The organism is Agromyces sp. NDB4Y10 (assembly GCF_001620055.1).
Lineage (GTDB): Bacteria > Actinomycetota > Actinomycetes > Actinomycetales > Microbacteriaceae > Agromyces > Agromyces indicus.
On sequence record NZ_LQGY01000055.1, the window covers coordinates 1 to 113,831 of the forward strand.

The window sequence follows — 113,831 nt, forward strand, 5'->3', positions numbered from 1 at the left end:
GGCCGGGCACGAGCCGCGGCGACTCGGGCGGCGGACCGGAGGGCGTCGGCGGAGCGGAGGCCGTCGGCGGCGGCCCGGGCGTGCCGCTCGCGACCGGCGACCCGGGCACGAGCGCGGTGCACGAGGCGAGTGCCGTCGCCAGTAGGGCGGCCGACAGTGCCGTCCCGACGCGACGCGTGGGCCGGCGCGTGCGCGAGACGGCCGCCTCCCCCATGCCTCCACGCTAACCTCCCGAGCCGGTTTCCCAGTCCGCCGCGAGCCTCGTGTCCCGGCGACGGCGCTGCGCCGCAGCTTGCGAGCGCGAAATCTTGCGCGGACGCAAGATTCCCGCGCGCACCCGCAATCAATCGCGGAGAGGCTGCACGTAGCCTTGGACGAGCGGGGCGATTCGCGCCCCGACCACCAGCGCCGCGAGGCCCGATCCCCTGAGAACGGAGGTTCCGATGTCACAGAACACCCTGTCTGCAATCGTTGGCGAGCCCGAGGTTCTCGAGGACGAGACCGGCATCGCGATCACCCCCGAGCTCATCGCCCTCGCCGACGGCGTCGAGACCGACCCGGCCTGGCTGCGCCTCAAGGAGTCCGCCACGCGCCTCCAGTCGCTGCAGGTCAAGGACGGCTCGGTCCCCGAGGAGTCCGACCGGCCCGAGGCATCCGCCCTCGTCGACGCGATCATCGAGTCGGTCGCCGCGCTCGCGCCGCGATTCCCGCACGAGGCCGCCTACCTCGAGGCGCTGCAGGCCGACTTCCGGAAGTGGCAGGCCGAGGGCCTCGGCGTGCCGGACTTCCTCGACTCGCTCGTCGAGTTCCAGCCGCAGCTGCACCGTGTCGACGGCATCCGCCACCTCGTCGTGTTCCCCATGTACACGCAGAACGGTTCGTCCGACCGGCACGTCGAGGCGCTCGTCGTCGAGACGATCTGGCCGGAGTTCATCGCGCACCTCGAGGCCGGCGACTACGGCAACAAGCTCTTCGTGAGCCTGCGCCTGGTCGACTTCACCCCCGGCTACGACACCAACTCGGCCGTGCTCTTCCCCGAGACGGTCGCGATGCGCGAGATCCCGCCGTTCACCTGGGGCGCGATCTTCCAGGACCGCGAGGCGGCCCGCTACCGCCGGGTCGTGCGCGCGGCCTCCGAGATCACGAAGCTCGAGCTGCCGGATGACGCGGCGTCGCTGCTCGACGACCAGGAGCTCGCCGAGCGCACGTTCGTGATGTGGGACATCATCCACGACCGCACTCACATGCGCGGCGACCTGCCGTTCGACCCGTTCATGATCAAGCAGCGGATGCCGTACTTCCTCTACTCGCTGGAGGAGCTGCGCTGCGACCTGACCGCGTTCCGCGAGTCGGTGAAGATCGAGCGCAGCCTGCGCAAGCGGGTCGAGGCCGGCGACGAGCTCGACGCGGTCGACGCCCAGATGCTCGAGCACGCCAAGCTCGTGCAGTACGCGGTGATCTTCGACCGGATCTTCCGGTTCGCGATCACCGGCTCGCGCGTGCGCAACTACGACGGACTCGGCGGACAGCTGCTGTTCGCGTGGCTGCACCAGAAGCACGTGCTCGAGTGGACCGACGTCTCGCTGAGCTTCGACTGGGACGCGGTGCCCGACGCCGTCGTCGAACTCGGCGACGCGATCGACGAGCTCTACTGGAAGTCGATCGACCGGCCGAAGACGGCGCACTGGCTCGCCGCGTACGAGCTGGTCCGCTCGGTGCTCACGCCCAACCCGGCGTCGGTCTGGGCCGAGGGCCTGCCCCGCGAGGTGCTCGCGGGCCCGCCCAAGGGCTACACCGACCTCGTGATGGACGACGAGTTCCCGCTCTCGATGTTCTACGAGGCGCTCGACAAGAAGATGAAGCCGGTCATCGAGTCGACGGTGGGCATCACCGCCGCCGACGCCTGACCGGTCTCGACATCTGCAACGCCGGTGGTCGAGTAGCACGCGAAGCGCGCGTATCGAGACGACGGGTCTCGATACGGCGCCGAGCGGCCTACTCGACCATCGGCGCGTGGAGCGCGCGCCCCGAGACGCATGAGAGGATGCCCTACCGTGACTGAGCTGCAGGACAAGGTCGTGGTGATCGCGGGCGCGACGAGCGCCGCCGGACGCGCGGTGGCCCGCGCCCTCGCCGACGCGGGGGCGCGCGTGGTGGCCATCGGCAGCCACCAGGGCCGGCTCGACGAGCTCGAGGTCGAGATCCCGGGCGTCGTGGGCGAGCGCGCCGACCTCACCGACGGCGACGACGTCCTCGAGGCGGCCATGCGCGTGCACGCGAAGGTGGGCGACGTCGACGGCATCGTGCACCTCGTGGGCGGATGGCGCGGCGGCGGCGGCATCGCGGGCCAGACCGAGGAGGACTACCGGTTCCTCGAGCGCTCCTTCACGGCGCTGCGCCACGTCAGCCGCGTGTTCTTCGACGACCTGGTCGACTCCGACGCCGGGCGCATCGCGATCGTGTCGTCGACCACGGTCGAGAAGCCCACCGCGGGCGGCGCGAACTACACCGCGATCAAGGCCGCGAGCGAGTCGTGGATGCGCTCGCTCGCCGACGGGTTCCGCAAGGCGGACTCGCCCGCCGCCTCGGTGACCTTCCGCGTGAAGTCGCTCGCCGGCCTCGAAGGGCACCTCGCCGACGAGGTCGTCGCACTGTGGTCGACGGATGCCGCGGCATCCGACCTCAACGGGCGCGTCACCACGCTCACGGCCTGAGCGATCGGCCCCGCGCGTCAGTCGACGGTGGGCGGCAGCGCGGCATCCGTCGTCGGCTCGTCGCCGGGCTGCGGCGCCGACGTCACCTCGCGGGCGGTGTCGGCCGGGTCGTGCTGCGCCCGGCTCAGCAGGACGAACGGCACCGCGAGCGCCTGGATGACGCCGCTCCACAGCATGGAGAAGCCGTAGCCGCCGAGGTCGGCCGTGCGACCGAGGATCGGCTGGATCGCCGCGCCTCCCGCGCTGCCGAGCAGCGAATCGAACGACAGGACCGTCGCCCGCTGCTTCGACGGGATCATGTCGTTCAGGTACGCGCGGTGCACCGGGTCGTCGATGGACGACGACACGCCCCAGACGGCGATGAGCACCACGGCGACCCAAAAGTTCGCCGAGACGGCGAGCGCGACGAGCACCGCCGCGCTCGTGATCGTCGACAGCAGGATCACGGAGGTCCGCTTGCGGAAGCGGCGCCGGACGACGGGCGCGAGCAGGCCGCCCACGATGCCCGCACCCGAGAGCAGGGCGGCTGCGAGACCGGCGATCGAGTAGGCGCCCTCGTCGCCCCACAGCTCGAGCAGGTACGGCTGGAGGGCGTAGAACGCGTAGAAGCCCACACCCGTCGTGAACGGGGTGGTGAGCATGAGCCAGCGGACCGGGCGGTTGCCGAGTCCGTGCGTGATCGACGCCCGCAGCACGGTGCGCGTGGCCTTCAGCGGACCGGCGCCGCGCTCGGGGGTGAAGCCGAGGTCGCGCATGAGCACCGCGGCCACGACGAGCATCACCACGAGGATGCCGGCCCTGATGAGGAACGGCACGCCGAGGTTGGTCAGCTGCGCGATCACGCCGCCGAGCACCGAGCCGCCGAGCATCGCCACGCTGCCGACGATCACGGCCCGGCCGAAGACGGCCTCGAGGCTGCCCGAGTATCCGGTCGCGGTCAGGGCGTCGACGAGCCAGGCGTCGACGGCGCCGGAGAAGAACGTGAAGCCGAGGCCGAGCAGGACCGACACGACCGCCCACGCCCAGAACGGCGACTGCCACACCCAGAGCATCCAGTACAGCGCGGTGGTGGCCGCGAGGGTCAGGGTGCCGAGCAGGTACGACGCCCGGCGGCCGAGGGTGTCGGCGACGACGCCCGTCGGGATCTCGAACACGAACATCCCGAGGCTGAAGAACGCGTTCGCAGCGAACGCCTCGAGATTGGTGAGGCCCGCGTCGAGGAGGAACAGGGTGTTGATGCCCCAGATGAACGAGGCGGCGAGCGTGTTGCCGAGCGTGAGCGTGTAGTACGTGCCCTGGACACGGCGCGCGGCGCGGCCGTCGGCAGTCGGGCGGCCGCCCTCCCGGCCGTCCGCGTCGGGCGCGTCGGCGGTCATGCGCCGTGCCGCCGGGCGTGATGTCGCATGGGCTCATCCTGCTCTTCGGAGGGCCGCGACGGAAGAGCGGAGCGCGCTGCGCCCCTTCGGCGGAGTCCACATGGCGCCGGGGCTTTTGTCGTAGAAAGTTGAAAGCCGCGCATCCAACAAACTCTTTTGCTTGACCTGCGACGGATTAATGCCGTAGCGTCCGAGAAAGTTCGTGGACGCCAACTCACGAGCAACGGTGCGGAGAGTGGCTCGAAGGGCAACGCCGCCCGTCCCCCACAACGGTTCAGTGCAAGGGAGCATCATGGATGAACTGACGGAACAGGCCGAGCACGACGCCCGGGTCCTCGGGCGCAGCCTCGGCCTGAGCCGCCGGCAGCTGCTGGCGGCCACGACGGGCATGGCCGCGGCCGCCGCCGTGGGCCTCACGGGCGGCGGTCACGCGCACGCCGCGCCGCTCGCCGCCAAGCCGGGCAACGGCAACGGCGTGCTCGTCCCGCCCGGCAAGCGGGGCATCATCCTCTACACCGTCCGCGACGCCATCAGCCGCAACCCGCTCACGAGCGACCTGCCGTCCGGCTTCAAGGAGGTGCTGGAGGAGCTCGCACGCATCGGCTACAAGCAGATCGAGTTCGCCGGCTACACCCAGAACGCCAACTCCGAGGGCGGCAACAACCTGGGCACCCCGCAGGGCGCCCAGCTGCTGCGCACCTGGCTCGACGACAACGGGCTCGAGGCCGAGGGCAACCACGGCAGCATCCCGTCGGTCATCAACGACACCACGCTCGCGCAGTTCGACGCCGCGTGCGAGGTGGCCAACATCCTCGGATTCGGCCACATCGGCACCGGCAGCGACCCGACGGGCAGCGCCTACCTCGCCGACTGGCAGGCCGCGGCCGATCGCTGGAACATCCTCGGCGAGCGTGCCGCCTCGCACGGGCTGAAGCTCTACACGCACAACCACGACGCCGCGTACAGCTTCCTCCTCGACGAGGGCCCGCTGGACGCAGCCGGTCGACCCACCCGCTCGTCGGGCCTGCGCCGCCTGGAGTGGTTCCTGCAGAACACCGACCCGAACACCGTGTACCTCGAGATGGACATCTACTGGGCGCACGTCGCACAGCACCGGTTCCAGAGCTACACCGCCGCCGACGGCACCGTCGTCGACGACATCTTCGACCCGGCCGGGCTCGTGGCCGAGCAGACCACGCGCTTCCCGCTCTTCCACGCGAAGGACGGCGCCCGCAACGGCAGCGCAGCCGGTTACTCGATCGTGCCGTTCGGCCAGGGCGACATCGACTACGTGACGTTCTTCCAGCGCGTCGGCGCCAAGGGCTACCACAACGCGATGTACGAGCAGGACAACGCCGCCACGATCCCGGCGCCCGCGTCGCCCTCGCTCTCGCTGGAGAACGCCGCGTCGTCGTACGCGAACCTGGCCGCCCTGCGCGGCTGACGCGAGACCCCGGGCCGCGCGGGTGACCAAACCCCCCGCGCGGCCCGGTACCACATGGATCCCGCCGAACCTCCTTCCATCCGACTGGAGCACATCCATGCACATCGCACGTTCGCGCCTCGCGGCGCTGGTGATCGGGTCCGCGGTCGCGGCATCCGTCGCCTTCGCGGGGCCCGCCGCCGCCCACCCCGGCCATGACCACGGAGACGAGGTCACGGCCACCACGTGGGCAAACTACGAGCGCGTGACGCTCGCCACCACGAACGGCGTGGGCGAGCCGATCGACCTCGCCGTGATGCCCGACTCGCGGGTCCTGCACACCACCAGGAACGGACAGCTGCGGCTGACCGACCCGGCGCAGGGAACGACGACGACGGTCAACACCATCGACGTCTACGCCAACTCCGAGGACGGCCTGCAGACGGTCACCCTCGACCCCGACTTCGAAGAGAACGGCTGGGTCTACCTCTACTACGCGCCCCGCGTGATGGAGGCGCCGTACCCGACGACCACGCCGGCCGGATCCGCCCCCAACACGCTTCCCGCGGGCGCCGACGCCTCGTACTGGGACCAGTGGCTCGGGTACAACCAGCTCAGCCGCTTCAAGTGGGACGCCGAGGCGAACGCCCTCGACATGTCGACCCAGCAGGACATCATCAAGGTCGAGGTCCAGCGCGGGCAGTGCTGCCACGTCGCCGGCGACGTCGCCTTCGACAACGACGGCAACCTGCTCCTCGCCACGGGTGACAACACCCCGGCGGGCACCCCGGGTGCCAACGGCTACGCGCCGAACAACGACCGTCCCGGCTACAACCCCGGGTTCGACGCCCGACGCGGCGCCGGCAACACGAACGACCTCCGCGGCAAGATCCTGCGGATCTCGGTCCAGGAGGACGGCAGCTACACGATCCCCGAGGGCAACCTGTTCGCGCCGGGCACGGCCGACGCCCGCCCCGAGATCTTCGCCATGGGCCTGCGCAACCCGTTCCGCATGGACTTCGACCCGGTGACCGGCGCGGTCACGTGGGGCGATTACGGCCCCGACGCGGGAACCGCGAACGACCTGCGCGGCCCCATGGGCTACGTGGAGTGGCAGTCGACGACGAAGCCGATCAACGGCGGCTGGCCGTTCTGCCACGGTCCCAACGCGAACTACAACGACTGGGACTTCGAGACCGCGACCCCCGGCGAGTGGTTCGACTGCGAGGGCACGCTCATCAACACGAGCAGCTACAACACCGGCCTCGACCAGCTGCCCACCGCGACCGCGCCGCAGATCTGGTACGGCGACCGCCCGGAGCACCAGCCGTGGCCCGAGTTCGGCTCGGGAGGCCAGGCGCCCATGGGCGGCCCGACCTACCGCTACGACGCCGAGAACGAGTCCGACACGAAGTTCCCGGCCTACTGGGACGGCAAGACCTTCATGGGCGAGTTCTCGCGTGACCGCGTCTTCGTCTTCTCGCAGGACGACCCGGACGGCGAGGTCACGAAGATCGAGGAGTTCCTGCCGAACAGCGCCCTCGGCGGCGCCGCGCTCGGCGCGTGGGACAACGTCATGGACCTCGAGTTCGGCCCCGACGGCGCGCTCTACGTGCTGAACTACGGCGACGGCTTCTTCCGCGCGAACCCGGACGCCGGGCTCTACCGGATCGACTACGTCGAGGGCACCAAGGGCCCCCGCGCGGTCATCGAAGCATCCGTGACCTCCGGCGACGGTCCGCTGACCGTCGAGTTCGACGCCTCCGGCTCCTCGCACCCCGACGAGCTCGCGCTGAGCTACGCCTGGGACTTCGAGAACTCGGGCACCTTCACCGCGGGTGAGGCGACCGCCTCGTACACCTACGAGGAGGACGGCCAGTACCAGGCGCGCGTCCGCGTCACCGACGCCGGCGGCCGCGTGAGCCTCGCCTCGGTCACCATCACGGTGGGCAACACCGCCCCGATCGTGGAGATCGTCTCGCCCGTCAACGGCTCGTTCGTGGACTGGGGCGACGAGGTCGCCTTCGAGGTGAAGGTCACCGACCCGGATGAGGACATCGACTGCAGCCGCGTGCTGTGGAGCTACGGCCTCGGCCACGACAACACGCACACCCACCCGCTGTTCACGGGCTCCGGCTGCACCGCCACGATCGAGACCTCGCTCGAGGCCGGCCACGGCGAGACGGAGAACATCTACGGCCAGATCGGCGCCTCGTACACCGACGCGGGCACCGACACGGCGCCGGCGCTGACCGGTGACGACGTGGTGCTGCTCAACCCGCGCGCCCTGCAGGCGGAGCACAGCGACGCTCGCCAGGGCGAGGTCACGGTCGTCGACGACGAGACGGCGGAGGGCTTCCGCTACCTCTCGGGCCTCGGCTCGGGTGAGTGGATCGCCTACGACCCGGTCGAGTTCGGCGGCATCACCGGCGCAGAGCTCCGCGCCAAGGGTGCCGGCACGGTGCAGCTGCGCTGGGCCGAGGCCGACGCCGAGCCGTTCGCCACCTTCGCGGTCGACTCGACCGGCTGGACCGACGTGTCCGTGCCGCTCGTGACGATCCCCGAGGGCACCGGCCGCGTGGTCGTCACCTCGACGGGCGGGGTCGACCTCGACCAGTTCGTCTTCACGACCTCGACGGGCGACATCCGCTCGCTGCTCGCGTCGCTCGCCGGCGACAAGCGCATCACCAAGGGCGCGATGAACTCGTTCGGCGACGTCCTCGACGAGGTCGACGCGGCCCTCGCCGCCGACGACACGGCGACGGCGACCGAGAAGCTGCAGTTCATCGCCACCCAGGCTCCCAAGCGGATCCGCGGTGACGCCGACGCAGCCGCCCTGGTCATCCGCGCGGTCGAGGCGGTGATCGCCGACATCGCCTAGTCCTTCGCGGCGGCGGGGCTCGTCACCCGCCGCCGCGAACCTGAGCCGGTGCGGTCGGGACAACGACCTTGGCGGGATCCGCCGGCCGCACCAAGACCGAGTCGGGCCGTGCTCCACGTGGAGCACGGCCCGACTTGCGCGTGCGCTCACGACCCGCGGCGGTCGGCGGCGCTAGCCTGCGAGCATGGTGCGCTTCCTCATCGGGCTCGCGATCTCGCTGATCACGGCCGCGCTCGGCATCCTGCTCGCCGCATGGCTCCTCGACGAGTTCCGGGTCGAGGCCGGCGGCTTCATCGTCGCCGTGGTCGTCTTCACGGTCGCGCAGGCGATCCTCTCCCCCTTCATCTTCAACGTGGCGCGCCAGTACGCCTCCGCGATCCTCGGCGGCATCGGGCTCGTCTCCACGTTCGTCGCGCTGCTCATCGCCTCGCTGTTCCCGGGCGGCATCCGCGTCGACGGCGCGGTCACGTGGGTGCTCGCGACGCTCATCGTCTGGATCGTCACCGCGCTCGGCACCTGGCTGCTCGGCCTCTGGTGGCTGAAGAACCGAGGCGGGCAGCGCAGGGACGCCTGAGCCTGTCAAGCCCGTCGGCGCGGTGGCAGGCGGTCCGTACACTCGCCGCATGTCCGCCACCGCCGCACGATCCGACGCCCGAGCCCGAGAGGTCGCCGACGGCGTCTTCCTGATCGAACGGGCGCACGTCAACTGCTACCTGATCGTCGACGACGACGGCCTGACCCTCGTCGACGCCGGCCTGCCCGGCTCCTGGGGTCCGCTGCTCGCCACGCTGCGCGCGCTCGGGCGACGGCCCGGGCAGATCGCCGGCCTCGTGCTGACGCACGGCCACTTCGACCACGTCGGCGTCGCCCGCCGGTTCGCCGAACGCGGCATCCCGATCTGGGCGCATCCGGGCGACCTGCGGCTGGTGCGGCATCCGTACCGCTACGCGCACGAGGCGGCCCGCATCCGCTACCCGCTGACGCACCCGCGCGCGGTGCCGGTCCTCGGTCGCATGGCGCTCGCCGGCGCCCTCACCGTCCGAGGGGTGGATGCCTCGGGTGAGCTGCTGGACGGCACGCCCGTCGACCTGCCGGGCCGGCCGGTGCCGGTCTGGTCGCCGGGGCACACCGACGGGCACTGCGGATTCCACCTGCCGGACCGCGACGTACTGCTCTCCGGCGACGCGCTCGTGACGCTCGACCCCTACACGGGCGAGACCGGTCCGCGAGCCGTCGCCCGCGCCGCCACGGCCGACAGCACGCAGGCGCTCGAGTCGTTGGCCCGCCTCGAGACGACCGGGGCCGGGACGGTGCTGCCGGGCCACGGCGAACCGTGGACCGGCGGAATCGCCCGCGCCGCCGACCTCGCGCGGGCGGCCGGCGTCGCCTGACGGATCGGCGCCTCGCGTCAGACGGTCTCGGGCCGGTACGCGAGCACCGCGCCGGCGACCGTGAGGCGCACCTCGGTGCCGCGCGGCACGAGGCCCGACGCGGTCACCCGCGCACGCAGCCGCATGCCGTCGGCCAGGGCCACCGCGAGCATCGCGTCGTGCCCGGTGTACTCCACGTCGGTCACGATGCCGTCGAGTGCAGCGGATGCCGCGGCGCCGGCCGCTCCGCCGGGTGCGGGTTCGGCGGGCGCACCCGGGCCGGCGGGCGTGACCCGCAGCTCCTCCGGCCGGATGAGCACCGTGACGTCGTCGCCGTCGGACGGCGCGAGCCCCGCGGCATCCGTCACCGGGACCGCGCGGAGCCGGCCGATCGACGTCGCGACCTCGTCGCCGTGGAGCACGCCCGGAAGGAACACCGCATCGCCCACGAATCCGGCCACCCACGGGGTCGCGGGCACCTGGTACACCTCTTCGGGCGTGCCGAGCTGCAGCACCTCGCCGCCGCGCAGCACCGCGACGTGGTCGGCGATCGACAGGGCCTCCGCCTGATCGTGCGTCACGAGGATGCCGGTGACGCCCTCGGTGCGCAGCAGCTCGCGCACCGACGCGCGGAGGTCGGCGCGGAGCATCGGGTCGAGCGCCCCGAACGGCTCGTCGAGCAGCACGAGCTCGGGCCCGGCGGCGAGCGCGCGCGCGAGCGCCACGCGCTGGGCCTGCCCGCCGGAGAGCTGGCCGGGCGCCCGATCCGCGAGCTGGCCGAGGTCGACGAGGTCGAGCAGGCGGCGCACCTCGTCGGACCGCGCCGCGCGCCGGGCCGCGCGCGACGAGCCGCGGCCGGCGAGCATGCCGAACGCGACGTTCTCGGCGACGGTGAGGTGCGGGAACAGCGCCGCATCCTGCGGCACCCAGCCGATGCGCCGCTTCTCCGGTGCGAGGTGGATGCCGTGGGTCGTCACCATGCGCTGGCCGATGCGGATCTCGCCCGATCGCGCGCGGAGCAGGCCCGCGATCGTGCGCAGCAGCGTCGTCTTGCCGCATCCGCTCGGCCCGACGATGGCGAGGAGCTCGCCGTGCGGCACCTCGACGTCGACCGAATGCAGCACCGGGCCGCCCTCGTAGCCGACCGTCAGGCCGCGGACCTCGAGCCGACTCATGCGATGACCTCCCGGTTCGCCTCGCGCCCCGCCTGCGTGTCGGGCGCGATCGCCTCACGCGTCGCCTCGCGTCCGGCGCGGGCATCGGAGAGCAGGAACGCGGGCACGGCGGCGACGAGCAGCAGGGCGACCGCGTACGGTGCGGCGGCGCCGTAGGCGGAGACATCCGTTCGCTGCCACAGCTCGACGGCGAGCGTGTCGGTGCCGGTGGGGCGCAGCATCAGGGTGGCGGGCAGTTCCTTCATCGCGCTGACGGCGGCGAGCATCGCGGCGGCGAAGATGCCGGGCCGCGCCAGGCGTGCCGTGACCGTCATCCACGTGCGGGCGCGGGAGTTGCCGAGGGTGCGCGAGACGTCCTCGAGCGAGGTCGGCACCTGCCCGGTCGCGGCACGGATCGAGCCGATCGCCTTCGGCATGAACAGCACGCCGTAGCCGAAGGCGAGCACGAGGGCCGTCTGGTACAGCGCGGGCACGACGCTGAGCGAGAAGAAGACGAGCGAGAGGCCCACGACGATGCCGGGCAGTCCGAGCGCGAGGTAGCCGGTGGACTCGACGGCGCGGACCAGCCTGCCCCGGTGCCTGGCCGCGAGCACGCCGATGGGCAGCGCCAGCGCGACGGCGACGACCGCGCCGCCCGCCGAGAGCAGCACCGTGTTGCCGATCGCGCTCGCGAGGTTCGCGGGGTCGAACGCGCGCAGGGTCTCGGCGGTCAGCACCCGGGAGACGAGCACCGCGACGGGGACCACGACCGCGATCACGGGCACGAGCACGAGGAGCGTCATGGCCGGCACGGCCCACCGGCCGAGCGGGGTCATCCGCCGTCGGCCCGCGCTCGGCGCGGCCTGGATGCGGCGTGCGGCACGACCGCGCGCGAACTGCTCCCCCACGACGATGAGCAGCGCGAGCGAGACGAGCAGCACCGCGAGCACCGCGGCCTCGTCGCGGCTGAAGCTCGCGGAGTACGCCTGCTGGATCGCCGTGGTCAGCACCGGGAAGCGGAACAGCGCCACGCCGCCGAAGTCGCTCAACGTGTACAGCGCCACGAGCAGGCCGCCCGCGAGCACCGCCGGGCGGATCTGCGGCCACGTGCCGAGCATGAACGAGCCCAGCGGGCCGCGCCCGAGCGTGCGGGCGACATCGTCGAGTCCGGTGCCGCCGATGCGCAGCGCCGCCGCGACCGGCAGGGTGACGTACGGCACCGAGACGAAGCTCAGCACCAGCCACGCCGCCCAGAACCCCTTCATCGACGGCTGCCACGCGAGCCAGCCGTACGCGGCGAGGTACGAGGGCATCGCGAGCGGCAGCGCGGCGAGCACTGCCCAGAACCCGCGCCACCGCAGCCGGGTGCGCGCGAGCAGGAACGCGCTCGGCACGCCCAGCGCGATCGCGGTCGCCGTGACGGATGCCGCGAGCATCACCGAGTTGCCCACGAGCATCGGGATGCGGGGCCGCTCGAACACCGCCGCGAGCTCGGCCGGGTCGGCCGAGGCGACGCGCACGACGAGGTGCACGACCGGGATCGCGGCCAGTGCGACCGCGACCAGGGATGCCGCGATGAGCCCCCACGGACGGCGGGGGCTCGAGGTCGCGACCTGGGCAGTCATGTCGTCGTCAAGCGTAGGCGGCCGAAGACGGATGCCTGCTGGGAGCGGGTCGCCGCGGCATCCGTTCGCCTGACTAGATGAGGCCGTTGTCGGCCAGGAGGCGCTGGGACTCGCCGACCGACTCGAGGTCGGACAGGTCGAGGCCCGGGTTCACGAGCGACTCGAGCGCGGGCAGGCCCTCGGGGGCGTCGATGCCGGGAAGCAGCGGGTACTCGAAGGTCTCCTCGACGAAGTAGCGCTGGGCCTCCTCGGACACGAGGAACTCGACGAACGCGCGTGCCTCGGGGTCGTCGGCGGCGTTCTTCAGGATCGCCGCGCCGGTGACGTTGACGATGCCGCCCGGGTCGCCGGGAAGGAACTTCAGCTGCGCGCGCATGTTGTCGGCGCCGACCTCTGCGGCCTGGCGGTACCAGTAGTAGTGGTTGATGAGCCCGAGCTGCACCTGGCCGTTGTTGACGAGGTCGAGCGTGGCGAGGTTGTTCTCGGTGAGCTCGGGGTCGTTCGCGGCCATGCCGGCCACCCACTCGGCTGCGGCGTCCTCGCCCTCGAGCACGCGGAGCGCGGTGACGAACGCCTGGAAGCTCGCGTTGCCGGGCGCGAAGGCGACCTCGCCCTTCCACTCCTCGCCGGTGAGCGCGTCGACGGTGTCGGGCACGTCGGCCTCGGCGAGCTGCTCGCCGTCGTAGGCGATGACGCGCGCGCGACCGGTGACGCCGATCCACGAGTCGTCCTGCGAGGTGAAGCCGTCGGGGATCAGGTCGGCGAGCTCGGCGGGGATCGTGGCTTCGAGGCCCGCGTCGGCCAGCGCGCCGAGGGCGCCGGCGTCCTGCGAGAGGAACACCTGCGCCGGCGTGCGGTCGCCCTCCTCGAGGAGGAGCGCCGCGAGCTCGGGGGTCGCGGCGTAGCGCGCCTCGACGTCGATGCCCGACTCCTCCTCGAACCGCTCGATGAGCGGGCCGACGAGCGCCTCATCGCGGCCGATGTAGACCGTGAGGGTGCCCTCCTCGGCGGCGGGGTCGGTCGCGCAGCCGGTCAGGGCGAGGGCGGCGGCGAGTCCGGTCGTGGCGAGGGCGATTCCGCGGTGGGCGCGCATGGGCGTGCTGACTCCATCGGTCGGTGGGAGGTGAGGACCCGTCGAGATGCGGGGTGCTACTTAGCTTAGCCTCACCTGCCTTGGGTCGCGTCATCGGCGAACGCCAGCGGCTCGTCCGGCTCTTGACGGGCCGAGCTGCCGGGCGTACGGTAAGCAGATCATTAATTAAGGAGTTGCTTACGTGAAGGCGGCGGACGACGAACTCAGCCGGGTGTTCCACGCCCTCGCCGACCCGACGCGGCGCGCGATCCTCTCGCGCCTCCACGCCGGACCGGCGACCGTGGGCGCCCTCGCCGAGCCGTTCGCGATGAGCCGACCCGCGATCTCCCAGCACCTCAACGTGCTCGAGCGCGCCGGGCTCATCGAACGCACCGCAACCGCGCAGTGGCGCACCTGCTCGCTGCGCACCGAACCGCTCGACGGAGCCTCGGCCTGGGTCGAACGGCACCGCGGCGAGTGGAACGAGCGGTTCAACCTGCTCGACGAGCAGCTCCGCCGGATGAAGGGGGACCATCATGACCGAACGAGCGGATGACGCGCAGTTCACGATCACGCGGATCTTCGACGCGCCCCGCGACCTGGTGTGGCGCGCCTGGACCGAGTCCGCGGATGCCGCGGAGTGGTGGCATCCGCGCGGCATCGAGATCAAGGAAGGGAGCGTCGCGGTCGACGCCCGGCCGGGCGGGCGATACGCCTACACGATGGTGAACCCGGCCGACGGCACCGAGTACCCGACGGCGGGGGTCTACCGCGAGGTCGTGCCGCCGCGGCGGCTGGTGTTCACGTGGGCCTCGCCGGGCGACCCGGATGACACGGCGCCGGTGATCACCGTCGACCTCCGCGAGCTCGACGGCGACCGCACCGAGATGCTGTTCCACCTGCGCGGGTTCGCCGGGGCCCCGGGCGACGGCGACGTGTACGACGGCTGGGACTCGGCGTTCGACCTGCTCGGCGAGCAGGTGACGGCCCGGGCGCGCTGACCGCCGTCGCGGGTCGGCGCGGTGCGGGCGGCCGGGTCCAGCCGGCCCCGGCCGGATCTTCAGCGGCGCGGGTCGGCGGCGAGCCGATCGGCGTCGGTCGGCTCCTCGGCCGCCACCGAGGCCGCGCCGGTGAAGCGCTCGGAGAGCAGCCGGTACGACTTCGTCGCGAACGCCGCGAGGGCGAGCACGACCATGACCAGCCCGGCGAAGAGGAAGACGAGGGCGATGCCGCGGGCGTCGCCCTCGCCCAGCGCCCAGCCCCACGCCTCCCGGCCCGCCTCGGACTCCATGAACGGGATGATCCAGAACTCCGCGATCGGGGCGATGAGGAACGCGGTGATCGGCGCGGCAGCGGACTCGACCGCCGCGGCGAAGCCGAACACGCGCCCCTGCCGGCGGAACGGCACGACCTTCTGGATGACCGTCTGCTCGGCGGCCTCGACCGCGGGCACGAGCGCCATGTACAGGAAGATCCCGACCGCGTAGAGCCACCACCACTCTCGGATGGTGAACGCCGCCCCGAGGACGCCCATGCCGACCACGACGAGCAGCATCGTGCGGATCGGATTGCGCCCGAGGCCGAACTTCGCGATGACGACGCCGCCGATGATGAAGCCCGTCGACGCGACACCGAGGACGACACCCCACACCTCGACCGCGAAGAGGGTGAGGCCGTACGGGTCCATGAGCGCGAGGTACACGCCGCCGATGAGGTTGTTGAAGGTCGCGAACAGGATGAGCGCGAACAGTCCCGGGACGCCGCGGATCGCGGTGACGCTCCCACGGATGTCGATGGCCGGCGGGTGGTCGCCGTCGGGTTCGGGCCGCTCCTCGGGTATGCGGAGGAACAGGAGGTGGACGAGCGCGACGAGCGTCAGCCCGATCGCGATCGCCAGGGTCCAGCCCATGCCGAGCAGGCCGATCGCGAGCCCGCTGAAGACGCTCGTGACGATGAAGGCGAGGCCCTGCACGGTGCCGACCATGCCGTTGGCGTTGGCATGGCGCTCGACGGGCACGAGGAGCGTCACGGTCGTGGACAGGGCGATGTTGCGCATGTGCTCGATGACCGAGCCGAACAGGATGATGCCCGCGAACACCCAGAACCACGGGCCGCCGAGGTCGACGAGCGCCGACTCGGGCTGCAGCAGGTAGAGCAGGCCGGCGGCGATGAACGAGGCGAGCGTGACGACGCTCGAGAAGATCATCACCTGCAGCTTGCGGTGCCGGTCGACGATGGTGCCGAACAGCATCGCGAAGAAGGCGATGAGGAGCATGTAGGCCCCGCCGATGATGCCGGTCGCGAGCACCGAGCGGGTCTCGAGGTAGACCCAGAAGGTCAGCGCGAACCACAGGAAGCTCGTGGTGATGTTCGCGATCATCGTGTTCACGAGCACCTGCAGGAAGAGGCGCATGCCGTTCGCCGGCGGCTCGACGCCCGTCGACGACGGCGCCGGACCGGGGTCCGTGGTTCCGTCGGCCATGGTCGGGAGCGTAGGTCGAACCACCGACATCCGGTAGCCCCACTCCCCCGAACGACGGATGACGGGTCGCCGAGCCGCGCCTAGCGTGGTGGCATGCGTCCCCGCTCCACCCACACGCCCCCGGTGATCGACGGCGTGGAATGGGTGCGGCCCGGACCGACGTCGACGCAGGTTCGAGGCGACGTCGTGCTGGCGGTCGTGCTCATGGCCGCGGCGGCCGCGAGCGTGGCGCTGCACCGCGCGACCGGCTACGGCGACTCGGCGGAGTGGGGATGGTCGGCCCTGTGGGCGGCCGGCGTGACGCTGCCGCTCGCCGCGCGCCGCCTGGCGCCCGAGGTCGTCGTGGTCGTCATGTCGGCCGTGTTCATGGCCGGGGCGATCGCCGAGGTCGGCGAGGTCCTCATCTGCAACATCGCCCTGTTCATCGCGATCTACACGGTCGGCGCATGGGGTCGCAGCCGCGTGCGCGCGCTCGTCGTGCGCGCGGTGATCGTCGTGATCATGTTCGGGTGGCTGCTGTGGACGCTGATCTACTTCTCCGCCGTGCAGGACTACCTGCCCGATCTCGACCGCGAGGCCGACGGGCCGCTCTCCCCGTACGTCGCGTACGGGCTCATCAACGTGCTCACCAACCTGCTGTACTTCGGCGGCGCCTGGTACTTCGGCGACGCGGCCTACCGTTCCGCGCGTGCCCGTGCCGAGCTCGAGCAGCGCACGTCCGAGCTCTCGTCCGAACGCGAGCGGTCCCGTGAGCAGGCGGTCGCGCTCGAGCGCATGCGCATCGCCCGCGAACTCCACGACTCCGTCGCCCACCACGTGTCGGTGATGGGCGTGCAGGCCGGCGCGGCGCGTCGCGTGCTCGAGCGCGACCCGGACGCCGCGGCATCCGCGCTCGCGTCCATCGAGCAGAGCGCGCGCGACGCGGTCGACGAGCTGCACGGCACCGTGACCGCGCTGCGCGCACCCGACGACGCCGCCGCCTCCGGGGCGGACCCGGCGGGCAGCACCCTCGGCGTCGCGCGCCTGCCGCACCTCGTCGACGACGCCCGCGCGGCCGGCCTGCCCGTCGAACTCACCGTCGTCGGCGATCCGCACGACGTCACGCCGATGGTCGACCTCACCGTCTACCGCCTGGCCCAGGAGGCGCTGACGAACGTCCGGAAGCACGCGGGCGCGGCGGCGCGGGCCGACGTCCGGGTGCGGTGGCTCGACGACGCCATCGAACTCGAGGTGACCGACACGGGAGTGGGCGACCGGGTCGCCGCCGGGAGCACCGCCGGGGTCGGGCAGGTGGGCATGCGCGAGCGCGTGGCCGCGGTGGGCGGCACGCTCGAACTCGGCACGCGGCCTCGGGGCGGCTACCTCGTGCGCGCCCGAGTGCCGTACCGGAAGGCGTCGCGATGAGCGGCGGCGCAGCGGATGCCGCGGCGAGCGCGGCGGCGTCCGACATCCGCGTGCTCGTGGTCGACGACCAGGCGCTCGTGCGCGCCGGCTTCACGACCATCCTCGACTCCGAGCCGGGCATCGCCGTCGTCGGCCAGGCGGCCGACGGAGGCAGCGCCGTGACGGCCGCCCTCGACCTCCGGCCCGACGTGGTCTGCATGGACGTGCAGATGCCCGGCATGGACGGCCTCGAGGCGACCCGCCGCATCCTCGACGCGGCATCCGCTTCGCCCCCGGCGGTGCTCATGCTGACGACGTTCGACCGCGAGGACTACCTGTTCGCGGCGCTCGAGGCGGGCGCGAGCGGGTTCCTCCTGAAGAACTCCAGCCCGGAGCACCTCATCGAGGCGGTGCAGGTGCTCGCGCGCGGCGACGCCCTGCTCTCGCCCGACGTCACGCGGCGGGTCATCGAAGCGGCGTCCGTCAGCCGACGCTCGCCCGACCCCGACCCCGGCACCGGCCCGGGCCCCGGCGGCGCTGCGACCGCCCCGGACCGGCGCCCGGAACCGGAGGCGCCCGGCCTCGCCGAGCTCACCGAACGCGAGCGCGAGGTGCTCGGGCTGCTGGCCGAGGGCCTCTCGAACGCCGAGATCGCCGCGCGCATGTGGGTGGGCGAGGCGACCGTGAAGACGCACGTGTCGAAGGTGCTGATGAAGCTGGGCCTGCGCGACCGCGTCCACGCGGTCGTCTACGCCTACGAGCACGGCGTGGTGCGCCCGCCCCGCTGAGCCCTCGCGGCCGCCTCCGTCGCGTGGCGGAGCGCGACCCGCGCCGGCGCCGGGGAACCCGTCCCGAGGCGGATGCCGCGGGCCCGCCTCGTCCGTAGCGTGGGCCGCATGCTCGAACTCAGCCACCTCACCAAGCGCTACGGCGAACGCCTCGCGCTCGACGACGTCTCGTTCACGGTCGGCGCCGGCCGCCTCACCGGCTTCGTCGGGGGCAACGGCGCGGGCAAGACCACGACCATGCGCATCGTGCTCGGCGTGCTCTCCGCCGACGCCGGTCGGGTCGTGCTCGACGGCGCGCCCGTCACCGAACTCGACCGGCGCCGCTTCGGCTACATGCCCGAGGAACGCGGGCTGTACCCCAAGATGCGCGTGCTCGAGCAGATCGTCTACCTCGCGAGGCTCCACGGCTGGAGTCCCGCCGCCGCCCGCCGCAACGCACTCGACCTCCTCGAGCGCCTCGGCCTCGAGGGCCGCCTCGACGACACCGTCGAATCGCTCTCGCTCGGCAACCAGCAGCGCGCCCAGATCGCCGCGGCTCTCGTGCACCGGCCGGAGGTCCTCGTGCTCGACGAGCCGTTCTCGGGGCTCGACCCGATGGCCGTCGAGACGGTGCAGTCGGTGCTGACGGATGCCGCGGCATCCGGAGCACCCGTGCTCTTCTCGTCGCACCAGCTCGACGTCGTCGAGCGGCTGTGCGACGACCTCGTCATCATCGCCGACGGACGCGTCCGGGCGTCCGGCTCGCGCGACGCGCTCCGCGAGCAGCACGGCGGCGAGCGCTGGGAGCTGCTCATGGCCGGTGACGTCGGCTGGCTGCGCGAGCAGCCCGGCATCCGCGTCGCCCGGTTCGACGGCGGATGGGCGCTCTTCGAGGCGGAGACCGAGGCGGCCCGGCAGGCCGTCCTCGCCGAGGCCCTCTCCCGCGGCGAGGTCGTCGCGTTCGCCCGCGAGCACACCACGCTCGCCCAGATCTTCAAGGAGGTCGTCCGATGACCACCGACGCGCGACTCGAGCCCGAGCGCACGACCCCACGCTTCACCCGCATCGTCGGGCTCGTCGCCGGCCGCGAGATCATGTCGCGGCTGCGCTCGAAGGCGTTCCTGATCTCGACCGGCATCCTGATGCTCGCGGTCCTCGCGTCCGTCATCCTGCCGAGCGTGTTCGCCTCGGACGACGAGGCGGCGCCGGTCGCGGTGGTGGGCGCCGCGGCATCCGTCGCCGACGGCGTCGACGGCCTCGAGCCCGTCGCCGTGACGGACCGCGCCGAGGGCGAGGAACTGCTGCGGGACGGCGAGGTCGACGCGGTGCTCGTGCCCGCCGGCGGCGACGGCGTCGGGGTGAGCGTCATCGGCCTCGACCAGCCGCCCGGCCAGGTCGTCTCCGCGCTGTCGGTCTCGCCCGCCGTCGAGCTCCTCGACCCGGCGCCCGTCGACACGGGCCTGGCCTACCTCGTCGCGTTCGGTTTCGGGATCGTCTTCTTCATGTCGGCCATCACGTTCGGCTCGACGATCGCGTCGTCGGTGGTCGAGGAGAAGCAGACGCGCGTCGTCGAGCTCCTGCTCTCCACGGTCACGGCGCGTTCGCTGCTCACGGGCAAGATCGTGGGCAACTCGGTGATGGCCTTCGGGCAGATCGTCGCCATCGCCGGACTCGCGCTCATCGGGCTCGCGGCGACCGGTCAGCGCGTGCTGCTCGGGGGCGTCGGCCCGTCGATCGTCTGGTTCGCGATCTTCTTCACCGTCGGGTTCGTGATGCTCGCCGCGCTGTTCGCGGGCACCGCCTCGATGGTCTCGCGCGTCGAGGACGTCGGGTCGACCACGACGCCGGTCACGATGCTCATCATGATCCCGTACTTCCTCGTCGTGTTCTTCTTCGACGACCCGGCGGTGCTCGCGGTCATGAGCTACGTGCCGTTCTCCGCACCGATCGGCATGCCCGTCCGGATCTTCCTCGGCGACGCGGCGTGGTGGGAGCCGATCCTGTCGCTCGGGATCCTCGCCGCGACCACGGTCGCCGCGGTGCTCGTGGGCGAGCGGATCTACCGGAACTCGCTGCTGCGCATGGGCAGCCGGGTCAAGCTCGGCGAGGCGCTCGCGCGGTAGCGCGGCGTCAGCGGACGCCGGCGGCCGACGAGACGGCCGCCGGCCGCTCCGCGTCGCCGCCGCCCTGAGTGCACGCGGCGAGCACGAGCACGCTTCCGACGCATACGAGGAAACCTGCGAGGTAGGGCACCACAGTCCGATCGATCACCGTGACACGTTCCCCTGTCGGGGGTACCCGAGTCAACCCGTTGCGTCATCCGTTCGCTGCGCGTTCACCGCGCGACCGGCCCGGTCGCATCTGGGAGAATCATCCGGTGACCCACGAGTTCCAGCCCCTGCACGACCCTGCCTTCCGCGGATTCGCCTCCGACAACTACTCCGGCGTGCATCCCGAGGTCCTCGCCGCGATCGCCGCCGCGAACGGCGGGCACCAGGTCGCCTACGGCGACGACGAGTACACGGCGCACCTGCACGAGGTCGTCGCGCGCCACTTCGGCGACCCCGTCGAGGTCTATCCGGTGTTCAACGGCACGGGTGCGAACGTCACGGCGCTCCAGTCGATGCTCCCCCGCTGGGGCGCGGTCATCGCCGCATCGACGGCGCACATCAACGTCGACGAGGGCGGCGCTCCCGAGCGGGTCGGCGGCATCAAGCTGCTGACGGTGCCGACGGATGACGGCAAGCTCACGCCCGAACTCGTCGACCGCGAGGCGTGGGGCTGGGGCGACGAGCACCGCGCCCAGCCGCTCGTCGTGTCGATCACGCAGACCACCGAGCTCGGCACCGCCTACTCGGTGGAGGAGATCCGGGCCCTCGCCGACCACGCGCACGAGCGCGGCATGAAGCTGCACATGGACGGTGCGCGCATCTCCAACGCCGCGGCCTCGCTCGGCGTGCCGCTCCGCGACTTCACCCGCGACGCCGGCGTCGACGTGCTGAGCTTCGGCGGCACCAAGAACGGGGCGCTGCTCGGCGAGGCCATCGTGGTGCTGAACCCCGAGGCATCCGAGGGCCTGAAGTACCTGCGGAAGCTCAACATGCAGCTGTCGTCGAAGATGCGGTTCGTGTCGGCTCAGCTCATCGCGCTGCTCGACGGCGACCTCTACCTGCGCAACGCCGCCCACGCGAACGCGATGGCCCGTCGCCTGCGCGACGCGCTCGACGCCGGCATCGCCGCGGGCGAGCTGCCCGGCCTGTCGTTCACGCAGGAGACGCAGTCGAACGGCGTCTTCGCCGTGCTGCCCGCCGGCGTCGCCGACCGCCTCCGCGACCGCGGCTTCAAGTTCTACGACTGGGACGCCGCGCGTGGCGAGGTCCGCTGGATGTGCGGGTTCGACACCACCGAGGACGACATCGACGCGTTCGTCGCGGGCATCCGCGAGGAGCTCGCCCGCGCGTGACGGGCGGCGCTCGGGAATAGCCCGGCGGTCCATGCGTTGTCATGGATCAGGCCGATGGCGTCCCATCCGAATCCGCACGATCCGAAAGGCGACGCCATGACCCTCACCGCGACCGGCCCCCGTCACGCCGACACCGACGCCCCCCTCATCGCCCCGCTCATCGAGCGCTGGAGCCCCCGGGCGTACGACCCCACGGCCGAGCTCACCGACGCCGACGTGCGCACCCTCCTCGAGGCCGCGCGCTGGGCGCCGTCGGCGATGAACCTCCAGCCGTGGCGCTTCGTCGTCGCCCGGCGCGGCAGCGAGAGCTTCACGCTCATCCACGACGCGCTCATGGGCTTCAACCAGGCCTGGGCCGACTCGGCCGCCGCGCTCATCGTCAACATCGCCGAGCTCACCGACGAGGACGGCAAGCCCCGCCCGTGGGCGAAGTACGACCTCGGACAGGCCGTGGCGCACCTGACCGTGCAGGCCCAGCACGACGGGCTCCACACCCACCAGATGGGCGGGTTCGACGGGGCGCGCCTGGCCGAGGCGTTCGACCTGCGCGAGGGCCTCGAGATCGTGTCGATCACCGCGGTCGGCAAGGTCGGCGACGCCTCGAGCCTGCCCGAGCCGCTCCGCGAGCGCGAGGTCGCCCCGCGCAGCCGCAAGCCGCTCGACGAGCTGGTCATCACCGCGGCCTGAGCGGGCAGCGCGCGGCGTCAACGGCGTCAAGTGCGCGTGAAAACGACGAGCGCGCGAGTCCTTGACCACGCGCTCGACGCGAACCCGCGCACTCGACCTACGGACGCAGCAGCACCTTGACGGCCCGGCGCTCGTCCATCGCGGCGTAGGCCTCAGCGGCCTCCGTCAGCGGCAGCTCGAGGTCGAAGACGAGTCCGGGGCGGATGGCGCCGGAGCGCACGTCGGGCAGCAGCTCGCCGATGTACCCGCGCACCGGCGCGACGCCGCCGTTCACGCCCACGTTGCGGTTGAACATCTGCCGGATCGGCAGCTCGGGGCCGCCGTTCGGCACGCCGACGTAGCCGACCATCCCGCCGGGCCGCGCCGAACGCAGCGCCTGGTCCATCGACTCCTTCGTGCCGACGCACTCGAGTACGCGGTCGGCGCCGATGCCGCCCGTGAGCTCCTGCACCGCCGCGACGCCCTCGTCGCCGCGTTCCTCGACGACGTGGGTGGCACCGAACTCCCGGGCCAGGGCCTGCCGGTCGGCGTGGCGCGACATCGCGATGATCGTCGTCGCACCGAGGCGCTTCGCGGCGATGATCGCGCACAGGCCGACCGCGCCGTCGCCCACGACCACGACGGAGTCGCCCGGGCCGACGCCCGCCGAGACCGCCGCATGGTGGCCGGTGCCCATGACATCCGACAGCGTCAGGAGGCCGGGGACCTCGTCGTCGGCGACCGGACCGGGCACGACGAACAGGGTGCCGTCGGCGAGCGGCACGCGCACGCGCTCGCCCTGGCCGCCGTCGGCGACGCCGCCGACCCGGTCGTCGCCGCCCCACCAGCTGCCCTGCAGGCACGAGGTGCTCACGCCGTTGCGGCAGTTCGCGCACGTGCCGTCGCAGACGTAGAACGGCGCGATCACGAAGTCGCCCGGCTGCACCTGACGCACGTCGGAACCCACCGACTCGACGACGCCGACGAACTCGTGGCCGATGCGATGCGGTTCGCGCGTGGGCGTCACGCCCCGGTACGGCCACAGGTCGGAACCGCAGACGCACGAGGCGACGACCCGCACGACGGCGTCGCCGCCGGTCGACAGCTGCGGGTCGGGCACCTCTTCGACGCGGATGTCACGGGCGGCGTGGATGACGGTGGCGAGCATGCGTGCGAGCCTACGCGCGGCATCCGTCAACCCCCTGCAAGCCGGCCCCGGGGGCACGTAGCGTCGCCGCATGACCGACGACACCCGACGAGACGACGACCGACGAGACGACATCCGCGACCGCGACCTCGTGGAGGGCCTCGAGCCGGGAGTTCGCGACACCGGAGCCGGGGTCGGCGAGTACGGCCCGGGCGGACGCACCAAGACGCCCGTGCACCTCGTCGTCGGCGCGATCCTCGTCGTGATCGGACTCATCGGCATCGGCCTGTACGCGTTCATGCCGCGGAGCACCCCCGTCGAGGGCGACGCCCAGGCCGACTACGTGCTGCAGGCGACCATCATCATCGGCGCCGCCGCGTTCTTCGGCGTCGGCCTGCTGCTGATCGCGCGCGGGCTGGTGCTGCGGCGCCGCGGCCGACGCACCTGACGCCGGCCGCGGGCCCGGTCACTCCTCGACGATCTCGGCGTCGATCACGTCGTGGTCGCCGCCCTGCGGGGCGTCGCCCGGTTCGGGCGCACGGACGACGGTGAGGTGCTCGCCGCTCTCGTCGAGTTCGACCACGACCGTGTCGCCGTCGCGGATCTCGCCGGCCAGCAGGGCGCGGGCGAGCCGGTCGGCCACCTCGGTCTGGATGAGTCGGCGCAGCGGCCGCGCGCCGTACAGCGGGTCGTACCCGCGCTCGGACAGCCAGGTCCGCGCGTCGGGCGTGACGCCGACCTCGAGCCGACGCTCGTGCAGCCGGGCGGTGAGGCGATCGATCTGCAGGTTCACGATCTCGCCGAGTTCCTCCTCGGTGAGCGTCGAGAACACGACCAGGTCGTCGAGGCGGTTCACGAACTCGGGCTTGAACGCCTGGCGCACCGCCGCCATGACCGCGGCCTCCTTCTCCTCCCACGAGAGCGTGGGGTCGATGAGGAACTGCGAACCGAGGTTCGAGGTGAGCACGAGGATGACGTTGCGGAAGTCGACCGTGCGGCCCTGACCATCGGTGAGGCGCCCGTCGTCGAGCACCTGCAGCAGCACGTCGAACACCTCGGGGTGCGCCTTCTCGACCTCGTCGAGCAGGATCACCGAGTACGGGCGGCGACGCACGGCCTCGGTGAGCTGGCCGCCCTGCTCGTAGCCGATGTAGCCGGGAGGGGCGCCGACGAGCCGGGACACCGAGTGCTTCTCGCCGTACTCCGACATGTCGATGCGCACCATCGCGTGCGCGTCGTCGAACAGCACCTCGGCGAGCGCCTTCGCGAGCTCGGTCTTGCCGACGCCGGTCGGGCCGAGGAACAGGAACGAGCCGGTCGGCCGGTCGGGGTCGGAGACGCCGGCACGCGCGCGGCGCACCGCGTCGGCGACCGCGCCGACCGCCCGCTTCTGCCCGATGACGCGACGCCCGAGCTCCTGCTCGAGGTGCAGCAGCTTCTCGGTCTCGCCCTGCATGAGCCGGCCGACGGGGATGCCGGTCCACTGGGCGATGACGGCGGCGATGTCCTCCTCGGTCACCTGCTCGTTCACCATGCGCGGCTCGTCGGGTGCCTGCTCGGCGCGCTCGGCCTCCTCGAGGTCGCGCTGCAGCCGGGCGATGGTCTCGTACTCGAGTCGCGACGCGGTGGCGTAGTCGGCCTCGCGCATGGCGCGGTCGCGCTGCGTGATGGCCTCGTCGAGCTCCTTCTTCAGCTCGCCGACGCGGTTCAGCGACATCCGCTCGCGAGCCCACCGCTCCTCGAGCTGCGCGAGTTCGCGCTCGAGGCCGACGAGCGTCTCCTGCAGGGTCGCGAGGCGTTCCTTCGACGCGTCGTCCTTCTCCTTCTTGAGGGCCAGCTCCTCGAGCTTCATGCGGTCGACCTGGCGCTTCAGCTGGTCGATCTCGACCGGGCTCGAGTCGATCTCCATCTTGAGGCGGCTCATGGCCTCGTCGATGAGGTCGATGGCCTTGTCGGGCAGTTGACGGGCCGAGATGTAGCGGTTCGACATGGATGCCGCGGCCACGAGCGCGGCATCCGTGATCGTCACCCCGTGATGGGCCTCGTACCGGCCCTTGAGCCCGCGGAGGATCGCGACCGTGTCTTCGACGCTCGGCTCGCCGACGAACACCTGCTGGAAGCGGCGCTCGAGCGCGGCGTCCTTCTCGATGTACTCGCGGTACTCGTCGAGCGTGGTCGCGCCGATGAGCCGCAGCTCGCCGCGGGCGAGCATGGGCTTCAGCATGTTGGAGGCCGCGACGGAGCCCTCGCCGCCGCCCGCACCCATGAGCAGGTGCAGCTCGTCGACGAACGTGATGATGCGCCCCTCGGCCTCGTTGATCTCCTTCAGCACGGCCTTGAGGCGCTCCTCGAACTGGCCGCGATACATGGCGCCGGCGACCAGCGCGGAGATGTCGAGCGCGACCAGCTGCTTGTCCTTCAGCGAGTCGGCGACGTCGCCGGCCACGATGCGCTGCGCGAGCCCCTCGACGACGGCGGTCTTGCCGACGCCGGGCTCGCCGATGAGCACGGGGTTGTTCTTGGTGCGCCGGGTCAGCACCTGGCTGACGCGGCGGATCTCGGCGTCACGACCGATCACCGGGTCGAGCTTGCCCTGGCGGGCGATCTCGGTGAGGTTGACGCCGTACTGTTCGAGCGCCGACTTCTGCTCCTCCTGCGTGCTCGGCGCGCCCTGCATGTTGGCCACGGAGTTCCCTTCGACAAAGTTGAGTGTACTACGCTCAACTCTCCCGGCGCGAGCGCTATTCCATCGAGTGTCCAGCGGATGTCGCCCGCGGGGCCCGGAAGCGGCATCCATCGGACACTCGCTCGACGCGGGGCGGGACCGGCGCCGCGGCGTGCGGCCCGGCGGCGCGGCGTGCCGCCCGGGCTCAGTCGGACTCGCCGGGCGCGAGCCCGGCCTCCTCCTCGGTGACGCTCGCCTCCTCGGCGCGGGCCCGGTCGGCCGCGACCTCGCCGGCGCCCGCACGCGGGTCGTCCGCGGCATCCGACGCCTCGGCCGGGCCGCCGCCGACGAGGCCCGAGTGGTCCTCGTCGCGCCCGTCGTACTGCGCGTCGTCGTCCCGCGCGGCATCCTGATGCTCGCCCGGGACGCGCCGCCCGTCGGCACCCCCGGAGATGCCATCGCCGAACGCGGCCTGCTGCCCCGCGCTCATCGCCGCGGCATCCGCTCGCCCTCGGTCTTCGCCCTCGCCCTGCATGTCCATCGTCGTCCTCCCCCTCGGTCGTGCGGCCAGCGTAGGCGCGACCTGCGGGCGGCGCACCGGGGTTGCGCGAACGCACCCACCCCTTCGCGAGAGGTCGGAATGCGCGCGGCACGGGTCGCGTTGGGGCAGACGACGCAGGAAACCGAACGAGGAGGAACGGATGCCGCTGCAGGGCGAGTACGCACCGAGCACGTCGAAGTGGGCGCGCGACCAGGCCGAGACCTACGAGGCCAGTGGGGGTCGCGAGGGGACCGAGCTGCGCGGGCGTCCCGTGATCGTGCTGACCACCGTCGGCGCGAAGAGCGGCAAGCTGCGCAAGACCGCCCTCATGCGCGTCGAGCACGAGGGCGAGTACGCGGTGGTCGCCTCGCAGGGCGGCGACCCGGAGCATCCGGCCTGGTACTTCAACATGAAGCGGCAGCCGCACGTCGAGCTGCAGGACGGCCCCGTGAAGCGCGATTACCTCGCGCGCGAGGTCACCGGCGACGAGAAGGCGACCTGGTGGAAGCGCGCCACCGACGTGTGGCCCGACTACGACAAGTACCAGGCGAAGACCGACCGCGAGATCCCGCTCTTCGTCCTGACGCCGTTCGATCCGGAGGCCGACGCGTAGGAACCGGGTTCCCGCGCCGGAACCCGCCAACGGCGTGGTTCCGGCGCCGGAAGATGGTTCCGCGGCGCGAGGGGCGCGGGCGCGGCCTCAGAGCCAGCGCATCGTGAATGCCCGCGCGAGCACCGAGCGCGCGGGCGGCAGCCCGAGCAGGCGCACCGACGCGTTCCGCACCCGCAGCCGCAGGCCCGTGACGGGCGCGCCCATGCGCATGTTGAAGGCGGCCTGCCGCATCGCGCGCGTCGCCGCGGCCCGGCGCGCGCGCTCGTAGCCGGCGAACGCGTCGAGTGGGGCGCCCGCGGCGAGCGCCGCGTCGAGCTCGTGGTCGAGGTGCTGTGCGGCGATCCACCCGAGGTTCATGCCCTGTCCGCCGATGGGGCTGACCTCGTGGGCGGCGTCGCCGACGAGCGCCACCCGCCCGGCGGCGATCGGCGTGGCGAGGTGCTGCCGCGCGTCGAACGCGGTCGGCTCGCCGGCGGCATCCGTGTCGAACCCCTGCCCGGTGCGCGCCTCGACGATGGCGGCGACGGCGGCGGCGTCGAGCACCGACGGCCGGCGCCGCACGCGCGCGACGTAGCGCCGCACGCCGCCCGGCATCGGGAACGACTCGACCACGCCGGTCGGCTCGAAGTGCAGCAGCGCGGTCTCGCGGGCGCCGGTGTCGTCTCGGGTGTCGCACATGACGTAGGTCGCGCCGCGGCCGCGCGGGCGCCAGCGCGCGTCGATGAGCGAGCGGATGCCGCTGCGCACCCCGTCGGCACCGACGACGTAGCGCGCCGGCACCGCGACCTCGTCGTCGCCCGCGGCACCCGTGACGACCACATGCGTGCCGCGGTCGCGGAGCCCCGTGACCTCGACGCCCCGGCGCAGCCGCACGTTCGGCAGCTCGGCGAGGCGTTCCTCGAGCAGGGCCTCGACCTCGCGCTGCGGCAGCGAGCGCACCAACCCCGAGCGGGGGAACCGCATCGCGCCGAGCGTGCGTCCCTCGCACGTCACCCGACCCTCGCGGATCACCACGGCCCGGTCCCGCACGGCGTCGCCGATGCCGGCGTGGTCGAGCACCTTGAGGCCGGGCGGGTGCACGCCGATCGCACGCGACGGCGAGCCGGGCGGGGGCGGGTCGGTGCGTCGTTCGAGCACCACGACGTCGCGCCCGCGCCGGCCGAGGAGGCACGCGAGCAGCAGCCCCACGGCGCCGCCGCCGACGATGGCGACGTCGTGGATGCGGGTCTCGGAGCGGTCGGCCCCGACGGGGTCAGTCATCGGCGATCTCGCTGCCCCAGACCAGTTCGAGGCGGGCCGGGAACCCGCGCTTCACGCGCCACCCGCGCGGGAGGGCGCGCGCGAGTTCCGGCGCGCTGTAGCTGCGCCGCACCGAGGTGAGCCCGTCGGCGCGGATGAACGACCCGCGGAAGAGCGTCGCCGCGAACGGCAGCGTCGCCGCCCAGAACGCCAGGTATGCGCCCCGGCTCCGCTCGATGTCGCCGTGCACCGCGATGCCGCCGCGCGCGACGAGCCGCTCGGTGTCGGCCAGCAGCGCGCCGAGCTCGGCGGGCGTGAGGTGGTGCAGCACGTGGTTCGACCAGACGACGTCGAAGGTCTCGCCCTCGGCGACGAGGTCGGCGGTCGTCGCCGTCCGGACCTGCAGGCGCGGCTCGGCGTGGCGCGACGCGTACCGCACCGCGCGTTCGTCCGGGTCGATCGCGAGCACCTCGAGGCGGAGTCCGTCGCGTTCGGCGTGCCGGAGGATCTGCAGCGGCAGGTCGCCGCCGCCCGCGCCCACGTCGAGCAGCCGCGAGGTCCGCGTCGGCGAGAGGTGCGGGCGCACCCACTCCTCGTACACCGCGGCGGGCCGCGACACGATGCGGTTCACGATCCCGAAGCGGCGGTACGTGCGGTCGAGCGCCTCGGGGTCCGCGGCGGGGTCGTCCATGAGCTCGATCGCGTGGTCGTCGCGGCGGTCGAGGCTCGCGAGGGCGCGCAGGAGCCCCGGTTCGCGGGCGGCGGGACGCGGCATCCGTCAGCCCTTCACGGTCAGGAGCGCGGACTCGACGGTGAGGCCCGGCCCGAACGCCATCGCGGCGACCCGGTCGCCGTCGGCCGACGTCGCGCGGTCGAGGATGTCGCGGAGCACGAACAGGACGGTCACGCTCGACATGTTCCCGTAGTCGCGCAGGGTGGACCGCGCGGGCACGAGCTGCTCCTCGGCGAGCCCGAGCCGCGACTCGACCTTGTCGAGGATGCTGCGACCGCCCGGGTGGATCGCCCAGTGGGCGACGTGCTGGCCCGCGGCATCCGTCGCCAGCGCCTCGGCCAGGTCGTCGTCGGGGGCGAACAGCGGCTCGAGCGCGCCGGTGATGTGGTCGTCGATGATCGACGGCACCGCGTTCGAGAGCACCATCTCGAAGCCGTGGTCGCCGATCTTCCATGCCATGTCGCCCTCGCCCACGGGCGTGATGCGCGTCTCGAAGCGGTCGAGCGAGAAGCCCCGTTCGCCGGGCTCGAGCGGTCGGGCGGTGACGATTCCGGCGCCCGCGCCGTCGGCGAACAGCGACGACGCGACGATGGTGTCGGGGTCGTTCGACGAGCGCAGGTGCAGCGTGCACAGCTCGACGCTCACGACGAGCACGACCGCGTCGGGGTCGGCCTCGCAGTACTGCTTGGCCGTGCGCAGCGCCGGCATCGACGCGTAGCAGCCCATGAAGCCCAGGTGGTACCGCTGCACGGCCGGGCCGAGGCCGAGCTCGCGCACGAGCATGTAGTCCGGTCCCGGTGCGTAGAAGCCGGTGCACGAGACGGTGACGACGTGCGTGATGTCGGATGCCTCGATGCCGGGCGTCGCCGCGATCGCGTCGCGGGCGGCCTCGACGTACAGCTTGGTCGCCTCGATCGCGTAGATGTCGTTGCGGGCCTTCGTCCCGGGCATGAGCAGGTCGCCGGTCTCGCGGTCGAAGAACACCGGGTCGCCGTCGACGTCGTCGAAGGTGAGCTCGTCGAGCACCGTGTAGCGGCGCTCGATGCCCGACACGTCGAACGAGGTGGCGATGATGCGCTGCGCGAGGCGGTTGAGCCCGGGCTGGGCGGCGAAGACGTCGCGGACGGCGGCCTGCGGCAGCTCGGTCCGCGGCACGACGGTCGAGAGTCCCCGGAGGGTCACGCCCGGGCTCATGCCGTCGTCCTCGGGTCGGTTCCTCGCTGCGGCATGGGTGCCCCCTCTCCCGCTTGCAGACTAACGAGCGGGTCGCGCACGGGTCTAGGGATCGCGGCCGGGAGTGTGCTGGGACCGCGCGCCGGCGATCCGACCGTCGTCGTCGGGGACTCGCGCGTCGCCCGAGAGCCAGCGCAGCCAGCGCGCGCCCGGGTCGCGGTCGAGGAGCACGTCGCGGAACAGCAGCGTCAGCGGGATCGACAGGATGGCGCCCAGCGGGCCGATCACGAACGTCCAGAACACCACCGAGAAGAAGCTCAGCGTGAGCGACAGGTCGACCGTGTCGCTCACGAACTTCGGCTGCACGAGCACCTGCAGCACCACGTTCACGACCGAGTAGATGGCGATGACGGCGAGCATGAGCGGCATCCCGCCGACCACGAACGCGAGGACGGCCGGCGGCACCAGTCCGAGCACGAACCCGATGTTCGGGATGAAGTTGGTGACGAACGCCAGGATCGCCCACACGACCGGTGCGGGCACCCCGAGGGCCCACAGCGCGAGCCCGTCGATGATCGCGACGATCGCGCCGAAGCTCGCGTTGACGACGTAGTACCGGCGCACCGACGAGTTGTAGGCGCGGATGCGCTCGACCGTCGGGCGGATGCCGGGTCCGAACGCCCGCTCGGCGCGCGTGTACCGCGCGGCGTCCGCGGCCATGAAGATGACGTAGGCGAGCACGAAGAAGGCGGCGGTGGCGAAGCCGAGCAGCCACGCGCTCACGCCCGACGCGAGGTCGACCAGCACCGACGGGTCGAGGGCGGATGCCGCGGCATCCGCTGCCTGCTCGCCCAAGCCGATCGACGACAGCCACCCGGCGAAGGATGCCGCGGCGGCCTCGAGCTCGTCGAGCACGTCGGTCACCAGCACGCCGAACTCGAACCCGGCGAACACGAGCAGTGCCGCGAGCCCCGCGAGGATCAGGTACGCGACCGCGACCACGACGGTCGTCGCCGCCCAGTGGTGCCAGCCGCGGCGCTCGAGCGGATGCCGGATCGGGTGCACGATGATCACGAGCACCGCGGCGAGCGCGAGCGGCGCCACGATCTCGCGGGCGAACCAGAGGGCGGCGAGCACGGCCACGACCGCGATCACCGTGATCAGGCTGCGCGAGCCCGGCGACGGCTCCGCGCGGGCGCCCTCCGCGTCCACGGGACCACCCTAGGTTCGACGCGCCGTCGCCGGGTGCCGAAAGTCCCGGTGGGTCGCGGGCCCGTGAGTAGTGTGACGCTCGAGGGAGCAGGTCTTCAGTCCCTCCTGATCGAGAGAAAGGCGCACCCCCGTGGACTTCTGGAGCAACTTCTGGAACTTCGTGTGGATCTTCTTCTGGAGCTTCGCATTCATCGCCTACCTGTTCGCGTTGTTCGCGATCATCGGCGACCTCTTCCGCGACCACGAGCTCAACGGCTGGCTGAAGGCGATCTGGATCGTCTTCCTCGTCTTCCTGCCGTTCCTGACCGCGCTCGTCTACCTCATCGCCCGCGGCGACGGCATGGCGCGCCGCTCCGCGAAGCAGGCGTCGGAGATGCAGGCCGCGACCGACCAGTACATCCGGCAGACGGCGGGCGCCCACAGCCCGTCCGACGAGATCGCCAAGGCCAAGGCCCTCCTCGACGCCGGCACGATCACGCCCCAGGAGTACGAGTCGCTCAAGGCGAAGGCCCTCGCCCACTCCTGACCGACCATCCGGTGGCCGAGTAGGGCGCGAAGCGCCCGTACCGAGACCCGTTCGCCCGGCCTCGGTACGCGACTCCGTCGCTACTCGGCCACCGGCATGTCAGGCGGTGACCGCGACCACCCGGCGCGGACCGGCCGGGCCGGTGTTGCGGAGGAACAGGATGATCCAGCTGAAGATGAGCACGCCCGCCACCAGTTCGACCGCGGTCAGGTTGTAGTAGCCGATCGCGAAGAAGATGCCGAGCAGCACGATCACGCCGACGTACACCCAGCCGAGGACCACGAAGACGCGGGGCATCGACGGCAGGAACCGCGGCAGGCCGATGACCATCACCGCGTAGACCACGGCCATGCCGGTGGCGACGGTGTTGTGGATGAGGAAGAGCCGGTCGACGGGGAACACGCCCACGAGCGCCAGCAGGATGCCGATGAGCACGAGCCCCCAGCGCACCACGTCGCGCCCGCGGCGCTCCCGGTCGGTGCCCGCGGGCAGCCCGGCGGTGGCGTAGCGTGCGACGATCGTCACGATCGCCCCGGCGATGATGAGCGTGAGGTTGAAGGCGAACGCCGACAGGTCGTCGGTCATGCCGAGCGCGCTGAGGTTCTCCTGCCACCACAGCGGATCGCTCGCGCTCAGCATGGCGGTGATGACGCCGACGACGAGGAACACCGCGAGCACGATCGACAGCAGCATGGGCGTCATCCGCACCGACGACAGGAAGCACACGTAGGCGGTCACGGCGAGCGCGACGCCGAACAGGAGGGCACCCGGGATCGTGAACACCACGGCGCCGCGGAAGCTCTGCTCGAGCACGTCGGCGAGGCCCGTCCACCCGAGCAGCGCGATCACCGCGTGGGCGAGCGAGAGGGCTGCCACGTCGAACCAGTGCAGTCGCGGCCCGGGGTGGTCGGGTGCGCCGGGCGAGCCGGCCGGGGCCCTGGTGCCGCCGGTGTCGGCATCGACGGCGGATGCCGCGCCGAACCGCCGTCGCAGCACGAGCCGCCCCGCGACGAAGGCGAGGGCCGCGGCGACCGCCGCGCCCAGCGCGACCGCCATGCCGAGCGAGCCCCGACCCGCGATCGGCAGCGAGTCGCCCCAGAACAGCAGCAGCCCGAGCGGCGCGGCGACGACGAATACCGCCGCGCCGACGATCAGCGCCGACGACTCGATCGACTCGGTCGTGCGGGTCGGCTCGCGCAGGATGCCGATGATGGACGCCGGCTGGGACATGCTCGCCTCCGCTCAGCGGCCGCGGCCCGCCGTCCCCCGGCGCGTGCCCGCGGCTCGCGGAACCAGCCTGCCAGTTACCGGCCGATGGGGTCGAGCACTTCGAGCATCGATCCCTGCACCACGCCGGCCCACTCGTACGCGGCGCGCAGGTAGTCGTCGCGCTCCTCGTCGGCGGGCTCGGCCTCGTCGGGATCGGTGGCCCCGACCCGCTCGGCGAGGATCAGCCGCAGGTCGGTGAGGAACGTCAGCCAGCCCCACGCCTGCGCCTGGTCGAGTTCGATCTCGACGACGCCGTCCCCGCGGCGCACGGCCGTGGCATCCCGCACCGCCTGCGCCGCCTGGCGCTTGCCGTCGACGAGGCTGTCGCGCGTATAGCGCTCGAAGTCGCGGGCGGCGGCCTCGTCGTCGCGGTACGCCGAAGGGAAGAGACGGTCGAGCGCCGGGTCGTCGTCGCCGCCGAGGAGCAGCACGGAGTCGACCTGGTCGGCGAGCTCGGACAGGAGCATCGCCTCCTCGGTCTCGAGGACGATGCGGACGCCGTCGGCGCCGCCCTCGCGGCCGGCCACGATCACGGCTCGGCCCTCGACACCGTCGCCTGGAGTCCGTAGCCGTGCATGGCGTGCACGTGGCGTTCCATCGCCTCGCGGTTGCCCGTGGCGACGACCGCCCGGCCCTCGTGGTGCACCTGCAGCATGAGCCGCTCGGCCTCCTCGCGCGGGTAGCCGAAGTAGCTGCGGAACACGTAGGTGACGTAGGTCATGAGGTTGACCGGGTCGTCCCACACGATGGTCTGCCACGGCACGTCGGGCCGCACGACCTCATCGGTGACGAGGTCGGCGTCGAGCTGCTCGATCGTGGACGACACCCTTCCAGACTGTCACGGACCCGGGGCCGATCGCACGTCCCCCGTCGGGCCCAGCGCCGAGGCGACGGCCTCCTCGAGGCTCATCTCCATGCCCGCCCGGTACAGCGGTGCCAGGTCCGGGCGGGTCGGGTCGAGCTCGGCGATCGAGAGGCCGCGGATGCGGGTCACCTCGTGGTCGACGATCCTCGTGCCGGAGGAGTTCCTGAGTCCGCGCGCCGCACCGAGGAGTCGAGCCGCGCGTTCCTCGTCGTCGGCCGCCTGGGCGAGTGCCGCCGCGAGCGAGAGGAACATCACGACCGCGGAGACGTCGCGGTGCGGCGCGAAGAGTTCGAGCCCCTGCTCGAGGTACTCCCATGCCGTCTCGAGGTCGTCCATCCGGGCGCTGAAGACGGCGACCTCGAACATGCCCCAGCCCATGCCGAACTCGTCGCCCGCACGTCGGTAGTGCTCGATGCTCTCGTGGAAGAGCCGGAGGGCGCGCGCCTGGTCGTCGTCGAAGTCGGCGACCGCCTGGCCCAACCCCCAGGCGATGTTGCCGAGGCCGTCCTCGTCGCCGAGCCCGCGGTAGATGGCCTCCCCCTCGTCGTAAAGGGCGAACACCTCGCGCCGGACCTCCTCCGTCGCCCCCGTGGAGGCGGCGGCCACGGACTGCCCGATCGCGGCGTTGTAGATGGCGTTGGCGATCTCGGCGGGGCCGCCGAACTCCCGCTGGATCGCGAGGGCCTCGCGGTAGGGCGCGACGCAGCGGTCGATCTCGCCCTGCCACCAGTAGACGCCGCCGAGGGCCTCGAGCGCTCGCGCACGGTTCGCGGGCTCGCCGCCCGGGAGGGAGACGACCGTCTCGAGCCGGCTCCGGCCCTCGTACAGGTGGCCGCGCGACTGCCAGAACCGCCACGAGGCCGCCGCGAGGCGTAGGGCGAGGTCGGCCTCGCCGTGGACGGCGGCCCAGTCCAGTGCGGTGCGCACGTTGTCGTGGTCGGCGTCGAACCGGTCGAGCCACGCCGAACGGTCCTCCCCCAACACGTGGGCGGCGACCTCCTCCGCCCAGTCGACGTACGCCTGGAGGTGCCGCCGGTGGATGGCCTCGCCCGTCCCGCTCGCCTCGAGCTTCAGCAGGGCGACCTCGCGGATGACGTGCAGCGTCCGGAAGCGGGCGCGACCGCCGGGCGCCGCGACCTGTCGCAGCAGGCCCTGGTCGACGAGCTCGGCGAGGCCGCTCAGCAGGTCGACGTCGACGTCGTCGCACACCCGCTCGATCTGCTCGAGGTCGGCGCCGCCCGCGAACACGCCGAGCCGCGCGAAGAGCTCCCGCACGGGCGGGTCGAGCAGGTCGTGGCTCCACGCGATCGCGCCCTCGATCGTGCGCTGGCGTTCGGGCAGGTCGATCGTGCCGGTGCCGGGCCTGGCCGGGTCGAGGCGGGCGAGGATCTCGGGCACCGGCAGGAGCCGGACCCGGGACGCGACGAGCTCGATCGCGAGCGGAAGGCCGTCGAGGCCGCGGACGAGCTCGGTGACGGCCTCGACGTTCTCCGGCGTCACCGCGAAGTCCGGGCGCACGGCCATCGCGCGATCGAGGAACAGCGCCACCGCGTCGGACTCGGCGGCGCCCACCGCGTCGTGCCGGTCGGGCAGCTGCATGGGCTCGAGGGGCATCTCCTGCTCGGCGGCGATGCGGAGCGGACCGCGCGACGTGACGAGGAAGCGGGACCTCGGCGACGCGGTCACGAGGTCGGCCACGACGGATGCCGCGGCGATCACCTGCTCGAAGTTGTCGAGGATGAGCAGCACCTCCCGGTCGGCGAGCCGGTCGAGGAGCGCGTCCCTGGGCAGCCGGTTCCCCGGTGCGGAGTCCTCGCCGAGCGCGCGCAGCACCTGCGAGGGGACGACGTCGGGGTCGTCGACCGGCGCGAGGTCGACGAAGTACACGCCGTCGCTGAAGCGCGCTCCGATCTCGGCGCCGACCTGGAGGGCGAGGCGGGTCTTGCCCGTGCCGCCCGTCCCGGTGATCGTGACGACGCGCGAGGACTCGAGCAGCTCGCGCACGCGGGCGCTCTCGCGGCGACGGCCGACGAAGTGGGTGACCTGCACGGGCAGGTTGTTCGGCACGCTCTCGAGCGACCGCAGCGCCGGGAAGTCGTGCTCGAGCCCCTCGACGTCGAGCTGGAGGATGCGCTCGGCCCGGGAGAGGCCCCGGAGCTGGTGTCGGCCGAGGTCGCGCATCGCCACGCCGTCCGGCAGGTCGTGGTCGACGAGCGCGGCCGTGGGGGCCGACATCACGACCTGGCCGCCGTGCGCCGCGGCGCTGATGCGCGCGGCGCGGTGGACGTCGATGCCCACGTAATCGTCGCCGCCGAGGAGGCCGAGCCCGGTGTGCAGTCCCATCCGCACCCTCGGCGCGAGTCCCGCGGGCCAGTCGTGCGCGGTGATGGCGCGCTGGGCGTCGGCGGCGGCGGACACGGCGTCGGCGGCCGATGCGAACGCCGCGAAGAACCCGTCGCCCTCGGTCTTCACGACGACGCCGTCGTGCCGCGTGATGGCGTCGCGGACCAGCCGGTCGTGGTCGGCGAGCAACGCCGGCCACCGATCGGCGGCCGCTTCCAGCAGGCGGGTCGATCCCTCGACATCCGTGAACAGGAAGGTGACCGTCCCCGTCGGGAGACGACGACGGCTTCGCGACGCCGTGGTGGTCACCCTTCGAGAGTGGCACGACCGGCGCTCGACCGCACCCCCTGTCGGCCGGTCGGCGGCCTCAGCGCACGGAGGCGGTGACCGTGAACTTCGCGTTGCGCGCGACCTGGCGCGTCGGGCCGACGGTCCGCTCGAGCAGCGGCCGGTACCGCAGGTGCGAGTTCCACACGCACCACAGCTCGCCGCCGGGCTCGAGCACGCGCGCCGCCTCAGCGAAGAGGTGCGCGGCGATGCCGGTGTGCACGGCGGCATCCGAGTGGAACGGCGGGTTCAGCACCACGAGGCGCTCGCTCGCGTCGGGCAGGTGCTCGAGGCCGTCGGCTCGGGTCACGCGAACGCGGTCGTCGACGCCGTTCGCCGCGGCGGTCAGGGCAGCGGATACCGCGGCCGCGGCGCTCCGGTCCGATGCGTGCACCACGAGTCCGGGTCGCTCCCGCGCGAGCCACGCCGCGACGACGCCCGACCCGCAGGCGAGATCGACCGCGCTCGCGGCGTCCGTGACCGCATCGCCGAGGACCCCGAGCAGGAACCGGGTGCCGATGTCGACCGACGTGCCGGCGAACACGCCGCCGTGGGCGACGATCGTGAGTCCGAGCTCGTCGTCGCGCCGCTGCGCGGGCCGGAGGGGTTCGGCGGGACGCGCGCCGATGCCCGAGGCGACGAGGACGCGCGACTTCTGCCGGGCGTGCGAAACGTCGACCCGCTCGAATCGGCGACCGAGCACCTCGTTCATGGCGAGCGACATGTGCTTGATGCGGCCGCCCGCGAACACCCGCACGTCGGGCGCCGCTCCGGACGCGATCGTCGCCGCGACCTCGTCGAGCCGGTCGAGCGACCTCGGCAGCCGCATGAGCACGACCCGCGCGCCCGCGACCAGCTCGGGCGAGAGCGGCAGGCTGCGCGGCCGGTCGGACTCGGGCACGCCGAGCCGCCGGGCGTTCGCGGCGAGCGCCCGTTCGCCCGTGATCGGGTCCTGGTGCACGCGGACCTCGTGCGCGCCGGCGTCGACCGCGCCGAGGGCGAGGGCGCCGTACGCGTCGTCGATCACCACCACGGCACCCGGCATCCCGGCCGCCGCGGCGAGCGCATCGGCGGCCTCGTCGAGGATCAGCCGGTCCGCGGCATCCACTGCCACGAGGTTCGGCCCCTCGAGATCGGGGGCGCGCCGGAGGGCGTCGAGGTCGATGGCCACACCGAATCGTAGCCCCGGCGAACGCGGCACCCGTGGCGTCAACCCCCTGTCGGCGCCGTGCGCGAGGCCGGGAGGATCGCGGCAATGAAGGAGGCATCATGACCGTCAATGACCGCACCGGGGTCCGCTACGCGGAGACACCGGTCCAGAAGGCCGCACTGATCGTGGGAATCGTGTTCCTCGTCGTCGGGATCCTCGGGTTCATCCCCGGCATCACGACGAACGTGGACCAGATGCAGTTCGCCGGGCACGAGTCGGAGGCCCTGCTCATGGGGATCTTCCAGGTCTCGATCCTGCACAACATCGTGCACCTGCTGTTCGGCGTGGTGGGGCTGCTGCTCGCGCGCTCGTACAGCGGCTCGAAGAACTTCCTCATCTGGGGCGGCGCCGTGTACGCGCTGCTCTGGCTCTACGGCCTACTGGTCGCCGAGGACAGCGCGGCGAACTTCGTACCGATGAACGACGCCGACGACTGGCTGCACTTCGTGCTCGCCGTCGGCATGATCGCGCTCGGCGTGCTGCTCACGCGCAACCGCACGGGCGCGCGCCGGCCCGGCGTCGCCGACCGCCGCTAGCCCGAGGAAGGGCCGCTCGCGCCCGGCGCCCCCTCGAGGGCGCCGGGCGCTCGGCGCCAGAACTCGGCCAGGGTGAGCGCGCCGCGCTCGAGCACGTCCATCCGCACGTGCTCGTCGGGCGCATGCCACCGGTCGCTCGGCAGGCCGGTGCCGAAGAACACGAGCGGCGCCCCGGCCGTGCGCGCGAGCAGCGTCGCCGGGCCGCCACCGCCGTTGCCCATGCGACCCACCTCGTCCGGTTCGACCTCGAAGCCGACCGCCATGGCCGCCGCGAGCGCGTCCAGCGCCGGGTGCTCGGGCGTCCGGTACGGCGCCTCCGCGGTGAGGTGGTCGAACTCCAGGTCGTAGCGGATGCCGCGCAGCCGGTCGGCCATCCACGCCTCGAGGTGCTCGGCCACCGCCTGCGGATCCTGGTCGCCGACGAGCCGGATGCTGAGGTCGGCGGTCGCGGTCGCGGGGATGACCGACCGCGGCAGGCCCTCCGTGTCGCCTCCGGTGATGCTGATCACCTCGATGGCCGGACGCGCCCACAGGCGCTCGGGCAGGGAGTGGTCGCCGTCGCCGACCACGCGGGCCGTCTCGGTCCGTTCCGCCCAGTCCTCGGGTTCGAGCGCGAGGCCGTCGAACTCGTCGCGGTCGCGGTCGTCGGGCGAGGCGACGTCGCCGATGCCCGGGACGACGATGCGGCCCTCGTCGTCGTGGAGGTCGGCGATGACCGCCGCGAGGTCGTGGATCGGATTGGGGGCGGCGCCCGAGACGGTGCCGCTGTGCACGTCGACCAGCGGCCCGTGGACGGTGAGCGTCGCCCCGATCATCCCCCGCACGCTCGTGCACAGGGCCGGCCGGTCGGCGTCGGCGAGCAGGGTGTCGGAGTACAGCACGAGGTCGGCCGTGACGTCGTCACGGTGGGCCTCGAGCAGATCGGCGAGGTGGGGCGAACCGAGCTCCTCCTCGCCGTCGATCAGGAACCGCACGTTCACCGCCGGGCCCCCGTCGACCGCGACGTGCGCCGCGAGGGCCAGCAGGTGCGCCGCGACCTGGCCCTTGGCGTCGGACGCACCGCGGCCGAACATCACGCCGTCGCGGACCGCCGGTTCGAACGGCGCGGTCTCCTGCCAGTCCTCGGCGTGCACCGTGCGGACGTCGTGGTGGCTGTAGACGAGCACCGTCGGAGCGCCCGGATGCGGCATCCACTCGCCGTAGACCGCGACGGTGTCACCCTGCGGCCAGACCTCGACGCGCGGGAAGCCGACCGCGCGCATCCGGGCCGCGAGGTGCGCCGCCGACCAGCGCATCGCATCGGCGCGGTCCGGATCGCCGGCCACCGAGGGGATGCGCACCCACTCGGCGAGTTCCTCCGCGAACGCAGCTCGCCGCCCCTCCACGAACCGCCGGGTCCGCGCCGCCGCATCCATCAGGTCGCTCATGCGTCACGGTAGCCACGCCGGACTTCGCCGCGGTACGGGATTGACCCGGTCGGGCACCGCGGGGTACTGGGGCGGCGTACCCGACCGGGGCCGAGGGCGTCAAGATCTTCCGCGACGTCGGTGGTCGGGGCGATGATCGCCCGACGCGCATCGGTCGACGGCGGTTCACGCGCAGGGAACCCACGTGGCCTAGCGTGTGCCCGGGCGGGCCGCCGCCCTGAACGAACCACCTCGAGAGGAATCCCGACACGTGAAGACCCGACTCCTGGGGGCTGCGGCGACCGCCGCCCTGCTCCTCGGCGGTGGCGCCGCCCTTCCCGCCGCCGCCGCACCGAACACCGCGAACGAACTCGACCTCACCCTGCTCGCGACCACCGACCTGCACGGTCGCGTCCTGAACTGGGACTACTTCAGCGACCGCGCCTACAGCGACCGCGCCGGCGACTCCGTCGGCCTCGCCAAGGTCGCCTCGGTCGTCGACGAGGTCCGCGCCGAGGTCGGCGACGAGCGCCTGCTCGTGGTCGACAACGGCGACGCCATCCAGGGCACGCCGCTCAGCTACTACTACGCGGTGCAGGAGCCCGTGCAGGAGACCGGTGCCGACCACCCGATGGCGGCCGCGTACGCCGCCATCGGCTACGACGCCCAAGTGGTCGGCAACCACGAGTTCAACTACGGGCTCGACCTGCTGGCCGCCTACGAGGACGACCTCGGGTTCCCGCTGCTGGGCGCGAACGTGCTCGACGCCGAGACCGGCGAGCCCGCGTTCGACCCGTACACGCTCGTCACCAAGAAGGTGAAGGGGCACAAGCCCGTCACGGTCGGCATCCTCGGCCTCACCACGCCCGGCTCGGCGATCTGGGACAAGGCGAACGTCGAGGGCGAGCTCGAGTTCCGCGACATGGTCGACGCCGCCGAGGAGTGGGTGCCGAAGGTCCGCGCGGCGGGCGCCGACGTGGTGGTCGTGCTCTCGCACGCCGGCACGGGGGGCTCGTCGTACGACGAGTCGATCGCCCCGCCCGAGAACGCGACGGCCGACATCGCCCGCGAGGTGCCCGGCATCGACGTCATGGTCGTCGGGCATTCGCACCTCGACAAGCCGAGCGAGGTCGTCGTGAACGAGGTCACCGGCGACGAGGTGCTGCTCACCCAGCCCTACCGCTGGGGCTCCACCGTCTCGCGCGTCGACCTCTCGCTCGAGAAGGTCAAGGGCAAGTGGGATGTCGCCGACGCCGAGGCGTCCGCGATCCGCACGGCCGCCTACCCGGAGTCCCCTGCGATCGTCGACCTCGTCGCCGACCAGCACGCCACGACCGTCGCGTACGTGAACCAGGTCGTCGCGCGCTCGACCGAGGAGCTGTCGGCGGTCACCTCGCGGTACGAGGACACGGCGATCATCGACTTCATCCAGCAGGTGCAGACGGATGCCGTCGCGGGCTCGCTCGCGGGCACGGCCTACGCCGACCTGCCCGTGCTGTCGATCGCCGCGCCGTTCAGCCGCACCGCCGTCTTCCCGCAGGGCGACGTCACCGTGCGCGACATCGCCGGCCTCTACATCTACGACAACACCCTGCAGGCCGTCACGATGACCGGTGCGCAGGTGAAGGACTACCTCGAGTACTCGGCGAAGTACTACGCGCAGGTGCCCGTCGGCGGCACGTTCGACCCCGAGGCGCACACCGCCGCGGGCGGCACCCCCGACTACAACCTCGACATCATCGCGGGCGTCGAGTACGAGATCGACCTGTCGCAGCCGGTCGGGTCGCGCATCGAGGGGCTGGTCCTGGCCGACGGCACGCCGCTCGCCGACGACCAGGAGGTCGTGGTCGCCGTGAACAACTACCGCCGCTCCGGCGGCGGCGGGTTCCCGCACATCGCCTCGGCCCCGGTCGTCTACGACGAGCAGAAGGAGATCCGCCAGCTGCTCATCGACTGGGCGCAGGAGCGCGGCGTCATCGACCCGGCCGACTTCGCCGACGAGTCGTGGTGGCTCACCATCGGCGGCACGGTGGTCGGGTAGCACCCGAAGGGCGCGTGCCGAGACCGGCCGTCGCGCCCATCCGGAGGGCGCGGACCGAGACCCTCGGTCCGCGCCCTTCGCGCGTTCGCGCGAGTACGCTCGCCGTATGCCCGCCACTGACCTCGCCGGCCTCGCCCGCGCGATCGGCGCCGACGAGGCCGTACGGCGCCGTGTGCAGCGTCGCACGCTCGCCGTCGTCGTCGCGAGCCAGGTGCTGGGCGGCGCCGGTCTCGCGGCCGGCATCACCGTCGGTGCGCTGCTCGCGCGCGACCTGCTCGGCTCCGACAGCCTCACCGGCGCCCCCGCGGCCCTGTTCACCCTCGGGTCCGCGCTCGCGGCCTTCCTCGTCGGCCGCGTCACCCAGCGATGGGGCCGCCGGACCGGCCTCGGCCTCGGGTTCGCCGCAGGCGGCGCCGGCGCGATCGGCGTGGTCGCCGCCGCGGTGTCGGGCAACGTGCCGCTGCTGTTCGCCTCGCTGTTCGTCTACGGGGCCGGCACGGCCACGAACCTGCAGGCCCGGTACGCGGGCACCGACCTCGCCCTGCCGACGCAGCGCGGCACCGCCGTGAGCGTCGCGATGGTCTCGACCACGCTCGGTGCGGTCGCGGGCCCGAACCTGGTCGAGCCGCTCGGCGCGCTCGCCGTCTCCCTGGGCATCCCCCCGCTCGCCGGGCCCTTCCTGCTCGCCGCAGCCGCCTACCTCGGTGCGGGCAGCGTCCTGTTCCTGCTGCTGCGGCCCGACCCGTTCCTCGTGGCGCAGCACCTCGATCACGCGCCCGGGCTCCCGCCCGCCGTCGCCCCCGAGGTCCCGACCCCCGCCGAGCCCGCCCAGCCCGCCGCGCCCGCCCAGCCCGGCGCATCGCAGCCGGAGCCGTCCGCCCCCGCCCGGGGCGACCGCTTCGCACCGGGCGTCGTGCTCGGCGCGACGATCATGATCCTCACGCAGGCCACCATGGTCGCGATCATGACCATGACCCCCGTGCACATGCGCGGACACGACCACGCCCTCTCGGCCGTCGGGCTGGTGATCGGCATCCACATCGGCGCCATGTACCTGCCGTCGCTCGTGACCGGCGTCCTCGTCGACCGCATCGGCCGCATCCCCATGGCCGTCGCCGCGGCGGTCACGATGCTGCTCGCGGGCGGCGTCGCCGCCCTCGCACCGAGCGACTCCCTCGGGCTCCTGATCGTCGCACTGACGCTCCTCGGCCTCGGCTGGAACTTCGGCCTCATCTCGGGCACCGCGCTCGTCGTCGATGCCACCTCGCCCTCCCACCGCGCGAAGACGCAGGGGTCGATCGACGTGCTCATCGCGCTGTCCGGGGCCGGCGCGAGCGCCCTGTCCGGCCTGGTGCTCGCGGCCACCGACTACGCCACGCTGTCGGTCGTCGGCGGGCTCCTGTCGCTGCTGCTCGTGCCGGTCGTCATCTGGGCCCGACGGGCCGCGGTTCGACGTCGGCGCTGACGGCGCCCAGCCGGGTTTGCTACCCTCAGCCCGCAATGCGACATTCGGCGCAGCACCTGGGGGAGCGCCGCGCGGCGGTTCGAACGCCCGCGCGGCGCCCGTCACGTGCGCCCGAGGGTCGGCGTCGCGCGACCCGCCCCGAGCGCGGGTCGCGTCGCCTCGCCAGGCGACGCAGCGTCGCGGCGCTCGTCGCCGCGGTCGCCGTGGGCGGCCTGCTCGCCACGGTCGCGCTCGCCCCGCTCCCGCGCCCGTCGGTGGCGCTCGCCGACGCGGCCGCCGGTTCCGTCTCCCCGTTCCGGGGCGAGGTGCAGGAGGTCGCCGTCCCCGGCGACCTCAGCGTGGCCGGGGTGTCGCGCGAGCGCTACATCACGGCGACCGGACCGGAGACGCTCGTGGCATCCGGCACCAACTACGACTGGGCGAAGCTCGTGCTCGTGTTCGGCGACTGGCCGGTGACCGACGAGAACGTGCGGTTCATGGTCGAGTGGATGCGCGAGGAGAACGGCCCCGACAACTGGTGGAACCGCAACAACCCGCTGAACAACGGGTACGGATCGGGCGGCGGCAGCGGCCTGGGCAGCTACACGACCCTCGTCGACGCCGCCCGGTACGCGGCATCCAACCTGCAGAAGCGCACGTTCTACGCCGACATCGTCGCCGCCCTCGAGGCCGGCACGTCAGCGGATGCCGCGGCGCGGGCGGTCTGGGCGTCGCCCTGGGCCGAGAGCCACTACGGGTACGGTACGTGGTGGTCGACCTCGCCGGTGCCCGTCGTGCCGGCCCCGCCGACGGCGTGGGGTCGCTGAGCCCCCGTGCCCGTGCGCTGGATCTTCGCGGAGCAGCTCGGGTCGCAGTTCGACGACGGCGGGCGGATGCTGCTCGTCGAGGCCCGCGCGGCGTTCGGCCGCCGGCCGATGCACCGGCAGAAGGCGCACCTGTACCTCTCCGCGATCCGGCACCGGGCGGCGGAGCTCGGCGACCGCGTCGAGTTCCGGCAGGTGGAGCGGTTCGGCGAGGCCGTCGACGGGCGCGACGACCTCGAGGCGGTCGCCCCGGTGTCGTGGGCGGCGAGGGTGGCGCTCCGGCGCCGTGGCATCCGGATGCTGCCGAGCCGGGGCTTCGTCACCTCGGAGACGGACTTCGCCGAGTGGATGGCGGGTCGCGAGGGCCGTCGCCCGCGCATGGAGGACTTCTACCGGTGGACGCGCGAGCGCACCGGGATCCTGATGCGCGGACCCGAGCCGGAGGGCGGCCGCTTCAACCTCGACCGCGAGAACCGGCAGCCGCCGCCGAGGGGAGCGGTCACGCTGGGCCTGCCGGAGCCGTGGTGGCCCGAGGAGGACGAGATCGACCGCGAGGTGCGCCGCGACCTCGATCGCTGGCAGGCCGACGGACGCGTGCAGCTCATCGGCGACGACGGCCCGCGCCGCTTCGCCGTCACCGAGACCGAGGCCGAGCACGCGATCGCCGACTTCATCGAGACGCGCCTCGGCGACTTCGGCCCGTACGAGGACGCGGTGCTCACCCACGACTGGGTCATGGCGCACTCGCTGCTCAGCGTGCCGCTCAACCTGGGCCTGATCGACCCGCTCGCGCTCGCCGAGCGCGTCGCCGCCGAGCACGCCGCCGGCCGTGCGCCGTTGCAGAGCGTCGAGGGCTTCGTGCGGCAGGTGATCGGATGGCGCGACTGGATGTGGCACCTCTACTGGCACCTCGGGCCCGGCTACCGGCGCGTCCACAACCGCCTCGAGGCGACCCGACCGGTGCCCCGCCCGTTCGCGACCCTCGACACGGCCGGCGTGGACGCCGCCTGCATCCGGCACACGCTCGACGACGTGCGCGCGCACGGCTGGGCGCACCACATCCAGCGGCTCATGGTGCTCGGGAACTGGGCGCTGCAGCGCGCGGTCGATCCGGCCGAGCTCACCGACTGGTTCGCCGGCGCGTTCGTCGACGGCACCCCCTGGGTCATGCCCGCGAACGTGGTCGGGATGTCGCAGCACGCCGACGGCGGCCTCGTCGCGACGAAGCCCTACGCGGCCGGTGGCGCGTACGTCTCGAAGATGACCGACTACTGCGGCGGATGCCGATTCGACCCCAAGGTGCGCCTCGGCCCCGACGCGTGCCCGGTCACCGCCGGGTACTGGGCGTTCCTCGACCGGGCCGAACCGCACCTGCGCGGCAACCACCGGATGGCCCAGCCCCTCGCCGGACTGCGACGCCTGTCGGACCGCGAGGCGGTCGTCGCGCAGGAGCGGGCACGGGACCTCGACAGCGAGGGCTTCGGGCCGGCTCCGGGCTGAGTCGGAGGGCCCCCACGGCGGGCGCGATACCGGGTTCGTCGTGCCCGTGGCATCCGCCGCATACCGGCTCAGGAGGACGCTCGTCAATCCCCCTTGACCGAACCGTCCAAACTATGTCGGTCGGCTCGTGGCGGGATAGAGTCCGGGCAGGATGCCACCGAGGCGCCGTCGCGTCCGCGGAACCCGAACCCCGCGCCGATCAGGAGCACCATGAGCACGATTGCCAGCGCCGCCCGGTCGCAGGTGCTCCGACGCAACAACGTCACCGTCACCGGCGACCCGGCAGGGCGGCCGATCGTGTTCGCGCACGGGTTCGGTTGCAGCCAGGAGGTGTGGCACGCCGTCGCGCCGCGGTTCGAGTCCGACCATCGGGTCGTGCTGTTCGACGCCGTGGGATCGGGCGCGTCCGACCTCGGCGCGTACGACCCGGCGCGCTACGACTCCCTCCACGGCTACGCCGACGACCTCCTGGAGATCCTCGACGCCCTCGACCTGCACGATGCGGTGTTCGTCGGGCACTCCGTCGCCGCGATGGTGGGGGTCCTGGCCTCGAACGTCGACCCGTCGAGGTTCGGCGCGCTCGTGCTCGTCGGTCCGTCTCCCCGGTACCTCGACGACGACGACTACACCGGCGGCTTCAGCCACGCGGACATCGAAGGGCTGCTCGACGCCCTCGACGCGAACTACCTCGGATGGTCCGAGACGATGGCTCCGCTCATCATGGGCAACCCCGCTCGGCCGGAGCTGGGTTCCGACCTCACCGAGAGCTTCTGCAGCGTCGATCCGCGCATCGCGAGCCAGTTCGCTCGGGTCACCTTCCTCTCCGACAACCGGCGGGACCTCGAGCAGGTGCGCACGCCGACCCTCGTCCTGCAGTGCTCCGAGGACGTCATCGCCCCGCCGGCCGTGGGTCGGTACGTGCACGAGCAGATCTCCGGAAGCCGGTTCGTCCAGCTCGCGGCCACCGGCCACTGCCCGAACCTGTCGGCGCCCGAGGAGCTCGCCGCGGAGATCACGGCGTTCCTGCGATGACGATCTCCTCCAGCCCGCCGCCCACCAGGAGCGGCGAAGACGAACTCCACGAGTCGTACGTCGAGCTGTTCCACGATGCGCCGTGCGGATACCTGACGACCACGGCCGACGGCGTGATCACGCGCGTGAACCGGACCCTCGCGACCTGGACCGGGCTCGGCGAGGACGAGCTGCTCGGCACCGCTTTCGTCGACCTCCTCACCACGGCGGGGCAGCTCTTCTACGAATCCCGGTTCGCCACCGTCCTCCGGCTCTCCGGCGAGGTCCGCGAGGTCGCCCTCTCGATGCGCTGCGCCGATCTCCGCGACCTGCCCGTGCTCATCAACGCGCTGATCGTCCCCGCACACGGCGAGCGAGCCGAAGAGATCCGCATCGCCGTCTTCGACGCCACCGAGCGCCAGGACTACGAGCGCCAGCTGCTCGTGGCCCGCCGCCAGGCCGAGGCCTCCGAAGCACGCGTGCGCGTGCTCCAGGACGCGTCGAGCGCCTTCGGCCTCGCCATGAGCGTCCAGGAGCTCGGGGAGGCGCTCATCACCGCCGCGCGCACGGGACTGCTCGCCGCGAGTGCGGCGGTCCTCCTCCCCGGCGAGCGCGACGGCCGGGACCTCATCGTCGACGGCGTCCAGATGGACCCCCTCATCTCCGCGGGCCTCATGGACCTCGCCATGCAGGCGATCGAGGGAGACGAGGTCGTCACGGTCGCGAGCCTCGACCAGGCGGCGACCATCCGCCCCGATCTCGACGTCGCGCTGCAGGAGCAGCGGCTCGCTGCCCTCAGCATCGCGCCGCTCCGAGGCGACTCCGGCGCCCACGGCGTCGTCGTCTGCTTCTTCGGGCGCGACCAGGTCTTCGACGACGACACGCGCGACATCCACGCCGCGCTCGCCCGTCAGGCCTCCCAGGTGCTGCGGCGCGTGCGACTGCAGGAGGAGCTGGCCCATCGTGCGCTCCACGACCAGCTCACCGGCCTGGCCAACCGCAAGCTGCTCCAGGTGCGACTGGACGAGGCCCTCGCCGGCGCACGGCGCGACGCGCGCCCGCTGTCGATCGTGTTCATCGACCTGGACGGCTTCAAGGCGGTCAACGACGCCCTCGGCCACCGCGTGGGCGACGAGGTGCTCGTCGAGGTCGCCGAGCGGCTCCGCGGCGTCGCGCGCGCATCGGACCCCGTGGCGAGGTACGGCGGGGACGAGTTCGTGATCGTGTGCGAGAACGCGGATGCCGAGGCGGCCGGGGTCATCGCGGAGCGGTTCCGGCACGAGGTGGGCCGTCCGTTGACGAGCGTGCCCCCCAGCTACAGCGTCGCGGCGAGTGTCGGCGTGGCGACCTGGACTCCCGACGACACGGCCGACGATCCGGAACCCGAACGGCTGATCCGGCTGGCCGACGAGGCGATGTACGCCTCGAAGCGCGGCGGCCGCGATCGGGTCACATCGGTGACGGTGTAGTCGGGCACACCGCTCACGGCGCACCGCACGGCTCGCCCGCCGGCTTCGGTGACGACCTGCGTACCGCCCTGGAATGTATCGCTCGCGAAGGAGGCGACATGGGAACACTGGAATACAACTCGAAGCTCTCGGCGACGTTCGACGACCGGACACTCGCCCACCTGCAGGTGGCGATCTGGTCGAAGCTGCGCCGCGGTGAGCACTTCGCATTCACCTGGGTCGACGAGGAGGCGACACCGCCGAGGACCTCCGTCTGGTGCAGCCCCACCATTCCGATGACGTTCCAGTTCGACCGGGCCGAGCCCGCCGAGCTGAACCCCCGGTGGGTCGAAGTGCTCACCAAGGCGGCCAACTCGGCAGGTGGGCTGCGACTGATCCCCGAGCCCGTCGAGGCGACCCCCGCTCGATGAGCGCGACACGAACAGGAGGAGGAACGGGATGGGCACCCTGATCTACGGTCAGCGGATCTCGGAGTTCGAGATCGAGGACCGCACGCTCGCGCACCTGCAATTCGTCATTGCGGCGAAGCTGCAACGCGGCGAGCAGTTCATGTTCACCTGGAGCCACGGGATGGAACGCGGCAGCGGCCGCAGCGTCATCTGGATCAGCCCCGCAGCGCAGGTGCACTTCCGCTTCAGCGGCAATCGCGCACCCAAGCTCAACCGGGCCTGGCTCGAGATGCTGATGGACAGCGCGAACAGCCGCGCCGGGCTCCAATGGGTGCCCGAGCCGGCCGACGCCGCCGGACCCTGACACCGCACCCCCGACGACGGAACGAGAGAACGGAGCATCCCTTGAAGATCCACCGGCTGACGGTCGACGGCAAAGACTACTTCCTGCCCGACCCCATCGACGAGCTTCGCGCGCAGATCCTCGCCGCCATCCAGGCCGGCGGCGGTTACGTCACCATCCCCCCGCTTCGAGGCGGCCCGGGAATCGACATCCTCTTCTCGCCGGGGATGCCGGTGAGCTGGACCCAGCTCGACATCGGCGATTCCGGCGACGCCTCCGGGACGTCGTCGGGGCAGGACCCCGACGAGTTCGCGGATCCCTACAGCTCGCTCTGAGCCGGACCGCCCGCTTCCGCCCGGAGGCGGGCGGTCATCCGTTCGGGCGTCGACGGTCGGCCGAACAGGAACCCCTGGGCCCGGTCGAATCCCAGCTCTCGCACCGCTTCCCATTGCAGCTCGGTCTCGACGCCCTCGGCGACCGTGCGCAGCCCTCGATCGCGGGCGAAGCGCACCAGTCGAGCGACCTCCGTGCGCTCCTCGGTGACGTGCTGGATCAGCGAGCGGTCCACCTTGAGCTCGGTGATCGGCAGCGCGCCCGCGCGGAACTCGGCCTCCTCGACGGATCGCACGTCGTCGAGCGAGACTCCGACCCCGTGGGCGCGCACCCGGCGGAGGTTGTCTTCCGCGGCGGCGGGCGACGGTCGCGACTCGGTCAGCTCCAGCATGAGCAGCTCGGGTCGGATGCCATCAGTCCGCAGCCGGTCGAGCACCCGATCGGCGAAGTCGGCCCGCTCGAGCTGCACGGCGGCGACGTTGACGGCGACCTCGATCCGTCGTCCCGCGGAGGTCAGGTCGGCAGCGAAGCGGCAGGCGCACCGGAGCATGGCGTCGCCGATGGCATCCATCGACCGGGTCTCCTCGGCGATCGGGATGAAGTGCTGCGGCCCGAGCACACCTCGCTGGGGATGGCGCCACCGGCTCAGCGCCTCGACCGCCACCGTGCGCCCGTCCCGGGCGTCGACCTGCGACTGGAACTCGGCGACGATCTCGCCGCGCACCGCGGCACGCCGCAGGTCGCGCACCACTCGCTGGTTCCCGTGCACGACACCCTCCCCCGGGCTCTCCGACAGCCCCGGCCATTGTGCGTGCAACATCCGATTTCGGACAAAGGCGAGACACGAGGCGCTCCGCGCCCTATAATCCGCTCGCCGACCTCAGCTCCGGTCGAGCGGCCGCCACACGACGACGGCGTTCTCGCGCCGCACGCGCGTGCCGGCCTTGAGCGACACGACCTCGCCGTGGGCCCCGGCGGCGAAGACCCGGCGTCCGGGCCGGTTGAGCATCTCGTCGGCGAGCGCGCGCTCCAGCTCGCGGACGCGTTGGCGGAGGTCGGTGACCTCGTTCTCGAGATCGAGGATGCGGCGGATGCCCTCGAGGCTCACGCCCTCGCTCGAGAGCTGCTGGATCTCGCGGAGCTGCGCGACGTCCCGCATCGAATAGCGACGCGACTTGCCCGCCGTGCGCTTCGGGGACACGAGCCCCATGCGGTCGTACTGGCGGAGCGTCTGCGGGTGCATGCCGGCGAGCTCGGCCGCGACCGAGATCACGAACAGGGGGCTCTCGCCGTCGACCTGCATCAGTGGCCCCGGGCCTTGGCGAGGAGGTCCTCGCGGGGATTCTCGTCGGGCAGGAGCGCGGCGAACTCGCGCAGCTTCTCCTCGGCCTCCTTCGACAGGTGCGACGGCACGGCGACCTGCACGACGGCGAGGAGGTCGCCCGTGCCCTTCTTCGTCTCGACGCCGCGACCCTTCACGCGCAGCACGCGGCCGCTCGGAGTGCCCGGCGCGACACGCAGCTTGACCGGCTCGCCGCCGAGCGTCGGCACCTGGATGGTGGCGCCGAGCGCGGCCTCGACGAAGGTGACGGGCACGTTGACGCGGAGGTTGAGCCCGTCACGTTCGAACACCGGGTGCTTGCGCACCTTGACGGTGAGCACGATGTCGCCGGCCTCGCCGCCGTCGGGCGACGGGTGGCCCTTGCCGCGCAGCCGGATCTTCTGGCCGTCGGCGACTCCCGCGGGCACGTTGACGGTGATCTCGCGCCCCTCGGCGGTCTGCAGCGTGATGCGGTCGCCCTTGGTGGCGGTGACGAAGTCGAGCGTCGTCGACGCGGTCACGTCACGCCCGCGGGTGGGGCCGCCGAAGCCGCCGTAGCCGCCGGTGGGCTGGCCGAACCGGCCGCCGCCGAAGAGGCCGCTCAGCAGGTCGTCGTACTGGCCGGCGCCCTGCTGGGTGGTGTAGCGCGTGCCGCGGCCGCCCGGGCCGCCGAACATGCCGCCGAAGACGTCCTCGAAGCCGCCGGCGCCGCCGGCGCCGGGCGCGGTGAACCGGGCGCCCTGCCCCATCGCGCGGACCGCGTCGTACTCCTTGCGTTCCTCGGGATCGGAGAGCACGGAGTGCGCCTCGCTGATCTCCTTGAACTTCGACTCGGCGGCGGCATCCCCCGGGTTCTGGTCGGGGTGGTACTTGCGCGCGAGCTTGCGGTAGGCCTTCTTGATGTCGGCGTCGCTGGCGTCCTTGGAGACGCCGAGGATCGCGTAGAAGTCCTTGTCGAACCAATCCTGGCTGGCCATCGGCGCCTCCTTCCTCGAAATCTAGTGCGGATCGGTGATCGAGTAGCGCCGCCTGCGGCGCGTATCGAGATCGGGTGACCCGGTCTCGATACGGCCGCGGGCGGCCTCCTCGACCAGCGGTGCCCCGCTACGCGGGCGTCTTGACGACGACCTTCGCCGCACGCAGCAGCGTGCTGCCGAGCAGGTACCCGGTCTCGACGACGTCGGCGACCGTGTCGACCTCGACCTCGTCGGAGTGCTGCTGGAAGATCGCCTCGTGCCGCTGCGGGTCGAACGCCTCGCCCACCTCGCCGAACGGGGTGAGGCCGAGCTTCTCGACCGACGCGCGCAGCTTCGCCGCGATCGTCGCGAACGGGGTGTCGCCCTCGAGGTCGCCGTGCTTCTCGGCGCGGTCGAGGTCGTCGAGCACGGGCAGCAGCACGGCCACGGCCGCGCCGATCGCCCGCTCCCGCTCGACCTCGCGGTTCGCCTCGGTGCGCTTGCGGTAGTTCGCGTACTCGGCGGTGACCCGCTTCAGGTCGGCCAGGTGCTCGGCCGACGGGTCGTCGACCTCGGCCTGCGCGGCGTTCAGGATGTCGTCGACGGTGAGGGCCTCCTCGTCGAGCACGTCCGAGACGTCGGGTGCAGCACCCTCGGCCGTGCCGGCGGCATCCGTCGACCCCGCCTCGGGGGCGGACTGCTCGCCCGCCCCCTCGGCACCGGAGTCGGCATCGGGCTTGCGAACCTGACCCGTCTCGGGGTCGATCCGCCGCTTGTCGCGGATGATCGGCTCGTCGTGGTTCTGGTTCTCGTCAGCCATGGCTACTTCTTCTCGTCCTCGTCGTCGATGACCTCGGCGTCGACCACGTCCTCGTCGGACTGGTCGGAGCCCTCGGTGCCGGACGGGTTGGCGTCCTCACCGGGGTTGGCGCCGGCGGTCGCGTCGGCCTGCTGGCCCTGCGCGTAGATCGCCTCGCCGAGCTTGCCCTGCGACTGGTTCAGCTTGTCGAACGCCGACTTCACCGCGTCGTCGTCGTCGCCGGCGAGCGCGGTCTTCAGCGCGTCGACGTCGCCCTGGACCTCGTTCTTCACGTCGGCCGGGAGCTTGTCCTCGTTGTCCTTGATCAGCTTCTCGATCGAGTAGACGAGCTGCTCGGCCTGGTTGCGCGTCTCGGCCGACTCGCGGCGCTTCTTGTCCTCCGCCGCGTGCTCCTCGGCGTCGCGCACCATCCGGTCGATGTCCTCCTTCGGCAGCGACGAGCCGCCGGTGATGGTCATCGACTGCTCCTTGCCGGTGCCCTTGTCGCGCGCCGACACGTGCACGATGCCGTTCGCGTCGATGTCGAAGGTGACCTCGACCTGCGGGATGCCACGGGGAGCCGGGGCGATGCCGGTCAGCTCGAACGTGCCGAGCGGCTTGTTGTCGCGCGTGAACTCGCGCTCGCCCTGGAACACCTGGATCGCGACCGACGGCTGGTTGTCGTCGGCGGTCGTGAAGGTCTCGCTCCGCTTGGTCGGGATGGCCGTGTTGCGCTCGATGAGCTTGGTCATGATGCCGCCCTTGGTCTCGATGCCGAGGCTCAGGGGGGTGACGTCGATGAGCAGCACGTCCTTGCGCTCGCCCTTGAGGACGCCGGCCTGCAGGGCGGCGCCGACGGCGACGACCTCATCCGGGTTCACGCCCTTGTTGGGCTCCTTGCCGGTCTCCTGCTTCACGAGCTCGGAGACGGCGGGCATGCGGGTCGAACCGCCGACGAGCACGACGTGCGCGATGTCGGCCACCTTGATGCCGGCCTCGCGGATGACATCCTCGAACGGCTTCTTCGTGCGGTCGAGCAGGTCGCTCGTCATGTTCTCGAACTGGGCGCGCGTGAGCGTCTCGTCGAGGTTGGCCGGGCCGTTCTCGGTGAGCGAGAGGTACGGCAGCTGGATGCTCGTCGACATGCTCGACGAGAGCTCCTTCTTGGCCTGCTCCGCGGCCTCCTTGAGGCGCTGGAGGGCGATCTTGTCCTTCGAGACGTCGACACCCGTCGAGTCCTTGAAGCGCTTGATCAGGTGCTCGACGATGCGCTGGTCCCAGTCGTCGCCGCCGAGGCGGTTGTCGCCCGCGGTCGCACGGACCTGGATGGTCGAGAAGTCGTCGTCCTTGCCCACCTCGAGGAGGGACACGTCGAACGTGCCGCCACCGAGGTCGAAGACGAGGATGAGCTCGTCCTCCTTGCCCTTGTCGAGGCCGTACGCGAGCGCGGCGGCGGTGGGCTCGTTGATGATGCGGAGCACGTTGAGGCCCGCGATCTCACCGGCCTCCTTGGTCGCCTGGCGTTCCGCGTCGTTGAAGTACGCCGGCACGGTGATGACCGCGTCGGTGACCGTGTCGCCCAGGTACTGCTCGGCGTCGCGCTTCAGCTTCTGCAGGATGCGCGCCGAGATCTCCTGCGGCGTGTAGGTCTTGCCGTCGATCTCCTTCTTCCAGTCGGTGCCCATGTGGCGCTTGACCGACGAGATGGTGCGATCGACGTTGGTCACGGCCTGGCGCTTGGCGGTCTCGCCGACGAGCACCTCGCCGTCCTTCGTGAATGCCACCACCGACGGGGTGGTGCGGAAGCCCTCGGCGTTCGCGATGACGACGGGCTCGCCGCCCTCGAGGACGCTCACGACCGAGTTGGTGGTGCCCAGGTCGATTCCGACTGCACGTGACATGTGTGTCTCTCCTTCTGCCGGGGGGTTCTCGGATGTCGCCCCGCGGCGATCGGCCCGGCGGTGCCCGCCCGCGGCCGAAGTCTGCTCGTCGAGACTTGAGCCTCGACCGCTCAAGTCTCGCAGCGGCATCCGTTCGATGTCAAGTCGGGACGCTGAAAGTTGAGCCTACGTGACTCAACCCGACCTCGCCCGTCCGCATTCCCCCTGCGCCCCATCCCCCGGGCCGGGCCTCAGCCCTCGCGTGCGAGTGTCCAATGGATGTCGCCGCGACGCTCCCGTGGCGGCATCCATTGGACACTCGATGGGGGTGCGGAGCGGCGACCGGTCCTGCACAGGCCGCGATGAGGCGAGTGGACCCACCGCACGCGCCTCGGCGCCGGTACGCCGTGGGCGCGGCGCGCAGCATGGTCCGGTGCCGGCGCGCCCCCTCCCGCCGCAACTCCGCCGAGTGCCGTTCTCGGTGCCGCGTGCCGATGAGCTCGGCGTCCCGCGTGGGCGGCTCCGCGCGCTCGACCTCTCCGCGCCCTTCCACGGCGTACGCGCCACCGTCCCCCCGGCGACCCATGCCGAGCGCTGCGCCGCGTTCGCCGCCCGCATGCCCGTCACCCAGGTGTTCAGCCACGCCACGGCCGCCCTGCTGTGGGGCGTGCCGCTGCCGTCCGCGCTGGAACGGGGGCCGCTGCACGTCTCCGCCCTGCGCGGACGCGAGCCGCGCGTGCCGGGCGTGGTCGGCCACCGGCTCCGCGCCGATCGGGTCCGGGTCGGCGCCGTCCGCGGGCTCCCCGTGGTGTCGGCGTGCGACTCGTGGTGCCAGCTCGCGACCGCGCTGTCCCACGACGACCTCGTCGCCGCCGGAGACCGGCTGCTCGGCTGGCCCCGCCCGCTCGTCTCGGCCGACGAGCTCGACGCGGCGATCGAGCGGCATCGCGGCGGACGCGGGACGAGCGCGCGGGATGCGGCACGGCTCGACCTCCGGCCGGGTGCGGCGTCGCCGCGGGAGACCCGGCTGCGGCTGCAGGTGATACGCGCCGGCTTCCCCGAGCCGGAGCTCAATGCGCCGATCCCACTGAGCGCGGGGTGGACCGCGCACGGCGACCTCGTTTTCCGCGCGTACGGGGTGCTGCTCGAGTACGACGGCGAGCAGCACCGCGGCGACGACGCGCAGTTCCACCGAGATGTCGAACGGCTCAACGACCTCGCCGCAGACGGGTGGATCGTGATCCGGGTCGGGCGCCGGCTGCCGATGCAGCGCGCGCTCGACCAGCTCGAACGCGCGATGCGCAGCCGCGGCTGGCGTGGCGTTCGTGCGAGCTAGGGTCGACGGATGCCGCGGGGCGGACATCTCGGGGTGCACACCGACGTCGGTGCGGGGCGCGGGCGATACGGTGGGGCGCATGACCCGGACCCTCGCGCCGCGCGTGCTCGCGGCATCCGCTGCCCTGACCCTCTCGCTCGGCCTCGCGGCCTGCGCGAGCGACGACCCCGCCGAGACGGCGGCGCCCACGACGCCGGCCGCCGCTTCGCCCGAGCCGACCACGGAGCCGACGACCACGGAACAGCCCGCGATCGGCGCGAGCTGCGAGGACGTGCTCGCGCCCGACGCGTACGCGAAGCTCGAGGCCGACGGGCTCGAAACGCGCAATCCCGACCCGGTCGACCCGGTCGCCCAGCGGATCGTCGAGGACGGCGGGATCGCCTGCGCGTGGGTGAAGCCGCAGACCGACAACATGCTGAACCTCGCCCACGCGACCGGCGTGGACGAGGGCGAGTGGACGACCGCCCTCGCCAAGGCCGGGTATGCGCAGACCGACGAGCCCGTGGCCGGCGCGTGGACGGGTCCCGCCGAGCCGGGCAGCGGCGTGAGCCCGGTCGTGGTGCTCGCCGACGGGACGATCACGTGGGTCAGCGCGCCCGACTTCGCGCAGTGGGTCCGTCGGGCGAGTTGATCCGTCGACATCGCTGTCCGGATCGGCGGTGACGCACGGAACACGCGTGACGCGCTGAACGACGCAGGAAACCTGCGCGCTTCCCCGCTCGGGGGTCTGTTGCGCGCCAAGCGCTTTCCCCTAGGGTGCAGCCACCGGCATCAGGAAAGGGTGAGCATGATTCGGCACAGGATGAGGTTGATCGGCGGGGCGACCGCCGCGATGGTGGTCCTCGGCGCGTTCGGCGCGACGGCGGCTGCGGCGGCTCCGGGCAAGGGTCCCGACAATGCGGGACCGCGGTATACGGCCGGCGCCTCGGGCGTCGGCGACGCGTACTTCCCCCTCGCCGGCAACGGCGGATACGACGTCCAGCACTACGACCTCGCCATCCGCTACGCACCGCCCGCCCCATCCCCCGCGCCGCTGTCGGGCCAGTTCGACGGTGTCGCCACGATCGACCTCGTCGCCACGCAGGATCTCGACCGGTTCAACCTCGACCTGCGCGGGATGGACGTGCGGTCGGTCAGCGTCGACGGCAAGCCTGCGACGGGCATCCAGCCGCCGCTCGCCGGTCAGGTCGTCGACGGCGCCGCGTACTGGCACGTGCAGAACGCCGACCAGCGCGAATGGGAGCTCACGATCCAGCCTCGGCCGAAGCTCAAGGCCGGCCAAGCCGTGCAGGTCGTCGTGGAGTACGGCGGTGCCACGACGCGACCGCTGGACATCGAGGGCGCACTGTACGGGTGGGTGACCACGCGCGACGGCGCCATGGTCGTGAGCGAGCCCGACGGATCCATGACCTGGTATCCGGTGAGCGACCACCAGACCGACAAGGCGACGTACTCGTTCGAGATCACGGTGCCCGAGGGCAAGACCGCCGTCGCGAACGGAATCCAGCCCAAGCCGGCGGAGACGGTCGACGGCTGGACCACCTGGTTCTGGGATGCCCCCGACCTCCAGGCGAGCTACCTGACGACGGCATCGGTCGGCGACTTCGACCTCGTCGAGACCACGTCGACGGGCGGCGACATCCCGATCATCGACGCCATCGACCGGAAGCTCACCGCCGCGCAGCGCACTGCCCTCAACACCCGACTCGCGCTGCAGCCCGCGATGCTGGACTTCATGGAGGGGTACTTCGGCGAGTACCCCTTCGTGGCGTACGGGTCGATCATCGACAACGACACGGTGGGCTACGCCCTCGAGACGCAAACCAGACCGGTGTACGGCATCGGACAGTCCGGCGAGGGCACCCTCCTGCACGAAGCGGCGCACCAGTGGTTCGGCAACGCGGTGAGCCCCGAGCGGTGGCAGGACATCTGGCTCAACGAGGGCTGGGCGACGTACGCCTCCTGGATGTGGACCGAGCATCGCGGCGGCATCAGCGCGCAGCAGGCGTACAACAACTGGTACGCGCCCGCTCGCACCACCGCCTACTGGAACCTCCAGATCGGCGACCCGGGCAACATGGGTCTCTTCGCCACGCAGGTCTACAACCGGGGCGCCGCGACCCTCCATGCCCTGCGGGTCGAGGTCGGCGACGACGACTTCTTCGAGGCGAGCCGGCTCTGGCTGGAGCGCTACGACGACTCGGCGGGCACGTCGGAGGACTTCCAGGCCATCTACGAAGAGGTCTCGGGCAAGGACCTCGACGGGTTCTTCCAGACCTGGCTGTACGACCAGGTGAAGCCGCCGGCCACCTGGACCATCACCCCGTAGCGGGCGGGCACGCACGACGGGGGCGCCCGGGCATCCAGCGGATGCTCGGGCGCCTCCGCGTACGCTGGAGGGATGCCGACCGACGCGCCCGACACCCCTGCCCGCACCGCGGAGCCGGCGGCGACCCCGCGCGACGGCGCCGTGCGCGAGACGCGCGGCAGCGGCATCCGCTCGACCAAGCCCCGCCAGGTGCGGCCGAAGACCGAGGGATGGCAGCAGGCGAAGGACGCCGACGGCCGCCCGCTGCTGCAGTTCGCGTCGCCGAAGCGCGGCAAGCCGCCCGCCCACCTCGCCGACCTCGCGCCCGAGGAGTGGAAGGCGAAGGCGGACGAGCTCGGCGTGCCCGCGTTCCGACTCAAGCAGGTCGCCCGCCACTACTTCACGCGCTGGACCACCGACCCCGCCGAGATGACCGACCTCCCGGCTGAGGGCCGCGAGGAGCTCGTCGCCGGGCTGCTGCCGCCGCTGCTCACCGAGGTGAAGCGCCTCGAGACCGACCGCGGCGACACGATCAAGTTCCTCTGGAAGCTGCACGACGGTGCGCTCGTCGAGTCGGTGCTCATGCGCTACCCGGGCCGCATCACGCTGTGCGTGTCGAGCCAGGCCGGCTGCGGCATGAACTGCCCGTTCTGCGCGACCGGCCAGGCGGGCCTCACGCGCAACATGTCGGCCGCCGAGATCCTCGACCAGGTCGTCGCCGCGAACCGCGTCATCGCCGCGGGTGCGCTGCACGGCAAGCGCGCCGACGACGGCACGCCCGAGCGCGTCTCGAACATCGTGTTCATGGGCATGGGCGAGCCGCTCGCGAACTACGCCCGGCTCATGCGGGCCGTGCGCACCATGGCCGCGCCCGCGCCGAACGGCCTCGGCATGTCGGCCCGCAACATCACCGTCTCGACGGTCGGCCTCGTGCCCGCCATCCGCAAGCTCGCCGACGAGCACGTGCCCGTCACGTTCGCGCTCAGCCTGCACGCGCCCGACGACGGGCTGCGCGACGAGCTCATCCCGGTGAACTCGCGCTGGAAGGTCGACGAGGCGCTCGATGCCGCACGCGAGTACTTCGAGAAGACCGGCCGGCGCGTGTCGATCGAGTACGCCCTCATCAAGGACATGAACGACCACGGATGGCGCGCCGACCTGCTCGCCGAGAAGCTCAACGAGCGCGGCCACGGGTGGGTGCACGTCAACCCGATTCCGCTGAACCCGACGCCCGGCTCGATCTGGACCGCGTCCGAGGTCGACGTGCAGCAGGAGTTCGTGCGTCGCCTCACCGCCGCCGGCATCCCCACCACGATCCGCGACACGCGCGGCAAGGAGATCGACGGCGCCTGCGGGCAGCTCGTCGCGACCGAGGAAGACGAGGCGGTCGCCGCCCGCGCCTGACCGCCTCACCCGCCCGATCCGGAGCCGCGGGTACGCTACCGCCATGATCCGAACGTCGCTTCCGGCGCTCGCCGGCGCGGGGCTCGTCCTGGGCCTCTTCACCGGATGCGTCGCGGAGCCCGCCCCGCCCGCGTCGCGCCCCACCGGCAGTGCGCCCCCGAGCGCGTCCGGGTCCGCCGACTCGGCGAGCCCGACCGCGAGCGCGGCGCCCGCGCCGACCACGTCGTCCGGCGAGGAGGTCACCTGCGAGAACGTGCTCGCGACCGAGGACGCCGCCCGCCTCGAAGCCGACGGGCTGGAGTACCGCGCGGACCGCTCCGAGCCCTTCGGTCCGGCCGCCGCCGAGCTCGCCGCCGACGGCGGGTTGTCGTGCACCTGGCTCGGCGGCGGCGACCTCGGCGTTTGGTTCACGATCCTGTCCGAGACGGATGCCGCGTGGCAGGCGCGTTCGGCCGGGCTACAGGGGTCCGGGTGGGTCGAGACCGGCTACCCGCTCCCCGGCGCCCTGGAGGCCCCGCCGGACTACGACCCGAACTACATCCCCGTCATGGCGCACGTCGACGGCGTGACGTACTTCACCACCTCGGCCGACTTCCTCGTGGCCGTCGCCGACTAGCACCGACCGGGCGCGGGTCTTTACGGATGCCGCGGCACCGGCGTATGCTCGTGCGGGCCGCGCCACGCGGCATCCGTCGCCTCGATCGAGGCGAGCACGAGCGCCCAGCGGGCCGAGACCGGAAGGAGTGAGCGATGAACACCGTCCTTGTCGCGCGTATCGCAGACACCCTTCCCTGCGAGGCCGCCCGCTAGCATCCGCGACGGTGGCCTCCACGATCTCGGAGAACCACCGTGAACATGCTGTCGTCACTCGACGATTCCGCCGCGCGCCGCGCGGCATCCGCCACGCCGCTCGCCGCGGCGTTCGCCCACGACCTCGCCTTCGCCGACGTCGAGCCGGGCGAGGACCAGCGCTGGTCCACCTGGCCGGCCACCCAGCCCAGCGAGCGCGGGCCTCTCCCGCGCCCCGACTGGGTCGTCACCTCCGCCGCCGCGATCGACACCGAACTCGGCATCGTGAAGACCGGCAAGGAGGCCGACCTCTGGCTCATCGAACGCGCGGTGCCGGGTGCGCCGCCCGAGGTACCCGGCAACCGCACGCTCCTCGCCGCGAAGCGCTATCGCGGCACCGAACATCGGATGTTCCATCGCTCGGCGGTGTACACCGAGGGCCGCGCGGCGCCGCGCCGCAGCCGTGACGTGCGCGCCGTGCAGCGCTCGTCGTCGTACGGCCGCGAGGTCGCGCGCACCGAATGGGCGTACGCCGAGTTCGCCGCGCTCAGCCGGCTGGCCGAGCTCGGCGCGGCCGTCCCGTATCCCGTGCAGGTCGGCGAGACCGAGGTGCTCATGGAGTTCATCGGCGAGGGGCGGGTGGCGGCGCCGCGGCTCGCGCAGGTGCGCGCCTCGCGCGACGAGCTGCGCGACCTGTTCCACCAGGTCGTCGACTTCATGCACACGCTCGCGTTCGCGGGGCTCGCACACGGCGACCTCTCGCCCTACAACCTGCTCGTGCACCGCGGGCGGGTGGTCGCGATCGACCTGCCGCAGGTGGTCGACGTCGTCGCGAACCCGAACGGGTTCGACCTGCTGCACCGCGACTGCGTCAACGTGTGCGAATGGTTCACGCGGCAGCGGCTGGAGTGCGACGCCGAGGACCTGTTCGCGCAGCTCGTCGGCGACGTGACCGGCTGAGCCGCGGCATCCGCTCGCCGTGGTGGACGCCGCCGAGCACAGGTCGGACGGGAATCGTCGGTACCGGATCGCCGGTCCGACGATTCCCGTCCGGCGGGACCCGGCAGCTCGGGGACCCGGGCAGCTCGGGGACCCCGGCGACCCGGGCGGCGCAAGGGGCTCGCGATCGCCGGCGCTCGCGCCTACGCTGCCGCGCATGCGACTCGCGACGTGGAACGTGCTCTGGCGGTTCGCGCCCGACTGGCGGGCGCGCGAGCGCGGGATCCTGACGACGCTCGAGCGCGTCGCGCCGGACGTGCTCGGCCTGCAGGAGTGCTGGGCGACCCGGACGGAGTCGCAGGCCGATCGCATCGCCGCGCACCTCGGGATGCACGCCGCCTTCGCGGGCCCATCGCTGCCGCCGGTGCCGGAGCCGCCGGAGCACGACGACCAGGCGGGCGTGCGGATGGGCGTTGGCCTCGTCAGCCGGTGGCCGATCGCCGGCACCGTGGAGCACGAGCTGCCCGTGAGCCACCGGCAGGTCGCCCCGGTCGCCCTCGAGGCGCGGATCGCGCACCCCGAGACGCCGTTGCGCGTCGTGGTCGCGGCGACCGAGTGGGAACCGGCGTACGCCGACGACCACCTCGCCCAGACGAGGCGGCTCGCCGAGTTGATCGGCGCGCCCGACCTGGCGCCACCGACGTTCCTCCTCGCCGACCTCAACTGCGACGTCTCCCAGGCCGAGTTCGCCCCGCTGGCGCCGGTGGCGGTGGATGTCTGGGCGATCGCCGGCGGTGCAGCGGATGCGGTGACGCTGAGCTCCGCGGTCCCGTTCGCGCCGCTCGAGGCCGTCAAGGAGATGGATCGGAGGATCGACCACATCCTCATGGCCAACGGATCCGGCGCCGTCGTGGAAGGCGCGTCGATCATCGACGAGCCGGTCGACGGGCTCTTCCCCAGCGACCACTTCATGGTGACGGCCGACGTGCGCCTGCCGCCGCGGTGACGCACGGCGGGTCGGGCGACGGGCGGCGGCGGGTCCCGGCACTTCCGCAGGGGCGTTGCGAGCCGCTAGCCTGCACGGGATCGACGCGGATCGGCCCGGCCGGGCGCGCCGTCACCGCCCGTTCACCCCGCGCCGGAAGACTGCCCCCATGACCGACCCACAGCCCCCGGCGGAGCGCGCCTCGACCGCGACCGCCCCGCACCTCTCGACCGGCGAGCTGCGGGTCATCACGGGCCTGGAGCTCGCCGGCGACCGGCCCGTGCCGCGCCGGCAGGTGTGGTCGTGGGCGCTGTGGGACTGGGCGACGCAGCCGTTCAACTCCGTCATCACGACGTTCGTCTTCTCGGTGTACCTCACGAGCGCCCTGTTCCTCGCGCCGCAGGTGGCCGGGCTGTCGCCCGACGATCCCGCGTACGAGCGCGGCCTCGCCGAGCTCTCGTCGCAGCTGGGGCTCGCGGTCGGCCTCGGCGGCATCCTCATCGCGGTGCTCGCGCCGGTGCTGGGGCAGCGAGCGGATGCCGCGGGCCGGCGCAAGTTCTGGCTGGCCCTCGCCACGGGCGGGGTCGTGCTCTGCCAGGCGATGATGGTGTTCGTCGAGGCGGACTGGCGCTTCTTCTGGCTGGGGGCGGGGCTGCTGGCGGCCGGCACGGTGTTCCAGGAGATCGCGGGCGTGAACTACAACGCCATGCTCGTGCAGGTCTCGAACGCGCGCACGGTGGGTCGCGTGAGCGGGCTCGGCTGGGGCTTCGGCTACCTCGGCGGCATCGTGGTGCTCGCGCTGGTCGTCGTGGCCGACTTCGCCGACTGGTTCGGCATCCCGACCGACGGCGGGCTCAACATCCGGCTCGTGGCGCTGTTCTGCGCGATCTGGACGGTGGTGTTCTCGCTGCCGATCTTCCTCAACGTGCCCGAGGCCCCGGCCGCGCCGGGCCGTGAGCGCGTCGGCTTCTTCCGCAGCTACGTGGTGCTCGGGCGGGACATCGCCCGGCTCTGGCGCGAGGCGCGTCCGACGTTCTGGTTCCTGCTGGCGAGCGCGGTGTACCGCGACGGGCTCGCGGGCGTGTTCACGTTCGGCGCGGTGATCGCGAGCATCACGTTCGGCTTCTCGTTCAACGAGGTCGTGATCTTCGGCGTCGCCGCGAACGTGGTGGCGGGCGTGTCGACGATCGTGGTCGGCCGGCTCGACGACCGGTTCGGTCCGCGGGCCGTGATCCTCGCGACCCTGGGCGGGCTGATCGTCTCGGCGGTCGTCGTCTTCGTCGCGCACGACGCCGGCAAGACGGTGTTCTGGGTGTTCGGCCTGTTCCTGTCGGCCCTTGTCGGGCCCGCCCAGGCCGCGAGCCGGTCGTTCCTCGCCCGGGTGACGCCGGCCGGACGCGAGGGTGAGATCTTCGGGCTGTACGCGACCACGGGTCGCGCGGCGAGCTTCCTCGCACCGCTCGCGTGGGCGGGATTCATCGCGGTGTTCGGCGCGCAGTACTGGGGCATCCTGGGCATTGCGCTGGTCCTCGCGGCCGGGTTCGTGATGATGCTGTTCGTGCGGCTGCCGAAGCGGGTCGCGGATGCCGCGCACGCGACCCCGTCCTCAGTGACCCGCTCCGACGGCTAGCCGGGCCGGCACCGGCGCGGTCAGCGGCCGCGCTCGCGGCGGAGGCCCTCGGCGAACCGCGTGAGGAGGTCGGCGAACACGACGCGCTCCTCGTCGCTGAATCCGTCGAGGGCGGACTCGATGGCCCGGCGGTGCTCGGCTCCGGCGGAGCGGACGGCCGCGCGGCCGGACTCGGTCAGGCGCACCCGGGTGCGCCTGGCGTCGTCGGGATCGGCCTCGCGCGCCACGAGGGCGTCGGCGACGGCGCCCTGCACCAGGCGGCTCGCGCGCGGTTGGTCGACGCCGATCGCCTCGGCGAGCTCGGTGACCGACATGGCGCGGTCGGCCGCGTCGAGGGTCGCGAGGAGCCGGTGCCGGGCGACCGGACCGAACCGGAACGCCCACGGGCCGGCGCCGGGTTCGCCCTGGGGCCCGCGGTGGCCGGACGGGCCCGGGCCGTGGGCGTGCGGCCCGCCGTGGGGGTGTCCGTGCCGGTGACCCCGCCCGCGCTCGGGCCGGTCGTCGTCGCGCGTGGCCCACGGCGGTCGGCCGCCACGGCGGAGCGCGGCGAGTGCGCGCGCGATGCGTTCGGGCGCATCGGCCGGACTCACCGGATCGTCGCTTCCGGCAGAGCCGGCGGGCGTCTCGGGGTCGTCGTTCACGCCTCCAGAGTACTTGTCATTTGACATGCATTCGCATTGCATGTCACAGTACATATGCATGCCTGATGACATGCATCGTCTCCTCGAGCGGGGCTCTCGCCCCGCGGCCGCACTCGCGGCGACTCCATCCGGCCCTCGGCGGCCGACTCTCCGCGCCGGATCGGCGCATCCGAAAGGATCCCCATGAACTCCCACGACCACACCCCTGACTCCCACGACCACGCCCCTGACTCCCACGACCGATCCGAGCCCTCCGGCCCGGGCCGCCCGCTCGGCTTCTGGCTCACGACCGTCGACCGGGCCATCGCGCGTGAATTCGCCGCCGCGTTCGACGACCTCGAGGTCACCCGTCGCGAATGGCGGCTGCTCAACCTCATCGGAGGCGAAGCGCGCGACGAGCGGCTGAGCATGAAACTCGAGCGCCGGCCCGAGCTCGTCGCATCGCTCGTCGAACGCGGATGGATCGCCGGCGACGCCGGCGACCTGCACCTCACCGACGACGGCCGCGCGGCGCTCGCGACGCTCGGCGAGCGTGTCCGCGGCATCCGTTCGCGGATCGCCGAGGCCGTGCCGGCCGACGACTACGCGACCACGGTCGCCACGCTCGAGGCCATCGCCCGCGAACTCGGCTGGAGCGAGGACCGGCCGGACCGGCCCGGACGTCGGTTCGGCCGAGGACCTCGCCGCTTCCGCGATCCTCACTGGGCCGGACCCCGCTTCGGCCACCACGGCGGCTCCGGCCACGCCGACGGCGACGACCACCGGCACCGCCATGGTCACGGGCACGGGCACGGCCACGCCCGGTGCGTCCACGACCACCGCTGAACGTTCCGCTCACGACGACGGCGCGCCGCCCCCGCATGGGGAGCGGCGCGCCGTTGCATGTCGCCGGGGTTCAGCCGACCTACGGGGCCACCCGGATCGTGACCGATGCGGTCGTGGCGTTGCCGCTCGGGTCGGTCGCCGTGTAGGTGAGCGTGTAGGTCGCGCCGCGCACGGCCTTCACCTGCACGTCACCGTCGACCACCCGCACCTCGGCCTTCGCCCCGGTGGACGCGGTGTCGGTGAGCTCGACCTCGACCTCGCCGGAGTCGTCCGACGCGGCGATGTCGACCGCGACCGTCCGCCACTTGTTGTTCGGCGGGAACACGACCGACGGGTCCGCGGTCACCGTGAGCTCGGGCGCGGTCGTGTCGGGCACCGTGAGGTCGAGTCCGACGATCACGGGGTCGTGGTCGCTCGAGCGGTAGGCGTCGGGCGCGTACCAGCTCGACACCTGGCCGGCCGACTTGAACTCGGTGTTGTAGTCGAGGATCGTCGGCTCGTCGGCGTTGATCGCCCACTCCGCGGCCCCGGTCACGTCCTCGAGCAGGCTCGCGCCGGCCAGGCCGTGGTCGAGGTAGCCGAGCTGTCCGTCGAACACGTACGAGTAGGCGAACTCGCCGACGAACTGGCGCAGCAGGTCGGTGTATCCCGCGTTGCGGAGCGCCGTGATCGGGTCCTCCTTGTCGTACGCGTTGAGGTCGCCGATGATCAGCTCGCGGCCCGCGTCGGCACCGGTCGGCTCGGTCGCCAGCCAGTCGGCGAGCGCCTGCGCCGCGACCGTGCGGGTCCCGTTGCAGTTGCCCTGGCCGTCGCCGCGGTCGGGGTCGCCCGCGCACGCCGAGCCCTTCGACTTGAGGTGGTTGACCACGACGGTGACGTCGTCGCCGCCGCCGACCGGCTCGAACGTCTGCGCGAGCGCCGGGCGGTTGCGCGTCGTGTCGAAGCGCGGGTCCACCGAGGCGTCGAGCACGGCGTGGGCGCCCACGGGGACGACGCTCGCCGGCTTGTAGATGAGCGCGGTCGTGATCTCGTCGGTGCCGAGCCTGCCGGTGTCGATGCCGGCGTAGGTTCCGGCGCCCATCTCATCGTTGAGTGCAGCGACGAGCGCGTTCAGCGCGGTGCCGCCGTTGTTCTCGATCTCGATGAGGCCGACGATGTCGGCGTCGATGCGGGAGATGGCGTCGACGATCTTCGCCTCCTGGCGCTCGAACTCGGCGGCGGTGTTGGCGCCGCGCGCGTTCAGCGTCGTGAAGTAGTTGAGGACGTTGAAGCTCGCGACCGTCGTCGTGCCGGCCACCTCGGGCGCCTCACCGCGGGGGTTCGCCCGCTGGTACGAGGCGGCCTCGGTCGGCTGGATCTTGTAGGCGTTGTTCCGGTAGTCGAGCACGCCGGTGAGGCCGGTGACGAGGTCGCCGCCGCGCAGGGTGTTCTGCAGCGAGAACGGGTCGCCGTTCGGGTGGCGGAGCGGGTCGGGGTTCTGGTTGCTGCGCCCGTCGTCGAGCGTGATGCGACCGCGCGCGTTCGCGGCGGCCAGCTCGATCGCCTCGGCCGATCCGGGGGCGTACACCGCGGTGGGCTGGAACTGGCGGTCGGTGCCGAGCGCGATCTCACCGTAGCGGCCGTAGTTGAAGTACTCCAGCACGGCGAGCGACTGCGGCAGCGTCACGCGCATGCCCTCGAGCGCCTCGCGCTCGGCATCCGTCGCCGGAAGCTCGAGCGTCGTGGCAGCGGGCAGGGCGGCGCCGGTCGCGCACGGGATGACCTGCGACGCGGTGATCTGCGTCATGTTGAAGAACTCGCTCACCGTGCCCGTCACCGTCAGCACGTCGCCGGCGTTCACGTCGGCACCGCCGGGGGCGTAGATGAACAGGCCGTCGGAGGTCGCGGCGTCGCCGTCGCCCGCGTCCTGCAGGTAGTAGCCGTTGAAGCCGCCGACCTGGAAGTCGCCGACCACGGTGCCGCGCACGGTTCGCGTGCTGCCGACCACCGGCGAGGCGGTGCCGGAGCCCTGCACCGAGCCGATCGTCGCGACGTCCGTGTCGCAGGTGGGTCCGGTGCCGGGGTCGCCGCCCCCGTCACCCGGGTCGCCGCCGCCGCCATCGCCGTCGCCGGCCTCGCAGTCGGCGGTGTGGGCGCCGAGGCCGTCGAACGTGTCGACCGCGAAGCCGGTCCACTGCGCGGCGGGATCGAACGTGTCGGCGGTGTTGGTGTCGCCCGAGCACACGGAGGCGTTGCGGCGCAGCGTGTTGTCGGCCGTGGAGGTGAGGCCGGTGCCCCACTCGGTGCCGGGGTCGAAGCCGACCTGGCCGAGCGAGTCGATGACGACGCCCGCCTTCTCGAGGACGATGGCGTCGTCGCCGTTGAACCAGCTGCCGCTGTTGAGCTGGTCGGCCGCGGCGAGCACGGTCGCATTGGCGGAGCCCTGCGCGAGCACGTGCACCTCGCCCGCGGCGACGGTGCCGGTGAGGCTGACGGTCAGGCCCGGCGTGACGCCGCCGTTGAAGTACATCTTGACGGCGTAGCCGCCGGCACCGAGGTCGATCGGGTTCGCCGTGAGGTTCGCGAACTCGAGGGCCTTGTTGTTGGAGCTGCCCTCGACGTACTCGCTGATGATCAGGTCGTTCGCGACGCCGTCGGCGGCGTGGGCGGCGGGGACGGCGAGGCCGACCGCGGCGAGCGCACCGGCGGTGAGGCCCGCGAGCGCGTGGTAGGGACGTTTCATCATGCTCCTCGTTGCCGGTGGGCCCACGATGGCCCACGCACGGGGCACAGCATATGCGGCGGGATGTCGCGGTGTGAAGGGTTGCGGCGCACCCGTCACCGAACGTTATCCAGACGGAAACTCCCTGATGAACAGGCAGAAACGATGCATCATCGTCGAGGAATGCTCATCTGCGCATGGAGATGGGAACCGAGCGCTCACGTGAGCGCCGAACCGCTCGGGCACCCTCGCCGCCCGCACCCCGTCAGGCGTCGGCCTGCCCCCGCGCGTTGTACACGACCGCATCCGACGCCCCGAACGCGCGGAAGACGTCGAGCGCGTCCTCCCGCCGCACGTCGGTTCGCACGCGGATGCCGCGCCGCTCGAACTCGCCCATCCAGTCGGCGGGCATCGGCCCCTCGTCGAAGCCGGTCAGGCGCTGGCAGTCGTCGCCGTGCCCCGCGATGACGAGCCGGCGCACGCCCGACCACATGGTCGCGCCGTAGCACATGACGCACGTCGCCCAGTTGACGACGAGCTCGAGTTCGGCGCCGTCCGCACCGAGGTCCCACCGGCCGAGGCGCGCCTGGGCCAGGCTCAGCGCGGTCACCTCCGCGTGCGTCGAGCTGAGCCCGCTCGAGAGCACGACGTTCACGCCGGCCGAGACGAGCCGACCGGATGCCGCGTCGACCACGAGCGCCGCGAACGGCCCGCCGTTGCCGGCGCGCCAGTTGCGGTCCGCGAGGTCGATCGCGAGCCCGACGCGGGACTCGTCGTCGGGGAGGACCGTCTCGGCCAGTGCCGGCAGCTCGGCGACGAGCCACTCGGGCAGGGCGGCGGAGAACGACGTCGGCATCGCGGCATCCATACCGCCCATTCTGGCGGGCCGGAGTCAGCGGCGCTGCTGCTCGTCGCCCGAGAGGCGCTGCGCCAGGTAGATCGGGATGATCGACACGAGCACCAGCACCACCGCGATCACGGCGACGATGGGCGCCTGGCTGGGCCGGAACATGTTGTTCAGGATGAAGATGGGCAACGTCGTCACGCCCGACCCCGCCGTGAACGTCGTCACGATGATCTCGTCGAACGACAGCGCGAACGCGAGCAGCCCGCCCGCGAGCAGCGCCGACCGCAGCTGGGGAAAGGTCACGAGCCGGAACGTCGTCCACACGCCCGCGCCGAGGTCGGCCGACGCCTCCTCGAGCTTCGTGCCGGTGCGCCGGAGCCGCGCGATGACGTTGTTGAAGACCGTCACGATGCAGAAGGTGGCGTGCGCGATCACCACGGTCCAGATCGACAGCGGGATGCCCATGATCGTGCGGAAGAAGTTGTTCAGCGCGATACCGGTGATGATGCCCGGCAGCGCGATCGGCAGGATCACCAGCAGGTTCACCGTCTGCCGGCCGAAGAAGTCGAACCGCTGCAGCGCGAACGAGATGAGCGTGCCGAGCACCAGCGCGATCGCCGTCGAGATGAGGGCCACCACGACGCTCGTCTGCACGGCCTCCATCGCGCCGGCCGACGCGAACGCGCGCCGCCACCACTCGAGCGTGAACCCGGGCGGCGGCCACGACAGCGAGGTCGACGTCGAGAACGAGTTCACGAGCACCACCAGCAGGGGCACGTACACCAGCACGAGGATGAGGCCGGCCACGGCGCCGAGCATCGTGCGCGAGAGTCGGGAGAGTCGCATCCGTTCGCCCCTAGAGGTTGTCGAGGGCACCCGTGCGACGCACGAGCGCGAGGTAGCCGAAGATGATCGCGATCGGGATGAGCGCGATCGCCGCCGCGAGCGGCAGGTTGTTCGCCGCGCCCACGTTCGTGTAGACGAGGTTGCCGAGCATCTGGTTCGCCCCGCCGACGATGTTCACCGTGATGTAGTCGCCGAGCGACAGCGAGAAGCTGAAGATGGTGCCGGCGATGATCGCCGGGGCGGCGAGCGGCAGCACCACGTGGCGCACGGTCGGCCAGGTCTTGCCGCCGAGGTCGGCGGAGGCCTCGAGCAGCGAGTCGGGCACCCGCTCGAGCCCGGCGTAGATCGGCAGGATCACGTACGGCAGCCACAGGTACGACAGCGTGATGATCGTCGCGGGCAGGCCGTAGCCGGGCGTGCTCAGGCCGAACGGCGACACGAGCCACTCGAGGATGCCGTCCTGCGAGAGCACCGACCGCCAGGCGTACGCCTTGACGAGGTAGCTCGCCCACAGCGGCATGAGCACGGCGATGACGAGCAGCCGGCGGGCCCGGGGCGAGGCAACCTTCGCCATGTAGAACGCGATCGGCAGTGCGAGCGCGACGTCGATGATGGTCACGAGCAGCGCCACGCCGATCGTGCGGAGGGTCACCGTCTGGTACAGCGACCCGGTGAGCACCGTGACGATGTTGTCGATCGTCCACTCGGTGCGGATCTGGCCCGTGAAGCTGTCGACCGACCAGAACGCGGTGACGAGCAGCGCGGCGAGTGCCACCACGTACACGAGGCCCAGCCAGAACAGCGGGGCCGAGAGGAGCAGGGCGAGCCGCATCCGCGGGTGGGTGCTGAGGAACACCGACGTGCGGCGGGCGGGGGTGGCCCTGGGCCGGCGGATGGCGCTGCGGGAGCCGTCGTCGCGGTCGGGGCCGCGGACCGGGGCCGGTGCCGTCGCATTCGTCGTCATTCGTCTTCCTGTCGGTGCGGTTCGTCGGGGAAGTGGGAGGGGTTCGGGAACGGCGGGGGCGGACCGGGGAGCGGTGCCGTCGTCGGAGACCGAGGGGGGCTGATCTCTCGTCGGCGGCGCCGGTCTCCCCGGCCCGCGTCGGGCTCAGCCCTTGATCTCCTGCCAGGCCGCCGTCCACTGGGCGTAGTCGACGCACTCGACGTCGGTGCGGCCGTCGACGCACTCGGCGATCGGGGTGGTCCAGTACCAGATCTGCGAGGCGTACTCCTCGTCACCGGCGTGGAACGCCTCGCACGAGCCCTCGCTGCGGAACTCGCACGCCTCCTGGTTCGACGGCGCCTCACCGAAGTACTCGGTGGCCTGGGCGTTCGCCTCGGGGCTGGCGATGTAGTTCAGCCACTCGTACGCGCAGTTCACGTTGGCGGCGTCGGAGGCGATCATCCACGTGTCCGACCAGCCGGTCGCGCCCTCTTCGGGGAGGACGACCTCGGTCGGCGCGCCGGATCCGGCGAGCACGTTCTGGATGACCTGCCAGGTCGTGCCGACGACCGAGTCGCCGGTCTCGAAGGCCTGGATCTCCTTGAGGTAGTCGGACCAGTACTCGCCGATGTGCTGGCGCTGCTCCTTGAGCAGGTCGACTGCGGCCTGGAACTGCTCCTCGTCGAGCGCGTACGGGTTCTCGATGCCGAGCTCGGGCTGGTGGTGCATCAGGTACACCGCGGCATCCGCGATGTAGATCGGCGAGTCGTACGCCGTCACCTTGCCGGAGTTCTCGGAGGCCCGGTCGAAGACGACGTCCCACGAGGTGGGCGCCTCGGGGAAGACCTCCGTGTTGTACATGAGCAGGTTCGCGCCGTAGCCGTGCGGGACGCCGTACGACTGCCCGTCGACCGAGTTCCACTCCTTCTCCTTGAGGAAGTCGTAGATGCCCTCGTAGTTCGGGATGAGGTCGGTGTTGACGGGCTGGACCTCGCCGCCGGCGATGAGCCGCAGCGTGGCGTCGCCGGATGCCGCGACGACGTCGTAGTCGCCGGTCTTCATGAGGTTCACGGCCTCGTCCGACGTGCCGTAGGTCTTGGACGTGACCTCGCAGCCGGTCTCCTCCTCGAAGGGGGTGACCCAGTCGACGGCGGGGTCGTTGGAGCCGTCCTCGACGTAGCCGGGCCACGCCAGGATCGACACCTGGCCCTCGGTCTCGCCGAGTTCGGTGGCCGCGTCGCCGGTGGCGGCGGTCTCGCCCGAGGTCGTGCCACAGGCGGTGAGGGTGAGCAGCGCGATCGAGCCGATCGCGACGCCGACGGTCGCGCCGCGGCGCGCCGTGCGCGTGGTGCGCATCATGGGTTCTCTCCTGGTTTCTGTGTGTGCGGGTGTGTGATCGGTGGTGCGGTTCGGGTCGGTTTCAGGCGGCGGGCGCGGGCGCGGCGGCATCCGCCCCGCCGAGGGCGATGACGTCGTCGTCGTGCCAGCTGACGACGACGCGATCGCCGCGGTCCTCGTCGTGGGTGCGGTTGCGGTCGTTCTGCTCGAGCACGCTGACGCGCACGCCGGCGTCGAGGTCGACCACGAGGCGGATGCCGCTGCCGAGGTAGATGGTCTCGGCGACGGTTCCGGGGGCGTTGCGGATGCCGGCGCCGGTCTCGCCGGCGCCGACGGTCATCTTCTCGGGGCGCACGGAGTGGACGCCGCCGCGACCGAGGAGCGCCTGCGAGACGCGGTCGTCGAACAGGTTGGAGGTGCCGACGAAGTCGGCGACGAACCGCGAGGCGGGCCGCTCGTAGAGCTCGGCGGGCGTGCCGAGCTGCTCGATGCGACCGTTGTTGAACACGGCGACCCGGTCGGAGAGCGTGAGCGCCTCCTCCTGGTCGTGCGTGACGAAGATGAACGTGATGCCGAGGTCGCGCTGGATCTGCTTCAGCTCGACCTGCATCTGCTCGCGGAGCTTGAGGTCGAGCGCGCCGAGCGGCTCGTCGAGCAGCAGCACCTTGGGCTGCACGACGGTGGCGCGGGCGAGGGCGACGCGCTGCCGCTGCCCGCCCGAGAGCTGCGCGGGCTTGCGATCGGCCATCTGCTCGAGGCGAACGGATGCCAGCGCCCGGCGGGCGCGCTCGTTGCGCTCGGCCTTGCCGATGCCGCGCACCCGGAGCCCGTACGCGACGTTGTCGAGCACGTTCATGTGGGGGAAGAGCGCGTAGTCCTGGAAGACCGTGTTGACGTCGCGATCGAAGGGCGCCCGCCTCGTGACGTCGTCGCCGAAGAGCTCGATCGTGCCATCCGTGGGCTGCTCGAACCCGGCGATCAGGCGGAGCACCGTGGTCTTGCCCGAGCCGGAGGGGCCCAGCATCGAGAAGAACTCGCCCGCGCCGATCTCGAGATCGACGTGGTCGACGGCGGTGACGGCGCCGAACTCCTTCGTGAGTCCGGTGAGCCGGATGGCCGGCTGCTGGTCGGTCATGGACGATCTCCTTCGATCTCGATGCGGTAAATCATATGGCTTCATATGTCATAGTCCATAGGTCCGTGTTACGGTCTGATCACGGAAGCGGCGGAGGCCGCCCCCAGTCCGGGGGACCCGCCGCGGCGCACCATCGAGGAGGACGGATGCCGCACGCCACCGCGCGCGCCGACGCCGCCCGCGCCGTGATCTTCTCCCCGCTCGAGGGCGCCGGCCGCGCCGAACTCGTCGAGCAGCGCCTCACCGACGCGATCGTCTCGGGGGTGCTCCACGACGGCGAGCGACTGCCCAGCGAGGCCGATCTCGCCAAGAGCCTCGGCGTCGCCCTCGTCACCGCCCGCGAAGCCCTCGTCGCGCTGCGCCACAAGGGGCTCGTCCGCACCCGGCGCGGCCGAGACGGCGGCAGCTTCGTCACCTACGATCGCGACGCCTCGGCACGACTCCTCGACGAACGGCTGCGCACCACGAGCCGCATCGAGCTCCGCGACCTGTCGCTGCACGTCGCCGCGATCGCCGGCATGGCCGCCGAGGTCGCCGCCGATCGCGCGAGCGACGACGACGTGGCCTCGCTCGTCGAGATCGACGCCCGCGCCGACCTCACCTCCGCCGGCGGCGCGCGCCGCGCGGTCAGCCGGTTCCGGCTCGAGGTCGCTGCCGTCAGCCAGTCGCCCCGCCTGGTCCACGAGGAACTCCGCCTCCAGGCCGAGACGGGACCTTTGCTCTTCCTGTGCCTGCGGGCCCAGGAGTACCGTGACCGCAGTAGGCAGGCACGCCTCGACATCATCGACGCGATCCGGCGAGCGGATGCCGCATCCGCCCGCCGCGCGACCGTCGACCACGTCACCGAGTGCGTCGAATGGCTCATCGACGAGAAGGCGCGCCTCGAAGCCGGGGAAGGGAGTGGATCATGACCCACGCCGTCGCCACCGACGCGGCGACCGTCGCACGACGCGTCGCCGACGTCATCGATCCCGTGTTCGCCGTCATCGACTCGTGGCGCGACGCCGCCGAGCGGCGGCTCTCGAGCGACGCCGAGCCGCGCGCGGCGTCCGTCGACCCGTTCGTGCACGACCTCGTCGCCGTCGAACTCGTCCGGGCCGAGACGCTCATCACCGGCGCGGGCTTCGTCGCCGCACCCGGCTACCTCGTCGACGCGCCCTGGCACCTGGCCTGGTGGCTGAGCGGCCGGTCGCCGTTCCAGGCGGAGGCCGCCCGCGGCATCCGTCGCCTCGACGCCGAGAGCGACCCCGACGCGGAGTCGTTCCGCGACTACACGACGCTCGAGTGGTGGCGCGTGCCCGAGCGGACCGGCAGCCGGCACCTCACCGGCCCGTACGTCGACTACCTCTGCACCGACGACTACACCGTGACCATCACGACGCCCGTCCGCGTCGACGACGAGATGGTCGGGCTCGTGGGCGCCGACGTGTACGTCGCCCGCCTCGAGCAGGTGCTGCTGCCCGTGCTGCGCGGCGCCGGCGGCACGTGCACGATCGTGAACGCGTCGGGTCGGATCGTCGCGTCGAGCGAGACGCACCGGGCCACGGGGGCGCTCCTCCGGCTCGACGGGCTCGCCGAGGCGCTCGCGCCGCTCCGCGAGGCCGAGGCCGCGGGCCGGGTGACGGATGCCGCGCGCCTGCCGGGCGGCGGCACCGTCGTGCCGTGCGGCGACACGTCGCTCGCGCTCGTCGTCGAGTAGCGCGCCCGCGTCACACGAGGTGACGCGCTCGCGGGCGCCGCGCGGCCGATGCGAACATGAGGGGATGACCGCCCAGCCCCCCGCACTCGTCGGTATCTCGCACGGGACGTCGTCCCCCGAAGGGCGGCGCGCGGTGCGCGGCCTGCACGACGCGGTCGCCGAGGCGGTGGCGCAGCGCCATCCGGATGCCACGCCGACCGTGCGGCTCGGCCACGTCGACGTCGAGCAGCCCGACGTGCCCGCGACCCTGGCCTCCCTCGCCGACGGCGAGCCCGCCGTGGTCGTGCCGCTGCTGCTCTCGGCGGGGTACCACGTGTACGTCGACCTCACCGACGCGGTCGAGGAGGAGACCTCCCGGCCCGTCGTGCTCGCGGGCGCGCTCGGGCCCGACGACCGGCTCGCGAGCGTGCTGCTGCGCCGGCTGCGCGAGGCGGGCCTGCGCGACGACGACCGCATCGTGCTCGCCGTCGCCGGGTCGAGCGACCGGCGCGCCGTCGACGACTGCGTCGAGCAGGCACGGCGCCTGAGCGCCGCGGCGGGGCGCGAGGTCGCGGTCGGCTTCCTCTCGGCGGCCGAGCCGCGGCTGCCCGACGCGGTCGCGGCCGCACGTGCTGGCGCGGGCCGCGACGCGCGCGTGATCGTGGCGAACTACCTGCTCGCGCCCGGCTCCTTCGACGACCTCGCCCGTGCCGCGGGGGCGGAGGTCACGGCAGCCCCGCTCCTCGTGCCCGATGAGCCCGCGCCGTCCGAGCTCGTCGAGATCGTGCTCGACCGCTACGCGGCATCCGCTCGGTCACTGGGCTAGGCGGGCACCACCCGCTGCGGGCTACCCTTCGCCGGACTCGCGTGCGGCCAGGAGCCGCGCCAGCGTCACGTCGCCGAGCCACGCCATCGGCGGGTTCGTGGCGCGGTAGTACCAGACCAGGCCCAGTGCCTGCTCGAACGCCCACGCGGCGCCGCGAGCCCACTCGACGTCATCGGCGCCGACGGCCTCCCGAAGCACGGTGCGCGCGGGTGCATCGAGGACGTGCCACGCGCACACCAGGTCGAGGGCGGGGTCCGCCGGGCCGAACCAGCCCGCGTCCAGGACGCCGCGGAGCCGTCCGCCGTCGACGAGGAGGTTCCAGGGCGTGAGGTCGCTGTGCGTCATGACGTCCGGCCCGGAGGACGGGAGCGAGCGGAACTCCTTCCACATCGCCCGCAACGGCTCCGCGTCCATGAGCGGCCCGACCTGCGCCAGGCAGTGCTGCACCCACTCGTCGTGATCGGAGAGCACGCCTCCACGGCCCTGTCCCCGGAACCGTCGGCCTCGCACGGGTGCGCGGCGCAGCGCCCGGATCAACGCGGCGAGGTCCTCCGCCATGCCGAGCGAGTTCGCCGAGCCGATCGGGGTGGCGACCTCTCCCGGCACCCAGGTCTGCACCGTCCACGGCATCGGGAACTCGGCGTCCGGAGCACCGATCGCGACCGGACGCGGGGCCGCGAACGGGCACACCGACGCGAATTCCGCGAGCGCCCCGGCCTCCTGCTCGAGCGCAGCGCGCGCGGCCTTCGGTTCGGACGCCAGCAGCGGGAAGCGACCCGTGAGCTCGTCGCCGATCCGGAAGATCGCGTTCACGGTGCCGCTTCCGTCGACGCGAGTGACCTCGAGGTGCCGCCAGTGCGGGAACTGGGCGGCGATCAGCGTGCGCGCCGTCGAGACGTCGACCTCGAGCTGATCGGGATGCATCACCATCCCATCCTCGCGGGTCAGGCGGCGCGGCGACCGCCGTTGCGGAGTACCAGCGCGATGAAGACGACGACGTAGCCGAGGCCCGCGACGAGCAGCGCGACCAGCCACGCCGAGGCGTCGTCGCCGACCATGGGGATGACCCGCTCGCACGACGGCGCCCCGCCGATCACGCCGCCGGACCCGAGCAGCGCCGGGTCGACCGCGGACAGCCGCCACCCGTTGTCGGCCGACGAGACGAATCCCTCGCACGTCCACCACGCGGTGCCGAGGAACACGATCAGTCCGGCCACGAGCGGCGAGGTGAGCAGGCCGAAGAGATTGCCCGCGTGGCGGTCGGCGGCGTCCCCGGGCGTCTCCATGTCGGCATCCTCCCCCCGGGTCGGCGCGAGGTCAACGCGCTCCCGCGTCGGCGTCCGCGTGACCGTCTGCGACGGCATGTGACGCCGTGCGACACGGGGTGACCGAACGTGACGGGGCGGCCTTCCGGCATCCGCTCGACCCCCCGTACCTTCGTCAACCACGTGCCCCGGACGGGGTGCGGACAGGAGGGAACCGTGACGATCGAGACGACGGATGCCGCGCCGCGGGCGCCGCGCGCCGAGCGCCCGGCTCGCGACATCCGCACGCCCCGCCCCTCGGCCAAGCCGAACGGGCAGTGGAAGGTCGACGGCACCGCCCCGCTCAACGCCAACGAGGAGTGGAAGCAGGCCGACGGCGGCCTGAGCGTGCGCGAGCGGATCGAGACGATCTACGCCGACGGCGGCTTCGCGTCGATCGATCCGACCGACCTGCACGGGCGCTTCCGCTGGTGGGGGCTGTACACGCAGCGCAAGCCCGGCATCGACGGCGGGCGCACGGCCACGCTCGAGCCGCACGAGCTCGAGGACGAGTACTTCATGCTGCGCGTCCGCATCGACGGCGGGCAGCTCACGACCGAGCAGCTGCGCGTCATCGGCGGCATCTCGACCGAGTTCGGGCGCGACACCGCCGACCTCACCGACCGGCAGAACGTGCAGCTGCACTGGATCCGCGTCGAGGACGTACCCGAGATCTGGCGCCGGCTCGAGGCCGTCGGGCTCGGCACCACCGAGGCGTGCGGCGACGTGCCCCGCGTCATCCTCGGCTCGCCCGTCGCCGGCATCGCCGCCGACGAGCTCATCGACCCGACGCCGCAGATCGACGAGATCACGTCGCGGTTCATCGGCGACGAGTCGCTCGCGAACCTGCCCCGCAAGTTCAAGTCGGCCATCACCGGGCACCCCAGCCAGGACGTCGTGCACGAGATCAACGACGTCGCGTTCGTGGCCGTCGAGCACCCGACGCTCGGGGTCGGGTACGACCTGTGGGTCGGCGGCGGCCTGTCGACCGCGCCGCGCCTCGCCGAGCGCCTCGGCGTGTTCGTGGCGCCGGCGCTCGTGGCCGACGTGTGGCACGGCGTCGCCCAGATCTTCCGCGACTACGGCTACCGCCGCCTGCGCAACAAGGCGCGCCTGAAGTTCCTCCTCGCCGACTGGGGCGTCGAGCGCTTCCGGTCGGTCCTCGAGACCGAGTACCTCGGCGCCGCGCTGCCCGACGGACCCGCCGCGCCCACGCCCACGACGCCCGGCGACCACGTCGGCGTGCACCGCCAGAAGGACGGCCGCTACTACGTCGGCGCGACGCCGATCGTGGGTCGCGTCTCGGGTCCGACGCTCACGAAGCTCGCCGATCTCGTCGAGGCGCACGGGTCGACCCGACTGCGCACCACGCCGCACCAGAAGGTCGTCATCCTCGACATCCCCGAGACCCAAGTCGAGTCGCTCATCGCGGGGCTCGACGAGCTCGGGCTTCAGGCCCGGCCGAGCCTCATCCGCCGCGGCACGATCGCGTGCACGGGCATCGAGTTCTGCAAGCTCGCCATCGTCGAGACGAAGGCGTACGCGACCGCGGCCGTGCTCGAGCTCGAGGAACGCCTCGACGCCTTCGACCTCCCGCACCCGATCGCGCTGCACGTGAACGGATGCCCGAACTCGTGCGCGCGCATCCAGACCGCCGACATCGGCCTCAAGGGCCAGCTCGTCACGATCGACGGCGAGCAGGTTCCGGGCTACCAGGTGCACCTCGGCGGCGGGCTCGCCTCGCAGGACCGCGACGAGGCCGGCCTCGGCCGGACGGTGCGCGGCCTCAAGGTCACGGCCGACGGCATCGCCGACTACGTCGAGCGGGTCGTCACGCGCTTCCTCGACGAGCGCGACGCGGACGCCGGCGAGACGTTCACCCAGTGGGCGCACCGCGCCGACGAGGAGGCGCTGCGATGAGCGCCCAGAACGTCGGGCTCGGTGGCCGAGCAGCGCCGAAGGCGCGTACCGAGACCACCCGTGTGCGAGGTCTCGATACGGGCGCTTCGCGTCCTACTCGACCAGCGGGGTTGCGCTCGGCCGACGAGCTGCGCGCCCTCACCGAGGCCGGCAACGCCGCGCTCGGCAGCCTCACCGACCACGAGGCATCCGCCGCCGACGTCGTCGCCTGGGTCGCCGCGAACTTCGCCACGGATGCCGCGGCCGTGGCCTGCTCGATGGCCGACGCCGCACTCCCCCACCTGGTGGCACAGCAGCTGCCCGGGGTCGACGTGCTGTTCCTCGACACCGGCTACCACTTCGCCGAGACCCACGTGACCCGCGACGAGGTCGCGCGCGCCCTCGACGTGCGCGTCGTCGACGTCCGGCCCGAGCAGACCGTCGCCGAGCAGGACGCCGAGTTCGGCGCGGAGCTGTTCACCCGCGACCCCGGCCTCTGCTGCGCGCGCCGCAAGGTCGAGCCGCTCCAGCGCGCGCTCGGCGGGTACGAGGTGTGGTTCACGGGAGTGCGCCGTGAGGAGGCGCCGACCCGGGCGCTCACGCCGCTCGTCACATACGACGAGCGGAACGGGCTCGTGAAGGTGAACCCCGTCGCGGCCTGGACCTTCGACGACCTGCTCGACTACGCGAGCGCCAACGCCGTGCCGGTGAACCTGCTCATGTCGCACGGCTACCCCTCGATCGGCTGCGAGCCGTGCACGAAGCCCGTCGCCGCGGGCGAGGACCCGAGGTCGGGCCGCTGGGCCGGCCTCGCCAAGACGGAATGCGGGTTGCACCTATGACCGACACGAACGCGAACTCGTCCGGTGGTCGAGTAGCACCGGAGGCGCGTATCGAGACCGCCACCCTCGGGCAGGGTCTCGATACGGGCGCTGGCGCGTCCTACTCGACCACCGATACGGGCGCTGGCGCGTCCTCCTCGACCACCGGCGCGCTCGACGCGCTCGACACGCTTGAGGCCGAGGCCATCCACGTCATCCGCGAGGTCGTCGCCGAGTTCGAACGGCCCGTGCTGCTGTTCTCCGGCGGCAAGGACTCCGTGGTCGTGCTGCACCTCGCCACCAAGGCGTTCTGGCCCGCGAAGGTGCCGTTCCCGGTGCTGCACGTCGACACGGGTCACAACTTCCCCGAGGTGCTGCGGTTCCGCGACGAGACCGTCGATCGGCTCGGCATCCGGCTCGAGGTCGCCTCGGTGCAGGACTACCTCGACGACGGCCGTCTCCAGGAGCGAGCGGATGGCACGCGCAATCCGCTGCAGACCCAGCCGCTGCTCGACGCGATCGCCGCCGGGAGGCACGACGCGGTCTTCGGCGGTGCCCGCCGCGACGAGGACAAGGCGCGCGCCAAGGAGCGGATCATCTCGCTGCGCGACGAGTTCGGCCAGTGGGACCCGCGCAACCAGCGCCCCGAGCTCTGGAGCCTCTACAACGGCCGGCACACCGTCGGCCAGCACGTGCGAGCGTTCCCCATCTCGAACTGGACCGAGCTCGACGTGTGGCGCTACATCGAGCGCGAGCGGATCGCCCTGCCGCCGCTGTACTTCGCGCACGAGCGCGACGTGTATGCGCGCGACGGCATGTGGCTCGCGGTGAGCGACGTGTCCCCGCCGCGTGCCGGCGAGACCGTCGAGCGGCGCACCGTGCGGTACCGCACCGTCGGCGACCTCAGCTGCACCGGGGCCGTGGTGTCGGACGCCGCGACGGTGTCGGACATCGTGCGCGAGGTCGCGGCTTCCACCCTCACCGAGCGCGGTGCGACCCGCGCCGACGACCGTCTCTCGGAGGCGGCCATGGAGGACCGCAAGAAGGACGGGTACTTCTGATGAGCGAGCACACCGGCGGTCGAGTAGCGAGCGCCAGCGACCACACCGGTGGTCGAGTAGCGAGCGCCAGCGACCACACCGGTGGTCGAGTAGCGAGCGCCAGCGAGCGTATCGAGACCACGACGACGCCAGATCTCGGTACGCGTCCGGCTGCGCCGGGCGCTACTCGATCACCGGAAGGATCCCTGTTCCGGTTCGCGACCGCCGGCTCGGTCGACGACGGCAAGTCGACGCTCGTCGGCCGGCTCCTGCACGACTCGAAGGCGATCCTCGCCGACCAGCTCGAGTCGGTCGCGCGCACCTCGGCCGAGCGCGGCTTCGGCGGTGAGCCCGGCGCGATCGACTTCGCCCTGCTCACCGACGGCCTGCGCGCCGAGCGCGAGCAGGGCATCACGATCGACGTCGCCTACCGGTACTTCTCGACCGGTCGCCGGTCGTTCATCCTCGCCGACTGCCCCGGCCACGTGCAGTACACGCGCAACATGGTCACGGGCGCGGCCACCGCCGACGCCGTCGTCGTGCTCGTCGACGTGCGCAACGGCGTGCTCGAGCAGACCCGCCGCCACCTCGCGGTCGTGCAGCTGCTGCGCGTGCCGCACGTGATCGTCGCGGTGAACAAGATCGACCTCGTCGGCTACGACCGCGCCGCGTTCGAGCAGGTGGCGGCGGATGTCGCGGGGCTGGCCCGCGACCTCGGCCTGCCCGACGCGCACGTGGTGCCGGTCTCGGCGCTCGCGGGCGACAACATCGTCGAGCGCTCGGCGAACACGCCCTGGTACGACGGCCCGAGCCTGCTCGAACTGCTCGAGACGCTCTCGACGATCGACGAGCTCGAGACGGATCTCGAGGCGCTGCGCCTGCCGGTGCAGCTCGTGATCCGTCCGCAGGGCGCGCTGTCGCCCGAGCTCATCGATGGTCGGAGCGGCTCGGAGGCCTCGGTACGCGCCTTCGGTGCTACTCGACCACCGGCGGCGGACGACTTCCGCGACTACCGCGCCTTCGCGGGCCGCATCGAGTCGGGCACCGTCCGCGTCGGCGACGTGGTCGAGGTGTTCCCGGCCGGCGTCACGACCACCGTCACCGGCATCGACCGCGGACCGGTGGCCGTCGAGGCGGCATCCGCCCCGCTCTCGGTCTCGCTGCGCCTGGCCGACCCCGTCGACGCCGCACGCGGTGCCGTCATCGCGGCGGCCGGGTCGCTGCCGAAGCCCCGGCGCGAGCTCGAGGCCGACGTGTTCCAGCTCGACGGTCGGCCGCTCACGCCGGGCAGCCGGGTGCTCGTGAAGCACGGCACGTCGACCGTGCAGGCGCTCGTCAGCGACATCCGGGGGCGCCTCGACCTCGACACGCTCGAGACCGAGCCGACCGCGGCGCTCGAGACGAACGACATCGGACTCGTGCGGCTGAAGCTCGCGGCGGACCTCGCCGTCGAGCCGTACGCCGCACATCGCCGGGCGGGGGCGTTCCTCGTCATCCATCCGCACGACGGCGCGACCCTCGCCGCCGGCATCGTCACCGAAGGAGGACCAGCATGACCGCACCACGCGCCATCCGCTCGACCCGTCTCGGAGACCTCGCCGGCATGATGCTCGCCGGCACCATTCTCACGACCGCCACCCTGTCGGGATGCGCGGCCACCCCCGCGTCGGGTGCCGACACCCAACCCGAGGCGCCCGCCGCCGAGGCAACCGGCACGCCCGCCGAGGAGCTGCGCCTGGGCTACTTCGCGAACGTGACGCATGCCCCCGCACTCGTGGGGCTCGAGGAGGGCCTCATCGAGGACGCGCTCGGCGACACCGAGCTCTCCACGCAGGTGTTCAACGCCGGTCCGGCCGCGATCGAGGCGCTATCGGCCGGCGCGATCGACGCGACGTACATCGGCCCGAACCCTGCCATCAACACGTTCGTCGCCTCGGCCGGCCAGTCGGCCCGCATCGTCGCCGGCGCCGCCAGCGGCGGTGCGGCGCTCGTCGTGCAGCCGGGCATCGATGGCGCCGACGACCTCGCGGGCACCAACCTGGCCACGCCGCAGCTCGGCAACACGCAGGATGTCGCGCTGCGCACCTGGCTCGCCGAGGAGGGCTACGAGACCTCGACCACGGGCGGCGGCGACGTGACCATCTCGCCGACCGACAACGCGCAGACGCTCACGCTCTTCCAGGCGGGCGACCTCGACGGCGCGTGGCTGCCCGAGCCGTGGGTGTCGCGTCTCGTCGTCGACGCGGGCGCGGAGGTGCTCGTCGACGAGGCCGACCTCTGGGAGGACGGCGACTTCCCGACGACCGTGCTGCTCGTGCGCGCGGACTTCCTCGCCGAGCACCCGGAGACGGTCCGCGCACTCGTCGCCGGCCACGTGGCATCCGTCGACTGGCTCGATGAGAACCCGGATGCCGCAGCCGACGTGATCAACGCGCGCCTCGAAGCGGATGCCGGCAAGGGCCTCTCGGACGCGGTCATCGACCGGGCGCTCGAGCACGTCGAGTTCACCTTCGACCCGCACGCCGACACGTTCGCCCAGCTGCTGGAGGACGGCGTCGCGGCAGGCACCGCGAAGGCGGGCGACATCGACGGGCTCTTCGACCTCTCGGCACTGAACGCCGTGCTCGAGGCGGCCGGCGACGACCCCGTGAGCGCGGCCGGGCTCGGGACGGAGTAGTCGTGTCCACCATCACCGCTGCTCGAGTCGCACCGAAGGCGCGTACCGAGGCCGACCCGGTCGGGGCCCCCGCCCCCGCCATCCGCCTCACGGGCCTCGGCAAGCGATACGCCCACGACGGACCGGTCGTGCTCGACGGCATCGACCTCGAGGTCGCGCCGGGCGAGTTCACGTGCCTGCTCGGCGCGTCGGGCTGCGGCAAGTCGACGCTGCTCTCGATCGTCGCCGGCCTCGAGAAGCCGACGGCCGGCGCGGTCGAGGTCGCCGACGGCGGCGCCGCGGTCATGTTCCAGGACGCGTCGCTGCTGCCGTGGCTCACCGCCCGGCGCAATGTCGAGCTCGCGCTCCGGCTCGGCGGGTCGGGGCTGTCCGCCCCGTCCCGCCGGGCCCGCGCCCTCGAGCTGCTCGACGTCGTGAACCTCGCGGATGCCGCGGAGAAGCGCCCGCACGAACTGTCGGGCGGGATGCGCCAACGCGTGGCCCTCGCCCGGGCGCTCGCGCAGGAGCGCCCGGTGCTCCTCATGGACGAGCCGTTCGCGGCCCTCGACGCCATCACGCGCGACCTGCTGCACGAGGAACTCCAGCGGGTCTGGCGCGAGACCGGCCGGACGATCGTGTTCGTCACCCACAACGTGCGCGAAGCCGTGCGCCTCGGCCAGCGCGTGCTGCTCATGTCGAGCCGTCCGGGGCGGATCGTGCGCGAGTGGCAGATCGCCGACGAGGGCCCGCGGCGCATCGAGTCGCCGCAGGTCGGCACGCTCTCGATCGAGATCACCGAGCACCTGCGAAGGGAGATCCGCCGCAATGCCTGAGCTGCTGTCCGATGGTCGAGTGGCGTCGGAGGACCCCGGTGGTCGAGTGACGTCGGAGGACCCCGGTGGTCGAGGAGCCCCGAAGGCGCGTACCGAGACCACCACCATCCTCGGTCTCGATACGGTCCCTTCGGGTCCTACTCGACCCACGAACACGACCGACTCGCTCGACGCCGACCTGCGCGGGCTCGACGCCCTGCAGACCGAGGTGCGCACGGCGCGCCCGTGGTGGCGACGCCTCGTCGACGGCGCACTGCCGCCGATCGTGCTCCTCGCGCTGCTCATCGCGGCGTGGCAGGCGTACACCGTCATCGCGCAGCCGCGCCCCGACCTCTCCCCCGGCCCGCTCGACGTGGCCGCCGCACTCGGCCAGGCGTGGGAGTCCGGTCGCCTGCAGCTCGCGGTGACGACGAGCCTCGAGCGCGGCGTCCTCGGCTTCCTCATCGCGGTCGCGATCGGCACGCCGCTCGGCTTGCTGCTCGCCGAGTCGCGGCTGCTGCGTCGCGCGTTCCAGCCGCTGTTGTCGGGCCTGCAGGTGCTGCCGTCGGTCGCGTGGGTGCCGGCCGCGATCATCTGGTTCGGGCTGACGGATGCCACGGTGTACTTCGTCGTGCTCATGGGCGCCGTGCCATCCATCGCCAACGGGCTCGTCGCGGGCATCGACCAGGTGCCCCCGCAGCTGCGCCGGGTCGGCACGGTGCTCGGGGCCTCGCGCTGGCAGCTCGCCACCGCGGTCGTCGTGCCCGCGGCGCTCCCCGGCTACCTGGCGGGCCTCCGCCAGGGATGGGCGTTCTCGTGGCGCTCGCTCATGGCCGCCGAGATCATCGCGTTCGGCGGCACGATCGGCTTCGGCCTGGGGTCGATGCTGCAGCAGAGCCGCGACCTCGCCGACCTCGCGGGCGCGCTCGGCACGATCCTCGTCATCCTCGCGATCGGCGTCGTCATCGAGCTGCTGGTGTTCGCGCCGATCGAGCGCGGGCTGCTGCGCCGCCGCGGGCTGACGGGAGCGGGCGCATGAGCGGCCGGGTGCTCCTCGTCGGCGCGGGTCCGGGCGACGCCGGACTGCTCACCATCCGGGGCCTGCGCGCGCTCGAGCAGGCCGACGTGATCGTGGCCGACCGGCTCGGCGCCCGCTCGGTGCTCGACGGCCTCGCCGCCGACGGCGTCGAACTCCGGGCCGAGATCGTCGACGTCGGCAAGCTCCCCGGCCACCACGCCGTGCCGCAGGACGCGATCAACGAGCTGCTCGTCTCCCTCGCCCGCGACGGCAAGTGCGTGGTGCGCCTGAAGGGCGGCGACCCGTACGTCTTCGGGCGCGGCGGCGAGGAGCTCGCCTACTGCCGCGAGCGCGGCATCGACGTCGAGGTCGTGCCCGGCATCACGAGCGCCGTCTCGGTGCCGGCCATCGCCGGCATCCCGCTCACGCATCGCGGCCTCGCGACGACGTTCACGGTCGTCACCGGCCACGACCAGATCCAGCAGCTCGGCGGCGGCCGCGACCACACCGTGGTGCTCCTCATGGGCGTCGGCACGCTCGCGAACTCGGCGATCACCCTCGCCCGCGGCGATCGTGGCGGCGAATCCCCAGTCGCGATCGTGGAGGATGGGTACGGCCCTCGCCAACGAGTGACGATCGGCACGCTCGACACGATCGCCCACCAGGCGGCGGTGCGGGGCGTCCGGTCGCCCGCCGTCGTGGTGGTCGGCGACGTCGTGCGGCTCAGCCCGTACGCGCCCGCCGAGCTCGCGACATCCGCTTTCGCCGCGCCGCCGGCCATCGACTGACCGCCCCTGCACTCCCTTCGAAAGGCCATGACCCCATGACCCTCAACCTCCGTGTCGCGATCGTCGGCGCCGGCCCCGCCGGCATCTACGCGGGCAACATCCTGCGCCGCCAGGTCGACGAGGCCGGCGGGCAGGTCGCGATCGACCTGTTCGAGTCGCTGCCCGCGCCGTACGGTTTGATCCGGTACGGCGTCGCGCCCGACCACCCGCGCATCAAGGGCATCGTCAACTCCCTCCACGAGATGCTCGACGAGGGCACGATCCGCCTCATCGGCAACGTCGAGGTGGGTCGGGACGTCACGGTCGACGAGCTGCGCGAGCGCTACGACGCCGTGATCTTCGCGACGGGCGCCCTGAAGGACGCGCCCCTCGAGATCCCGGGCATCGAGCTGCCCGGCTCGTACGGCGCGGCCGACTTCGTCGCCTGGTACGACGGCCACCCGGACGTCTCGCGCGAGTGGCCGCTCGAGGCCGAGTCGATCGCCGTGATCGGCAACGGCAACGTGGCGCTCGACGTCGCGCGCGTGCTCGCGAAGCACCCCGCCGACCTGCTCTCGACCGACATCCCGGCGAACGTGCACGAGGGGCTGCTCGCCTCGCCGGTGACCGACGTGCACGTGTTCGGCCGTCGCGGCCCGTCGCAGGTGAAGTTCACCCCGATCGAGCTGCGCGAGCTCGGCGAGGTGCCCGACGTCGACGTCATCGTGTACGACGACGACTTCGCGCGCGCCGAGGGCGACGAGCACGCCGCCCACCTGCTCGCGACGAACAACCAGGTGAAGGTCATGACCCGAACCCTGAACGGATGGCGCAAGCCCGCCGACTGGCAGCCGACCGCGTCGCGCCGCCTGCACCTGCACTTCTTCCACTCCCCCGTCGAGGTGCTCGGCACCGCACGCGTCGAGGGCGTGCGCTTCGAGCGGACCCGCCCGGTCGGCGACGGCTCGGTCGCCGGCACGGGCGAGTTCGTCGACGTGCCCGTGCAGGCCGTGTACCGCGCGGTCGGGTACGCCAGCTCGCCGGTCGCGGGCGTGCCGTTCGACGAGCGCGCGCGGGTCATCCCCAACGCGGGCGGTCGGGTGACGGATGCCGCGGGCGCGCCGGTCCCCGGCGTGTACGCCACGGGCTGGATCAAGCGCGGCCCCGTCGGCCTCATCGGCCACACGAAGGGCGACGCGCTCGAGACCATCACGAACCTCGTCGCGGATGCGACGTCCGGGGCGCTCGCCGCGCCCGCGGTCGAGGCCGCCGACGGCGGCGAGGTGCTCGAGCTGCTCGAGGCTCGCGGCATCCGCTACACGACCTGGAACGGCTGGCTGGCGCTCGACGCGCACGAGCGCGGACTCGGCGAGGCGTTCGAGGGTCCGGTGACGCGTGAGCGCGTGAAGGTCGTGCCGCGCGACGAGCAGGTCGCGCTCTCGCGCGACGGCGCCCTCGTCGCGGGCTGACCCGCGCCGGGCCGTCCCCGCCCCGCGGCTTCGCCGCCCGTCCGCCCGGCTCACGTCGGGCGCGAATCGTCGCAACGGCCCGCCCGGAGCGACCATTCGCGTCCGGCGCGCTCGGGGTGTCGCGCGCGGCGTCAGCCGTCGGCGACGGCGGCGAACGCGTCGATCGCGGCGGGGTCGCCGCCCGCGGCGCGCAGCCGCGATGCGATGCCCGAACGGGCGCGGCGGTACGACGAGTTGCGACCGGTGAGCAGCGAGTCGCGGTTGGCGAGCTCGAGCAGCGCGCTGAACTCGAAGGCGGCCTGCTTCGCGTCGTCGAGCGCGGGGAGCTCGCCGAGGTCGCGGGCATGTTGCAGGGTGGCGGCGAGGTAGCCGCCCCATTCGCGGAGGGTCGACGCGACGGCGTCGCGCACCTCGCCGGGCTTGGCGTCGAAGTCGGCGGCGGCTTCGGCGAAGAAGCACCCACCGGGGAAGACGCGGTCGCGGGAGTACGCGATCCACCCGTCGACGAGCGCGAGGGTGCGGGCGAGGCCCCGCGGATGCGCGCGGGCCGGCTCGACGACCGTCTCGATGAACCGCTCGCGCGCGGTCTCCACCGCGGCGAGCTGGAGGCGCTCCTTGGTGCCGAACAGGGTCGCGACATTGCTCTTCGACAGCCCGGCGGCCTGCGCGATGCGCCCGATCGAGAGCTGGTCGAGTCCCTCGACCGACGCGAGGTCGACCGCTGCGGCGAGGATCACCCGGCGCGAGGCGTCGCCGCGGAGGCGGCGGCCGTCGGCGTGGCCCGGCGCGGATGCGGCATCCGTCGTCGTGCTCGTCAGCAGGTGGTCGGTCATCACTTGCAGTTTACGCACGAACGTTCGTATACTCAACGCACGATCGTTCGTATTCATTCATCGAACGGATGCCGCAGACCCCGCCGGATCGGAGCCACCATGTCCCGCGCCCTCCTCGCCGTCGCCGCGACCGTCCGCGCCGCCGAGCGCGTCTCACCCGAGGCCGCGGCACGCCTGGCCCTGCCCCTCTTCATGCACATCGGCAGCCCGCTGCCGGTGCGACCCACCGACCGCGCGATCCACGATGCCGCACGACGCAGCACCCTCCGCGTGCGCGGGCGCGACCTCGTCGCCTACGAGTGGGGTGGCGGGCCCGACACGATCCTCCTCGTGCACGGATGGCGCGGGCGCGCCTCGCAGTTCGCGCCGATCATCCGCGAGCTGCGCTCCGAGGGCTTCCGGCTCGTCGCATTCGACGCGCCCGCCAACGGCGACTCGGCCGGCCGGCGTACCGACATCCGCGACTGGCTCGCCGCGATCGAGGCCATGCAGTCGCGCCACGGCCGGTTCCACACGATCATCGGCCACTCCTTCGGCGCCATGGCCGCACGCACCGCGGTGACCGAGGGCGTCGCTGCGGGTGCTGTCGTCGCGATCGGCGGCATGGCCGCCGCGCGCACCCTCGTCGACACCTTCGCCGGCCGGGTCGGCATCGGCCCGGCGAGCGCCGACGCGCTCGCGCTCCGGTTCGGTCGCCGCGTCCTGCCGCACCTCGCCGACCCGTGGCCCCGCTTCGACGGCGTCGCCGCACCCCTCCCCGAGCGGATGCCGCTGCTCGTCGTGCACGACCGCACCGACCGCGAGGTCGCCGTCGGCGAGGCGATCCGCCTGCACGCGGCGCACGGCGACCGATCCCGACTCGTCGTGACCGACGGGCACGGGCACAACCGGGTCCTGGGTGCGGATGCCACGCTCGACGCGATCACCGCGTTCGTCACCGGCGGACCGGCGGGCGTCGACGCGCTCGGCATCGCGGGTGCGCAGGATGCCGATGCGGCATCCGTTCGCCCCTGACGGTCGGGCGGAGGCTAGCGGCCCGGCGCCCCGGCGTCGGTAATCCCCACGTCGGCGCGCGAGAAGTTCTGGTACGACCGCGACGCGGTCGGGCCGCGCTGGCCCTGGTAACGCGACGAGTACTCGGCCGAGCCGTAGGGCCGCTCGGACGCCGACGACAGCCGGAAGAAGCAGAGCTGGCCGATCTTCATGCCCGGCCACAGCTTGATCGGCAGCGTCGCGACGTTGCTGAGCTCGAGCGTGACGTGCCCGGTGAAGCCCGGGTCGATGAAGCCCGCCGTCGAGTGCGTGAGCAGGCCGAGCCGCCCGAGCGAGCTCTTGCCCTCGAGGCGCGCCGCGACGTCGTCGGGCAGGGTGACCGCCTCGAACGTCGACGCCAGCACGAACTCACCCGGGTGCAGGATGAACGGCTCGTCGGGCCGCACGTCGATGAGGTGCGTGAGCTCGGGCTGGTCCTCCGCCGGGTCGATGAAGGGGTACTTGTGGTTGTCGAACAACCGGAAGTACCGGTCGAGCCGCACGTCGATCGACGAAGGCTGGATCATCGCCGGGTCGTACGGCTCGAGGCGGATGCGTTCGCGATCGAGTTCGGCCCTGATGTCGCGATCCGAGAGAAGCACGGAGCCAGCCTACCGAGGCCCCGGTCGTCGGGTAGCGGAGCGTGTCGAGACGCTTGCTACGATGGTCAACGCGGCGCCCTCCTCCTCGAGCGGATGCCGCATGCCGATGTAGTTCAATGGTAGAACTTCTGCTTCCCAAGCAGACAGCGCGGGTTCGATTCCCGTCATCGGCTCTGATCAGGGGTTTTCCCTGTTCCGCAGCCCGCCGCTTTCGATTGCAAACGGCCCTTGTAGTCACTTAATAGTCACAATTTCCGAAGGCCGTCGGCTGCAGCGAGCGGTTTCAGGAGGCTTGCGCACCGCCACCGAGGGCGTCGAGACGTGACGAGAAGTCGCTGCGGTCGATCTTCACCGGGACGTAGAACCGCGAGGTGATGCGTGAGCTGGAGTGTCCGAGCTGCTCGCTGGCCGCCTCGATGTCCTCTGCTGCCTCAAGGTAGGTCGCGACCGCCTTGCGACAGGACACCGGTGTCATCCACTCGAGTTCGGTTCCGCGCACCGCGTGAGCCCACTGGGTTCGAATGTTCTCGGGCCAGCGAACGGCGCCGCCCGATGCGGGGAAGGCGAGCTCGCAGTACGCGTCGAGTCGCCGTCTGGTGAGCACGTCCAGCGCGAAGCTCGGCAGCTTGAGCCGGCGGGTCGAGGAGTCGGTCTTCGGGCGTTCTTGGATGACGGCTCCCTGACCTGGTGAGCGCACGATGGTGGCCCTGATCGTAAGCGTGCGGTTCTCGAGGTCGATGTCGCTCCATCGGAGCGCCAAGACCTCCCCGATGCGCGCACCGGTCGCGATCAGTATGTCGCCGATGTCTCCCAGGTCGCGGATGACCACGCCCCGCGCCGTGTCGCGGCGATCGTGCGCCGCGAGCAACTCTCGGAGCAGGTGGATCTGCTCGAGTGTCGGCGCGACGACCTCTTTCCGGCGTCGCCGGGGGCCCTTCAGCATGGCGGCCGGGTTGGTCTCGAGGGCGCCAAGCCGCACCGCAAGGGTGAACATGCCATTCAGCACGACGATCAGCATGCGTGCCGCCCCGGGTCCCGAGCCGTCGGCTACGCCGTGGACGAGCCGCTGGAGCCGAGGGACGGTGCATTCAAAGAGCCGCAGCCCCGCGCTTGGTTCCACGTGGCTGCGGATGGTCGACGAGTACCGCGAGATGGTGGCGATCGCCTTCTCTTCACGCTTGATCTCGTCGACCCACTGCTTGGCGAGCGCACCGAGCGTGGACTCCCGCGTCAGGATCTCGTAAGTCGGCGTCAACCTCTCCTTGAGCGCCTTCATGAGATTGCGCTCGGCCTCCGCGTATGTGCGCCCCGTCCGGATCATCCGTCGGCGCTTCCCGTCGGCGTCGCGGAAGTACACGAGGGCGGCCGGGCTGCCGTAGTGAACCAGACGCTGCACCCGGCCCCAGCTCTCAAGATCCAGCGGCGGTCTACCTCGCCCCATGCAGCACCTCCGCCGCTCCCGCTTGCTCGAGCCACGCCAGGATGCTTCGCCCGAACAGCTCCGGGTCGCGGTTCCACTCGAGCGTGTGTGGACTGGGAGGGAACTCGACAAGGTCGACCTCACCGAAAGCCGCGACGGCCGATCGAGTGATCTCGATCGGGACCGTCGCATCGCCGCGCGAGTGGAAGATGAGCGCTCGAGGCGCCGCAGCGAAGTCAAGACCGTCGCCGATCGGCCTGTCTATCCCGGCCAGCCGACACACCACCGGTGTGGAGAGAACGCTGGCCGCAGCCGCGATAAGAGGCTTCGGAAGTCGTCGTCGGGTCGCGACCAGCCGGAGCACCTCGAGGAGGTCGAACATCGGAGAGATGAGTACCACGCCGGCAACATCTGGCCGGCGGTCAGCGGCGTCCAGCACCAGACGCGCGCCGTACGACCAGCCGACCATGACGACGCGCGTCGCGCCCTGCTGAATCGCATGATCGATCGCTGCGACCACCCGACGAACGTGCTCGACTGCCATCCCCCGGCCGCGCTTGTCGATATCGGCGCTGGCTTCCAGCGACACGATCGTGGACGGGTAGCCCGCCTCGCGGACGGACTCGACCGATCGAAGCGTCGAGCTGGGTGCAGCGCCCATCCCGTGGACGTGAACGAACCAGACATCGCGCTCCGACGCGTCGTCCGGCACCACGTCCCAGTGGACGAAAGGGACCCCTTCCACCTCACCGGCCTGCGCGATCGCCGAGCGTGCGAGCGGGCTCTCCCGGCCGAAGACGTCACCCACGAAGTAGACCTCCGCTGCCCCATCGAGGTTGCAGTGCTCCACTCGGCGCTCGACGACAGCCGCGTCCACCCGCACGATCTCCTGGACGCGGAAGAGTCGGTGCCCGAGCTGAAGGCCGAACGTGCGAGGCTGCACCGTGGCATCCATTCGAGGGAGCACTACCGTCCCCGCATCGGCACGAAATAGCGCACGCATCGGCCGCCGCCGACCGAGCACGGCGTATCGTGCAACGGCAACGCCCGCCATGGCGAACACGGATGCGCCGGCTGCCGCAGTAACTCCCATCGTGGCCGCCCGGCTCATCGTGCCGCCATCGGGAAGAGGTCATCAGGGATGGCGATGTGGTCGTGGGCGAGGCGAAGGCGCTCCACCTCGTCTTCGCTTAGTTGGAGTTCTCCCCCGGACCTGAACCGAGCGTCCTCGATTTCCACGACCATCCGATGCAGCTGCATCTCATGGTCATCGTCGCTGAGCGCGCTCGGGAGGGCCGAGCCCGAGACGACCCGCGTCCATAACGGCTCGAGCTGTCTGATCAGCGCGGCGGTGTGCCGGCCGCGCCAGTGCCGAAGTACGAAGCGCGCGGCTGCGGGGATCGCGAGTCCGGTGCAGAGTAGCGCCATCACGACGAAGAACATCGGGCTGTAGAGACTCTGCAGGAATCGGAGGGCGTCCCACCATCCCATGAGATGCGACAGGTTCATTCCGATCACGTCGATGACCAGGGCGATGCCGACGACGCAGCCGACTGCGAACATCGTGAACCCGATCGAGCTCGCTCGAGTAGTGAGCCTCGAGCGGTTCTGAAGGATCACGACGCCGGTGTATCCCAGCACGAGACCGAGATAGACGAATTGAACGGAGTTGTAGACGGCCGCCGGCCACTGGCCGCCGAAGTCGATCATGAACCGCGTCGACGAGTGCCGCATGTCGATGAAGGCGAACGCCACGACCATCACGCATCCCGCAGCGACGAGCAACCAGACCGGCCATCTGCCCTTGCGATCCTGCACGCCACGGACGGAGACGATGGCAGCGGCCGAGAGGAAGTACGTGCCCGTGATGAGTGCGCCATCCGAGATGAAGGTCGTAAGGTTGCGTTCGCCGAGCATGTGGTCGACGGCGAGGTACACCTCATCGATGTTGAGGAACATCGCGAGCGTGATGAGTGCGGACGCGTACAGGATCCTCTGGCTCCGGCGGTGGCGCACGGTGATGAACTGCACGACGGTCAGCAGCGCCATGAGGCTGGTCACGGCTACCTGAGTCATCCGAAATGCTCCTCGAGCGGATGCCGGCGGGGCCGACGTATCGCGGCTGCGAGACGATCGGCGAGGCGCTCTGCCTCGACCTCCGTCTCGTCTTCAAAGGCGACCCGACCGAAGATCGCGTCGCCACGCTCCAGGCGGATGTCGGGTACGAACCGGGCGAGTTGGCCGACGCTGCCCGGCGACGATTCGTCGTGGCGGAGGAGAACGTGGCTGAGCTCGTGAAGCACGCACTGCAACCGGTGCAACGGCGAGGTCTCCGGCACGTAGAAGATGTGATGCATCCCGTGCCGCCTCACGACAAGGCCGCACGTCGACGTCCCCCGCAGCGTCTCGAGCGGAGTGATGTTGACCTTCGTGCCGCGCTCGCGTTCGACGTACGCGACGATCGCATCGAGCGAGCAATCATCATCGAACGGAAGTGCCGAGAAACTGGCATCGGCTCGTGTGACCGCACCCGAGAGTTGCACTCGCTCGTCTGCGGCGACGACGTCACCCTGACTGCGAACCAACTCGACCGGCGAACGGAAATGTAGGGCTCCCCTGTCCCGCCGGCGCATGCTCAACGTTCCTCGTGCCGAAGACTCGAGGTGATCGCCCGGAGGGTCTCGGGCGTGATGTCGTCGCTGCCTCGAGCGGCGAGGCCTTCGACCTTGCTCTCGTGCAGCGCACGGAGGAAGTCGAGCTGCGCCTCGATCCGAACGACCTCGGGGTCGCCGACGGCGCCAGTGAGGTAGACGCCATCGATGCCGAGCACATCGGCAATGGCTTCGAGCGATCGACGGCTGGGAGCGCGCACGGCACTCCCCTCGAGCAGCTCGGCCCACTCTTCCTGGCTGAACCGGACTCCGCGCTCGAGCAGCAGCGGTGCGATCTCCTTGTACCCGTGCGCAGAGCCGCGACCCCGTGCAAGCACCGAGACCAGGAGCGCGATGCGGCGGCCGACCTCGCTGGGATCCGGCTCATCTGCGCCGTCAGCTTCGTCGAATGTGAGCTGCCCAGACGGCGCGCGGGATTCGGCTGCGAGACGGGCCGCCGCACGGTCGACCAAAGCGGCTGGATCGACGTCGAGTGCCATCGCGACGTCGTAGAGGACGGGCACTGGCATGTCCCGGTGGTTGTTCAGGTACCGCAGAAGCGTCCCGTGGAAGATGCCTGCCCTCTCGGCGAGCTGCTTGACCGTGACATTGCGCATGCTGCGTTCGGCGCGAAGCTCAGTCATCAGACAGCGATTGAACTCTGTGCCCGAAGTCTCCATACGGATTACTTTATGCGTCCGTTTGGGTGCTTAGTGAGCCATTGTGAGAGCAAATTTGCTTGCGCTTCCCGTTTGGGAACCCTACGCTACCCATATGGGAAGCAGTGAGATACGGGCAAACGTAGCTGAACGCGTGAGGTCGGCGCTCAAGACGCAGGGGCGGAGCCAGCTCTCGCTGTCGCTCGAGATCGGCATTCCGAACACGACCCTCGGCCGGAAGCTGGCGGGCCACATCGACTTCACCGTGTCAGAGGTGTTCGCGATCGCCAGAGCGTTGAGCGTACCGGCCTCGGATCTGCTCCCAGACACCCTGCCTAGAAATGGGGAGAACTGATGAGCGACAAGGTCGTGTTGAAGCGACTGCTGGATGACGCGCGCAGGTCTCTGTCGGGGGCGGACGAGGCGCTTGAGCGCTTCGTTGAAGACCACCGTGTCGGTGAGGTCCTGGACTCCACGCGCGCCGCTGAATACTGCGGACTTGCGAAGGGCACGCTCTACAACCTCGCGTCGAGGCGTGAGGGGCCGGTGCAGCACAAGCACGGCCGCAAGACGGTGTACTACCCCGTCGATCTGGACGTCTACCTGTTCTCTCGGGTGCAGCCCATCCTCGTCGACGCAGCGTGACGCTACGTCGACATCCGACCACCACCAAAGAAATGACCCCCCGTTGCAGCGGGGGGCCGAGATTCCGTTTCGCCGGAAAGCAAGAGGAGGAATCAATCCATGTTCAAGATTATCAGCGGGGCGCACCTCGCCGCCGTCGACGCGAGCGCGGCGTCCACGAGTGGGCCTGCCACGCCGTTCAAGCGCTCGGAGGTCGAGCAACTCGGGGCACTCGCCGAGCGGATCCGCGAGACGACTCACGGCCTGTGGTGTGAGTCGGCCTCGCCCTCCACGCCAGCGACGGACTGCACTTCCCTCGCGTGCGCTTGGGTGGCGTGGGATATCGCCCGCGACGTCCATGACGAGCTGCGCAGCTCAGGGCTGAGCGCATGACCGCCATTCAGCCCGCCATGCCGCTGAACCGCACCGATGAGGTGAATCCGGTGATCTGGGCCGATGTCGAGGCGATCGTGCTTCCGCACGATCGTTCGAGGAAGGAGCCGGACCCGACGGCCGTTGATCGCCTCGCTCGCTCGCTCGCGGATGTCGGGCTGCTCATGCCGATCGGCGTGACGCCGCGCAACGTCCTCATCTTTGGAAGCACTCGCCTGGCTGCCGCGAAGAAGCTCGGTTGGCAGCAGATCGAAGCTCGTGAGTTCGAATCGGCCGACGACCCTGAAGTGCGACGACTGATGGAGTGGGAAGAGAACGACGCCCGTCAGGATCTGTCCCTGGAGGAACAGCTCGCGTTCAAACGCGACGTGCTCGATCCGATTCTGACCACGCGAGCGAAGGCGGCGCAGCAAGCCGGCGCGGCGAGCACGAATCATCGGCGATGGGGCTCGCCCATCGGCGGTGGAAACTTGCCACCCGCGAAAGATCCAGTCACCTCTGCCGCGGCACTCGTCGCGCGCGCTGATGTCGCAACGGAGCGGCCTGCAGCGGGGACGCTGCAGGCATCTGGCAAGTCGCGGGACCTGATGAGCCACTACCTTGGCGTCTCCGGGCGGACGATGGAGAAGTTCGAGCGCCTCGCGGAGTGGTCGGAGGATCCGTCTCTTCCCGAGCCGATTCGTCAGGAAGCGAGTCGGGCTCGAGATCGAGCGAACACCCTGGGCAAGGTCGACGGCGAGTACAAGCGCGTGCGGGCACTCGTCGAACCCCCGATCGTTGCTGAGCCGTCCGCTGCGGTGATCGCCGAGACCCAGCTGACACGGGGGTTCAGCACCTTCGAGCGCTTGCTCGAAGATCACCCGCCTGCGGAGATTGCCGCACAGCTGTCGGAAGGCAGCTGGCGTGGCCTTGCCTCGGTCCTGCGGCGGGCGATGGAGTGGGGACGAGATGCTCAAGCCTCGCGAACCACTGCTGGGGAGGTGAGCTGAGATGCAGCGGTGGTCCGGGAACCGATTGAAGGCGGTCGTCATGGCCGCGACCTCAGTCGGGCGTGACTTCTGGTCATCGGCCGATTGTGCCGAGCTGGTCGACCAAGTCGATCAGTATCTCTCCGGCCAGATCTCGCGCTCGGTTCGAGCGAAGCTTGGATACGCGATCGAGCGTGACGAGGTGACGAACACCGTCCTCGTCCGCCTTGCGGAAGCAAGCACCGGGCAAGCGCTCGCGTCAGGCATGCTCAGCTCGCGAGACCCGTGGGCATACCTGGCCAAGTGCGCCGGCATATGGGCGATCGGGCAGGCCGGCCACCGGGTCGGTGAGCTCGACGCACTGGTTCATCTGCCGGGCGTTGCCACCTCCGCCGCAGATGCCGGCATCGATCCCGCGCATGGGCTGACGCCACTTCCGGTCGTCATCGAGAAGACGGCGAGGACCGTCGAGGCGTTCGTCGACGACGCGGCCGAGCGGTCGTATCGAGCCGCCGTCAGGTGGTTCGCCGAGAATCCCCCGACGCATCAGGGCCACGGACACGCTGAGGCGCGCCGCGCCCCTGAGTTCGCGCGGATGGGTTTCGCGCCGGATGAGGTCGCCGCGCTCGCTCGCGTCACATGGGGTGGCCGGCCGAACATGCACGTCACAAGCCTCTTTCGCGCCTTCCTCCTTGATGACGCCTTCGATCCGCATGCCTCCCGGCCACACCGCTTGGCCCTGATGAACATGCGCGCCGCTCTCGCCCGAGCAGGCGTCCAGGCGGATCAGGGCCGTGCGGCCTGATGCACGCAAAGTCTGAATCGAGAGGGATCACGACATGAGACGGGAAACCGAGTTCGTGCGCCCCGAACTCGCCTTCGAGCGCGACTTCCTCCAGGTGCGCAATTGGTGGGTGCGGGATAAGCGGATTGTCGGGAACGCCTCGTCGATCTTCTTCTATCTCCTCTCGCACCGGTCCGACTTCCGGGTGACCCAGTCGAAGGTGATGCGCGATCTCGGCCTCGGCAAGGATGCGTACCTCGCCGCGCGGCGGAAGCTGGAGGCAGCCGGCTACCTCGAGGTCGTGGTGCACCGGTATGCCCCAGGCGAGGTTGATGAGCTCGGCGCGCCGATCGGCGGTCAGAAATGGACGGAGCTCATCGTCTGCGACCCAGAGGCGCCCGCCGAGCTGCTCCCCGTCGATCGTCATCAATCGACCGATACCGACGCTCCCGAGATGAAGGTTGGAGCCTCGGCGGATATTCCGCCAAGGGCCCGATCTGGCATGGGAGAGTCGCCCCCTCAGCCCTCGGCGGAAAAGCCGCGTTGGCCTTCGCCGGGCTTAGTACCGGCGGGCGCGGCCGGCGAAAGTCCACGTGATCAGTGTTCGAAGCCCTCGGCGGATGACCCGTCGCCGGATCATCCGCCGCTTAAACAAGACCAAGCCCAAGAACACTCTTCGTCGTCTCTCGCATTCACGACCATCGCCGGTCGTGAACATCGTGCGACGGCCGCGCCGAACGACGACGAATCTGTAGCCGAGTCCGACCCGGCGCTCGCGGAGCGGCTCGCTGCGCTTGACTCACGGCTCCGCCTCGGCGAACTTCTCGATCGCCTGGCCCAACATCATCCCGAGGTGGCAATCGGCGCCATCGACCTGTCCCGCGCGGCCGATGACATCCTTGGCGCCGCTCCCCGACGCGTCGGAAACCCCGTCGCGTACGTTGCCTCGTCTCTCGCCGCCGAGCCCTGGCGTTGGGTCCGCACCGAAGATTTCGATCGGGTTGGATCCGCGACAGCGAAGTCAGCATCGCAGCCGGAGCGGACACCGCGAAGGCCACCGACTGGCGCCGAATGCGCCGCAGCCGGGCATCGCTGGATCGGCGAGTTCGACGAGTCCTGCGCCTGGTGCGGGTCTGAACGACCGCACTGGCGGGATGACCGCGACGCGGCACTCGCGGTCACCGCACCGTCACGATCGAGGGGATAACGCGATGAGCGCGAAGAACGTGAAGCGTACGTGGGGCAGCGTGATGTCGCTCGTGCTGCCGCTCGTCGTTGTCGGCGCCTCCGCCATGGCGATTAGCTACGCGACACTCATTGATGTCGCGCGCGTCAACGGCATGCCCTTGCCGGAGCTGTTCCCGATCCTCATTGACGTTGGAACCGTCGCTTGCATGGTCGCCGCGGCGCAGTTCCGAACGCTCGGTATCAACGGTCGCTGGCTCGCGTACACGACGTTCTTCGCCCTGTCGGCGATCTCGGTGTTCGCGAACGCGACGCATGCGCTCGGCGCCGCTGACCTGACCTCGACCACGCTCGGTGTCGCGATCATGCTCGCAGCGACGCCGCCGGCCGCGCTCGTCGCGATCACGCATCTCGTCATGAAGCTCGTCCCCGACATCAAGGAACGGGAACGGATCGCAACAGCGAGCGCGGCACGCGATGGCGCTCGTCATGACGCGGCCGGGCGAGCGTCGCGACGTGACGCGGGCGCCCGCGACAACGCGACGACAGCCCGACCGATAGCGCCAACCAGCACGACGCAGTCTGTCGCGGTTGCGACGACTGCGACAGACGCGGATGACGCCGACATGCACGCATCAGCGAACGACTCGGTCGCGCGTCACAGGAAGCCTCTGACGCCGGCTCCCGCCCCGCAGACGTCGACAGGGTCTTGGAGCGTCGACGCTCGAATTCGCGAGGCGCTTGAGCAGGGCGTGACGCCGTCAGGGCGCGAAGTCGCCGACTGGCTCGGCGGCAAGTCGACTCGCACCGGACAGCGGTACCTCGCCGCCTACCTCGAGCGCGAGAACGCGGCCTGAGCGGCGCCCCGCCACCCTTGCCGCTTGCTGCCTACTGCGCGAGCGGCGGGATCGGTGAGGCGTGTACGACGACGAACTTGGGCCAGGCGACCACAGCACGAGTGAGCCCGACCCTGTCGCGCCTCTCACCCAGGGCGGCGGGCTGAATCCACCGATCGATTGGTGGAGGCTCAGCGAGTCAGAGCGGCGCGCCCAGCTGAACCGCGCGTGGTCGTTCACCCAGCGATTGGTGCGGTCCTACCGGCTCCCTGGCGAGATCGTGCCGCCGTGTTGGTTCCGGCACGACGAAATGGTCCAGGAGCTCCTCGCGCTCATGCAGTTCCGCAATGAGCAGCAGTTCATCGAGCAGCAATCCCCCGGGGCGGCGCTCGACTTCCACTATCAGCTCGGTCTGTGGATCACGAGGATGCGCGGCTGGGTACTCGAGGCCGGATGCAAGCCGAATGAGCACCTCGAGAAGGCTCACCCGATGTGGGTCGTGCCGGACAGTTCGGCCGCGGTTGCGGTTGAGCGTGATTTCGACGAGCTGCTCCGGCGAATGGCGAATCAGGAGTAGAGAACATGGGTAAGGTCTGGGCATCACTCATCGGGACTCTTCGGGAGCTGTGGTCGACTGGGCGTGGCCGGTTCGTCGTGATCGCGACTGGTGCGCTCACGCTCATGGTGATCGGGGCGATCGTCGCGATGAATGTCGCGATCGCGCCTGCAGCGACGCCGCCGGCTCCGGCAACTCAGTCCGGGCCATCCGAAGACCTCTTCCCCGGTGCATCGGCGGAGACGCCGGAATCGGGCGGGGCCCCGGTCATCATGGACAACGGACAGGTCGATATCGGCGGCCCCGGTATCCCTGCGAACGTCGACGGCTGGATCGAGCCGGATGCCCCCGAGGCCAAGCCGGGCGCGGAGACCGGACTCGCGTCGTGGCCATCGGAGATTCCGCTCGACGAGCTCACGATTCCGAGCTACACCGAGGTGACCATTGCTGAATGCGCTGCACCGCAGATTCCCGAAGCACGCGCGATGGCGAACGACATCGTCGCCTACCTGTTCACCTGGGACAGCCGTGTGGCGAGCTTCGACAAATGGGCAGCGCCCGTCGACAGGGAATGGAATCGGCTGTTCGGCTACTACGGCGGCGAAGGGATGAATGGCAAAGGCGACACCGGTCGGCTTGAGGACCGATTCACGTCGATCGGCGCCAGTGAACTCGCATGGACGGGTTGGGCGCGGAACGGGGTCCGAAGCGAGGTTCGTGTGAATCAAGTGGTGACCACCGCTCCGAACCGCTCGCTGGTGCAACTCGACTACACGGTGACCATCACCCGGGCCGGCGACGGCCTCGCCCCCGAGTCCGCGGTGGAGAACGTCACGATTGTCCTCACGGCGCCGTGCGCCCATGACAACTGGCCGAGCCCTGCGTCGCGATGGGACATGACCGGTCTGCAGTTGTTCGACTTCCGCGGGTGGGGCTCGGAGTAACTCGTGAAGCACCCATTGCGGGTCGCCGGTGCTCTGCTCGCCCTGGTGGCGCTTGCCGTAGTCGGCCCGATCGCGCTCGTGATCATCCTTCTGGCGAGCGGAGCGCAGGCCGCCTCCTGCGCGCCACCGCGCCCCGTCGATACCGCGGTTGCGCACCTGGATGTTGAGCAGACCCAGAACGTGGGGATCCTCATCGGTGCGGCGAAGGCACTCTTCCCAGACGAAGCGACCGCGCAGCGAGCGGCGATCGTGGCGATCGCCACAGCCCTGCAGGAGTCGGGACTGCGAAATATCGAGTATGGAGATCGCGACTCGCTCGGTCTCTTCCAGCAACGTCCGTCGATGGGCTGGGGAACCCTCGAGCAGATCATGGACCCGCCGTATGCGGCTGGCCGGTTCTACATGGCACTCGATCAGGTGCCGGGATGGCAGCAGCTGCCGGTCTCCGTGGCGGCGCAGCGCGTACAGAAATCCGGCTTCCCCGACGCATATGCGAAGTGGGAAGACACCGCGTCAGGCGCGGTCGACGCATTGTGGTCGCAGCAAGGCCCCATCTCGATCCCCCCAGAGGTCGGTTGGGCTGGCGTGGCCGGCTCAGAGGCGGAGCACTCCATGGGCACTGGCGGATGCATTGCATCGGGCGAGCTCGTGCTGCCGCTGCCGGCTGGGTACTCGCTCACCGACGGCTACGGATGGCGCAACCTCGGGATGGGAACGAACCCGTTCCATCGGGGCGTCGATCTCGCAGCCGAATGCGGTACGCCGGTCTACGCGATGATGAGTGGCCGCGTCCTATCCGCGGGCACCCTCACGATGCTGATCGAGACGCCTGGCGTTGGGCAGATCGGCTACTTGCATACGGCCCCCGCCGATCATCTCGTGCGCGTCGGCGACGAAGTTGCGGCTGGTCAGCAGATCTCCGCGGTCGGCAATCAGCCGCCGTCGACTGGTTGTCACCTCGACGTGCGCGTGAATCCGGCCGATGCAACCGACCCGCGAGTGGTCGCGCTTCTAGCCGACCCCGGCGCTGGCGGCTGGGTGAACCCCGAGGAGTTCACACGGGCGTTCGGGGTCGATCTCTGCGGCCCCGAGGTCTGCAGTCGCTAGGGCTGATCAGCGGTCAAGCCTGAATGGCGTGATCACTACTTTCGCATCGTCTGCAAGGATCATCGGCATGGCGGAATGGCTCACCCTCGCTAGCACGCTCGTACTCGTGATTGTCACAGGGTGGTACGCGTGGTTGACCAAATCCCTAGCGAGCTCCGCCAAGACTTCGGCCGATAGCGCTCGCGACGCGGCCGAGCATGCTGCCAAGTCAGTCGCCGTGGCAGAGGCTTCGGTTGACGTTCGGTTTGAGTGCGTGCCGTCCTCGGGTCCTCTGCCAGACCACAAAAGCATCGGTGTGTTTCTCTGGTGCCGGGGGGCCACTGTGTACGTGCATGGCGTATCCATGCATGAACTCACGCGCCGCCTCGAATCCTCGGCCAACGAGATTCGTTCAGAGATCGTATTCTGGACACGAGATGGCGAGCACGCAGTCTCCACGGATAGCAAGGCTCAACTCCCCGCCCTGGTCCATGCCGGCGAGAAACTGGACTTCATTACTCGAGCGGATGACTTCTCACCGGGGTTTCGACTTGGGCCCGAGGATCGTATCGACTCGATTGTGATTCAGGTGCAATACAGCTTCGATGGCGTGGGTCCAGTGCGTCAGCGTGAGGTGTCGTGGCGGATGCCTCGCAAGAACCGCTCGTTGCACCCGCTCGAGGACAGCATGCCCTGATCGTCATCTCGTACTCGCGCCCGATGTCCGGCGACCAGCAGCTCGCTCTGCACCTGCTTTCAGCGTTGGCGAGTCCAGGTGTTCGCGGACAGGCCGCGTCCATGCCGAGCTGAGGGGCCACCTGAACCCCTCGGGTGTACTGGAGGTCGTGGCCAGGGCGCCGTTCGAGCGCGTTGTGATCCACCGCGCCGCCTGCCGGATGCGCGCCGGGGCGAATCAGAGTGCCGAGCCGATGAGCGGCTCGGAAGGGACACAACTCACATGGACGCAAGGACCCTCACGATCGCGGGCGAGATCGACCCCGGGGTGACGCCCTCGAGCTCGTGGCCGATCTTCAGCTGGATCGGGCAGCAAGTCGGCAACTTCCAGACGCTGGGGGTCGTCGCGATGGTCGCGCTGCTCATCGCCGGCATCTTCACCTGGGTGGCCGGGTCGGGAAGCGACAACTCGAGGCAGCAGACCGCGGGCAAGTGGATGGTGTTCCTCTCGATCATCGGCGCCGTCGTCATCGGCGCAGCACCGGCGATCATCAAGTGGGCGTCCGGCCAGAACCCGATCGGCTGACCAGGAGGCGCGACATGGGCTGGCTCGGTGACTGGTTCAGTGACGGGTTTCTCGATCTGCTCCGGTCTGGGATTCTCGGACTTGCGGCATTCGTGGGCGACATCCTCAACGGCATCTTTACCATCGACTCGCGCACGACGGACGGCCGACCGACCGACGCTGACCTGGACGCGGCGACGAGCGTCGGTAGTGTCGTGCTCTACCTCGCGGTGCCGCTGACGATCGCCGCGATGATCTGGCAGATCATGCGCTCGGCCGCCCAGGGGCGAGTCCAAGGCGTGCTGCGCGCCCTCGTCGGCGGCGTGGCAATGGTCGCAGGAACCCGGGTGGTCTTCTGGTACGGCCCCGAGCTGGTGCGTGGCTTCGATGAAACGACGATCGCACTCCTCGACGCGTTCGAGTCCGGCCCCGGTGGCCTCGGCACGACCCTCATGGAAGGTGTCGGTCTACGCAAGGTCGGTGACGAGTGGCAGTCGACCGACGGAGGCGAGTACGAGCCTCCGGTATGGATGGTGTTCAGCGCGGCTGGCGGCAACCCCTTGGGCATCCCGCTCATCCTTTGGCTTCTGATGGCCGGCGCTGCCCTCGCGCTCATGATGATGCTCGCCTTCCGCAGGTGGGCCATCGTCGCGATGATCGCGCTCGCTCCGCTTGCGCTCATGTTCCTGCCTGCGGAGAAGGCTTCGAGGAACATGATCGGCCTCTGGATGAAGATCTTCATCTCGCTCGTGGCAGCGAAGCCGCTCGCGGCGATCATCCTGTCGCTCTCGGCGAAGATGGTGTCCGTCTCGGCCGGCATGAACTTGGTGATGTTCATCGCGGCGTTCGTCGGACTACTCGTCGCTGCCTTCGCGCCGATGATCGCGATGAAGTTCTTCGGCTTCCTCGGCACTGAGGTCGCCGATGCCTACGCACGGGCGGCAGGCGAGGGCAACCTCAAGAACGGCGCACAGAGGACCGGCCGGGCCGCGACATCCGTGATCGCAATGGGACGTGGCGGTAGTGGCGGTGGCAGTGCTGGCCGGAGTGCTCCGAAGCCGGTGCCGAATCGCTCGGGCAGTTCCGGTTCGCGCGGTAATCGACCTGGGCCCGTGCCGAACCGTCCGAACGCCGCGCCGTCCGCGAGCTCGGCGCCGCGGCCGAACCTGGGCCCGCCGTCGCGACCGGCGCCCGGGCCCTCGAGGCCGAGCCATCAACCGAGACCGGTGCCCAAGCAGTAGTCCCAAGAAACGAGGCTGACCATGACACGAGAAGCTCCCACGGGCGTTCCCCGCCTCGCATTCCCCGGTCGCCGTCGCACCGGTGTCCTCGGCAACTACAGCCCCGCCCAGCTCGCCGTGGCCGGAACCGGGGCCGGGCTCGCCATCCTGAGCATGTTCACCGCGCCAGACCCGGTCCAAGGGCTCACGACGGCGCTCATCCCCGCGGCGGTGCTGATCGCCGTCGGCCTCTGGTTCGACGAGTACGGCCACCCGCTCCTTTCGACCATTCAGCAGAGAGCGTTGTTCACGATGAGGAAGCTCCTTCGTCAGACCAGCTATCGCCGCCCTGCCGGCATCCCGATCGCGGACGCTGGAAAGCTACAGCTGCCCGGAGCGTTGGGAAGCCTTCGCCTGCTCGAGACGCAGGGCGGAGGAGCGATCATCGAGGATGCCGCATCCGGAACCGCGACGGCCGTCGTGGAGGTGACGTCACCCGGCTACGGCCTCCTCGACGACCGCGATCAGGAGGCTCGGGTAGCAGCTTGGGCGCAATTGCAGTCCGGCCTGGTCAACCACGTCGGGCTCGCTCGCGTACAGGTGATGAACACATCTCGTGTCGCGCAGCCGAAGCAGTTGCGGGACTACTACGAGCGCCGCGCCTCCGATTCGGTGTCGAGCTGGGCCCGCGAGCAGTACGAGACTCTGCTCGACGCTGGAGTGGCGACGACTACCACGCATCGGCAATACCTTGCCGTCGTCCTCGACAAGTCGAGGATCGGCAAGGAGATCCGGGCGCAGCGCGGCGGCAGGGCGGGCCTCGTTTCCGTGATGGCCCGTGAGGTCGCGACACTGAGGCGCGGCCTCACGGACTGCTCCGTGACCGTTCGACACTGGCTCGGATCCCGGCAGCTCGCCGCGGTGACGCGCATAGGCTACGACCCCACCTCGGGCGACCTGATCGAGGAACGCGCCGCCGACCGAGCCGGCGTCGCGCCGGAATCGGCCGGGCCGATGGCCGGCGAAGAGCACTGGGACCACATCCAAGTCGACGGCGTGATGCACCGTACCTTCGAGATCACCGAATGGCCGCGCATCCCGACCCTCCCCGACTTTCTCAACGCCGTGAACACGCTGCCGTTCCAGCACGCGATGTCTCTGTACTTCTCGCCAGTCAAGCTGAGGCAATCGATCTCGCGGATCAAACGCGAGCGCGGAGCGATCGACTCCAACCGGGAACTGCGGCAGAAGCGAGGCAACTACCGCGAAGACAATGCGTTCGAGAAGCGCGAGCGTGACGCGATCGACCAGCGCGAGGCGGAGCTCACGCAGGGGTTCGGTGACCTCGAGTACATCGGTCTCATCACGGTGACGGCGACGACCCTCGAGGATCTCGACGCCTTCTCGAGCGAGCTGCGGACCGCCGTCGAGGGCAAGAGCATGGAGGTTCGCCCCATGTTCGGGCAGCAGCTCGCCGCGTTCAACTCGAGCGGCCTGCCTTTCGCGCTCGCGCCGGCGAAGACGCGCGGCCTGAAGGTGTGGTGATACGGGATGAAGAGCAAGGCGTTCGCCGGCCGGGTCATCCCGGAGAACGAGACGCGCGAGGCCCGGAAGGCGCGCGAGGCGGAGATGCGCGAGCGTGTCAGCGCGACGGCGCCATCGCAGCGAGGACGGGCTACAAGTACTGAGCCGCGGGCGAAAGCGTGGGGCGATCTTGGACGGACGGCGTGGTGGGGGCCGGCGCACGTGACTCCGCGACCGCACCGCGCCAGCTCCCTCGTCACTTCGTATGCCTACCCCTTCCTCACCGAAGAGGGCCTCGGAACGCGCGGCGTATGGATGGGCAAGCTCGCCGACGTCAGCGGTGGCGGCGACTTCGTGTTCGACCCGTACGAGTTGTACAAGACGGGCCACGTCACCGGCACATCGATGGTCTGGATCGGCACGGTCGGCACCGGGAAGTCAGCGGGGGCGAAATCGTTCACCACGCGGATGGCGACGATGGGCGTCAAAGTCACCGTCGCGTCGGACCCTAAAGGGGAATGGGCGCCTGTCGCCGAGGCCATGGGTGGGAAGGTGATCGCTCTGTCACCGTCGGGAGACCATCGGCTCAACCCGCTCGATGAAGGCCCGCGCGACTCGCGCTTGAGCGACGCAGCCTGGGCGCGGCTCGTGAAGTCGCGTCGGCGGCTACTCCTGTCGTCGATCATTCCCTCGCTGATCGACCGTGACCTCAAGCCGGTCGAGCACACCCAGCTCGACATCGCGCTCGACCGCGCCGTGGCCGACAGCGCTGGCGCCGGGCTGGTCACCATCCGCGACGTCTACCGGTGGCTTGTCGACCCCGAACACGGCGCTCCCGCAGAGCCGGTCGCGGATGCCGACGTGGCCCACGGCATGCGTCGGCTGGTTGAGGGTGACCTTGCGGGCGTCTTCGACGGCGAGTCCACGGTCACCTTCGACGCTGACGCGCCGATGGTCGTCATGGACACCTCGGGCTTCATGGGCGCATCAGGGACGCTTCTCTCGGTCGCGATGACCGTTGTGGCGGCCTGGGTCGAGGCGGCCGTGATGGATCCACAGGGCGGGCGCCGCGTCCTCGTTTACGACGAAGGGTGGCGGATGCTGCGGGACGAGCTCATGTTGCTCCGCATGAGCGAGCAATGGAAGCTGGCCCGACAGTACGGCCTCTGCAATCTGCTAATCATGCACCGCATTACCGACCTGGACATGGTCGGCGACCAAGGCTCGGCCGCGCGGGCGCTCGCGCAAGGCCTGCTGACGGATGCCGAGATTCGCATCGTCTATCGACAGGAAGCCGACGTGCTCGAGGCGACGAAGGAGTCCCTCGGGCTGACTGATCGAGAGATCGACGAGGTCTCGTCTCTCCCAAGAGGGGTGGGTCTGTGGAAGATTGGCAAGCGACCGTTCCTGGTGAGCAACATCCTCACCGAGCAGGAGTTGGAGGTCTTCAAGACCAGCGGACGCTTCGAGGTCGAGATCCCGGAGGAAATTCGGACTGCTGCGTCCCCGCGTACCCAGAACGTGGTGAGCAACACTGGCCCGCAGCGAGGCGGCTCGGACGCCGGCACGGGCGAAGCACCGGCAGAGGACCACGGGCGGTTGGATCATGCTCTGGTGCAGAGTGAAGGCAGTCACCATGCTGCGTGCGCCGATTGGACACTTGCGTTCGGCTGTGACAGTACGAAGATTCACTGGACTACGAAGCCAGGGATGTACTGCACCCGATGCGGCACGCGGCGCCCCGAGGTCGCCGCGTAGGCCTTGTTGCTGAGCACGAGGGGTGTATTCGGGGGTGTCAAGCCGCTCACGTTTGCCTGCGGGACGTCAGCAGGGAACGCCCGCCGCAGCTTCTAGCGACGCCCACCGCTCGCGAAACGACAGCTCTCGGGAACGAGCATCAACCCGATGTCGGGTAGCGCCGACGACCTGTCCTCGTGCCGGGAACCAGCGACAAGTTGCGACGCCCGCCGAGAAGGGTTCTCCCGGTTGTCAACTTGGTCCACGCGCGACGCGCCTCGACCCAACGGGATAGCCTTTCCAAAGTCGGACAAGCGAGAAGGGACATCGTTGTCGAATCTGAGCAACCTCCTGCGGCAGGTGGAGCAGAAGGATCCTGAGCTCGCCGACGACATTCGTGACCACATCAAGGCGCTCGCCGCACGCCGCGAGTTCGGGCTCAACTTCGAACGTCACACTCCGGAGACGGTTGAACTGCCAGGGAGGCCGATAAGGAAGGGCGACAAGGTCCGCTTTCTGGCCCCTCGTGGCGAGAATCCCATGAGCGTTGACCAGCGCCTCTGGCGAGTTGTTGATATTGGCCGCATCGACGGCGGACGGGTGGCGTCGTTGGCTCGAGAGGGCCGTGACGGTTCGGATGTCGAGACGGCCAGCCGGGCCTGTGACGATCTAGTTGTCGTTGCGGAGTTCCGGGATCCGATCTATCCCGGTCTCGTGTCGACGGGAAGGGTGGCACGTGGAGGGGAGAAGCCTTGCCACAGCGTGATCAACGCTGAGAATTTCCACGCGCTTCAGACGCTTCTGTACACGCACGAGGGCAAGATTGATGCGATATACATCGACCCGCCCTATAACTCGGGTTCTCGTGACTGGAAGTACAACAACGACTATGTCGACGGAGAAGATCTGTATCGGCACTCCAAGTGGCTTGCCTTCATGGATCGCAGGCTCAGGCTAGCCAAGCGCCTGCTCAACCCCGCAGACTCTGTCCTCATCGTCACGATCGACGAGAAGGAGTATCTGCGACTCGGCCTACTTCTGCAGCAGATCTTCCCCGAGTCGACGGTCGAGATGGTCACGACGGTGGTCAATCCACGCGGGCGACACCGCCCGGGTCGATTTGCGCGGTCCGAGGAGTACATCTTCTTTGTCATGATGGGCGATGCTGCCGTCGGTCAAGAGGAGGATCCAAGCTTCACCGGTGGGACCCGCGTGCCGTGGCGAACGCTGCGCCGGAGCGATGCTGCGTCAGCGCGCGGTACAGCAAAGGGCGGTCCGTCACAGTTCTACCCGATCTACGTCACGGAGGCGGGCACGATCGAAGAGATCGGCGATGCGCTTGCGCCCGATACACCACGAGACGAGGCACCACAACGTGAAGGGTGCACTGCAGTCTTCCCCATACGTGACTCAGGTCTCGAGATGAACTGGGGTCTCACTGCGCCTGCGCTCCGTGAGATCAACTCCAATGGGTTCGTTCGCGTTGGCAGACACACACCGAGCAAGCCTCAGAAGTGGGAGATCTCGTACCTGACATCGGGCAAGATTGCGGATATCGAAGGCGGACGAGCAGCGGTCATCGGTCATGAAGTAGGCGGCGCGGTGATCGCTGAGTACGTCACGGACAAACTCAAGACACCGACATCGACATGGGTCAGGCCGTCCCACAACGCTGAGGTTGGCGGCACGCTCTTGCTCGCTGCACTGCTGCCCGACCGACGGTTTCCTTTTCCCAAGTCGCTCTATGCGGTTGAAGATGCCCTGAGGCTCTTCATCAAGGACAAGCCGCGAGCCACTGTCCTCGACTTCTTCGCCGGATCAGGAACAACCGCGCATGCCGTAATGCGGTTGAACAGGCAACATGGCGGTCAGCGCCAGGCAATCCTCGTCACGAACAACGAAGTCTCTGCTGGTGAGCAGGCGGAGCTTCGTGCGAGGAAACTGCGGCCGGGCGATGCAGACTGGGAATCGCTGGGGATCTGCGACTACATCACAAAGCCCAGACTCCATGCTGCTGTCATGGGCACCACACCCGACGGCGACCCGATCGAGGGGGACTATAAGTTCACAGACGGCTTTCCCATGGCTGAGGGCTTCGAGGAGAACGTCGAGTTCTTCACGATGACATATGAAGCGCCTCGGCGAGTGGCACACAACAGATCGTTCGAGGCCGTCGCACCACTGTTGTGGCTCAGAGCCGGAGCTGAAGGCTCGCGCATTGACAAGGCAGCCGAGGACTTTGCCGTCGCCGACACATACGGTGTGCTATTCGACCTTGACGCATCTCAATCGTTCCTCCGCGCTCTCGCCGACGCCGAAAGCGTGCGTGCGGCATTCATCGTGACCGATGACGACCGGCCATTCCAGATGGTCTGTTCCGAGCTTCCCCCGCACGTAGAGCCAGTCCGCTTGTATGAGTCCTACCTGACCAACTTCACGATCAATACGGGCAGGGAGTAACTGATGAAGTACACATTGAAGGAGTATCAGGCCGACGCCGTCGGACAGATGCTCACGTACTTCGCTGACGCCCACGATGACTACCACCGCAAGGGACGAAACGTTTCTTTCTCCCTCGCCGCTACCACCGGCGCTGGCAAGACCGTCATGGCCTCCGCAGTAATTGAGGCGCTCTTTTTCGGCGACCCAGACTGGGATTTCGACGCGGACCCAGGCGCAGTCATCCTGTGGTTCACCGACGATCCGTCGCTGAATGAACAAACCAAGGCCCGAATCCTGGACGCCTCCGCCGATCGGATCGCGTACTCTCGCCTTCAGGTCATCGGGAGCACGTTCAATCAGGAGAAGTTCGAGCCCGGGAAGGTCTACTTCCTGAACTCGCAGAAGTTGTCCAAGAACTCCTTGCTGGTCCGCGGCGCGGCGGAAGAGGAAGGCGAGGTTCTGGTTGCACGCGCTGCCTCACCGGACCTTCACCAGCACACCATCTGGGACACCATCCGCAACACTATTGAGGACGAGCGGCTCACCCTTTACCTCATCCTCGATGAGGCACACAAGGGCATGAAGCGCCGCACCACCGAAGACAAGACCGAGAAGCAGACCATTGTCAAGCGGCTCATCAACGGCAACGGCGCCCCTCCAATCCCCGTCGTCTGGGGAATCTCCGCCACTATTGAGCGGTTCACGGAGGCGATGAAGGACGCCCAGGGACGCTATCCCTATCCCAGCTACGAAGTCGACCCGGCGCTCATTCAGGAATCTGGTCTCCTGAAGGACGATATCCGTCTGGACTTCCCGGTAGAGAGCGGCACTTTCGATACGGTCCTCCTGAAGCGCGGCACTCGTAAGGTGAAGGATGCAAGCCGCTGGTGGGCGCAGTACGCCGACAGTCAAGACTCTCCTGGAGACACAGTTGTGCCGCTGCTCGTCGTCCAAGTGCCGAACACTCCGTCCAAGGAGCTGCTTCAAAACACCGTCGACGCGATCCGTGATGAGTGGCCCGAACTCCCCGGCGAGGGCATCGCGCACGTCTTTGGCGATCATGCGTCAATCCAGATTGGGGACTATGAGATCCCCCACATCGCACCCGAGAAAGTGCAGGAGGCCGAACACGTCCGCGTGCTGCTCGCCAAGGATGCAATCTCGACCGGTTGGGACTGCCCCCGCGCCGAGGTGCTCGTGTCGTACAGGCCGGCGTCAGACAAGACCCACATCACCCAGCTGCTCGGCCGAATGGTCCGCACGCCTCTAGCTCGACGCATCGCTGGCGACGACAGGCTGAACTCGGTGGACTGTGTCCTGCCCTTCTTCAACCGCGCGACTGCCACGGAGGTCGCGGACGTCCTCCTTGGCAAGAAGCCGGAGGGTGACGACGGGAGTGGCGGGACCGGCGGCGGCGACGGTCGCCGGGTGCTGTTTCATCCGGTTGACATGCACGTCAACACCGCGATCCCGGACTACGTTTGGGAAGCGTTCGACTCGCTGCCCTCGCAGTCATTGCCGAAGAAGGCCGCAAAGCCCACAAAGCGGCTTTCAAGCCTGGTTCAAGCGCTCTCCCGCGATGGGCTACTCCCTAATGCCCGGAAGGCCGCTTACGCTGAAATGTTCGCCGTCATGGACGGACTCATGGCGCGCCATAAAGACAAGATCGATGCTGCCACTTACGGCCTCCTCGACGTCGAGGGCGAGACAATAGTCGCCAGCGTGGCCGGGAAGAAGGTGGCGGAGCCCGAGAAATTCCATGAGATCGCCGACGAGCGTTCCGTCGAGGCTGACTTCAAGACAGCCCAGCGCATCCTCTCCGCCGACCTCGCTCGCAAGTACGCTGACCACATTGCCGTCGAAGACGAAGTAGATGACGGTCTATTTGACGCTCACCTGAAGATCGCGGCTCTCGCCCAAATCGACGGGGTCTCGACCGAAATCGACCGCGAAGCCACCGCGCTCGCGATGCGATGGCTCGCGCAGTACCGAGTCGATATCAAGGGCCTCGGAGACGAACGACGAGCGGTCTACGACGACATCCGAGCCATGTCAGCACACCCCCAGCGCATCGATATTCGCCGCCCCAAGGTCCGCGCTGAGGAGACTGCGGCGGATGTGGACGGCACCAAGGTCGACACTCGGCCTCAGCACCTCATGGCCGACGCGAGCGGCAACTTCCCCATCGGCTCCCTCAATACATGGGAGACGACCGTACTCGACGCAGAACGGAACCGCGCAGGCTTTCTCGCTTGGTACCGCAACCCTGGCCGGGCGTCCGACGATTCCTTGGCAATCGCCTACAGGGACGGCAAGGGAAGCTGGCGCCGCATGTGTCCCGACTTCGTGTTCTTCCACGGAACCGAGTCCGATGTGAAGGTCTCCATCGTGGACCCGCACGGTTTCCACCTTGGCGATGCCCTCCCGAAGCTTCGGGGCCTTGCAGACTTCTCCCTTCAGTATGGCGACGAATTCCACAGGATCGAGGCGGTGGCGCAGATGAAGGACAAGACTCTCCGTGTGCTCGACCTGAAGGACGAAAGCGTACGAGAAGCCATCGCGCAGGCGAAGGACGCCGAGGGCCTTTACCTGAGCAACTCCGCAACGGACTACTAGCTCGTATCTGGCCTTGCTGTCGTTGAAGTGCTCGAGGGTAGGCGCTGTCCCGCAAGGTAGGCGGCGTGGACGCGTTCGGCCGCCTCACGCAGGCGGACATTGCGGCCGCCGAGGCGTTCCCCACGAAGCTCGCTGACATAGACGATCGCTTCGCCCTCTCGAACGATCCGGACGGCTCCATACGCCCGCCCCGCCGAGTCGACCATCGTCCAAACGCCGGGCGTGCGTTCCTCTGCATTGAGGAGCGGATGCCACTCGACGCCGCGATCGTGAACCGTGGCCACCGTGGCCTCCTCGTGCTGACCCGCCATTGCGGCTTGGTATTCGTCCCACACACACTCGGCCGCGAGGCGCAGCTCATCGGCCGGGAAGTAGCCGATGAACGCTCGAGCGGCAGCATCCGGCGCCCACGTCTCGGCACGGAGAAGCGATCGCGGCGGAGTCGATCGCTGAACTATGCGAATCACCGCGATCCGCCGCGACCCGTCGAACTGAAGCCACTCGCCTCGCTGAACTGTTCGCAGTTTGGGTTGCCAGTAACGCAATGGGGCCGGCTCCTCGAAAAGGCGTGGAGCGCGCCGGCCCGCGCGATGAGCCGAGTCTACGACGCGGTCACCCGGCTCTACCACGGTGCGCCGGCCTCGGGATCACCTTGGTAACCGAGAGGACCTACCGATGCGATCACCGGATTCTTGGCGCGCAAACATCGCACTCGCGACCGTCGGCATCGCCGCCGCCCTCGTTGCCATTCAGGCCGGAGTGGTCTTCGCGCTCGCGACGTTCACGTCGACCTCCTTCCCCAGTCTCACAGTGTGGGAACTGCTGGGACTCTACGGGCAGCCCGACCCGACATCCGTCACCACACAGCCGGTCTCCGCGCTCGTGCACTGGGCACTCGTGACAGCAATCGTCGCCGGAATCGTCGTGTGCGCGTCGTACTGGAACTCACGTCGGCGCGGATCGGCGAAGACCGAGACTCTTCGCAAGGGAACCGCCCGACGAGCCGAGCTCGCGAAGCACGCAGGCGGCGA

The 113,831-nt window shown here is 70.9% G+C and carries 107 protein-coding genes, 1 tRNA gene and 1 pseudogene (1 of these 109 running past the window's edge); 69 read left to right on the forward strand and 40 right to left on the reverse strand.

Translation table 11 applies throughout. The annotated features are described in order from the left end of the window. A pseudogene (locus tag AVP42_RS16925) lies at window positions 1–214 on the reverse strand (hypothetical protein); the annotation flags it as partial. Window positions 215–443: 229 nt separating this feature from the next. On the opposite strand from AVP42_RS16925, the gene AVP42_RS12310 reads away from it, so the two are divergent. Both AVP42_RS12310 and AVP42_RS12315 read left to right on the forward strand, forming a co-directional pair. Next, window positions 444–1,907, forward strand: a complete 1,464-nt coding sequence (locus tag AVP42_RS12310) for a DUF6421 family protein (RefSeq protein WP_067949456.1) — start codon at window positions 444–446, stop codon at window positions 1,905–1,907. Between the two features lie 147 nt (window positions 1,908–2,054). Further along, complete coding sequence (locus AVP42_RS12315) at window positions 2,055–2,714, forward strand: SDR family NAD(P)-dependent oxidoreductase (protein WP_157356830.1); 660 nt, start codon at window positions 2,055–2,057, stop codon at window positions 2,712–2,714. 17 nt (window positions 2,715–2,731) lie between these two features. On the opposite strand, the gene AVP42_RS12320 is transcribed toward AVP42_RS12315, so the two are convergent. Next, window positions 2,732–4,090 carry an MFS transporter gene (locus AVP42_RS12320; protein WP_082847228.1) on the reverse strand — a complete coding sequence of 453 codons (1,359 nt, stop codon included), beginning with the start codon at window positions 4,088–4,090 and terminating at the stop codon, window positions 2,732–2,734. A gap of 292 nt (window positions 4,091–4,382) precedes the next feature. Here AVP42_RS12320 and AVP42_RS12325 point away from each other — a divergent pair, with 292 nt between their 5' ends. The 4 genes from AVP42_RS12325 to AVP42_RS12340 all read left to right on the forward strand — a co-directional run bounded on the left by AVP42_RS12325 (window position 4,383) and on the right by AVP42_RS12340 (window position 9,785). After that, window positions 4,383–5,534 (forward strand): sugar phosphate isomerase/epimerase, encoded by a 1,152-nt coding sequence (locus AVP42_RS12325; protein WP_067949460.1) that lies wholly within the window; start codon window positions 4,383–4,385, stop codon window positions 5,532–5,534. A 97-nt stretch (window positions 5,535–5,631) separates the two neighbouring features. After that, window positions 5,632–8,394 (forward strand): PQQ-dependent sugar dehydrogenase, encoded by a 2,763-nt coding sequence (locus AVP42_RS12330; RefSeq protein ID WP_082847229.1) that lies wholly within the window; start codon window positions 5,632–5,634, stop codon window positions 8,392–8,394. Window positions 8,395–8,578: 184 nt separating this feature from the next. After that, window positions 8,579–8,968 (forward strand): phage holin family protein, encoded by a 390-nt coding sequence (locus tag AVP42_RS12335; RefSeq protein ID WP_067949462.1) that lies wholly within the window; start codon window positions 8,579–8,581, stop codon window positions 8,966–8,968. Between the two features lie 49 nt (window positions 8,969–9,017). Further along, the gene (locus AVP42_RS12340; protein WP_067949464.1) at window positions 9,018–9,785 is read left to right on the forward strand and encodes an MBL fold metallo-hydrolase; all 768 of its coding nucleotides are present in this window, start codon (window positions 9,018–9,020) and stop codon (window positions 9,783–9,785) included. Between the two features lie 17 nt (window positions 9,786–9,802). On the opposite strand, the gene AVP42_RS12345 is transcribed toward AVP42_RS12340, so the two are convergent. The 3 genes from AVP42_RS12345 to AVP42_RS12355 all read right to left on the reverse strand — a co-directional run bounded on the left by AVP42_RS12345 (window position 9,803) and on the right by AVP42_RS12355 (window position 13,636). Continuing rightward, window positions 9,803–10,939, reverse strand: a complete 1,137-nt coding sequence (locus AVP42_RS12345; RefSeq protein WP_067949466.1) for an ABC transporter ATP-binding protein — start codon at window positions 10,937–10,939, stop codon at window positions 9,803–9,805. Beyond that, entirely contained in the window at window positions 10,936–12,543 is a 1,608-nt protein-coding gene (locus AVP42_RS12350) for an iron ABC transporter permease (protein ID WP_082847230.1), read from the reverse strand. Before AVP42_RS12350 ends, AVP42_RS12345 begins: the two co-directional genes overlap by 4 nt. Before the next feature lie 73 nt (window positions 12,544–12,616). Next, window positions 12,617–13,636: an extracellular solute-binding protein gene (locus tag AVP42_RS12355; protein ID WP_067949468.1), complete on the reverse strand. Its 1,020-nt coding sequence runs from the start codon at window positions 13,634–13,636 to the stop codon at window positions 12,617–12,619. A 181-nt stretch (window positions 13,637–13,817) separates the two neighbouring features. Between AVP42_RS12355 and AVP42_RS12360 the strand changes: the two genes are divergently transcribed. After that, window positions 13,818–14,171 carry a helix-turn-helix transcriptional regulator gene (locus AVP42_RS12360; RefSeq protein ID WP_067949470.1) on the forward strand — a complete coding sequence of 118 codons (354 nt, stop codon included), beginning with the start codon at window positions 13,818–13,820 and terminating at the stop codon, window positions 14,169–14,171. Next, window positions 14,152–14,616, forward strand: coding sequence for an SRPBCC domain-containing protein (locus AVP42_RS12365; protein ID WP_067949472.1), 465 nt, complete (start codon window positions 14,152–14,154; stop codon window positions 14,614–14,616). The genes AVP42_RS12360 and AVP42_RS12365 overlap by 20 nt, the downstream gene beginning before the upstream one ends. A gap of 59 nt (window positions 14,617–14,675) precedes the next feature. Here the strand turns inward: AVP42_RS12365 and AVP42_RS12370 are convergent, their stop codons facing one another. Then, window positions 14,676–16,028: an MFS transporter gene (locus tag AVP42_RS12370; protein ID WP_067949795.1), complete on the reverse strand. Its 1,353-nt coding sequence runs from the start codon at window positions 16,026–16,028 to the stop codon at window positions 14,676–14,678. Window positions 16,029–16,190: 162 nt separating this feature from the next. Between AVP42_RS12370 and AVP42_RS12375 the strand changes: the two genes are divergently transcribed. From AVP42_RS12375 to AVP42_RS12400, 6 genes are all read left to right on the forward strand, one after another. Beyond that, window positions 16,191–17,501, forward strand: coding sequence for a sensor histidine kinase (locus AVP42_RS12375; RefSeq protein WP_067949474.1), 1,311 nt, complete (start codon window positions 16,191–16,193; stop codon window positions 17,499–17,501). Further along, complete coding sequence (locus AVP42_RS12380; RefSeq protein ID WP_067949476.1) at window positions 17,498–18,268, forward strand: response regulator transcription factor; 771 nt, start codon at window positions 17,498–17,500, stop codon at window positions 18,266–18,268. The genes AVP42_RS12375 and AVP42_RS12380 overlap by 4 nt, the downstream gene beginning before the upstream one ends. Window positions 18,269–18,376: 108 nt before the next feature. Continuing rightward, on the forward strand, window positions 18,377–19,261 hold the full coding sequence (locus AVP42_RS12385) for an ABC transporter ATP-binding protein (RefSeq protein WP_067949478.1): 885 nt from the start codon (window positions 18,377–18,379) through the stop codon (window positions 19,259–19,261). After that, complete coding sequence (locus AVP42_RS12390) at window positions 19,258–20,370, forward strand: ABC transporter permease (RefSeq protein WP_067949480.1); 1,113 nt, start codon at window positions 19,258–19,260, stop codon at window positions 20,368–20,370. Before AVP42_RS12385 ends, AVP42_RS12390 begins: the two co-directional genes overlap by 4 nt. Before the next feature lie 254 nt (window positions 20,371–20,624). Continuing rightward, a complete protein-coding gene (locus tag AVP42_RS12395) occupies window positions 20,625–21,710 on the forward strand; it encodes a low specificity L-threonine aldolase (RefSeq protein WP_231878618.1) in 1,086 nt (361 codons plus the stop codon). Between the two features lie 96 nt (window positions 21,711–21,806). After that, window positions 21,807–22,397, forward strand: coding sequence for a nitroreductase family protein (locus AVP42_RS12400; protein ID WP_067949482.1), 591 nt, complete (start codon window positions 21,807–21,809; stop codon window positions 22,395–22,397). A gap of 97 nt (window positions 22,398–22,494) precedes the next feature. Here AVP42_RS12400 and AVP42_RS12405 read toward each other — a convergent pair whose 3' ends face one another. Further along, a complete protein-coding gene (locus AVP42_RS12405; RefSeq protein WP_067949484.1) occupies window positions 22,495–23,544 on the reverse strand; it encodes a zinc-dependent alcohol dehydrogenase family protein in 1,050 nt (349 codons plus the stop codon). Between the two features lie 70 nt (window positions 23,545–23,614). Here AVP42_RS12405 and AVP42_RS12410 point away from each other — a divergent pair, with 70 nt between their 5' ends. After that, entirely contained in the window at window positions 23,615–23,971 is a 357-nt protein-coding gene (locus AVP42_RS12410; RefSeq protein WP_067949486.1) for a hypothetical protein, read from the forward strand. Between the two features lie 18 nt (window positions 23,972–23,989). Here AVP42_RS12410 and AVP42_RS12415 read toward each other — a convergent pair whose 3' ends face one another. After that, window positions 23,990–26,200, reverse strand: coding sequence for an ATP-dependent Clp protease ATP-binding subunit (locus AVP42_RS12415; RefSeq protein ID WP_082847268.1), 2,211 nt, complete (start codon window positions 26,198–26,200; stop codon window positions 23,990–23,992). A 193-nt stretch (window positions 26,201–26,393) separates the two neighbouring features. Further along, window positions 26,394–26,729: a hypothetical protein gene (locus tag AVP42_RS12420; protein WP_067949487.1), complete on the reverse strand. Its 336-nt coding sequence runs from the start codon at window positions 26,727–26,729 to the stop codon at window positions 26,394–26,396. A gap of 160 nt (window positions 26,730–26,889) precedes the next feature. Between AVP42_RS12420 and AVP42_RS12425 the strand changes: the two genes are divergently transcribed. Beyond that, the gene (locus AVP42_RS12425; RefSeq protein ID WP_067949488.1) at window positions 26,890–27,342 is read left to right on the forward strand and encodes a nitroreductase family deazaflavin-dependent oxidoreductase; all 453 of its coding nucleotides are present in this window, start codon (window positions 26,890–26,892) and stop codon (window positions 27,340–27,342) included. Between the two features lie 87 nt (window positions 27,343–27,429). On the opposite strand, the gene AVP42_RS12430 is transcribed toward AVP42_RS12425, so the two are convergent. From AVP42_RS12430 to AVP42_RS12445, 4 genes are all read right to left on the reverse strand, one after another. Then, the gene (locus tag AVP42_RS12430; RefSeq protein WP_067949494.1) at window positions 27,430–28,602 is read right to left on the reverse strand and encodes an NAD(P)/FAD-dependent oxidoreductase; all 1,173 of its coding nucleotides are present in this window, start codon (window positions 28,600–28,602) and stop codon (window positions 27,430–27,432) included. Next, a complete protein-coding gene (locus tag AVP42_RS12435) occupies window positions 28,595–29,356 on the reverse strand; it encodes a methyltransferase domain-containing protein (protein WP_067949496.1) in 762 nt (253 codons plus the stop codon). Before AVP42_RS12435 ends, AVP42_RS12430 begins: the two co-directional genes overlap by 8 nt. 3 nt (window positions 29,357–29,359) lie before the next feature. After that, the gene (locus AVP42_RS12440) at window positions 29,360–30,508 is read right to left on the reverse strand and encodes a type III polyketide synthase (RefSeq protein ID WP_067949498.1); all 1,149 of its coding nucleotides are present in this window, start codon (window positions 30,506–30,508) and stop codon (window positions 29,360–29,362) included. An 84-nt stretch (window positions 30,509–30,592) separates the two neighbouring features. After that, a complete protein-coding gene (locus AVP42_RS12445; protein ID WP_067949500.1) occupies window positions 30,593–31,699 on the reverse strand; it encodes an AI-2E family transporter in 1,107 nt (368 codons plus the stop codon). A gap of 130 nt (window positions 31,700–31,829) precedes the next feature. Here AVP42_RS12445 and AVP42_RS12450 point away from each other — a divergent pair, with 130 nt between their 5' ends. After that, on the forward strand, window positions 31,830–32,225 hold the full coding sequence (locus AVP42_RS12450) for an SHOCT domain-containing protein (RefSeq protein ID WP_067949501.1): 396 nt from the start codon (window positions 31,830–31,832) through the stop codon (window positions 32,223–32,225). Between the two features lie 99 nt (window positions 32,226–32,324). Here the strand turns inward: AVP42_RS12450 and AVP42_RS12455 are convergent, their stop codons facing one another. The 5 genes from AVP42_RS12455 to AVP42_RS12475 form a co-directional block, all read right to left on the reverse strand. Further along, window positions 32,325–33,455 (reverse strand): DUF998 domain-containing protein, encoded by a 1,131-nt coding sequence (locus AVP42_RS12455; RefSeq protein ID WP_067949502.1) that lies wholly within the window; start codon window positions 33,453–33,455, stop codon window positions 32,325–32,327. 74 nt (window positions 33,456–33,529) lie between these two features. Then, window positions 33,530–34,027 (reverse strand): DUF2017 family protein, encoded by a 498-nt coding sequence (locus AVP42_RS12460; protein WP_067949503.1) that lies wholly within the window; start codon window positions 34,025–34,027, stop codon window positions 33,530–33,532. After that, window positions 34,024–34,320 carry an ATP-dependent Clp protease adapter ClpS gene (gene clpS / locus AVP42_RS12465; RefSeq protein ID WP_067949504.1) on the reverse strand — a complete coding sequence of 99 codons (297 nt, stop codon included), beginning with the start codon at window positions 34,318–34,320 and terminating at the stop codon, window positions 34,024–34,026. The genes AVP42_RS12460 and clpS overlap by 4 nt, the downstream gene beginning before the upstream one ends. Window positions 34,321–34,332: 12 nt before the next feature. Then, on the reverse strand, window positions 34,333–37,011 hold the full coding sequence (locus AVP42_RS12470; RefSeq protein WP_067949505.1) for an adenylate/guanylate cyclase domain-containing protein: 2,679 nt from the start codon (window positions 37,009–37,011) through the stop codon (window positions 34,333–34,335). A 58-nt stretch (window positions 37,012–37,069) separates the two neighbouring features. Next, entirely contained in the window at window positions 37,070–38,200 is a 1,131-nt protein-coding gene (locus tag AVP42_RS12475; RefSeq protein WP_082847231.1) for a class I SAM-dependent methyltransferase, read from the reverse strand. 98 nt (window positions 38,201–38,298) lie between these two features. On the opposite strand from AVP42_RS12475, the gene AVP42_RS12480 reads away from it, so the two are divergent. Then, entirely contained in the window at window positions 38,299–38,775 is a 477-nt protein-coding gene (locus tag AVP42_RS12480) for a DUF4383 domain-containing protein (protein ID WP_067949506.1), read from the forward strand. Here the strand turns inward: AVP42_RS12480 and AVP42_RS12485 are convergent. Next, the gene (locus AVP42_RS12485) at window positions 38,772–40,202 is read right to left on the reverse strand and encodes a M20/M25/M40 family metallo-hydrolase (protein ID WP_197467018.1); all 1,431 of its coding nucleotides are present in this window, start codon (window positions 40,200–40,202) and stop codon (window positions 38,772–38,774) included. The genes AVP42_RS12480 and AVP42_RS12485 overlap by 4 nt on opposite strands. Before the next feature lie 250 nt (window positions 40,203–40,452). Between AVP42_RS12485 and AVP42_RS12490 the strand changes: the two genes are divergently transcribed. From AVP42_RS12490 to AVP42_RS12530, 9 genes are all read left to right on the forward strand, one after another. After that, entirely contained in the window at window positions 40,453–42,222 is a 1,770-nt protein-coding gene (locus AVP42_RS12490) for a bifunctional UDP-sugar hydrolase/5'-nucleotidase (RefSeq protein ID WP_067949507.1), read from the forward strand. 106 nt (window positions 42,223–42,328) lie between these two features. Continuing rightward, entirely contained in the window at window positions 42,329–43,687 is a 1,359-nt protein-coding gene (locus AVP42_RS12495; protein WP_067949509.1) for an MFS transporter, read from the forward strand. A gap of 35 nt (window positions 43,688–43,722) precedes the next feature. Further along, window positions 43,723–44,493 (forward strand): hypothetical protein, encoded by a 771-nt coding sequence (locus AVP42_RS12500; RefSeq protein ID WP_157356831.1) that lies wholly within the window; start codon window positions 43,723–43,725, stop codon window positions 44,491–44,493. Between the two features lie 6 nt (window positions 44,494–44,499). Next, window positions 44,500–45,990, forward strand: a complete 1,491-nt coding sequence (locus AVP42_RS12505; RefSeq protein WP_067949510.1) for a cryptochrome/photolyase family protein — start codon at window positions 44,500–44,502, stop codon at window positions 45,988–45,990. Between the two features lie 210 nt (window positions 45,991–46,200). Further along, a complete protein-coding gene (locus tag AVP42_RS12510; protein WP_067949512.1) occupies window positions 46,201–47,022 on the forward strand; it encodes an alpha/beta fold hydrolase in 822 nt (273 codons plus the stop codon). Beyond that, the gene (locus tag AVP42_RS12515) at window positions 47,019–48,470 is read left to right on the forward strand and encodes a sensor domain-containing diguanylate cyclase (RefSeq protein ID WP_067949515.1); all 1,452 of its coding nucleotides are present in this window, start codon (window positions 47,019–47,021) and stop codon (window positions 48,468–48,470) included. Before AVP42_RS12510 ends, AVP42_RS12515 begins: the two co-directional genes overlap by 4 nt. A 98-nt stretch (window positions 48,471–48,568) precedes the next feature. After that, window positions 48,569–48,880 (forward strand): ATP-dependent DNA ligase, encoded by a 312-nt coding sequence (locus AVP42_RS12520; protein ID WP_067949517.1) that lies wholly within the window; start codon window positions 48,569–48,571, stop codon window positions 48,878–48,880. 28 nt (window positions 48,881–48,908) lie between these two features. Next, window positions 48,909–49,223 carry a hypothetical protein gene (locus AVP42_RS12525; RefSeq protein WP_067949519.1) on the forward strand — a complete coding sequence of 105 codons (315 nt, stop codon included), beginning with the start codon at window positions 48,909–48,911 and terminating at the stop codon, window positions 49,221–49,223. Window positions 49,224–49,264: 41 nt separating this feature from the next. After that, complete coding sequence (locus AVP42_RS12530; protein ID WP_067949521.1) at window positions 49,265–49,537, forward strand: hypothetical protein; 273 nt, start codon at window positions 49,265–49,267, stop codon at window positions 49,535–49,537. Here the strand turns inward: AVP42_RS12530 and AVP42_RS12535 are convergent. From AVP42_RS12535 to dnaK, 5 genes are all read right to left on the reverse strand, one after another. After that, on the reverse strand, window positions 49,522–50,304 hold the full coding sequence (locus tag AVP42_RS12535; protein WP_197467019.1) for an EAL domain-containing protein: 783 nt from the start codon (window positions 50,302–50,304) through the stop codon (window positions 49,522–49,524). The two genes, AVP42_RS12530 and AVP42_RS12535, sit on opposite strands and share 16 nt — an antisense overlap. Before the next feature lie 111 nt (window positions 50,305–50,415). Then, a complete protein-coding gene (locus AVP42_RS12540) occupies window positions 50,416–50,838 on the reverse strand; it encodes a heat shock protein transcriptional repressor HspR (protein WP_067949525.1) in 423 nt (140 codons plus the stop codon). Further along, complete coding sequence (locus AVP42_RS12545; protein WP_067949526.1) at window positions 50,838–51,833, reverse strand: DnaJ C-terminal domain-containing protein; 996 nt, start codon at window positions 51,831–51,833, stop codon at window positions 50,838–50,840. The genes AVP42_RS12540 and AVP42_RS12545 overlap by 1 nt, the downstream gene beginning before the upstream one ends. Before the next feature lie 127 nt (window positions 51,834–51,960). Next, window positions 51,961–52,632, reverse strand: coding sequence for a nucleotide exchange factor GrpE (locus tag AVP42_RS12550; RefSeq protein WP_067949527.1), 672 nt, complete (start codon window positions 52,630–52,632; stop codon window positions 51,961–51,963). 2 nt (window positions 52,633–52,634) lie between these two features. Continuing rightward, window positions 52,635–54,512: a molecular chaperone DnaK gene (gene dnaK, locus AVP42_RS12555; RefSeq protein WP_067949528.1), complete on the reverse strand. Its 1,878-nt coding sequence runs from the start codon at window positions 54,510–54,512 to the stop codon at window positions 52,635–52,637. A gap of 412 nt (window positions 54,513–54,924) precedes the next feature. On the opposite strand from dnaK, the gene AVP42_RS12560 reads away from it, so the two are divergent. From AVP42_RS12560 to AVP42_RS12595, 8 genes are all read left to right on the forward strand, one after another. Continuing rightward, the gene (locus tag AVP42_RS12560) at window positions 54,925–55,827 is read left to right on the forward strand and encodes a hypothetical protein (protein WP_067949529.1); all 903 of its coding nucleotides are present in this window, start codon (window positions 54,925–54,927) and stop codon (window positions 55,825–55,827) included. A gap of 79 nt (window positions 55,828–55,906) precedes the next feature. Continuing rightward, a complete protein-coding gene (locus AVP42_RS12565; RefSeq protein ID WP_067949531.1) occupies window positions 55,907–56,458 on the forward strand; it encodes a hypothetical protein in 552 nt (183 codons plus the stop codon). 171 nt (window positions 56,459–56,629) lie between these two features. Beyond that, window positions 56,630–58,156 carry a M1 family metallopeptidase gene (locus AVP42_RS12570; protein WP_231878619.1) on the forward strand — a complete coding sequence of 509 codons (1,527 nt, stop codon included), beginning with the start codon at window positions 56,630–56,632 and terminating at the stop codon, window positions 58,154–58,156. Between the two features lie 72 nt (window positions 58,157–58,228). Further along, a complete protein-coding gene (gene rlmN, locus AVP42_RS12575; protein WP_082847233.1) occupies window positions 58,229–59,539 on the forward strand; it encodes a 23S rRNA (adenine(2503)-C(2))-methyltransferase RlmN in 1,311 nt (436 codons plus the stop codon). Between the two features lie 43 nt (window positions 59,540–59,582). Beyond that, window positions 59,583–60,155: a hypothetical protein gene (locus tag AVP42_RS12580; RefSeq protein ID WP_067949534.1), complete on the forward strand. Its 573-nt coding sequence runs from the start codon at window positions 59,583–59,585 to the stop codon at window positions 60,153–60,155. A gap of 239 nt (window positions 60,156–60,394) precedes the next feature. Then, window positions 60,395–61,288, forward strand: a complete 894-nt coding sequence (locus AVP42_RS12585; protein WP_082847270.1) for a serine protein kinase RIO — start codon at window positions 60,395–60,397, stop codon at window positions 61,286–61,288. A 196-nt stretch (window positions 61,289–61,484) separates the two neighbouring features. Then, window positions 61,485–62,273: an endonuclease/exonuclease/phosphatase family protein gene (locus AVP42_RS12590; RefSeq protein ID WP_067949536.1), complete on the forward strand. Its 789-nt coding sequence runs from the start codon at window positions 61,485–61,487 to the stop codon at window positions 62,271–62,273. 148 nt (window positions 62,274–62,421) lie between these two features. Then, entirely contained in the window at window positions 62,422–63,882 is a 1,461-nt protein-coding gene (locus AVP42_RS12595) for an MFS transporter (RefSeq protein WP_067949538.1), read from the forward strand. Window positions 63,883–63,902: 20 nt separating this feature from the next. On the opposite strand, the gene AVP42_RS16295 is transcribed toward AVP42_RS12595, so the two are convergent. Then, window positions 63,903–64,523, reverse strand: coding sequence for a MarR family winged helix-turn-helix transcriptional regulator (locus AVP42_RS16295; RefSeq protein ID WP_231878620.1), 621 nt, complete (start codon window positions 64,521–64,523; stop codon window positions 63,903–63,905). 183 nt (window positions 64,524–64,706) lie between these two features. Here AVP42_RS16295 and AVP42_RS12605 point away from each other — a divergent pair, with 183 nt between their 5' ends. Beyond that, entirely contained in the window at window positions 64,707–65,348 is a 642-nt protein-coding gene (locus AVP42_RS12605; protein ID WP_067949540.1) for a MarR family winged helix-turn-helix transcriptional regulator, read from the forward strand. A 79-nt stretch (window positions 65,349–65,427) separates the two neighbouring features. On the opposite strand, the gene AVP42_RS12610 is transcribed toward AVP42_RS12605, so the two are convergent. The 6 genes from AVP42_RS12610 to AVP42_RS12635 all read right to left on the reverse strand — a co-directional run bounded on the left by AVP42_RS12610 (window position 65,428) and on the right by AVP42_RS12635 (window position 73,158). Then, complete coding sequence (locus tag AVP42_RS12610; RefSeq protein ID WP_082847235.1) at window positions 65,428–68,073, reverse strand: ExeM/NucH family extracellular endonuclease; 2,646 nt, start codon at window positions 68,071–68,073, stop codon at window positions 65,428–65,430. Window positions 68,074–68,314: 241 nt separating this feature from the next. Beyond that, window positions 68,315–68,917, reverse strand: coding sequence for a nucleoside deaminase (locus AVP42_RS12615; protein ID WP_067949546.1), 603 nt, complete (start codon window positions 68,915–68,917; stop codon window positions 68,315–68,317). A 24-nt stretch (window positions 68,918–68,941) separates the two neighbouring features. Further along, window positions 68,942–69,742 carry an ABC transporter permease gene (locus tag AVP42_RS12620; protein ID WP_067949547.1) on the reverse strand — a complete coding sequence of 267 codons (801 nt, stop codon included), beginning with the start codon at window positions 69,740–69,742 and terminating at the stop codon, window positions 68,942–68,944. A gap of 10 nt (window positions 69,743–69,752) precedes the next feature. Beyond that, the gene (locus AVP42_RS12625) at window positions 69,753–70,706 is read right to left on the reverse strand and encodes an ABC transporter permease (protein WP_082847236.1); all 954 of its coding nucleotides are present in this window, start codon (window positions 70,704–70,706) and stop codon (window positions 69,753–69,755) included. A 144-nt stretch (window positions 70,707–70,850) separates the two neighbouring features. Continuing rightward, a complete protein-coding gene (locus AVP42_RS12630) occupies window positions 70,851–72,044 on the reverse strand; it encodes an ABC transporter substrate-binding protein (RefSeq protein ID WP_157356832.1) in 1,194 nt (397 codons plus the stop codon). Window positions 72,045–72,105: 61 nt separating this feature from the next. Further along, window positions 72,106–73,158, reverse strand: a complete 1,053-nt coding sequence (locus tag AVP42_RS12635; protein ID WP_067949548.1) for an ABC transporter ATP-binding protein — start codon at window positions 73,156–73,158, stop codon at window positions 72,106–72,108. A gap of 146 nt (window positions 73,159–73,304) precedes the next feature. On the opposite strand from AVP42_RS12635, the gene AVP42_RS12640 reads away from it, so the two are divergent. From AVP42_RS12640 to AVP42_RS12650, 3 genes are all read left to right on the forward strand, one after another. Then, window positions 73,305–74,069, forward strand: coding sequence for a FadR/GntR family transcriptional regulator (locus tag AVP42_RS12640; protein ID WP_067949549.1), 765 nt, complete (start codon window positions 73,305–73,307; stop codon window positions 74,067–74,069). Next, a complete protein-coding gene (locus AVP42_RS12645; protein WP_067949551.1) occupies window positions 74,066–74,857 on the forward strand; it encodes a cache domain-containing protein in 792 nt (263 codons plus the stop codon). Before AVP42_RS12640 ends, AVP42_RS12645 begins: the two co-directional genes overlap by 4 nt. Before the next feature lie 64 nt (window positions 74,858–74,921). After that, on the forward strand, window positions 74,922–75,662 hold the full coding sequence (locus tag AVP42_RS12650) for a sirohydrochlorin chelatase (RefSeq protein WP_067949553.1): 741 nt from the start codon (window positions 74,922–74,924) through the stop codon (window positions 75,660–75,662). A gap of 21 nt (window positions 75,663–75,683) precedes the next feature. Here the strand turns inward: AVP42_RS12650 and AVP42_RS12655 are convergent, their stop codons facing one another. Then, the gene (locus AVP42_RS12655; protein ID WP_197467026.1) at window positions 75,684–76,586 is read right to left on the reverse strand and encodes a phosphotransferase; all 903 of its coding nucleotides are present in this window, start codon (window positions 76,584–76,586) and stop codon (window positions 75,684–75,686) included. Window positions 76,587–76,606: 20 nt separating this feature from the next. Next, entirely contained in the window at window positions 76,607–76,948 is a 342-nt protein-coding gene (locus AVP42_RS12660) for a hypothetical protein (RefSeq protein WP_067949557.1), read from the reverse strand. Between the two features lie 195 nt (window positions 76,949–77,143). Here AVP42_RS12660 and AVP42_RS12665 point away from each other — a divergent pair, with 195 nt between their 5' ends. The 9 genes from AVP42_RS12665 (at window position 77,144) to AVP42_RS12705 (ending at window position 87,448) form a co-directional block, all read left to right on the forward strand. Beyond that, window positions 77,144–78,886 (forward strand): nitrite/sulfite reductase, encoded by a 1,743-nt coding sequence (locus tag AVP42_RS12665; protein WP_082847238.1) that lies wholly within the window; start codon window positions 77,144–77,146, stop codon window positions 78,884–78,886. Further along, complete coding sequence (locus AVP42_RS12670) at window positions 78,883–79,707, forward strand: phosphoadenylyl-sulfate reductase (RefSeq protein WP_082847239.1); 825 nt, start codon at window positions 78,883–78,885, stop codon at window positions 79,705–79,707. Before AVP42_RS12665 ends, AVP42_RS12670 begins: the two co-directional genes overlap by 4 nt. Beyond that, on the forward strand, window positions 79,704–80,747 hold the full coding sequence (gene cysD, locus AVP42_RS12675) for a sulfate adenylyltransferase subunit CysD (RefSeq protein ID WP_082847240.1): 1,044 nt from the start codon (window positions 79,704–79,706) through the stop codon (window positions 80,745–80,747). The genes AVP42_RS12670 and cysD overlap by 4 nt, the downstream gene beginning before the upstream one ends. Next, entirely contained in the window at window positions 80,747–82,282 is a 1,536-nt protein-coding gene (locus AVP42_RS12680) for a sulfate adenylyltransferase subunit 1 (RefSeq protein ID WP_082847241.1), read from the forward strand. The genes cysD and AVP42_RS12680 overlap by 1 nt, the downstream gene beginning before the upstream one ends. Next, window positions 82,279–83,403, forward strand: coding sequence for an ABC transporter substrate-binding protein (locus tag AVP42_RS12685; RefSeq protein WP_231878621.1), 1,125 nt, complete (start codon window positions 82,279–82,281; stop codon window positions 83,401–83,403). Before AVP42_RS12680 ends, AVP42_RS12685 begins: the two co-directional genes overlap by 4 nt. Window positions 83,404–83,483: 80 nt before the next feature. Then, window positions 83,484–84,215: an ABC transporter ATP-binding protein gene (locus tag AVP42_RS12690; RefSeq protein ID WP_067949826.1), complete on the forward strand. Its 732-nt coding sequence runs from the start codon at window positions 83,484–83,486 to the stop codon at window positions 84,213–84,215. Continuing rightward, window positions 84,208–85,233 carry an ABC transporter permease gene (locus tag AVP42_RS12695; protein ID WP_082847243.1) on the forward strand — a complete coding sequence of 342 codons (1,026 nt, stop codon included), beginning with the start codon at window positions 84,208–84,210 and terminating at the stop codon, window positions 85,231–85,233. The genes AVP42_RS12690 and AVP42_RS12695 overlap by 8 nt, the downstream gene beginning before the upstream one ends. After that, on the forward strand, window positions 85,230–86,000 hold the full coding sequence (gene cobA, locus AVP42_RS12700; RefSeq protein WP_067949558.1) for a uroporphyrinogen-III C-methyltransferase: 771 nt from the start codon (window positions 85,230–85,232) through the stop codon (window positions 85,998–86,000). The genes AVP42_RS12695 and cobA overlap by 4 nt, the downstream gene beginning before the upstream one ends. 35 nt (window positions 86,001–86,035) lie before the next feature. Beyond that, window positions 86,036–87,448 (forward strand): FAD-dependent oxidoreductase, encoded by a 1,413-nt coding sequence (locus tag AVP42_RS12705; protein ID WP_067949560.1) that lies wholly within the window; start codon window positions 86,036–86,038, stop codon window positions 87,446–87,448. Between the two features lie 131 nt (window positions 87,449–87,579). Here AVP42_RS12705 and AVP42_RS12710 read toward each other — a convergent pair whose 3' ends face one another. Continuing rightward, entirely contained in the window at window positions 87,580–88,281 is a 702-nt protein-coding gene (locus AVP42_RS12710) for a TetR/AcrR family transcriptional regulator (protein WP_067949569.1), read from the reverse strand. Between the two features lie 99 nt (window positions 88,282–88,380). On the opposite strand from AVP42_RS12710, the gene AVP42_RS12715 reads away from it, so the two are divergent. Continuing rightward, entirely contained in the window at window positions 88,381–89,295 is a 915-nt protein-coding gene (locus AVP42_RS12715; protein ID WP_067949571.1) for an alpha/beta hydrolase, read from the forward strand. 14 nt (window positions 89,296–89,309) lie between these two features. On the opposite strand, the gene dcd is transcribed toward AVP42_RS12715, so the two are convergent. Beyond that, window positions 89,310–89,915, reverse strand: a complete 606-nt coding sequence (dcd, locus tag AVP42_RS12720; protein ID WP_067949573.1) for a dCTP deaminase — start codon at window positions 89,913–89,915, stop codon at window positions 89,310–89,312. 102 nt (window positions 89,916–90,017) lie between these two features. Between dcd and AVP42_RS12725 the strand changes: the two genes are divergently transcribed. Then, window positions 90,018–90,088 (forward strand) — tRNA-Gly (locus AVP42_RS12725). Window positions 90,089–90,198: 110 nt separating this feature from the next. Here the strand turns inward: AVP42_RS12725 and AVP42_RS12730 are convergent. The 5 genes from AVP42_RS12730 to AVP42_RS12750 form a co-directional block, all read right to left on the reverse strand. Continuing rightward, a complete protein-coding gene (locus AVP42_RS12730) occupies window positions 90,199–91,311 on the reverse strand; it encodes a site-specific integrase (RefSeq protein ID WP_067949576.1) in 1,113 nt (370 codons plus the stop codon). Between the two features lie 31 nt (window positions 91,312–91,342). Next, window positions 91,343–92,290 (reverse strand): S9 family peptidase, encoded by a 948-nt coding sequence (locus AVP42_RS16475; protein ID WP_067949578.1) that lies wholly within the window; start codon window positions 92,288–92,290, stop codon window positions 91,343–91,345. Window positions 92,291–92,442: 152 nt separating this feature from the next. After that, window positions 92,443–93,294 (reverse strand): hypothetical protein, encoded by an 852-nt coding sequence (locus tag AVP42_RS12740; RefSeq protein WP_157356834.1) that lies wholly within the window; start codon window positions 93,292–93,294, stop codon window positions 92,443–92,445. A gap of 113 nt (window positions 93,295–93,407) precedes the next feature. Beyond that, on the reverse strand, window positions 93,408–93,968 hold the full coding sequence (locus tag AVP42_RS12745; RefSeq protein ID WP_067949581.1) for a hypothetical protein: 561 nt from the start codon (window positions 93,966–93,968) through the stop codon (window positions 93,408–93,410). Window positions 93,969–93,970: 2 nt separating this feature from the next. Beyond that, on the reverse strand, window positions 93,971–94,630 hold the full coding sequence (locus tag AVP42_RS12750) for a helix-turn-helix domain-containing protein (RefSeq protein WP_067949584.1): 660 nt from the start codon (window positions 94,628–94,630) through the stop codon (window positions 93,971–93,973). A 130-nt stretch (window positions 94,631–94,760) separates the two neighbouring features. Between AVP42_RS12750 and AVP42_RS12755 the strand changes: the two genes are divergently transcribed. The 19 genes from AVP42_RS12755 to AVP42_RS12835 all read left to right on the forward strand — a co-directional run. After that, entirely contained in the window at window positions 94,761–95,000 is a 240-nt protein-coding gene (locus AVP42_RS12755) for a helix-turn-helix domain-containing protein (protein WP_067949586.1), read from the forward strand. After that, window positions 95,000–95,290, forward strand: coding sequence for a helix-turn-helix domain-containing protein (locus AVP42_RS12760; protein WP_067949588.1), 291 nt, complete (start codon window positions 95,000–95,002; stop codon window positions 95,288–95,290). The genes AVP42_RS12755 and AVP42_RS12760 overlap by 1 nt, the downstream gene beginning before the upstream one ends. 99 nt (window positions 95,291–95,389) lie before the next feature. After that, window positions 95,390–95,662: a hypothetical protein gene (locus AVP42_RS12765; RefSeq protein WP_067949590.1), complete on the forward strand. Its 273-nt coding sequence runs from the start codon at window positions 95,390–95,392 to the stop codon at window positions 95,660–95,662. Continuing rightward, complete coding sequence (locus tag AVP42_RS12770) at window positions 95,659–96,651, forward strand: ParB N-terminal domain-containing protein (RefSeq protein WP_067949591.1); 993 nt, start codon at window positions 95,659–95,661, stop codon at window positions 96,649–96,651. Before AVP42_RS12765 ends, AVP42_RS12770 begins: the two co-directional genes overlap by 4 nt. A 40-nt stretch (window positions 96,652–96,691) precedes the next feature. Next, window positions 96,692–97,435 (forward strand): hypothetical protein, encoded by a 744-nt coding sequence (locus AVP42_RS12775; RefSeq protein ID WP_157356835.1) that lies wholly within the window; start codon window positions 96,692–96,694, stop codon window positions 97,433–97,435. 34 nt (window positions 97,436–97,469) lie between these two features. After that, window positions 97,470–98,621 carry a hypothetical protein gene (locus AVP42_RS16480; RefSeq protein WP_157356836.1) on the forward strand — a complete coding sequence of 384 codons (1,152 nt, stop codon included), beginning with the start codon at window positions 97,470–97,472 and terminating at the stop codon, window positions 98,619–98,621. 4 nt (window positions 98,622–98,625) lie between these two features. Beyond that, on the forward strand, window positions 98,626–99,456 hold the full coding sequence (locus tag AVP42_RS12780) for a hypothetical protein (protein ID WP_067949595.1): 831 nt from the start codon (window positions 98,626–98,628) through the stop codon (window positions 99,454–99,456). A 61-nt stretch (window positions 99,457–99,517) separates the two neighbouring features. Beyond that, window positions 99,518–100,012, forward strand: a complete 495-nt coding sequence (locus tag AVP42_RS12785) for a hypothetical protein (protein ID WP_067949597.1) — start codon at window positions 99,518–99,520, stop codon at window positions 100,010–100,012. Between the two features lie 5 nt (window positions 100,013–100,017). Then, window positions 100,018–100,935 (forward strand): hypothetical protein, encoded by a 918-nt coding sequence (locus tag AVP42_RS12790; protein WP_067949599.1) that lies wholly within the window; start codon window positions 100,018–100,020, stop codon window positions 100,933–100,935. 3 nt (window positions 100,936–100,938) lie between these two features. Further along, window positions 100,939–102,042 (forward strand): M23 family metallopeptidase, encoded by a 1,104-nt coding sequence (locus AVP42_RS12795; protein ID WP_067949600.1) that lies wholly within the window; start codon window positions 100,939–100,941, stop codon window positions 102,040–102,042. 67 nt (window positions 102,043–102,109) lie between these two features. Next, on the forward strand, window positions 102,110–102,718 hold the full coding sequence (locus tag AVP42_RS12800) for a hypothetical protein (RefSeq protein WP_067949603.1): 609 nt from the start codon (window positions 102,110–102,112) through the stop codon (window positions 102,716–102,718). 261 nt (window positions 102,719–102,979) lie between these two features. Further along, window positions 102,980–103,282, forward strand: a complete 303-nt coding sequence (locus AVP42_RS12805; RefSeq protein WP_067949605.1) for a hypothetical protein — start codon at window positions 102,980–102,982, stop codon at window positions 103,280–103,282. Window positions 103,283–103,296: 14 nt separating this feature from the next. Further along, a complete protein-coding gene (locus tag AVP42_RS12810) occupies window positions 103,297–104,502 on the forward strand; it encodes a hypothetical protein (RefSeq protein WP_067949610.1) in 1,206 nt (401 codons plus the stop codon). Window positions 104,503–104,523: 21 nt separating this feature from the next. Beyond that, complete coding sequence (locus tag AVP42_RS12815) at window positions 104,524–106,026, forward strand: SCO6880 family protein (protein WP_067949612.1); 1,503 nt, start codon at window positions 104,524–104,526, stop codon at window positions 106,024–106,026. Window positions 106,027–106,032: 6 nt separating this feature from the next. Next, complete coding sequence (locus AVP42_RS12820; RefSeq protein WP_067949618.1) at window positions 106,033–107,763, forward strand: hypothetical protein; 1,731 nt, start codon at window positions 106,033–106,035, stop codon at window positions 107,761–107,763. 309 nt (window positions 107,764–108,072) lie between these two features. Further along, window positions 108,073–110,202 (forward strand): DNA methyltransferase, encoded by a 2,130-nt coding sequence (locus AVP42_RS12825; protein ID WP_067949619.1) that lies wholly within the window; start codon window positions 108,073–108,075, stop codon window positions 110,200–110,202. A 3-nt stretch (window positions 110,203–110,205) separates the two neighbouring features. Beyond that, the gene (locus AVP42_RS12830) at window positions 110,206–112,800 is read left to right on the forward strand and encodes a DEAD/DEAH box helicase (protein WP_067949620.1); all 2,595 of its coding nucleotides are present in this window, start codon (window positions 110,206–110,208) and stop codon (window positions 112,798–112,800) included. Window positions 112,801–112,865: 65 nt separating this feature from the next. Next, window positions 112,866–113,459, forward strand: coding sequence for a hypothetical protein (locus AVP42_RS16485; RefSeq protein WP_157356837.1), 594 nt, complete (start codon window positions 112,866–112,868; stop codon window positions 113,457–113,459). Between the two features lie 16 nt (window positions 113,460–113,475). Continuing rightward, window positions 113,476–113,831, forward strand: partial view of a TraM recognition domain-containing protein gene (locus AVP42_RS12835; RefSeq protein ID WP_082847245.1) — the 5' portion only. It continues 1,426 nt past the right edge of the window; only the first 356 of its 1,782 coding nucleotides appear in the window; the start codon lies at window positions 113,476–113,478; its stop codon lies beyond the right edge, outside the window.

Coding starts and splice junctions, on each gene's coding strand:
- AVP42_RS12310 (WP_067949456.1), top strand. CDS start 444: ATGTCACAGAACACCCTGTCTGCAATCGTTGGCGAGCCCGAGGTTCTC.
- AVP42_RS12320 (WP_082847228.1), bottom strand. CDS start 4,090: ATGACCGCCGACGCGCCCGACGCGGACGGCCGGGAGGGCGGCCGCCCG.
- AVP42_RS12325 (WP_067949460.1), top strand. CDS start 4,383: ATGGATGAACTGACGGAACAGGCCGAGCACGACGCCCGGGTCCTCGGG.
- AVP42_RS12330 (WP_082847229.1), top strand. CDS start 5,632: ATGCACATCGCACGTTCGCGCCTCGCGGCGCTGGTGATCGGGTCCGCG.
- AVP42_RS12335 (WP_067949462.1), top strand. CDS start 8,579: ATGGTGCGCTTCCTCATCGGGCTCGCGATCTCGCTGATCACGGCCGCG.
- AVP42_RS12340 (WP_067949464.1), top strand. CDS start 9,018: ATGTCCGCCACCGCCGCACGATCCGACGCCCGAGCCCGAGAGGTCGCC.
- AVP42_RS12345 (WP_067949466.1), bottom strand. CDS start 10,939: ATGAGTCGGCTCGAGGTCCGCGGCCTGACGGTCGGCTACGAGGGCGGC.
- AVP42_RS12350 (WP_082847230.1), bottom strand. CDS start 12,543: ATGACTGCCCAGGTCGCGACCTCGAGCCCCCGCCGTCCGTGGGGGCTC.
- AVP42_RS12355 (WP_067949468.1), bottom strand. CDS start 13,636: ATGCGCGCCCACCGCGGAATCGCCCTCGCCACGACCGGACTCGCCGCC.
- AVP42_RS12365 (WP_067949472.1), top strand. CDS start 14,152: ATGACCGAACGAGCGGATGACGCGCAGTTCACGATCACGCGGATCTTC.
- AVP42_RS12370 (WP_067949795.1), bottom strand. CDS start 16,028: ATGCGCCTCTTCCTGCAGGTGCTCGTGAACACGATGATCGCGAACATC.
- AVP42_RS12375 (WP_067949474.1), top strand. CDS start 16,191: ATGCGTCCCCGCTCCACCCACACGCCCCCGGTGATCGACGGCGTGGAA.
- AVP42_RS12380 (WP_067949476.1), top strand. CDS start 17,498: ATGAGCGGCGGCGCAGCGGATGCCGCGGCGAGCGCGGCGGCGTCCGAC.
- AVP42_RS12385 (WP_067949478.1), top strand. CDS start 18,377: ATGCTCGAACTCAGCCACCTCACCAAGCGCTACGGCGAACGCCTCGCG.
- AVP42_RS12390 (WP_067949480.1), top strand. CDS start 19,258: ATGACCACCGACGCGCGACTCGAGCCCGAGCGCACGACCCCACGCTTC.
- AVP42_RS12400 (WP_067949482.1), top strand. CDS start 21,807: ATGACCCTCACCGCGACCGGCCCCCGTCACGCCGACACCGACGCCCCC.
- AVP42_RS12405 (WP_067949484.1), bottom strand. CDS start 23,544: ATGCTCGCCACCGTCATCCACGCCGCCCGTGACATCCGCGTCGAAGAG.
- AVP42_RS12410 (WP_067949486.1), top strand. CDS start 23,615: ATGACCGACGACACCCGACGAGACGACGACCGACGAGACGACATCCGC.
- AVP42_RS12415 (WP_082847268.1), bottom strand. CDS start 26,200: ATGCAGGGCGCGCCGAGCACGCAGGAGGAGCAGAAGTCGGCGCTCGAA.
- AVP42_RS12420 (WP_067949487.1), bottom strand. CDS start 26,729: ATGGACATGCAGGGCGAGGGCGAAGACCGAGGGCGAGCGGATGCCGCG.
- AVP42_RS12425 (WP_067949488.1), top strand. CDS start 26,890: ATGCCGCTGCAGGGCGAGTACGCACCGAGCACGTCGAAGTGGGCGCGC.
- AVP42_RS12430 (WP_067949494.1), bottom strand. CDS start 28,602: ATGACTGACCCCGTCGGGGCCGACCGCTCCGAGACCCGCATCCACGAC.
- AVP42_RS12435 (WP_067949496.1), bottom strand. CDS start 29,356: ATGCCGCGTCCCGCCGCCCGCGAACCGGGGCTCCTGCGCGCCCTCGCG.
- AVP42_RS12440 (WP_067949498.1), bottom strand. CDS start 30,508: ATGAGCCCGGGCGTGACCCTCCGGGGACTCTCGACCGTCGTGCCGCGG.
- AVP42_RS12455 (WP_067949502.1), bottom strand. CDS start 33,455: ATGTCCCAGCCGGCGTCCATCATCGGCATCCTGCGCGAGCCGACCCGC.
- AVP42_RS12480 (WP_067949506.1), top strand. CDS start 38,299: ATGACCGTCAATGACCGCACCGGGGTCCGCTACGCGGAGACACCGGTC.
- AVP42_RS12485 (WP_197467018.1), bottom strand. CDS start 40,202: ATGAGCGACCTGATGGATGCGGCGGCGCGGACCCGGCGGTTCGTGGAG.
- AVP42_RS12495 (WP_067949509.1), top strand. CDS start 42,329: ATGCCCGCCACTGACCTCGCCGGCCTCGCCCGCGCGATCGGCGCCGAC.
- AVP42_RS12500 (WP_157356831.1), top strand. CDS start 43,723: ATGCGACATTCGGCGCAGCACCTGGGGGAGCGCCGCGCGGCGGTTCGA.
- AVP42_RS12510 (WP_067949512.1), top strand. CDS start 46,201: ATGAGCACGATTGCCAGCGCCGCCCGGTCGCAGGTGCTCCGACGCAAC.
- AVP42_RS12515 (WP_067949515.1), top strand. CDS start 47,019: ATGACGATCTCCTCCAGCCCGCCGCCCACCAGGAGCGGCGAAGACGAA.
- AVP42_RS12520 (WP_067949517.1), top strand. CDS start 48,569: ATGGGAACACTGGAATACAACTCGAAGCTCTCGGCGACGTTCGACGAC.
- AVP42_RS12525 (WP_067949519.1), top strand. CDS start 48,909: ATGGGCACCCTGATCTACGGTCAGCGGATCTCGGAGTTCGAGATCGAG.
- AVP42_RS12540 (WP_067949525.1), bottom strand. CDS start 50,838: ATGCAGGTCGACGGCGAGAGCCCCCTGTTCGTGATCTCGGTCGCGGCC.
- AVP42_RS12545 (WP_067949526.1), bottom strand. CDS start 51,833: ATGGCCAGCCAGGATTGGTTCGACAAGGACTTCTACGCGATCCTCGGC.
- AVP42_RS12550 (WP_067949527.1), bottom strand. CDS start 52,632: ATGGCTGACGAGAACCAGAACCACGACGAGCCGATCATCCGCGACAAG.
- dnaK (WP_067949528.1), bottom strand. CDS start 54,512: ATGTCACGTGCAGTCGGAATCGACCTGGGCACCACCAACTCGGTCGTG.
- AVP42_RS12565 (WP_067949531.1), top strand. CDS start 55,907: ATGACCCGGACCCTCGCGCCGCGCGTGCTCGCGGCATCCGCTGCCCTG.
- AVP42_RS12570 (WP_231878619.1), top strand. CDS start 56,630: ATGAGGTTGATCGGCGGGGCGACCGCCGCGATGGTGGTCCTCGGCGCG.
- rlmN (WP_082847233.1), top strand. CDS start 58,229: ATGCCGACCGACGCGCCCGACACCCCTGCCCGCACCGCGGAGCCGGCG.
- AVP42_RS12580 (WP_067949534.1), top strand. CDS start 59,583: ATGATCCGAACGTCGCTTCCGGCGCTCGCCGGCGCGGGGCTCGTCCTG.
- AVP42_RS12585 (WP_082847270.1), top strand. CDS start 60,395: ATGCTGTCGTCACTCGACGATTCCGCCGCGCGCCGCGCGGCATCCGCC.
- AVP42_RS12590 (WP_067949536.1), top strand. CDS start 61,485: ATGCGACTCGCGACGTGGAACGTGCTCTGGCGGTTCGCGCCCGACTGG.
- AVP42_RS12595 (WP_067949538.1), top strand. CDS start 62,422: ATGACCGACCCACAGCCCCCGGCGGAGCGCGCCTCGACCGCGACCGCC.
- AVP42_RS12605 (WP_067949540.1), top strand. CDS start 64,707: ATGAACTCCCACGACCACACCCCTGACTCCCACGACCACGCCCCTGAC.
- AVP42_RS12610 (WP_082847235.1), bottom strand. CDS start 68,073: ATGATGAAACGTCCCTACCACGCGCTCGCGGGCCTCACCGCCGGTGCG.
- AVP42_RS12615 (WP_067949546.1), bottom strand. CDS start 68,917: ATGGATGCCGCGATGCCGACGTCGTTCTCCGCCGCCCTGCCCGAGTGG.
- AVP42_RS12620 (WP_067949547.1), bottom strand. CDS start 69,742: ATGCGACTCTCCCGACTCTCGCGCACGATGCTCGGCGCCGTGGCCGGC.
- AVP42_RS12625 (WP_082847236.1), bottom strand. CDS start 70,706: ATGACGACGAATGCGACGGCACCGGCCCCGGTCCGCGGCCCCGACCGC.
- AVP42_RS12630 (WP_157356832.1), bottom strand. CDS start 72,044: ATGATGCGCACCACGCGCACGGCGCGCCGCGGCGCGACCGTCGGCGTC.
- AVP42_RS12635 (WP_067949548.1), bottom strand. CDS start 73,158: ATGACCGACCAGCAGCCGGCCATCCGGCTCACCGGACTCACGAAGGAG.
- AVP42_RS12640 (WP_067949549.1), top strand. CDS start 73,305: ATGCCGCACGCCACCGCGCGCGCCGACGCCGCCCGCGCCGTGATCTTC.
- AVP42_RS12645 (WP_067949551.1), top strand. CDS start 74,066: ATGACCCACGCCGTCGCCACCGACGCGGCGACCGTCGCACGACGCGTC.
- AVP42_RS12650 (WP_067949553.1), top strand. CDS start 74,922: ATGACCGCCCAGCCCCCCGCACTCGTCGGTATCTCGCACGGGACGTCG.
- AVP42_RS12655 (WP_197467026.1), bottom strand. CDS start 76,586: ATGCATCCCGATCAGCTCGAGGTCGACGTCTCGACGGCGCGCACGCTG.
- AVP42_RS12660 (WP_067949557.1), bottom strand. CDS start 76,948: ATGGAGACGCCCGGGGACGCCGCCGACCGCCACGCGGGCAATCTCTTC.
- AVP42_RS12670 (WP_082847239.1), top strand. CDS start 78,883: ATGAGCGCCCAGAACGTCGGGCTCGGTGGCCGAGCAGCGCCGAAGGCG.
- cysD (WP_082847240.1), top strand. CDS start 79,704: ATGACCGACACGAACGCGAACTCGTCCGGTGGTCGAGTAGCACCGGAG.
- AVP42_RS12680 (WP_082847241.1), top strand. CDS start 80,747: ATGAGCGAGCACACCGGCGGTCGAGTAGCGAGCGCCAGCGACCACACC.
- AVP42_RS12685 (WP_231878621.1), top strand. CDS start 82,279: ATGACCGCACCACGCGCCATCCGCTCGACCCGTCTCGGAGACCTCGCC.
- AVP42_RS12695 (WP_082847243.1), top strand. CDS start 84,208: ATGCCTGAGCTGCTGTCCGATGGTCGAGTGGCGTCGGAGGACCCCGGT.
- cobA (WP_067949558.1), top strand. CDS start 85,230: ATGAGCGGCCGGGTGCTCCTCGTCGGCGCGGGTCCGGGCGACGCCGGA.
- AVP42_RS12705 (WP_067949560.1), top strand. CDS start 86,036: ATGACCCTCAACCTCCGTGTCGCGATCGTCGGCGCCGGCCCCGCCGGC.
- AVP42_RS12710 (WP_067949569.1), bottom strand. CDS start 88,281: ATGACCGACCACCTGCTGACGAGCACGACGACGGATGCCGCATCCGCG.
- AVP42_RS12715 (WP_067949571.1), top strand. CDS start 88,381: ATGTCCCGCGCCCTCCTCGCCGTCGCCGCGACCGTCCGCGCCGCCGAG.
- AVP42_RS16475 (WP_067949578.1), bottom strand. CDS start 92,290: ATGGATGCCACGGTGCAGCCTCGCACGTTCGGCCTTCAGCTCGGGCAC.
- AVP42_RS12740 (WP_157356834.1), bottom strand. CDS start 93,294: ATGTTCCTCAACATCGATGAGGTGTACCTCGCCGTCGACCACATGCTC.
- AVP42_RS12745 (WP_067949581.1), bottom strand. CDS start 93,968: ATGCGCCGGCGGGACAGGGGAGCCCTACATTTCCGTTCGCCGGTCGAG.
- AVP42_RS12750 (WP_067949584.1), bottom strand. CDS start 94,630: ATGACTGAGCTTCGCGCCGAACGCAGCATGCGCAATGTCACGGTCAAG.
- AVP42_RS12755 (WP_067949586.1), top strand. CDS start 94,761: ATGGGAAGCAGTGAGATACGGGCAAACGTAGCTGAACGCGTGAGGTCG.
- AVP42_RS12760 (WP_067949588.1), top strand. CDS start 95,000: ATGAGCGACAAGGTCGTGTTGAAGCGACTGCTGGATGACGCGCGCAGG.
- AVP42_RS12765 (WP_067949590.1), top strand. CDS start 95,390: ATGTTCAAGATTATCAGCGGGGCGCACCTCGCCGCCGTCGACGCGAGC.
- AVP42_RS12770 (WP_067949591.1), top strand. CDS start 95,659: ATGACCGCCATTCAGCCCGCCATGCCGCTGAACCGCACCGATGAGGTG.
- AVP42_RS12775 (WP_157356835.1), top strand. CDS start 96,692: ATGGCCGCGACCTCAGTCGGGCGTGACTTCTGGTCATCGGCCGATTGT.
- AVP42_RS16480 (WP_157356836.1), top strand. CDS start 97,470: ATGAGACGGGAAACCGAGTTCGTGCGCCCCGAACTCGCCTTCGAGCGC.
- AVP42_RS12780 (WP_067949595.1), top strand. CDS start 98,626: ATGAGCGCGAAGAACGTGAAGCGTACGTGGGGCAGCGTGATGTCGCTC.
- AVP42_RS12790 (WP_067949599.1), top strand. CDS start 100,018: ATGGGTAAGGTCTGGGCATCACTCATCGGGACTCTTCGGGAGCTGTGG.
- AVP42_RS12800 (WP_067949603.1), top strand. CDS start 102,110: ATGGCGGAATGGCTCACCCTCGCTAGCACGCTCGTACTCGTGATTGTC.
- AVP42_RS12805 (WP_067949605.1), top strand. CDS start 102,980: ATGGACGCAAGGACCCTCACGATCGCGGGCGAGATCGACCCCGGGGTG.
- AVP42_RS12810 (WP_067949610.1), top strand. CDS start 103,297: ATGGGCTGGCTCGGTGACTGGTTCAGTGACGGGTTTCTCGATCTGCTC.
- AVP42_RS12815 (WP_067949612.1), top strand. CDS start 104,524: ATGACACGAGAAGCTCCCACGGGCGTTCCCCGCCTCGCATTCCCCGGT.
- AVP42_RS12820 (WP_067949618.1), top strand. CDS start 106,033: ATGAAGAGCAAGGCGTTCGCCGGCCGGGTCATCCCGGAGAACGAGACG.
- AVP42_RS12830 (WP_067949620.1), top strand. CDS start 110,206: ATGAAGTACACATTGAAGGAGTATCAGGCCGACGCCGTCGGACAGATG.